Below are 115,343 nucleotides of genomic sequence, written 5' to 3'. Positions count from 1 at the left end.
GACCACGCGGACGCTGCGCTACTACGAGTCGCGCGGGCTGCTCCCCGCGCGGCGCACCGGCAACGGCTACCGCACGTACGACGAGGGTGACGTGCGGCTCCTGGCACAGATCAGGACCCTCCAGGACTTCGGGTTCGACCTGGAGGAGACCAGACCCTTCGTGGAGTGTCTGCGCTCCGGCCACCCGGAGGGCGACTCGTGCCCCGCGTCGCTCGCGGTCTACCGCCGCAAGCTCACCGAACTCGACACGCTGATCGGCGAGTTGTCGGCCGTGCGGGCGCAGGTCGGCGCGCAGCTGGCGCGGGCCGAGGCGGCGGTTCCGGGGGGTCCGGAGCCGAAGTGTGAACTGAACTGAGGGGATGACGGCGATGAAGGCTCTGGGCGTGGCCGAGGTGACGGACGCGGATTTCGCGGGGGAGGTGCTGGGCGAGCCGGACCGCCCTGTGCTCGTGGAGTTCACGGCGGACTGGTGCGGTCCTTGCCGCCAGCTGGCGCCGGTGCTGAGCGAGATCGCGCGGGAGGAGTCGGACCGGATCAAGATCCTGCAGCTGGACGTGGACCGCAGCCCCGAGACGGCGATCGCCTACCGGGTGCTCTCGGCGCCGACCATGATCGTGTTCCGGGGCGGTGAGCCCGTGCTGCAGCTGGTGGGCGCGCGGGCCAAGCGCAAGCTCCTCGCGGAGCTGGCCGACGTGCTCTGACCCCAGCCTCTGAACCTGGCCCATGAGAAATGCCCCGGACGAATTGACGTCCGGGGCTTTCCTCTGCGTATATTGGATTCTTTCGCGAAGCTCTGCCCAATTGCTGTCACATTCAAGCAGGGCGGCGTCGCGAAGAAGTTCAATAAGAGCACTGTAACCGGCGAGGGGCTGAATTGTCAACCGAGGAATTGCGGGAAGAGCAGCAATTCGTCTCCGGGCTGTACGCGCGCCTGGACGCGCTGCGCGAGGAGGCCGAGACGGCCGTCGAGGCGTCGTTGTCGCAGGTGGGCAACGGTCTGCAGGCGCGCCTTGAGCGCGATGTCATGGTGGCGGAGCAGTCCGGGCTGCTCGCCGCCCTCAACGCGCAGGAGAACGGGCTCTGCTTCGGCAGGCTCGAATTCCGCGACGGCCGCGACCACCACATCGGACGCATCGGAATCCGTGCGTCCGACACCGAACGCACCCCACTCGTGATCGATTGGCGTGCCGATGTCGCGCGCCCCTTCTATCTCGCCACCGGCCATACGCCGATGGGTCTGCGCAGGCGCAGGCACATCACCACCAAGGGCCGAGAGGTCACGGACCTGCACGACGAGATCCTCGACCTCGGCGACACCGCGCGCACCGGCTTCGAGGGCGCCGACGCCGACGAGGTGCTGCTCGCCGCGCTCGACTCGGCGCGCACCGGGCGCATGCACGACATCGTGCAGACCATCCAGGCCGAGCAGGACCGCATCATCCGCGCCCCGCACCGCGGCGTCCTCGTCGTCGAGGGCGGCCCCGGCACCGGCAAGACCGTCGTGGCGCTGCACCGCGCCGCGTTCCTGCTGTACGCCCACCGCGAGCTGCTCGCCAAGCGCGCGGTCCTGGTCGTGGGCCCGAACCCGGCCTTCCTCGGCTACATCGGCGAGGTGCTTCCGGCGCTCGGCGAGACGGGCGTGCTCCTGTCCACCGTCGGCGAGCTCTTCCCCGGCGTGACCGCCACCGGCACCGACACCCCGGCGGCCGCCGAGGTGAAGGGCCGCGCGGAGATGGCGGAGGTGCTCGCGGGCGCGCTGCGCGATCGCCAGGCCACCCCCGAACCGGGCGAGCCCCTGGTCATCGCGCACGACGACGGGGACCTGATCCTGGACTGGACGATCGCCCACGAGGCGCGCGAGGCGGCCCGTGACGCGGACGTGCCGCACAACCTGGGCAGGCCGCACTTCGCGTTCCGGATCATCGACTCGCTCACCGGCCAGCTCGCCGAACGCATCGGCCACGACCCGTACGGCGGCCCGAACTTCCTCGGCCCCGACGACATCGCGCAGCTCGGCAAGGGCATCGCGGCCAGCCCCGAGGTGCACGCCGCCATCGAGGAGCTGTGGCCGACGCTGACCCCGCAGGGCTTCCTCGACGACTTCCTCGTCGAGCCGACCCGCCTCGACGAGACGGACGCGGCAGCGATCCGCAGGCCGCGCGGCGCCGCCTGGACGCCCGCCGACGTGCCGCTGCTCGACGAGGCGGCCGAGCTGCTCGGGCACGACGACAGCGCCGCGCTCGCGGCGGCCGAGGCCGAGCGGGCCAAGCAGATCGCGTACGCGCAGGGCGTCCTGGACGTCTCGCGGGCCTCCAGGACGTACGAGTTCGAGGACAAGGACGAGGAGGACGCCGAGGTCCTGCTCGCGCACAACATCATCGACGCCGAGCGGATGGCCGAACGCCAGGAGGAGGCCGACCACCGCAGCGCCGCGGAGCGCGCGGCCGCCGACCGCACCTGGGCGTTCGGGCACATCATCGTCGACGAGGCGCAGGAGCTCTCCGCGATGGCCTGGCGGCTGCTGATGCGGCGCTGCCCGACCCGCTCCATGACGCTCGTCGGCGACCCCGCGCAGACCGCGGAGGCGGGCGGCTGCGGATCCTGGGAGAGCATCCTCTCGCCGTACGTCCAGGACCGCTGGGAGTACACCAGGCTCGGCGTCAACTACCGCACCCCCGTGGAGATCATGGAGGTGGCGGCCGAGGTGCCGAGGGCCGCGGGGAACCCGGACTTCCGGCCGCCGAGCTCGGTGCGGTCCACCGGCGTGTTCCCCTGGGCGCGCCGCGCCGACGACCTCGCCGCCGCCGTGGCGGCAGCGGTCGCGGCGGACGCGCGCGAGGAGGGCCGCCTCGCGGTGATCGCCCCCCGCGAGCTCCATGCGGAGCTCGCCGCGGAACTCCCCGGAGTGACGGCCGGGGAGGCCCCGGACCTGACGCGGCCGGTCGTCCTGATCGACCCGCGTCAGGCGAAGGGCCTGGAGTTCGACACGGTCCTGGTCGTCGAGCCCGCGCGGTACGGCACCAGCGACCTGTACGTGGCGCTGACCCGGGCCACCCAGCGCCTCGGCGTCCTGTACACCGAGGAGCTGCCCGTCGCGCTCAAGCGGGCCGAAGCCACACCGTAGCCAGCGGTGGCAGCGTCAGGCGCAGCGAGGCCGGCCTGCCGTGCGACGGCACGGGGTCGGCCTTGAACGGGTCGGGGTGGGTGACGCCGCCGCCGCCGTAGCGGGACTCGTCGGTGTTCAGGACCTCCTGCCAGGCGCCGAACCCGTCCGGCACGCCCACGCGGTAGGCGTGCCGGACGACCGGTGAGAAGTGCGAGACGGCGAGCAGCGGCGAGCCCGCCGCGTCGTACCGCAGGAAGGCGAAGACGTTGTCCTCCGCGGCGTCGCCCGCCACCCAGGAGAACCCCTCCGGGTCGGTGTCGCGCTGCCACAGGGCCGGTTCGCCGCGGTAGAGCATGTTCAGGTCGCGCACCAGGTCGCGCACGCCCCGGTGGTCGGCCTCCGCGCCGTACGCCGGGTCGAGCAGCCACCAGTCCGGGCCGTGCCCCTCCGACCACTCGGCGCCCTGCGCGAACTCCTGGCCCATGAACAGGAGTTGCTTGCCGGGGTGGGCCCACATGAAGCCGAGGTAGGCGCGCTGGTCGGCGCGCCGCTGCCACCAGTCACCGGGCATCTTGGACACCAACGACCGCTTGCCGTGGACGACTTCGTCGTGCGAGATCGGCAGGACGTAGTTCTCGCTGTAGGCGTACACCATCGAGAACGTCATCTCGTTGTGGTGGTACTTGCGGTGCACCGGCTCCTTGGCCATGTAGTCGAGGGAGTCGTGCATCCAGCCCATGTTCCACTTCAGGCCGAAGCCGAGGCCGCCGAAGCCGCCGGGGCCCTTGTGGTGGGTGGCCCGGGTCACGCCGTCCCAGGCCGTGGACTCCTCGGCGATGGTGACGACGCCGGGGGCGCGGCGGTAGACGGTGGCGTTCATCTCCTGGAGGAAGGCGACGGCGTCCAGGTTCTCGCGGCCGCCGTGCTCGTTCGGGCTCCACTCGCCGTCCTCGCGGGAGTAGTCGAGGTAGAGCATGGAGGCGACCGCGTCGACGCGCAGGCCGTCGATGTGGAACTCCTCGCACCAGTAACTGGCGTTGGCGACGAGGAAGTTGCGCACTTCCTTGCGCCCGTAGTCGAACTCCAAGGTCCCCCAGTCGGGGTGCGCGGCGCGGCCCGGGTCCTCGTGCTCGTACAGCGTCCTGCCGTCGAACTCGGCGAGCGCCCAGTCGTCGCGCGGGAAGTGCGCGGGCACCCAGTCCATCAGGACGCCGATCCCCGCGCGGTGCAGCGCGTCGACGAGGTACTTGAAGTCGTCCGGAGTGCCGAGGCGGGCCGTCGGCGCGTAGAAGCCGGTGACCTGATAGCCCCAGGAGCCGCCGAAGGGGTGCTCGGCGACGGGCATCAGCTCGATGTGCGTGAAGCCCATGTCGGCGACGTACGCGGGCAGTTGCTCCGCAAGCTGCCGGTAGGTGAGCCCGGGCCGCCAGGACGCGAGGTGCACCTCGTACACGGAGAACGGCGCCTGGTGCACCGGCACCTCGGCCCGGCGCGCGAGCCACTCGGCGTCGTGCCACTCGTGGTGCGACTCGTCGATGACCGAGGAGTTGGCGGGCGGCGCCTCCGTGCGGCGGGCGAGGGGGTCGGCGCGCAGCGTCCTGGACCCGTCGGGCCGGGTGATCTCGAACTTGTACAGCTCGCCCTCGCCGACGGACGGCACGAACAGCTCCCAGACGCCGCTGCCGCCGAGCGAGCGCATCGGGAACCCGGTCCCGTCCCAGAAGTTGAAGTTCCCGACGACCCGCACGCCCCTGGCGTTGGGCGCCCACACCGTGAAGCGGGTGCCCGTCGCGCCCTGGTGGACCATCGGACGGGCACCGAGCGCGTGCCACAGCTGCTCGTGACGCCCCTCGCCGATCAGATGCAGGTCGAACTCGCCGAGCGCGGGCAGGAAGCCGTACGCGTCGGGTATCTCGAGCTCGGCCCCCTCGTACGAGATGTCCAGCCGGTACCCGTCGGGCACGGCCCGCAGCGGCAGCACGGCGGAGAAGAACCCGTCACCGTCGTCGCGCAGCCCGGCGCGGAGGTCGGCGGCGACCACGGAGACGGACCTGGCGTAGGGCCGCAGCGCACGGAAGGCGACCCCCCCGGGCACGGGGTGCGCGCCGAGCACGCCGTGCGGGTCGTGGTGGGTGCCGTCCAGGAGGCGGGCGCGGTCGGGGGCGGGGACGGGGGACACGGCCCCGACCCCGGCCCCGAGTCCCGGTTCGGCCTTGGTGGCCGGGCCGGTCGGCGCCTTCGCGCGCTTCGCGGCCGTCCCGTTCGGCGTGCTCTTCCGAGCCCGCTTCTTCCCCGCGTCCTTCGGGCCGGTGGCCTGCCCGGCGGGGGCGGGCGGGCTGGAGTCCGGCTCCGGCGGACGGGGCGTGGGCGGGGTGGTGCGGGCGGCGGCTTCGTCGGACGGTTTGCGGGGGCGCGGGGTCACTGGGGAGGCCTCCTCCGGAGGGGATGGGTCAGTGGTCGTCGTCGGCGGAGCCGTTCCGGGCGAGGCGGCGGACGGCGGCCAGTGGGACCGGCAGCCAGTCGGGGCGGTGGCGGGCCTCGTAGAGGACTTCGTAGACGGCCTTGTCCGTCTCGTGGGCGCGCAGCAGGACCGGGTCCGTGCGCGGGTCGCGGCCCGCGACGTCCGCGTACCCCACGCAGTACGCGGCGCGGCAGTCCGCCGCCCACTCGGGTGCCCGCAGCTCCGCGGAGTACGCCGCGTAGTCGAAGGAGCGCAGCATGCCCGCGACGTCCCGCGCGACCGGTTGCGGCAGGCGGCGCTCGGCGAGCGGGCGCGCGGGCTCGCCCTCGAAGTCGATGAGCGACCAGGTGCCGTCGGGGGCGCGCAGGCACTGCCCCAGGTGCAGATCGCCGTGGACGCGCTGCGCGGCCCAGGACTGGCCCTCGCCGCCCAAGTCGGCGAGCGCCTCGAAGGCGGTGAGCAGCGCGGGCGCGTACGGCCGCAGCGCGGGGACTGCCTGCGCCGCCGCGGTCAGGCGCTCCGCCATGCCGTCGGCGATGATCTCGACCTGCGCCCGGCCGAGCGTGACGGTGGGCAGCGCGGCCGCGAGCTCCGTGTGGACCTCGGCGGTGGCGCGGCCGATCGCCCGCGCCTCGCCGGTGAAGTCCTCGCCCTTGCCGATCATGCGCAGGGCGAGCTCCCAGCCGTCGTCGGCGCCCGCCAGATAGGGCTGGACCACCCCGAGTCCATACGCCGGGTCCGCGTGGAACCAGGCGGCGGGCGCGGGCACCCGTGCGCAGCCGCGCCGGGCGAGCCGCAGCGGCAGTTCCAGATCGGGGTTGACGCCGGGCGTGACGCGGCGGAACAGCTTGAGGATGAACGTATCTCCGTACACCACAGAGGAGTTGGACTGCTCGGCGGCGAGCACGCGGGGAGCGAGCCCCGACGGTATGTCGGCGCCGGGATCCCGCTCGAAGCGCAGCACGCCGTGCCTGCCCGGCATCCGCAGCCGCTCCAGGAACAGCGCCATGAGCCGGGGATCGTGCAGCGCCTCGTACACGGTGAACCCGGCGAGCGGACCCTCGGTGACGTGGCCGATCAGCGCGGGCGCGAGGTGCGGCGGCAGGGTGCGGCGCACGCCGATGAGTAACTGGTAGCAGTCGGTGGCCCGTTCGGCGACGTGGCCGCCCTCGACGGCCGTGTCCTGGGCGGGCGGCACGGGCCCCCGGGCCCGTACGAGGAGGTGGAGCAGGCCCGACGGCGAGCTGGCGGGCAGGAGTTCGGTCACCGTCACCGGTTCGAGGACGCTGATCGGCCGCCCCTTGCCCGCGAACCAGCGCTGCCGCGGCAGCCAGGCGCGCAGCAGCGGGTCGAGCGAGGCGAGCAGCGCGCCGGAGTTCACGCTGGGGCGGGTGGCGGCTTCCGACATGGCGTCGCGTCCCTTCCGCGTCGCGGACAAGGCAGAGTGCGGGAGTGCCGGTTGTGCGTAGGAGTGCCCAGGGCGGGGCGGTGGAAACCGCCCCGCGCGAGAGTCGCGCTGCCGGAGCCTACGCCGCTTCCTTGCGCAACCGGAACCAGTAGAAGCCGTGCCCGGCGAGCGTGAGCAGATAGGGCAGTTCGCCGATGGCCGGGAACCGCACCCCGCCGATCAGCTCCACCGGGTGGCGTCCGTTGAAGGCTTGGAGATCCAGTTCGGTGGGCTGCGCGAAACGCGAGAAGTTGTGCACGCACAGCACCAGGTCGTCGCTCTCGCCCCCGGACGGCGGAGCCTCCCTGAGGAAGGCGAGCACGGCCGGGTTGGACGAGGGGAGTTCGGTGTACGAGCCGAGGCCGAACGCCGGGTTCTGCTTGCGGATCTCGATCATCCGGCGCGTCCAGTGCAGCAGTGAGGACGGCGACGACATGGACGCCTCGACGTTCGTGACCTGGTAGCCGTAGACCGGATCCATGATCGTCGGGAGGTAGAGCCGGCCCGGGTCGCAGGACGAGAAGCCCGCGTTGCGGTCGGGCGTCCACTGCATCGGGGTGCGCACCGCGTCACGGTCGCCGAGCCAGATGTTGTCGCCCATCCCGATCTCGTCGCCGTAGTAGAGGATCGGCGATCCGGGCAGCGAGAGCAGTAGGGCGGTGAACAGTTCGATCTGGTTGCGGTCGTTGTCCAGGAGCGGGGCGAGGCGGCGCCGGATGCCGATGTTGGCGCGCATGCGCGGGTCCTTGGCGTACTCCGCGTACATGTAGTCGCGCTCTTCGTCGGTGACCATCTCAAGGGTCAACTCGTCGTGGTTGCGCAGGAAGATGCCCCACTGGCAGCCCGAGGGGATGGCCGGGGTCTTGGCGAGGATCTCCGAGACCGGGTAGCGCGACTCGCGCCGCACGGCCATGAAGATGCGCGGCATGACGGGGAAGTGGAACGCCATGTGGCATTCGTCGCCGCCCTTTTCGAAGTCGCCGAAGTAGTCGACGACGTCCTCCGGCCACTGGTTGGCCTCGGCGAGCACGACGGTGTCCGGGTAGTGCGCGTCGACCTCGGCGCGGACGCGTTTGAGCAGCTCGTGGGTGCGGGGCAGGTTCTCGCAGTTGGTGCCCTCCTCCGCGTACAGGTACGGCACCGCGTCGAGCCGGAACCCGTCGATGCCGAGGTCGAGCCAGAACCGCAGCGCCGAGATGATCTCCTCCTGTACGGCCGGGTTCTCGAAGTTGAGGTCCGGCTGGTGGGAGAAGAAGCGGTGCCAGTAGTACTGCTTGCGGACCGGGTCGAAGGTCCAGTTGGACGCCTCGGTGTCGACGAAGATGATCCGCGCGTCCTGGTACTGCTTGTCGTCGTCCGCCCAGACGTAGTAGTCGCCGTAGGGCCCTTCGGGGTCGCTGCGGGACTGCTGGAACCACGGGTGCTGGTCGCTGGTGTGGTTCATCACGAAGTCGATGATCACGCGCATGCCGCGCTGGTGGGCGCTGTCGACGAACTCCACGAAGTCGGCGAGGTCGCCGAACTCGGGGAGCACCGCGGTGTAGTCGGAGACGTCGTAACCGCCGTCGCGCAGCGGTGACTTGAAGAAGGGCGGCAGCCACAGGCAGTCCACGCCGAGCCACTGGAGGTAGTCCAGCTTGGCGGTGATGCCCTTGAGGTCGCCGACGCCGTCGCCGTTGCTGTCCTGGAAGGAGCGGACGAGCACCTCGTAGAAGACGGCGCGTTTGAACCAGTCGGGGTCGCGGTCCTTGGTGGGCGTGTCCTCGAAGGTGTCCTGGACGGGCTCGTTGATGATCATGTTGTGGGTGACCCTCCGATCAACGTCCGGCCGACGACGAGTACGTGCGCGCCGCCCGCGCCGAGGCGCACGTAGTTGGCCCTGCCCCAGTGGTAGGTCTCGCCGGTGAGCTCGTCCCGCACCGGCACGCTCTCGTGCCTGTCCAGGCCGAGTCGACGCATGTCCAACGAGACCGTGGCCTCCTGGGTGTGGTGAGGGTCGAGGTTCACTACCACCACAACCGTGTTCGATCCCGCCGCGTCGGTGGCCGACTTGGAGTAGGCGATCACCGCTTCCTTGTCCGTGGCGTGGAAGTGCAGGTCGCGGAGTTGCCACAGGGCGGGGTTGGCCCGCCGTATCCGGTTGAGGGCGGTGATGAGCGGGGCGATCGAGTCGCCTCTGCGGGCCGCGGACTCCCAGTCTCGGGGCCTGAGTTGGTACTTCTCGGAATGCAGATACTCCTCGCTCCCGTGCCGGACGGAGGCGTTCTCGCACAGTTCGTAACCGCTGTAGACGCCCCATGTCGGCGACAGCGTGGCGGCGAGTACGGCACGTGCCTCGAAGGCGGGCCTGCCGCCGTCCTGGAGGTAGCCGTGCAGGATGTCCGGGGTGTTCACGAAGAAGTTCGGCCGTAGATAGTGGGCGGTCTCCGTCGACAACTCGACGAGGTAGTCGGTGAGTTCGTCCTTTCCGTTGCGCCAGGTGAAGTACGTGTACGACTGCTGGAAGCCGATGGCGGCGAGGGTGCGCAGCATCGCGGGCCTGGTGAACGCCTCGGCGAGGAAGATGACGTCCGGGTCGGTGCGGTTGATGTCCGCGAGCACCTCCTCCCAGAACACCACGGGCTTGGTGTGCGGATTGTCGACGCGGAAGACGCGCACGCCGTGGCCCATCCAGAAGCGGAGCAGGCGCACGGTCTCCGCGATCAGCCCCGGCAGGTCCTTGTCGAAGGCGAGCGGATAGATGTCCTGGTACTTCTTCGGCGGGTTCTCCGCGTACGCGATGGAGCCGTCGGCGCGGTGGTGGAACCACTCCGGGTGCTTCTCCACCCACGGGTGGTCGGGGGAGCACTGCAAGGCGAAGTCCAGGGCGACTTCGAGGCCGAGGGATTCCGCGGTGCGGACGAAGTCGTCGAAGTCGTCGAGCGTCCCGAGGTCCGGGTGGACCGCGTCGTGGCCGCCCTCGGGCGAACCGATCGCCCAGGGCACGCCGACATCGTGCGGGCCCGCGGACAGGGAGTTGTCGGCGCCCTTGCGGTGGGTGGTGCCGATGGGGTGGACCGGCGGCAGGTAGACGATGTCGAAGCCCATCTCCGCGATGGCGGGCAGCCGTTCGGCCGCCGTGCGGAAGGTGCCGGACACGGGCGGGGCGCCCGCGCGGACGACGGCGCCCTCCGAACGCGGGAAGAACTCGTACCAGGAGCCGAACAGGGCCCTGCGCCGCTCCACGAGCAGCGGCAACTCCTCGGAGGAGCTGAGGAGTTCGCGCAGCGGATGGCGGGCGAGCACCCCGGTCACCTCCGGGGTGAGGGCGGCAGCGAGACGGGCCGCCGGTGGGCGGCCCGTGTCGCGCAGTGCCTCGGCCGCGCCGAGCACGATGGGGCGATCGGCGCCCGGCACTCCCGCGGCGGCGCGTTCGTGGAGACGGGCGCCCTCCTCCAGGACGAGGTCGGTGTCCAGGCCCGCCGGGATCTTGATGCCCGCGTGGTGGCGCCAGGTGGTGAGGGGATCCCCCCACGCCTCCACGGCGTACGTCCAGCGCCCCTCGGCGCCCGGCGTGACGTCCGCGCCCCACCGGTCGGTGCCGGGGGCGAGTTCGCGCATCGGGGTCCAGGGCCCCGCGCGCCCCTCGGGATCTCGCAGGACGACGTTGGCGGCGACCGCGTCATGGCCTTCCCTGAAGACGGTCGCGGTGACCTGAAACGTTTCTCCCGCCACGGCCTTCGCCGGTTGTCGGCCGCGGAGGACGGCGGGACGCACGTCCAGAACGGGAATGGTGGGCTGCGAGGGTGAACCTAGGGGCATGTCTGACCGCTCCTGTCCGCGTGCACGGATACGGGGGTGTGGAGAGGTTCCGCGGTGGGTCCTGTCGCGCGTGCGGGTGTGTCTGCCGCGGTGCGTACCGGAAAAGTCTGCCCACACCCTTCGGGTGCGCAATCCGGCGCTTCGTTAACTACTATCGCGTAACAGCACATGCAAGACCGGCCCCGCCGAAAACGTCGGGACCGGCCCAAATCACATATGCCTTATGGGTTGTTCACCGGCTCGGCCCCACCTCCACCTCGCGTGATGCCGCTGGGGCGGCGAGCGTAGGCAGAGGTCCGAAATCCGCCGGTGCGGGACGGGCACGGCGGTCAGGGTGGGGCCCATGACGACAACCGATTCCGTTGATTCGCTGCCCGTGCTGACCGGAATGTACGCGGCGGAGGCGAGATACCTGGCGGCGGGCGGCCCGGGCCGGGCCTCCTTCGAACTGCTCGCGCCCTACTTCTCGCCCGATGTCGTCCTGCACCAGGCACCGGCCCTGCCGTACGGCGGGACGTGGCGCGGCCACGACGGCATGGCCCGCTTCTTCCTCGCGATGAGCGCGGCGTGGGACTCCTTCGACCTGGTCGACCAGCGCTTCCTCGCCACCGGTGGCACGGCGGTCGTCCACACCCGGGTGCGCGCCCGCGCGCGGGCCAGTGGTCGCACCCTGGAGTTCCCGATCCTGCAGACGCTCACGGTGCGCGAGGGCCTGATCGCCGAGGTGTGGCCGTTCTACTGGGACACGGCCGAGATCGCGGCGGCGTGCGGGCACGCGGCGGGCCGGGGCGCGTAGTCGGACGGGATCCTGCCGTCCCGCGCCGAGCCTGCCGTCCCGCGCCGAGGCGAACAGGGCCCCGCGATTGTTGCGGTGGCGGCCGAATCAGGTGTCGGGTGGGGGCATGGCCGACCGACAGAGACCGACCGTCAGCACCGCCCACGGTCCCGTACGCGGCGAACACAGGGCGACCGGGGCCCGGTTCCTCGGCATCCCCTACGCGGCGCCGCCCGTCGGCGACCTCCGCTTCGCGCCGCCCGTGCCGCCCACCGCGTGGACCGAACCGCTGGACGCCACCGCCTACGGGCCGACCGCCCAGCGCCGCGGCTTCGGCGACGGCGCCACCATCCCCGAGCCGTCCGTCCCCGGCGAGGGCACCCTCAACCTGAACGTCTTCACGCCCGCCGTGGACCCGGCGGCGGCGCTCCCGGTCCTCGTCTGGATCCACGGGGGCGGCTATGTCGCGGGCTCGGCGGCCAGCCCTTGGTACGACGGGGCCGCCTTCAACCGCGACGGCGTCGTGCTCGTCTCGCTCGGCTACCGGCTCGGCATCGAGGGCTTCCTGCACCTGGCCGACGCCCCGGACAACCGGGGCGTGCGCGACTGGATCGCCGCCCTGGAGTGGGTGCGCGACAACATCGCGGCGTTCGGCGGCGACCCGGCCAAGGTCACGGTCGCCGGGCAGTCGGCGGGCGGCGGCGCCGTCCAGACGCTGCTCGCCGCGCCCGCTGCCCAGGGCCTGTTCCGCGCGGCGCTCGCCATGTCGGCGTCGACGATGGTGCCGGGGGAGCGGTGGGCGGGCCCGGCCGTCGCCGAGCTCTTCACCCGGCGCACCGGGGTGCCCGCCACCGCGGCGGCGTTGCGGGACCTGTCCGACGCGCGCTTCCTCGAACTCCAGGATGCCCTGAGCGCCCCCGGCCCCGATCGCGCGGAACTGCCGGGCCTGCTCCTCGCGCCGTTCGTCGACGGCGAGTTGGTGCCGCGCCCGGTGCTCACCGAGCTCACCGAAGGCGACCTGGGCGCGGACGTGCCGCTGCTGCTCGGCTTCACCCGGCACGAGTTCAACGCCTTCGGCGGGCAGCAGCTGACCGACCTCGTGTTCCGCGGCCCGAACCTGGCGGTGGCGAACGCGCGCGCCGAGCGCCGACGCCCCACCTGGCTCTACGAGTTCGGCTGGCCTTCGCCCGTGCCCGGCGACACCGAGGGCCTCGCCTTCCACTGCCTCGATCTGCCCTTCGCCTTCGGGCTGCTCGGCGCCGAGGGCGTCACCGCCGCCGCGGGCGAGAACCCGCCGCGGCGGCTCGCCGACGCGATGCACGCCGCCTGGGTCGCCTTCGTCCGTGACCTCGACCCGGGCGGCGGCTGGCCGCGGTACGCGACGGGGCGGCGCACGGTCCGGATCTGGGAAACCGAGCCGGGTCTTTCGTCGGTCCCGGCGGTGGCCGCCGAAGGAACAACGCGGTAATCAGGTCGGAATCCGTCCAGGGAAAAGGCCGAAGGGGGCCGTTCCCTTCCCGTGTTCGATATGCGGCCGAGATGGTAGGCGTACGCGTGTGCGAGAGGTGCTGGTTCGGTCCAAGGGCCCCTGGTGCACCACGGGTCACTCCCGTCGCACGGTTGATTCTTCGACCGTTGCGCGGGCCACCAAAGGGCAGGGGAACAGGTGTTCAGTTGAGCCGCGCCGGACCCGCCGGAAACCGCAGGCGTCCCTTGCGCACCCGGTCGGTGGCGTGGAAATTCATGCTGCCGAAGGGCCCGTACAGCCATGGGTACGGGCCCTCTCGCGCCCGTACATGCGCCGTAGTTGCCGGGGTCCTGTCACCGCTACCGTCGACACGTAGGTCGATACGTAACGCATTCCCCGTAGAGGTGGAGTCGCTGTGAAGGCCATCCGTCGATTCACCGTACGTCCCGTCCTTCCCCAACCCCTCGGCCCGCTCGCCGAGTTGGCCGGTAACCTGCGCTGGTCCTGGCATCCGCGGACCCGGGACCTCTTCACGGCCCTCGACCCGGACCTGTGGGAGTCCTCCGGCCGCGACCCCGTGCGCCTCCTCGGCGCTGTGTCCCCCGCGCGCCTGGCCGAAGCCGCCCGCGACGAGAGCTACGTGCGGCGGCTCACCGAAGCCGTCGACGACCTTCGCGAGTACGTCACGGGGAGCCGCTGGTACCAGGAGCGGGATGCCGAGGGCAGGGACCGGCTCGGTCCCGAACTCCCGCGCGCCGTCGCCTACTTCTCGCCCGAGTTCGGCATCACCGCCGCACTGCCGCAGTACTCCGGCGGCCTCGGCATCCTCGCGGGCGACCACCTCAAGGCCGCCAGCGACCTCGGCGTCCCCCTCATCGGTGTCGGACTGCTCTACCGGCACGGCTACTTCCGCCAGTCCCTCTCCCGCGACGCCTGGCAGCAGGAGCACTACCCGGTGCTCGACCCGAACGAACTGCCCGTCTCCCTCCTGCGCGAGAGCGACGGCACCCCCGCCCTCGTCTCGCTCGCCCTGCCCGGTGGCCGTGAGCTGCGGGCGCACGTCTGGCAGGCGCAGGTCGGCCGCGTGCCGCTCCTGATGCTCGACTCGGACGTCGAGGAGAACGACCCCGGCGAGCGCGACGTCACCGACCGGCTCTACGGCGGCGGCAGCGAGCACCGACTGCTCCAGGAGATGCTGCTCGGCATCGGCGGGGTGCGCGCCGTACGGACGTACTGCCGACTCACCGGACACCCCGAACCCGAGGTCTTCCACACGAACGAGGGCCACGCGGGCTTCCTCGGCCTGGAGCGCATCCATGAACTCGCCGTCCAGGCAGTCGACTTCGACACCGCCCTGGAGGCCGTGCGCGCCGGGACCGTCTTCACCACGCACACCCCCGTGCCCGCGGGCATCGACCGCTTCGACCGCGAACTGGTCGCCCGCCACTTCGGACCCGACGCCGAACTGCCCCGCATCGACGTCGGCGACATCCTGCGGCTCGGCATGGAGACCCATCAGGGAGGCGAACCCAACGTCTTCAACATGGCGGTGATGGGGCTGCGCCTCGGCAGCCGCGCCAACGGCGTCAGCACCCTGCACGGCGCGGTGAGCCGTGAGATGTTCGCGGGTCTGTGGCCGGGATTCGACGCCGAAGAGGTGCCGATCGCCTCCATCACCAACGGCGTGCACGCCCCGACCTGGGTGGCCCCCGAGGTGTTCCGGCTCGGTGCCCGGCAGATCGGCGAACGCCGCACCGAGCACGCGCTCTCCGTCGGCGGCGCCCCCGGCGGCGACGACCGCTGGGACGCGGTGGCCGACATCCAGGACGCCGACATCTGGGAGCTGCGCCGTACGCTGCGCGCCCAGCTGGTCCACGAGGCCAGGCGCCGCCTGCACGAGTCGTGGCGCCAACGCGGCGCGGCCACCGCCGAGTTGGGCTGGATCGACGAGGTGCTCGACCCGGACGTCCTGACCATCGGCTTCGCCCGCCGCGTCCCCTCGTACAAGCGGCTCACGCTGATGCTGCGCGACCGCGACCGGCTCATGGAGCTGCTCAGGCACCCTGACCGTCCGGTGCAGATCGTCGTCGCGGGCAAGGCGCACCCGGCGGACGACGGCGGCAAGCGGCTCATCCAGGAGCTGGTGCGGTTCACCGACGACCCGCGCGTGCGGCGGCACATCGTGTTCCTGCCCGACTACGGCATGGCGATGGCGCAGAAGCTCTACCCCGGCTGCGACGTCTGGCTGAACAATCCGCTCAGGCCCCTGGAGGCGTGCGGCACCAGCGGCATGAAGGCCGCGCTGAACGGATGCCTCAACCTGTCGGTCCTGGACGGCTGGTGGGACGAATGGTTCGAGCCGGACTTCGGGTGGGCCATCCCCACGGCGGACGGCGCGGCCACGGACGACGACCGGCGCGACGAGCTTGAGGCGGCGGCGCTGTACGACCTCCTCGAGCGGCGGGTCGCGCCGCGCTTCTACGAGCAGGGGCCCGGCGGGCTGCCCGACCGCTGGATCGAGATGGTCAGGAGGACCCTGACCCGGCTCGGTCCCAAGGTCCTCGCGGGCCGCATGGTCCGCGAGTACGTCGAGAAGCTGTACGTTCCGGCCGCGCGGGCGCACCGGGTGCTGGATGCCACCGCGGCCGGTGAGCTCGCGGCGTGGAAGGCGCGGGTCCGGGCGGGGTGGCCGCGGGTCGCCGTCGACCACGTCGAGGCGTCGGCCACCGGGGCCGTCGCCGAGCTCGGCGCCACGTTGTCCCTGCGGGTGCGAGTGCGGCTCGGGGAGCTCACGCCGGACGACGTGGAGGTCCAGGTCCTCGCGGGGCGCGTTGACCCGGAGGACCACATCGCTGATGTGTCTCCGGTGCCGTTGAAGTCCACGGGCGGGCCCGACGGGGAGGGGCGTCTCGTGTACGAGGGGCCCCTCGCGCTGGATCGCACGGGGCCGTTCGGCTACACGGTGCGGATCCTGCCCTCGCATCGGCTGCTGGCCAGCGGGGCGGAGTTGGGCCTTGTCGCTGTTCCGTCTGAGGCGACGGGGGAGGAGGCGGGGGTTTTGATGCGGTGAGTCTTCTGCGGGCCGCCTTGGGCTGGTCGCGCAGTTCCCCGCGCCCCTAAAAGATCGCGCCGTTCCTCGCGCCCCCAAAAACGCGCAGTTCCCCGCGCCCCTTTTCAGGGGCGCGGGGAACTGCGCAGTCTTTGGTGCTTGTTACTTGACGTTGACGCCGGTCCAGGCCGCCTCAACGCCCTTGTACTCGGCCGAGTCGGCTCCGTACAGGTCGGACGCCGCCTTCAGCGTGCCCTCGCGGGCCGCCTTGTAGTCCGTCGTGGTGGTGAACTCCGTCGTCAGCGCCTTGAACCAGATCTTCTCGGCCTTGTCGCGTCCGATGCCCTCGACCTTGGAGCCGTCGGCGGTCGGGGAGTCGTACTTCACGCCGTTGATCTCCTTCGCGCCGCTGCCCTCGGACAGCAGGTAGAAGAAGTGGTTGGCGATGCCCGAGGAGTAGTGGACGTCGACGTTGCCCGCGTCCGCGCTCCAGTTGTCCAGGGACTGGCCGTCCTTGGAGGGCTTGTCCATGTAGCGCAGCGGCGAGCCGTCGCCGTTGATGTCGATCTCTTCGCCGATGAGGTAGTCGCCGATGTCCTCGGGGCTCTTGGAGTTGAACTCGACGGCGGTGCCGAAGATGTCCGAGGTGGCCTCGTTCAGGCCGCCGGACTCGCCGCTGTACTCCATGTTGCCGGTGGCCGAGGTGACGCCGTGCGACATCTCGTGGGCCGCGACGTCGATCGAGGTGAGGGGCTTCTTGTTGCCCTCGCCGTCGCCGTACGTCATGCAGAAGCAGCTGTCGTCCCAGAAGGCGTTGACGTAGCTGTCGCCGTAGTGGACGCGCGAGGTGGCACCCTTGCCGTCGCCCTTGATGCCCTCACGGCCGTGCACGGTCTTGTAGTAGTCCCAGGTGACCTGGGCGCCGTAGGCGGCGTCGACACCGGCGGTCTGGGCGTCGTCCGGCTTGCCGTTGCCCCACGTGTCGTCGTCGTCCGTGAAGAGCTTGCCCTCGCCCTCGCCGTTCTCCAGGTTGTACGTGGAGTGGCCGCCGCGGCTGTCGTCGGTCAGGTCGAAGCCGTTGGCACCCTTCTTGGAGCCGATCTCGACCTTGCCGCTGTACTGGCTGTTGCCGGTGGCGTTCTCGATCTCCTGCTGCTGGAAGAGCTTCTTGCCGGTGGCGGCGTCCGTGACGATGCGCAGGCGGCTCGGCGTGCCGTCCTTCTGCATGCCGGTGACCTTGGTCTCGAACGCGAGGACGGGCTTGCCCTCGGCGGCCCAGATCACCTTGCGCGGGGACTGCGCGTCGGCCTTGCTGGTCTTGGCCTTGGCGGCGGTCGACTCGGCGGACTTGGCGACCGACGACTTGGCGAGCTTCGCGTCGGTGGAGGCGACCTTCACGGACGCCTTGGTCGCCTTGGTGACGCCCTTGAGCTTGCCGTTCTTGGCGGTGTGCACCACGAGGTCGCCGCCGAGGACGGGAAGTCCCTCGTAGGTGCGCTCGTAGCGGGTGTGGGTGGTGCCGTCGCGGTCCTTGACGACGTCGCGGACGACGAGCTTCTCCTTGGCGCCCAGGCCGATCTTGTCCGCGGTGGCGGCCTTGTCGGCGTTGGCGTCCTGGAGGAGGTCCGCCTTGGCCGACGCCGACAGGCTCTGCGGCGCGGCCGAGGGGGTCGCGTCGCCGACGGGCTGGGCGGAAGCGCCGGTGGTCAGTCCGGCGGTCAGGAGCGCTCCGGCGGCCACGGCGGTGGCGATGGCCAGGGTGGAACGCTTCCGGGATATGTGGGGGGTCACGCAAGCTCCTTCTGTGGGGACCCGGGCAGCATTGGGGAGCTACCAGGGTGTGAAAGATGCGGTGCGGGTGTGCTGCTGTGCCGTGCGAGGGAAGAGTGTCATTCGAGCCAGGTACATGTCAGCCTCTTGGCCAAACCTTGGCCAGAATTAGTCCGTTGAGCGAAGGTCAACATACGCATTGCGAACAGGGCGTGAACGAGCGCGCCGCCCCGGGGAGTTGATTCACCCGGGGCGGCGCCGTCTGTTCCCAGCTCGGTTGCGAGGCTTACGGAAGCCTTGCGGAGGGGCTGGTGGCAAGGCTTACGGGAAGGTGACCTTCCAGCTGTTGATGTAGCCGGTGTCCTGCGCGGCCACGTCCTGAACCCGCAGCTTCCAGGTGCCGTTGGCCACCTCGGACGAGGCGTTGACGGTGTAGGTCTCCTTGACGTTGTCCGCCGAGTCCGAGCCGCTGGCCGCCTTCAGGGGGTAGACGGACCCGTCGGGGGCGAGCAGGTCGACCTTCAGGTCACCGCGCCAGGTGTGCACGATGTCCACGCCGACCTTCAGGGCGCTCGGCGCGTTTCCGGTGCGGCCCGTGACGTTGACCGACGAGGTCACCGCGGGACCGTTGTCCGGGATGGCGACGTCCGTGGTGTTCTCGAACGAGGTGCCGGGCTCCTCGCCACCGGGACGGCTGCCGACGTTCACGGCCGCCCAGGCGTTGGCGACGGCCTTGTACTCGGCGCTGGTGGTGCCGTACAGCTCACCGGCCGCCGCGAGCGTTCCGTTACGGGCGTCCGCGTACTTGGTGGTCGTGGTGAACTTCGTGGTGAGCGCCTTGAACCAGATCAGCGACGCCTTGTCACGGCCGATTCCGGTCACGGGCAGGCCATCGGAGGTCGGCGAGTCGTACTGGACGCCGTTGATCTCCTTCTTGCCGCTGCCCTCGCTCAGCATGTAGTAGAAGTGGTTGGCGACACCGGACGAGTAGTGCACGTCGATGTTGCCGATGCCCGAGTACCAGGCGTCCTTGGACGCGCCGTCCTTGGAGGGCTTGTCCATGTAGCGCAGCGGCGAGCCGTCGCCGTTGATGTCGATCTTCTCGCCGACGAGGTAGTCGCCCTTGTCCTGGGCGTTGTTGGCGTTGAACTCCACGGCCGCCGCGAAGATGTCGGACGTCGCCTCGTTCAGGCCGCCGGACTCGCCGCTGTACGTCATGTTGCCGGTCGCCGACGTGACGCCGTGCGTCATCTCGTGCGCCGCCACGTCGATGGAGGTCAGCGGCTTGGAGTTGCCCGAGCCGTCGCCGTACGTCATGCAGAAGCAGGAGTCCTGCCAGAACGCGTTGACGTAGTTGTTGCCGTAGTGGACCCGCGAGGACGCGCCGACGCCGTCGCCGCGGATGCCGGAGCGGCCGTGCACGTTCTTGTAGTAGTCCCAGGTGAGCTGGGCGCCGTAGGCGGCGTCCGCGCCCGCGGTCTCCAGGTTGGAGGCCTGGCCGTTGCCCCAGATGTCGTCGGGACCCGAGAAGAGGGTGCCGGTGCCCGAGGTGGCGTGGTTCAGGTTGTACGTCTTGTGGTTGCCGCGGCCCGAGTCGGTGAGGTTGTACGAGGAGCCCGACTGGACGGAGCCGACCGTCACCTGGCCGCTGTACTGCGTGTTGCCGGTGCCGTTCTCGATGCCCTGCCACTGGAAGAGCTTCTTGCCGGTGGCCGCGTCCGTGATGACGTGCAGCTCGTTCGGGGTGCCGTCGTGCTGCAGGCCGCCGACCACGGTCTCGTACGCGAGGGTCGGCTCGCCCTTGGCCATCCACACGACCTTGCGCGGCGCCCTGTCCGCGTCGGTCTTCTTCGAGCCCGCGGCCTTCGCGGCGCCGAGCGCCTGCTTCTCCGCGGCCGACGCCTTGATGTCGGCGCTCAGGTCGATGCCCTTGAGCTGCTCCTTGGAGGCCTTGGTCACGGCCTCGGTCGCACCGGACTTGGCGCTCTCGACCACGAGGTCGCCGCCGAGCACGGGCAGTCCGTCGTAGGTGCGCTCGTAGCGTGTGTGGAGGGTGCCGTCGCGGTCCTTGACGACGTCACGGACGACGAGCTTCTCCTTGGCGCCGAGGCCCAGGTCCTTGGCGGTGTCCGCCTTGGTGGAGTTGGCGTCGCGGAGGAGCTCCGCACGCTGGGCGGGGGTGAGCTTGGCGGCGAGCGCGCCGGGGTCGACGTTCCCGAGCTTCTGCGCCTTGGGGGCGCTGGTCCAGGGATCGTCGGCGGACGCGGGGCCCGCCTGAACGGCGACGGCGAGCAGAGCGGCTACGGCGGAAAGGGCGCCTGCTGCGGCGGCCCGTCTGTGGGAGGTGCTTCTCAACGCGGGACTCCTTCTGCGCGGCCGCGGGATGCGCGGCCAGAGCTACCGGGCGGTTGGGTCGCCGTCCGGGCAGAGCAAGGCGGAACGCAGAACTGGGCAGTACACACGGGGTGTTGCGTGAGAGAAACCGCCGCGTTGTTGAAAGCTGCGCGGTGGTCGAGGGGAAGAGTGACACCAGAGGCACGTTGCTGTCAGGAGCGCATCAAGAGTTGGCCGGAATCAGTCCGTTGGCCGGTAGGGGACGTTCGCTATCCGGTGTCTGGCAGGGCCCCTAATAGCAGAGCCTGATGAGCCCCCGTGGCAGGGGGTACCTCGACCGAAACAGGCGGTCACCGCTGGCTGCTTTTCGCCGGTGGGCCCGTAAGGGGCGTGGGGAACGGCGCGCTCAGCCACAACGACCCCGCAGCCGCCAGCGGGCCGAAAGCGGCTAATCCGGTGGCGCACTAAGTCAACGCCGCGCCGATGGTGCAGAGTTCGCCGGTGGGCCCGTAAGGGGCGTGGGGAACGGCGCGCTCAGCCACAACGAACCCGCAGTGGTGAGTCGGCACGTCCGGCGGAGCCTTCAGCGGGGGTCCACCCACAACGCCGACCCCACCGCGCAGAGTTCCCCGGAAGCCGTCACCGCCGCCACCCCCATCTCGTGCTTGCGGCCCGACTCCGCGATCAGCCACGCATACGTGATGTGGTCCTCGCCGACCGCCATGGGACGCAGCATCGTCCCGGTCAGGGACGCCGTCACCGCGCCCTTGCGCAGGCCCCCGAAGTGGATTCCGGGAGCCGCGCTCGGGCAGTCCAGCGCGGCCCAGGCCAGGTCGGGCCTGAGCGCGCCCGAGCCGTCGTCGAAGGCGGGATGCGGAGCCCACGCCGCGGCGACCACATCGCGCCCTGGCACGGGCGCGCAGTGCTGGCGCAGGCCGCGGTCCGGCGCACGGTCACCGCAGCCGAAGCAGTCGACCGAGCCGTCGGCGACACCGCTGGGCGGCGCGGCACGGTAGGCCGCCGTGGCCGCCACGGCCTCGTCCCAGGTGGGCGCGGACGGCACGTCGAGGTCAAGAGCCGCCGCGGGGCGCGCGCCCGCCAGGACGTTTCCCGCGTCGTCGGTCAACGCGGCGCCCCCGTCGGGCAGTTCACCGAACCGTACGGGAACGCCCACGCGGATGGCGGCGCGGAAGTCCACCCGCACCGTCCCCGGCGGGGTGCGGCCCGCGAGCACACCCGCGACATAGCCGCCGAAGGCGAGTCCGGGATAGCCCTCGTACAGCGCGGGGACGACCAGCTCTTCGGTCACGTGATCAGTAGCCGTGCGATCAGTAGCCATGCGATCAGTAGACATGCGCTCAGCTCACCACACTGTCCCGCCAGGCGCGGTGGAGATCGGCGAAGGATCCCGAGCCCGCGACGAGCTCGGCGGGAGCGCCGTCCTCCACGACCCTGCCGTGCTCCATCACCAGGACCCGGTCGGCGATCTCCACCGTGGAGAGCCGGTGGGCGATCACCACCGCGGTGCGGCCGCGCAGCACCGTGTGCATGGCCCGCTGCACGGCCCGCTCGCCGGGAATGTCCAGGGAGCTGGTCGCCTCGTCGAGGATCAGCACGGCGGGGTCGGCGAGCAGCGCCCGCGCGAAGGCCACCAGCTGCCGCTGGCCCGCGGAGATCCGGCCGCCGCGCTTGCGCACGTCGGTGTCGTACCCGTCGGGCAGCGACATGATGAAGTCGTGGGCGCCGATGGCCTTCGCGGCGTGCTCGATGTCCTCGCGGGTGGCGTCGGGCCGCCCGATCGCGATGTTCTCGGCGACGGTCCCGGAGAACAGGAACGCCTCCTGGGTGACCATGACGACCCCGCGCCGCAGCTCGGCGCCGGAGAGTTCGCGCAGGTCGACGCCGTCGAGCAGGACGCTGCCCTCCGTCGGGTCGTAGAACCGGGCGAGCAGCTTGGCCAGCGTGGACTTGCCCGCGCCGGTCGAGCCGACGACGGCCACGGTCTGTCCCGCGGGCAGCGTCAGGTCGAAGCGGGGCAGCACCTCGCCGCCGGTGCGGTAGGCGAACCGCACGCCGTCGAAGCGCACTTCGCGCCCCGGGTGCGCGGATTCCAGGGCGGGCAGCGGGCGCGTGACGGCGGCCGGGGGCTCGGGCACGGTCGGGGTCTGGGCGAGCAGCCCGGCGATCTTCTCCAGGGACGCGGCCGCCGACTGGTAGGAGTTCAGGAACATCCCGAGCCGGTCGATCGGGTCGTAGAGCCGCCGCAGGTACAGCACGGCGGCGGCGAGGACGCCGAGCGCGAGCCCGCCGTCCGCGACCCGGTAGGCGCCCCACAGGACGATGCCCGCGACCGCGATGTTGGCGACGAGCCGGGAGCCGATCACGTACCTGGCCATCTCCAGCATCGCGCTGCCGTTGGTCCGCTCGTGCCGCGAGTTGAGCACCGCGAACTCCGCGTCGTTGGCCCGCTCGCGGCGGAACGCCCGCACGGGACGGATGCCGTTCATGGTCTCGGCGAACTTCACGATGACGGCGGCGATCGCCGTGGAGCGGTCGCGGAACAGCGCGCCCGCGCGCCGCTGGTAGAGGCGTACGAGGAGGTAGAGCGGCACGAAGGACGCCACGGCCACCGCGCCAAGACCCAGGTCGAGCCAGAGCAGCATCACCGAGATGTAGAGGAACGAGAGCAGGACGGTGATGAGCTCCTGGAGGCCCTCGCTGAGCAGTTCGCGCAGCGACTCGACGTCGGTGGTGGACCGGGAGATCAGCCGCCCGGACGTGTACCGCTCGTGGAAGTCGACGCTCAGCGCCTGCGCGTGCCGGAAGATCCGTCCGCGCAGGTCGAGCAGGACGTCCTGGTTGACGCGCGCGGAGGCCACGATGAAGGCGTACTGGAGCCCGCCGGAGAGCGCGGCGCAGAGCAGATAGCCGATGCCCACCGCGATCAGCGGGCCGTGGTCGCCCGCGCGCACCGCGGGCACGCCGCGGTCGATGGCGTACGCGACGAGCAGCGGGCCCGCCTGCACGACGGCCTGCTGCACCAGGAGCAGCACGGTGGCGAGCACGACCCGGCCGCGCAGCGGTGCGAGCAGCGAGAGCAGCAGGGTGCGGGTGGCCCCCGGGGGCGCGGGCAGATCGTCCTTGTCGAAGGGGTCGCCGGCGGGCGCGGGGGCCTCGGGCAGGTCGGGTTCCCCGGGGTGTGCGGGCTTCTCCCGTACGGAGGTCGACGAGGTCATCGGGCAGCCTCCTCGGCGGCGGTGGGTTCGGCGCTGGGTTCGGCTGTGGGTTCGGCTGTGGTGTCGGCTCCCGACATCAGCCAGGCGTACTCCGCGTTGTCCCGCAGGAGTTCCTGGTGGGTGCCGACGGCGGCGACCCGGCCGCCGGAGAGCAGCGCGACGCGGTCCGCGAGCTGCACGGTGGAGGGGCGGTGCGCCACGACGAGGGCGGTGGTGTCGGCGAGGACGCGCCGCAGCGCGGCCTCGACCAGGGCCTCGGTGTGCACGTCGAGGGCGGACAGCGGGTCGTCGAGGACCAGGAAGCGCGGGGAGCCGACCACGGCGCGGGCCAGGGCGAGCCGCTGGCGCTGGCCGCCGGACAGGCTCAGGCCCTGCTCGCCGACCTGGGTGCCGGTGCCCTGCGGCAGAGCGCGGGTGAAGTCCGCCTGCGCCACCTCAAGGGCGCGCGTCAACTCGGCTTCTCCCGCGGTCTTCTCGGCGCCCATCAGGACGTTCTCACCGACCGTCGCGGAGAAGAGGGTCGGTTCCTCGAAGGCCACGGCGACCAGGGTGCGCAGGTGCTCGCGGTCCATCGCGGTGATGTCCTCGCCGTCCAGGGTGATGCGGCCGCCGGTGACCTCGTGGAGCCGGGGGACGAGCGCGGTGAGGGTCGTCTTGCCGCTGCCGGTCGCGCCGACGAGGGCCATCGTCTCGCCCGGGCGTACGTGCAGGTCTATGTGCGCGAGGACCGCGGGCGTCTCGGGGCCCGCGTCGGGGTAGCGGAACTCCACGCCGTGGAACTGGAGTCCGCCGCCGCCGTCCGGAGCGGGTGCCTCCGCGTCTGCCGTACGAGGTCCCGCCGCCTCCGGCTCCGCGTCCATCACCTCGAAGTACCGCTCCGTGGCCGTCGCGGACTCCTGGGACATCGCGAGCAGGAAGCCGATCGACTCCACGGGCCAGCGCAGCGCGAGCGCCGTCGAGAGGAAGGCGACCAGCGTGCCCGTGGACAGGTCGCCGTCCGAGACCCGCACCGTGCCGAGCACCAGCGCGGCGCCGATCGCGGCCTCGGGCAGCGCCATGATCACCGCGTAGATCGAGGCGAGGATGCGGGCCTTGGCCAGCTCGGTGCCGCGCAGCGTCCGCGACAGTTCGCGAAAGGCCCGCGCCTGGCTGCGGTGGCGCCCGAACCCCTTGATGATGCGGACGCCGAGCACGCTCTCCTCGACGACGGTCGTCAGATCGCCGACCTGGTCCTGCGCCTGCCGCGCCACGGCGGTGTACCGACCCTCGTAGTACGCGCACGCGATCACCATCGGCGCCACGGGCGCGAGCAGCACCAGGCCGAGCGTGAAGTCCTGGCCCAGCAAAATGATCACGCCGACCACGATCGTCGCGCCGTTGACCAGGAGGAACGTCAGCGGGAAGGCGAGGAACATCCGCAGCAGCATCAGATCCGTCGTACCGCGCGAGAGCAGCTGCCCCGACGCCCAGCGGTCGTGGAAGGAGACCGGGAGCCGCTGCAGATGGCGGAAGAGGTCGGCCCGCATCGCCGCCTCCACGCTGGCCAGGGGGCGCGCGACGAGCCACCGCCGCAGGCCGAAGAGGAGCGCCTCGGCGACACCGAGCAGGAGCAGGACGAGCGCCCCGAGCCACACCCCCGCCGGGTCCCCGTCGGCCACCGGGCCGTCCACCATCCACTTCAGTACGAGCGGGAAGACGAGTCCCGTGCACGAGGCGACGATCGCGACGAATGCCGCGGTGATCAGGCGGGTTCGGACCGGCCGGACATAGGGCCACAGGCGCAGCAACGTCCGTACGGTCGACCGGTCCTTGGTCGACGGATCCTTGTGGGGGGCATCTGATTTCGGCATCAGGAGCGAGCCTACGGATCGCCACTGACAGAGCCCACCGAGTTTCGGTCCGACCCGCTTCCTCCGCTGGACCTGGGTCCGGAGTCGGGACCGGGCCGCCGAACCCGGTGCCGTAGGCCGTCGGCCGCCGGGCGTACGCCCCCATCAGCCGCCGAGTCGTACGCCCCCATCAACCGATCGGCTGATGGCCCTTCGAGCGCGATGGGCGATGCCCGCACCCCCGCCCACCCGCGATTCTCGACACATGCCCCTCATCGAAGTGCACGACCTGCAGAAGGCCTACGGCGGCCGCACCGTCGTCGACGGCGTCTCCTTCGCCGTGGAGGAGGGCGAGATCTTCGGCATCCTCGGACCGAACGGCGCGGGCAAGACCACCACCGTCGAGTGCGTGGAGGGCCTGCGCACCCCCGACTCGGGCCTGGTCCGCGTCGCGGGGCTCGACCCGGTCGCCGACCACGAACGCCTCACCCGCATCCTCGGCGCGCAGCTCCAGGAGAGCGAGCTCCAGCCGAAGCTGACCGTGCGCGAGGCACTGGAGCTGTACGCCGCGTTCTACCCGAACCCCGCCGACTGGCGGCCGCTCGCCGAGCGCCTGCGCCTGACCGACAAGCTCGACAGCCGCTTCGGCAAGCTCTCCGGGGGCCAGAAGCAGCGCCTGTTCATCGCGCTCGCCCTCATCGGCAACCCCAAGGTCGTCGTCCTGGACGAACTGACCACCGGGCTCGACCCGCGCGCCCGCCGCGACACCTGGGAACTCATCGAGGACGTACGCGACAGCGGCGTCACCGTCCTGCTCGTCACCCACTTCATGGAGGAGGCCCAGCGCCTCTGCGACCGCATCGCGGTCATCGACAAGGGCCGGGTCGCCGCCCTCGACTCCCCGGCGGGCCTGATCAGCAGGGCCGCGAACTCCACGGTCATGTCGTTCACGCCGTCCGCGCCGCTCGACGAGCGCGTGCTCGCGGCGCTGCCCGCGGTCACCTCCGTCGAGCACCGCGACGGCCGCTACACCCTGAACGGCACCGACGAGACCGTCGACGCGGCCATCACGCTGCTCGCCAGGCACCGCATCACCGCCCACCAACTCCGGGTCTCCGACGCCACGTTGGACGACGCGTTCCTCGACCTGACGGGAGCATCGGCATGACGAGCACCGCCGTCGCCGCACCGCACGCCGCCACCAGGCCCAAGGCCTCGTCGGCCGTCCTCAGGGCCGAGCTGCGGCTCTTCCGCCGCGAACCGGGCGCCGTCTTCTGGATCATGGCGTTCCCCACCCTGCTCCTGGTGATCCTCGGCTCCATCCCCTCCTTCCGCGAGACCAACGCCTCGCTCGGCGGGAATCGCCTCGTCGACGCGTACGTCCCCGTCACCGTGCTGCTCTCGCTGATCATGGCGGGGCTCCAGGCCATGCCGCCGCTCGTCACCGGCTACCGCGAGCGCGGCATCCTGCGCCGGATGTCCGCGACCCCGGTGCGCCCCTCCGCCGTGCTCGGCGCGCAGATGGGCATCTTCGGCACCGCGACCCTCGTCTCCGCCCTGCTCTCGCTGACCGTGGGGCGCCTCGTCTTCGACGTGACGCTGCCGCGCCAGGCCTTCGGGTACGGCCTGGCGCTGCTCCTCGCCATCCTGTGCGGACTCTCCCTGGGCGCCGTGGTCTCCGCGCTCGCCCCCACCACGAAGGCCGCCACCGCCATCGGCTCCGCCGTCTTCTTCCCGATGATGTTCAGCGCGGGCGTCTGGCTGCCGGTCCAGGCGATGCCCGACATGCTCGCCCGCATCGTGGAGCTCGCCCCGCTCGGCGCCGCCGCGCAGGCCCTGGGCGACGCGGCGGACGGCGACTGGCCGAGCCTCGGCCACCTCGGCGTCCTGCTCGCGTGGACGGTGCTCCTGTCGGCGGGGGCCGCGCGCTGGTTCCGGTGGGAGTGAGCGGGAGGGACCCCGCCGTGGCCTGGCCGATGGCCGACACTTGGCACATGAACCCGACCACGGCGGACGCCGCGACGACGGTCGAACAGCGCTGGGGACTGTTCAACCGCTGGGGCCCCTACGGCCTGCTCTGCTTCGGCACCCTGATGTCGCTCGGCACCAGCCGGGTGGTCGGCATGACCGCCGTCGACTGGTACGTGGCCGGGGGCGTGGTCGCCGCGGCGCTCGTGCTCCAGCTGTGGTGGGGCCGGGCGGCTCGCACCCGCCCGGACCCCAGCGCCGCGGGCAGCTTCTACTACGCCGTGCGCTGGACCTTCGCCTTCGTCCTGACCTGGCTCAACCCGTTCTTCGCGTTCTACGCCGTCGTCGGCTACTTCGGCGCCGAGCGGCTGCTCTCGCCCCGCCTGGTCAAACCCGGCCTCTTCGCCACCGCGATCATCATGGCGGGCTCCCAGTCCGGCGGTCTGCCGCCGGACAACAGCGCGGGCTGGGGCGTCTTCGGCGCGCTCTTCGCGGTCAACATCGTCCTGCTCAGCATCTTCGCCCACCTCGCCGAGCAGGAGGACGAGCGGGCCCGCGTGCAGGCCGCCACCATCAAGGAACTGGAGCGCACCAACACCGCGCTCCAGGAGTCCATGGACGAGAACGTCGCCCTGCACGCCCAACTCCTCCTGCAAGCACGCGAGGCGGGCGTCGCCGACGAACGGCGCAGGCTCGCCGCCGAGATCCACGACACCATCGCGCAGGGCCTGACCGGCATCATCGCCCAGCTCCAGGTCGTCGCGGGCGCCACCGACCAGGAGCTGGCCCGCGAACATCTGGGCCGCGCCGCCGATCTCGCCCGGCACAGCCTGGGCGAGGCCCGCCGCTCCGTCCACAACCTCTCGCCCGCGCCCCTGGAGTACGACAGGCTCCCCGAAGCGCTGAAGAAGACGGTCGCCGAATGGGCCGAACGCACCGGGACGCGCGCCGACTTCACGGTCACCGGCACCGCCGAAGACCTCCACGACGAGATCGAGGCGACCTTGCTGCGCATCGTCCAGGAGGCCCTGTCCAACACCGCGAGGCACGCCGACGCCACCCGCGTCGGCGTCACCCTCTCCTTCATGGGCGACGAGGTCACCCTGGACGTCCGCGACGACGGGCGCGGCTTCGACCCGCTCGCCACCGTGGCGCGCACCGGCAGCGGCGGCTTCGGCCTCGACGGCATGCGGGCCCGCGCCGAACGCATCGCCGGAGCCCTCACCGTGGAGTCCGAACCCGGCGGGGGCACCGCGGTGTCCGCTCGCGTACCGTTGGTCCGCCATGAGCACTGAAGTGATCACTCTCCTCATCGTCGACGACCACCCCGTCGTCCGCGACGGCCTGCGCGGCATGTTCCGGTCGGCCCCCGGCTTCGAGGTGCTCGGCGAGGCGTCCGACGGCGTCGAGGCCGTGGCCCTGACCGCCGAACTCGACCCGGACGTCGTCCTGATGGACCTGCGCATGCCCGGCGGCAGCGGCGTCGACGCGATCACCGAACTCACCCGGCGCGGCGCCCGCGCCCGGGTCCTCGTCCTCACCACGTACGACACGGACTCCGACACGCTCCCCGCGATCGAGGCGGGCGCCACCGGCTACCTCCTCAAGGACGCCCCCCGCGAGGAGCTGTTCACCGCGGTCCGCGCCGCCGCCGAGGGCCGCACCGTCCTGTCGCCCGCCGTCGCGTCCCGGCTCGTCTCACGCGTACGTGCCCCCGGCAACGAGCCGCTGAGCTCCCGGGAGAGGGAAGTGCTCGCGCTCGTCGCCAAGGGCACGTCGAACCGTGCGATCGCCGTCGAACTCTTCATCAGCGAGGCCACGGTCAAGACGCACCTCACCCACATCTACGGCAAGTTGGGCGTCAAGGACCGGGCGGCGGCGGTGGCTACGGCTTATAGCAGGGGAATTCTGGGCTGAGGCGGGGCTTCGTCAGGGCCCCGCAGGGGCCCGTTAGGGGCGCGGGGAACTGCGCGACAAGCCACGACGCGCCCGCGCGTTCAGACGGCTTCCCATAGCGCGGGCGTATTCGGCGGCTCCCAGCCCGGCTGCGCTTGATGCGGCTGCAGGCACCGGTACGTCGACCCGCCGTACGTCACGGAGTCACCCGCCGCGTACACCTTACCCGCGGCCCACGTCCCCCCGGGCTCACCGGGATCGGGGTCGCCCCCACCCCCCGTGGTCTTCAGGGTCAACCCATACTGCTGCAGCAGCGGATTGATCGGCTGGTGGAACGTCGTCCCGCCGCTGGAGCAGTTGCCCGAGCCGCCCGACGTGACGCCCTGCGCCTGGCTCCCGGAGATGAAGGAGCCGCCCGAGTCGCCGGGCTCGGCGCAGACCGTCGTCCTGGTCACACCGCTGATCGTGCCCTCGGGGTAGGTGACGCTGGTGTTGTGCTGCGAGATGGTGCCGCAGTGCCACCCCGTAGTGGAGCCGGAACGGCAGATCGACGCACCCACCGGGGACTGCGTGGAGCCCCCGACGCCGACCCGTTGCCCGCCCTGGCCCTTCACGTACGGGGTGGCGGTCCACTGGGAGTTGACGGCGACCCAGGCCATGTCCTTGCCGGGGAAGATGGAGGCTTGGAACGTGCCCTGGGCCACCTGGTTGTAGCCGCTGGTCGCGGTGCCAGCGCGCCCGCAGTGGCCCGCCGTGGCGAAGCCCTGCTGGGTGCCCTTGGTGACGGGGAAGCCGATGGAGCACCGGCCGCCACCCATGTAGTACGCCTCGCCGCCCACCAGGTCGTACAGCGGGCGCGGCCGCTCCGTGGTCCGCTCCACGCGTACGAGCGAGGATCCGACGCCGGCCGCGGTGACCAGGTGCTTCGCCGCCGCGGTGTGCACGGCGCGTACGACCACCGCGTTGGAGCGCACGTCGACGTACCAGACGGGTGCGTCGCGCGTGGCCGTCCTCTTCGCGGCGCGGTCCAACTGACCCTTGGCGGCGTCGAGTTGGGCCACCGAGTGGTCCACGACCTGGGCCTTCGCGCCCCGTGCCTCGATCGCGGGGACGTCGGAGGCGTCGGTGGTGGCGACGGTGAGCGTCGCCGAAGTGGCGCCGCCCACCCAGGCGCCCGCGAAGTTACGGCCGAGTGCGCCGCGCAGCACGCCCGCGTCGGCGCCGGCCTCGGCCTCGTTGACCAAACGGGCCTTGGCCTGCGCCGACGTGAGTCCGAGATCGCGTTGCATCGCCGTCAGGACGCCGGGCGATGTCCTGGCGACGGATGCTGTCTCGGCAGGGGAAAGGGTCGTCGGGGACGTGGCGGACGGATCGGCCTGGGCGGCCGCGCTGCCGGGCAGCCCGGCAAGGGCCAGCGCACCGGCCGCGGCGACGGCGGCACAGGTGGCGGCGAGGCGTCTGTGTGGGGTGGGGCGCATACGGGAGGTCTCCTCGATGGGGGCGGACGGGGAGGGGTGGGGAGGGGAGGGGATGGCCCACACCGTAGAACTCTCAACTGCCGTGGGGGAGCTGTCAGTTGCCCCCCGTGGGTGACGTTATGGATGCGCGTGGGCCCCACCGAAGGCCCAACTGGCCACGCCCGGTGCGGAGATACGGGTGGGCGGGCGGGAAGGAATCCGTATCGAACCGGCGGGCCCGGTGCTCCTACAGGGAGGGCCGACGCCGAGGAAGCGGCGGAGAAGGAGCCGCCAGCCAAGCCGTATAGCTTTCGCTGCGCGCCACCGCATCCGCATGCGCCCCCCGCGCCTGCGCGAACACCGCCGCCGCCGTGTCGTGCGCGGGCGCCGCCGGATGCCAGCCGAGCAGGTGGCGCCAGTAGAGCGGAGCCCCCGCGAGGGGGCGGGTCACCATGCCGGGCGTCGGCGGGAACGTCGCCCTGCACAGACCCACCGCCCTGCCCACCTGGACCAGGTGGACGCAGGACGCGACGTCCGTCTCGTACACCCGCGACGGGGTGAAACCGGCGCGCGCGCACGCCGCGCTGAAGCAGTCCGCGAAGCACCCGTCCCCCGGCACGTCCGTCCACGACTCGTCCGCGAGCAGCGCCAGGTCGATCTCCTGCCCGCCCGCCAGCGGATGCCCGGTCGGCAGCATGACGAAGACGGGGTCGCGGGCCACCTCGCGCCAGACCAGGAGCTCGCTCTCCGGCGGCGCGCTCGCCCCGCACGTGCCGACCAGGGCGAAGTCCAGGCGCCCGTCGGCCGTGCGCGCCGCGATCTCCCGCTCGGACCAGGTGGTGTGGGTCGTCACCGGCACCCCGGGGTGCGCGGTGGCGAGCCGGTCCACCAGGCCCCCGAAGAGCGGCCCGTGCGTACCGCCGAGCCGGAACCCCGCCCCGCCCTGCCAGGTCTGCGCGAACCGCTGCGCCTCCTCCCGAAGGCCGCTGACGGCGGGCAGCACGACCCGTGCCCTGGCCAGCACGAACTCACCGAGCGCGGTGGCCCGCACCCCGTGCCGCCCCCGTTCGAACAGCTCCCCGCCAAGGGCCCGCTCGATCCGCTTCAACTGCGCGCTCAGCGCGGGCTGGGCGAGCCCGAGCGCGGTGGCGGCCTTGGTCAGGCTGCCCGCGTCGGCGATCGCCCGGATCGTCTTCAGGTGCCGCAACTCCAGGTCCATACCGTGAGCTTGGGGTGCCACGGGTACCGGGGCAAGACTCAGGTACGGACCAAGGCCGATCAGCCGCTCCGGACCCGCAGCAGCAGCACCGCACGCCCCGGCACCGTCACCGCGTCGCCCGCCCGGTGCACCGTGCCCGGCGCCGCGCCCTGGTCCTCGTACGAGGTGTCCACGACCACCTCGTACGCATCGGCCCACGGCGGCCCCGGCAGCACGAAGCTCGTGGGCCGGTCCGCCGCGTGCAGGATCGCCAGGAAGCTGTCGTCGACGATCGGCGCGCCGCGCGCGTCACGGCTCGGGATGTCGCGCCCGGAGAGGTACATGCCGAGCGTCGCCGCGGGCGCGTACCAGTCGCTCTCCGTCATCTCCGTGCCGCGCGTCGTGAACCACGCCAGGTCCCGCAGCCCGTCGGCCGAGTGGGCACGGCCGGAGAAGAACGCGCGGCGGCGCAGCACCGGATGCCGGTGCCGCAGGCCGATGAGCCGGGACGTCAGCGCGAAGAGGTCACGCCAGCCGGGCTCGTCGCGCAGCGTCCAGTCGACCCAGCTGATCTCGTTGTCCTGGCAGTACGCGTTGTTGGAGCCGCCCTGCGTGCGGCCCATCTCGTCGCCCGCGACCAGCATCGGCACGCCGGTGGACAGGAGCAGCGTCGTCACCAGGTTGCGCAGCTGGCGGCGGCGCAGCTCCAGTACGCGCTCGTCGTCGGTCTCGCCCTCCGTGCCGCAGTTCCAGGAGCGGTTGTCGTCGGACCCGTCCTGGTTGCCCTCCCCGTTGGCCTCGTTGTGCTTGCGCTCGTACGACACCAGGTCCCGCAGCGTGAATCCGTCGTGCGCGGTCACGAAGTTGACCGACGCGTACGGCCTGCGCCCGCCCCACGCGTACAGGTCGCTCGATCCGGAGAGCCGGTAGCCGAGATCGCGTACGTCAGGGAGCGCGCCCCGCCAGAAGTCCCGCACCGCGTTGCGGTACCGGTCGTTCCACTCCGTCCACAGCGGCGGGAACGACCCCACCTGGTAGCCCCCCGAACCCACGTCCCACGGCTCGGCGATCAGCTTCACGCGCCGCAGGACCGGATCCTGCGCGATCACCGCGAGGAACGGCGACAGCATGTCCACGTCGTGGAAGGAGCGCGCGAGCGCGGCGGCCAGGTCGAAGCGGAAGCCGTCCACTCCCATCTCGCTCACCCAGTACCGCAGCGAGTCCGTGATCAGCCGCAGGACGTGCGGCTGGACGACCTGGAGGGTGTTGCCGCAGCCCGTGTAATCGGCGTACCGGCGCGCGTCGCCCGACTGCAGCCGGTAGTAGCCGCGGTTGTCGATGCCCTTCAGGGAGAGCATCGGGCCGAGCTCCCCGGCCTCCGCCGTGTGGTTGTAGACCACGTCGAGGATGACCTCGATGCCCGCCTCGTGCAGCGCCCGCACCATCCGCCGGAACTCGCCGACCTGCTGCCCCCGCGTCCCCGACGCCGCGTACGCCGCGTGCGGGGCGAAGTAGCCGATGGAGTTGTAGCCCCAGTAGTTGCGAAGCCCCCTGCGCAGCAGATGGTCCTCGTGCGCGAACTGGTGCACGGGCAGCAGCTCGACCGCCGTCACCCCCAGCACCTTGAGGTGCTCCAGGGCCGCGGGATGCGCCAACCCGGCGTACGTGCCCCGCAGTTCGGCCGGAATCCCCGGATGCCGCTCGGTGAAGCCGCGTACGTGCAGTTCGTAGATGACCGAGTCCGCCCACGGCGTCTTGGGGCGCCGGTCGTCCGACCACTCGTCGTCCGGCGCGTCGTCGTGCACGACCACGCCCTTGGGCACGTACGGCGCGGAGTCCCTGTCGTCGCGCACGGTGTCCGCCACGTGCTGCTCGGGCCAGTCGCGCACGTGCCCGTACACCTCGGGCGGCAGCACGCCGTAGTCGTTGCCCGCACCGGCGTCGACCGCCCGTGCGTACGGATCGAGGAGCAGCTTCGCCGGGTTCCAGCGGGCGCCCGTCCACGGGTCCCAGCGGCCGTGCACCCGGTACCCGTACCGCTGGCCCGGACGCACGTCCGGCACGAAGCCGTGCCAGATCTCGTGCGTCAGCTCGGTCAGGGCGTGCCGCGCCTCGACCCCCTCCTCGTCGAACAGGCACAGCTCGACCGCCTCCGCACCGCCCGCCCACAGCGCGAAGTTGGTGCCCGCGACCCCCTCGGGCCCGATCCTGAAGCGGGCGCCCAACGGGGTCGGCGTCCCCGGCCACACGGGCCGCGCGAGCACCGGACGCGCCGTGGCGCGCGTACTTCCGTTCAGGGCGGCGGCGGGCCGCTCGGGCGTGACCCGCCCCCTCGCCCGCGCCTCCTGCACTGCCCCTTGCTCGGGTGCGCTCGACACCTACTCGCCTCCCGCGGCTCGGTGGGTCGACGCGCGAAGAAGGGCGAGCGGCGTCCCGGCCGCGGCTCCCCATACGTCGTCCTCCTCACTGTTCTGCCCACCGCGTGCGTCGCACTCACGTTTCCCCAGCAGGGGGACGGTCGTTGGGACCCACGTGAGACAGGTTGCGAGGCGCGCACGGCGCGCAGGGGCCGCACTGGCCGCCGTATTGACATGGGCAGGCCTGATGGCCGGGGCGGCGGGCTGCTCCGCCGGTGGGCTCGACGGAGTGCTCGGGAAGTCGCGCTCGCCGGCCGACGCGATCCGGGTGTCGCCCGACGACGACATGAAGGGAGTCAGGGCCGACGAACGGATCGAGGTGAAGGTCCCCGACGGCCGCCTGGAGTCGGTGAAGGTCGTCCGGACGCAGGACGCGCAGGAGTTCGACGTACCGGGCCGCATCGACGAGGACGGCATGGCCTGGCGGCCGCTGGACGAAGGCCCCCTCGCGCTCGCCGCGAGGTACAAGGTCGACGCGGTCGCCATGGACGGCCACGGCCGGCGCTCGGCCCGGCACACCACGTTCACGACGTACGTCCCCGACGAGCGCTTCATCGGTTACGTGACACCGGAGAACCGCGCCACCGTCGGCACCGGCATGATCGTCTCCCTGGAGTTCAACCGGGAGATCGAGAACCGCGCGGCCGTCCAGCGCGCCATCCACGTCACCGCGCACCCCGCCGTCGACATCGAGCCGCACTGGTTCGGCAAGACGCGCGTGGACTTCCGCCCGGAGGAGTACTGGAAGCCGGGCACGAAGGTCACCGTCGGCCTGCGCCTGCGGGACGTCCAGGCGGCACGCGGGGTCTACGGCCTCCAGGACAAGAGCTTCTCCTTCACCGTGGGCCGCAGCCAGGAGTCCCTGGTCGACGCGGCCGAGCACACCATGGAGGTGCGCAGGGACGGCGAGGTGATCTCCACCGTGCCGATCACCGCGGGCGCCCCCAAGACCACCACGTACAACGGGAAGATGGTGGTCACCGAGATGCTGGAGGTGACCCGGATGAACAGCCGCACGGTCGGCTTCGGCGGGGAGTACGACATCCCCGACGTGCCGCACGCGATGCGCCTGACGACCTCCGGCACCTTCCTGCACGGCAACTACTGGTCCCCGGACGCCCCTGGCAACACGAATGTCAGCCACGGCTGCGTGGGCCTGCGCGATGTGAAGGGCGGCAGCTCACGGACGCCCGCGGGCTGGTTCTTCGACCGGAGCCTCATCGGGGACGTCGTCGAAGTCGTGAACAGCAATGACAAGAAAGTCGCTCCTGACAACGGCCTCGGCGGCTGGAACATGGACTGGAAGGAGTGGCGGCGCGAGAGCTGACCGACGGCCCACCACCAGGTGATCGCGGGGTGACCGGCGGTCGTCCAGCAGGTGATCTTGGTCTGCCCGCACCTCGCGCCCAGTTGGAACGGAACGGTGACATTGGCGGGGAGTCATCGCTGCGGGGCGTGTGGTTATCTAACGCTTGCGCGTGTCTGAAACGCGCGGGGTGCACTGGGGTGCGGGCCTGTGACCAGGCCGTGCGAGGGGAGACAAGATCGTGAACGGGCGACCGATATCGGGGGATTCGTCGGATACGCGTGAGCGCGTACGACGGAGGGGCGCCAGAGGCCTTACGGCCGCGGTTTCGGGGGCGGCACTGCTCCTCGTCGCGGCCTGCGGCGGGGGAGGCGGCTCGGACAAGGGCGGCGAGGGCAAGGGCGGTTCGGACAAGAACGCCGCGTCGGCGGCCGTCGTGACGATAGCGCCGAAGGACGGCGCGAAGTCGGTCGCCACCAGCGGCGCCCTCAAGATAGACGCGGCGAAGGGCAAGCTCTCCGAGGTCAAGGTCGAGGACGGCAAGGGCAACCCGGTCCCCGGCAAGATCACCTCGGGCGGCGCGAGTTGGACGCCCGCCCACCATCTCGCGGCGGCCACCACGTACAAGGTGCACGCCGTGGCGAAGGACTCCGAAGGACGCGCGTCCGCCAAGGACACCGCCTTCACGACGCTGACGCCGAAGAACACCTTCATCGGCCAGTTCAATCCGGAGGACGGCACCGAGGTCGGCGTCGGCATGCCGTTCTCGGTCCGCTTCACCCGCGGCATCACCGACCCGGAGGCCGTCGAGAAGGCCATCGACATCAAGACCGAGCCCTCGGTCCCCGTCGAGGGCCACTGGTTCGGCAACGACCGCCTCGACTTCCGCCCCGAGAAGTACTGGGCGGCCGGTACGAAGGTCACCGTCAAGCTCAACCTCGACGGCGTCGAGGGCCGCCCCGGCGTCTACGGCAAGCAGACCAAGACCCTGAAGTTCACCGTCGGCCGCAGCCAGGTCTCCACCGTCGACGCCAAGACGCACCAGATGACGGTCGTGCGCGACGGCAAGCAGATCAAGAAGATCCCGATCACCGCGGGCGCCCCGGGCACGACGACGTACAACGGCGAGATGGTCATCAGCGAGAAGCTCCAGGTGACCCGGATGAACGGTGACACCGTCGGCTTCGGCGGCGAGTACGACATCAAGGACGTGCCGCACGCCATGCGCCTGTCCACCTCCGGCACGTTCATCCACGGCAACTACTGGTCGGGCGGCGCCTTCGGCAACACCAACGCCAGCCACGGCTGCATAGGCCTGAGCGACGTGCGCGGCGGCTACAGCAAGAAGACGCCCGGCGGCTGGTTCTTCAGCAACTCGATGATCGGCGACCTCGTCGTCGTGAAGAACTCCGCCGACAAGAAGATCCAGCCGGACAACGGCTACAACGGCTGGAACATGTCGTGGGAGAAGTGGAAGGCGTAGGCCCCCCACCTCCATTCCCGTACGGGACCCGGCGCACTGTGACCAAGTGCACCGGGTTCCGGCGCGTTAGCCCCCGTTAACCTGCTGCCATGACCGCAACCCTCGAAGTCACCGAAGGCGTCGGCACCATTCGGCTCGACCGCCCGCCCATGAACGCCCTGGACATCGCCACCCAGGACCGCATCAAGGAACTGGCCGAGGAGGCCGCCCGCCGCGACGACGTGCGCGCCGTGGTGATCCACGGCGGCGAGAAGGTGTTCGCCGCGGGCGCGGACATCAAGGAGATGCAGGACATGGACCACGCGGCGATGATCGCGCGCTCCGGAGCCCTGCAGGAGTCCTTCACCGCCGTCGCCCGCATCCCCAAGCCCGTCGTCGCCGCCGTCAACGGCTATGCCCTGGGCGGCGGTTGCGAGCTCGCGCTCTGCGCGGACTTCCGCATCGCCGCGGACAACGCCAAGCTCGGCCAGCCCGAGATCCTGCTCGGCGTCATCCCCGGCGCGGGCGGCACCCAGCGCCTGGCCCGCCTGGTCGGCCCCTCCAAGGCGAAGGATCTGATCTTCACGGGCCGCCACGTGAAGGCCGAAGAGGCGCTCGCCATCGGCCTGGTGGACCGTGTCGTACCCGCCGCCGAGGTGTACGAACAGGCGTACGCGTGGGCCGCGCGCCTCGCCAAGGGCCCTGCCATCGCGCTGCGCGCCGCCAAGGAGTCGATCGACGCGGGCCTCCAGACGGACATCGACACGGGCCTGGCCATCGAGCGCACCTGGTTCGCCGGTCTGTTCGCGACCGAGGACCGCGAGCGGGGCATGCGGAGCTTCGTCGAGGAGGGACCTGGCAAGGCCAAGTTCCTCTGAGCCGCGACCGCCGAACTGCCCCCGAGGTCAGCTGAGTTGACCCGCGCGCGCCCGCGCGTCCCCCGAAGGAGCGGTTTATGGCCGACTTAACAGAGCCTTAAGTCCACCGTGCTCGGGGCACTCGGTGATCACTCGTAAGCGAGAAGTCATCGCAGGTCAGGGCCGCTTCTGGCGGTCCGTTCTGCCAGTGGCATATGCCTATCCAGCCCCCCGGAATGGTTGGTTCCGGGGGGCCTATTACGCCGGAACGGCCCCGGAGGGCGCTCCGGGCGGCCATGATGGGGGGCATGGCGGGGCTGGAGGGTTATGAACGGCCGCGGCGGCACGGTAGTGCGACCGCGGCACGCTGGTCGCCGGCGGTAGAGGACGAACACGCGCTCAAGGCGCTGGAGTTGTTCGGCAATCCGACGGACGCGGAAGTTCCGCTGCCCTCGCGCCCGGAGTCCGCCGCCATCGCGCGCCGCCTCGCCCAGGTCGTGGTCCTCCGCCACTGGGGACTCTCCCCGAAGCTCACCGAGGACGTCGTCCTGCTCGTCTCCGAACTCGTGGGGAACGCCGTGCGGCACACCGGCGCCCGCGTCTTCGGCCTGCGCATGCAGCGGCGGCGCGGCTGGATACGCGTAGAGGTGCGCGACCCCTCGCGCGGACTGCCCTGTCTGATGCCCGTCCGCGAGACGGACCTGAGCGGTCGGGGCCTCTTCCTCGTCGACAAGCTCTCCGACCGCTGGGGCGTCGATCTGCTGCCGCGCGGCAAGACGACGTGGTTCGAGATGCGGGTCCTGGACCGCTGAGGGTCACCCGGGGCGGGGTGGGGCGGGTGGTGGGGCGGGTGCACGAAAGCCCCCGGGTCGCCGGTATGTCGGCGCTGCGGGGGCCTGCGTGAAGCGCCGGGACCGATTGGGGTGTGGTCCACAGCCGCTGATGACGACCTGAGCCCGGGTCAATGGGGGTCGTGGCTCCGACTATGGCAGACGGGGGCCAGCGATCCAAAAGTCTCATTCCGGGCATAGGTGGTCAAAGAGTGACAGTTTAGGGGTGAATCCTTGGTGAGATGGGACACCTGCCTGGTAAACGCTGGCTAAGTGGAGCCTGTGACGGCCGATAAGCAAGGTTCGCCCGTCGGGGTCGACGCCCGGTCACTCCGACCCGCGAGGGCCTCGAAGCGGACAATCACCCCCTTTCTGCCTCTTTACCCATTAAATGGTCGTGTGATCGAGACCGACCGCCGCGCCCTCCTGCGCGCGGGCGCCGGACTGGCCGTCACGGGCGCGCTCACCACCGGGTGCGCCACGACCGGCACAGGACCCGCCGCGCACGCACGCCCGCCCGCGGCCAAGACTCCCCGGCCCGCCCCCGCGGCCCCCGCGCCCCGCCGCCTCCCCGGCCTGCCCGCCCAGATCGCCCACGGCCCCCGCACCCGCCCCCGGGTAGCGCTCACCTTCCACGGCCAGGGCGACCCGGCCACCGCGAAGACCCTGCTCGACCAGGCCGAGAAGGCCGGTGCCAGGATCACCGTCCTCGCCGTCGGCAGCTGGCTCGACGAGCACCCCGAGCTGGCCCGCCGCATCCTCGAAGGCGGCCACGACCTCGGCAACCACACCCACCACCACCTCGACGTCAACGACATGCCCGAGGCCGACGCCTACGCCGAGATCACCGGCTGCGCGGACCGCCTGCGCCGCCTCACCGGATCCATCGGCACCTGGTTCCGCCCCTCGCGCACGCGCACGGCGACCCCCCTCGTCGAACGGCTCGCCCACCGCGCGGGCTACCCGCACGTCCTCTCGTACGACGTCGACTCCCTCGACTTCACCTCGCCGGGCGCCCCCGCCGTCACCCGCAAGATCGCCGCCGAGATCCGCCCGGGATCCGTGGTGAGCCTCCACTTCGGGTACGCGGACACGGTCGCCGCGCTCCCCGCCGTCCTGCAAGAACTGGAACGCCGCGGTCTGCGCGCGGTGACGACCACGGAGCTCCTTACCTGATGCATCGGAAACTCACCTCGCCCCCCAGACTCCACCTGACCCGGCGCACCGCGGCCGTGCTCGCCACCGGCGCCGCGCTCGCCGTCCTCGCGGGCTGCGGCAGCGGCGGCGACGAACGCGCCGACGAGGCCCTCGGTACGGCGGGCATCCGCAAGCCCGCCCAGCCGAAGGCGGCCCCGGGCCTGCCCGGCATGCCGCCCGTGCTCGACCCGAAGGACGCCTACGCGGCCGACCGCCCGAACGCGCTCCAGCCCGTGGCCAAGAAGTTCCTGCCGCGCGTCTACGTCCCCAACACCAGCTCCAACACGGTGTCGGTCATCGACCCCAAGACGTACGAGGTCATCGAGACCATCCCGGTCGGCAACCAGCCCCAGCACGTCGTCCCCTCCTGGGACATGAAGACGCTCTGGGTCAACAACGACCTCGGCGACAGCCTCACCGCCATCGACCCGGTGACCGGCAAGACGGGACGCACCGTCGAGGTCTCCGACCCCTACAACCTCTACTTCACACCGAACGGCAAGTACGCCGTCGTCATGGCCTCCATGGACCGCGAACTGGTCTTCCGCGACCCGAAGACCATGAACCGCGTCAAGACCGTCCCGGTCACCTGCGCGGGCGTCAACCACGCCGACTTCTCCATGGACGGCCGCTACTTCATCGTGTCCTGCGAATTCTCCGGCGAACTCCTCAAGGTCGACACCGAGAAGATGGAGGTCGTCGGCCAGCAGAAGATCCCCTTCGAGGGCGCCATGCCGCAGGACGTGAAGATGTCCCCGGACGGCAAGACGTTCTACGTCGCCGACATGATGGCGCACGGCATGTGGGTCCTGGACGGCAAGAAGTTCACGACGCCCAAGCTGCTCCCCACCGGCAAGGGCTGCCACGGCCTGTACGTCAGCCGCGACTCCAAGGAGATGTACATCTCCAACCGCGGCGAGGGCACCATCTCCGTCTTCGACTTCCCGAAGAACAAGCTCACCAAGAAGTGGAAGCTCCCGCAGGGCGGCAGCCCCGACATGGGCGGCGTCTCGGCGGACGGCAACACCCTCTGGCTGTCCGGGCGTTACAACTCCGAGGTGTACGCCATCGACACCCGCACCGGCGTCCAGCTGGCCCGCATCCCGGTGGGCAAGGGGCCGCACGGGCTCGCGGTCTACCCGCAGCCGGGCCGCTACTCGCTCGGGCACACGGGGATCTTCCGTTGAACGATCGATGGTTGACGGTTGACCGTCGCTGGCACCGGGCACCAAAGGGGCAGCTCAGGAACCTCCCTCCCCCCACCCCTGGAGGCGCCCATGATCCGTGGCATCGACGTCAGTTCGCACCAGTCGACGTTCAGCACGGACGGCCTCTCGTTCGTCTTCATCAAGGCGACGGAAGGCCGTTCGTACACCAACCCGAAAATGACCGCCCAGGTGAAGCGGGCCCGCGACGGCGGCTGCGTCGTCGGCTTCTACCACTTCCTGTGGCCGGGGAACATCGCGGCCCAGGCGGCGTACTTCGTGAGCAAGGCTCCTGAGAAGGCGGGGGACTTGTTGGCGGTGGACTGGGAGCGCACGGGCGACGGCACCCGTGCGTCCAACGCCGAGAAGGACCGGTTCATCCGCGAGGTGAAAAGGCTACGACCCGGACATAAGACCCTTCTCTACTGCAATCGCGACTTTTGGCTCAACCACGACTCCACGTCCTACGCGGGCGACGGCCTGTGGATAGCCGACTACGTGACGGCGGGCAAGCCGCGCATCCAGGCGGACTGGACGATCCACCAGCACACGTCGACACCGCTGGATAAGAACGTGGCCGATTTCGCGAGCGAGGACGAGCTGCGGGACTGGGCCACGCCCTAGGGCGTACTCGCCCAGGGACGTACTCGCCTAGGCGCGCCAGTCCGCCGTGCGTTCCTGGGACGCCGCGGCCAGGGCCGCGCGGATCGCGTCCACGTCACCGGCGTTGCCGTACACGGGAGTTCCGGGCTGCTGGCGCCACGAGTCGTCCTGGCCGCCGTTGTCGACCGTGTCGAAGCCGAGTTCGTCGATCAGGTCGCGTACGACCTGCTTGGCGGCCTCGTCGTCGCCGGAGACCGGCACCGCGACCCGGCCGGGGGTGCCCTTGGGCTGCGGCTTGTCGAGGATGTCCTGGGCGTAGGTGCCGTTGAACGCCTTGATGACGGGGTGGCCGATCTGCCGCTCCGTCCAGCGGCTCTCCGTCAGGCCGTCCTCGATCTCGGCGATCCTGCCGTCGCGCTGCTGCGGGTAGTAGTTGCCGGTGTCGATGACCGCGACGTCCGCGGCCGCGCCGTCCAGGAAGCCCGCGGGCAGGCCGGGCACGGCCTTGAGCGGGATGGTGACGACGACGACCTGCGCGCCGCGCGCGGCCTCCTCGACGGGGACGGGGGTGGCCCCGGTCTCCTCGGCGAGGGCGGTGAGGGTGTGCGGGCCGCGCGAGTTGGCCACGGAGACGTCGTGGCCGAGGGCGGTGAGGCGGCGGGTGAGGTTGCCCCCGATGTTGCCAGCGCCGATGATGCCGATCTTCATGACTGCCCTTCCGGTGATCCACTGTCGTAACGGAGGTAACCTCCGGAAGGGCTGGACTATTCCGACGGCGTCAGGCGCACCACGACCTTCCCCACATGTCCATTGGCCTCAAGCAGTCGATGCGCGTCCCCGATGCTCTCCAGCCCCTCGAAGACCTCCGCCACGACCGGGCGGAACGTGCCGTCGCGGACGCCCGACTCGATGAACGCGTTCACCCGGCGCCGACCCTCCGCGTTCTCCGACATCTGCGAATTGGCGTAACCGTGCACGGTGAGAGGCCAGTTGAGCGGCAGCTGCATCGGCTTCCGTTGGTCGAGGAAGCCGTAGACGACGACCGTTCCACCGGTCACCGCCGCGCCGGAAAGCTCCGCGAGGCCCGCCCCGCCGACCGCGTCGAAGATCAGCTCGGCGCCCTTGCCGCCGGTGAAGCGGTGGACCTCCTTCACGACGTCTTCCGTGTCCGACGCGATGACCAGGGCCGCGCCGAGGTCGAGGAGCCGCTGCCGCTTCTCGTCGGTGCGGGTGACCGCGATCGGCACCGCGCCGATCCGCGCCGCGGTCTGCAGCGCGGCGATGCCGACGCCGCTGGACGCCGCCGTGATCACCACGTGGTCGCCGGGCCGCAGGCCGCCGGTCTCCAGCATCCCGCCGTACGCCGTGGAGTACGCGAGCCACGTCGCCGCACCCGTCACCGCGTCGAGTCCGGCCGGGCGCGGCAGGACGGAGCCGACGGGCAGGACGACGCGGTCGGCGTAGACGCCGCTGGCGCTCATCTCGATGCCGGGTCCTGTCAGGACGGCATCGCCGGGGGCGTGCGCGGTGACCCCTTCGCCGACGGCTTCGACGATCCCGGCGGCCTCGTAGCCGAGCCGGGACGCGGGCAGGGTCGGCGGGTAGTAGTAGGTCCCCGCGCGGAACAGCGCCTCGGCGCGGTTGAGGCCCAACGCCTCGACGCGGACGAGGACTTCGCCGGGTCCGGGTGCGGCCAGCGGGAGCTCTTCGACGCGCAGGACCTCGGGCCCGCCCACCTCGTCGAAGAGGACTGTCCGTGCGGTGTTCTTCGCGGTGTTCTTGGGGGTGTTCTTCGTGGTGTTCTTCGTCATGTCCAAGACGCTAGGCGGGCCGCGCGGCGCTCTCCATGCCTGGTCATCCCGCCTCCATGTCCGTTCGTCTCGCCGTCCGTACGGCCGGGTTACGGTTCCGTCATGGACGTACTGAGTGACGCGATGGCCGCGATGCGCACCGGACGCCCGCACGCCGGGCGGACGGAGAAGTACGCCCCGTGGGGCGTGCGGTTCGTCAGCCCCGGCAGGGCGGGCTTCCACGCCGTCCTCGAGGGATCGGCGTGGCTGGTGCCCGCGGACGGGAGTGCGGAGCCCGTGCCGCTCGGGGCCGGTGACGTGGTGTTCATCGCGCGCAGCGGCGGACACGCGCTCGTCAGCGAACCCGGCACGCCGGTGGAGGAGATCGGCCTGCTGCCCGACGGCACCTGGCCCAAGCCGCCCGCGCTGCGGCGGGTGGCGGGGCGCCCGCCGTCCACCGTCATGGTCTGCGGCGCGTACCTCCTCGACGAGAACCGGCCCCACCCGCTCCTCTCCGAACTGCCCGACGTCGTGCACCTGCCCGCGGGCGACGGCGGCAACGGCGCACTGCGGGCCGCGCTCGACCTGCTCGGCGCCGAGTTGGCGGATCCGCAGCCCGGCACCGACACGATCGTCACCTCGCTGCTCGACACGCTGCTCCTCCTCGTCCTGCGCACCTGGTGGCTGCAAGTGCGCGGCAGGACGGGCGAGTTGACCGGCTGGGCGGCCGCGCTCGCCGATCCGGCGGTCGCGGCCGCGCTGCGCGCCATCCACAGCGATCCCGCGCACCCCTGGACGGTGGGGGAGCTCGGCGCGCTCGCCAGCCTGTCGCGGGCACCCTTCGCGCGCCGGTTCACGGCGTCGGTGGGGACGCCGCCGCTCGCGTATCTGACGTGGTGGCGGATGACGATGGCGGCGGGCTGGCTGCGCGGGCCTGACGAGGCGCCGCTGCGCGCGGTGGCCGAACGGGCCGGGTACGCCTCGGAGTTCGCCTTCGCCAAGGCGTTCAAGCGGGAATTCGGGATGGCTCCCGGGCGGTTCCGGAAGCTGCGCGCCGCCGGGTGAGCGCGGCCCGCAGCCCCAGGAAGAGCAGCATGCCGAAGGGGGAGAGGAGGATCGTGAGGACGAGCAGGGGGCCCATCACCAGCGGGTGGGCGCCGAGCCGCCGGGACTCGCGGTACATCCACTGTCCGATCAGCAGGTCCCAGGCGATGACCTGGGCCCAGATCGCGCCCGCGCCGTTCGCGTCCGTCATGAGCGCGCGGAATCCGTCGATGTCCGGGCTCCTGACCGCGGACCAGAGTTCGGGGAAGACGGGCAGCGCCAGCGCGAGGTAGACGGCCAGGACGGGTACGACGGTCAGGGGCGATGCGGCGATGCGGGCCGTGGGTCCCCAGCCGGGCGCGAGGATCATGAGCAGCCAGACCGGCGCGGCCAGCCAGAAGGAGAGCTCGAAGAGGAATCCGGTCACGGGACGAGCTCCTTCTCTGCGGGTGCGTCAATGGCCTTGTTCTGTACGGGAGTTGGTGTGCGGAGGCGCAGTGCCGCGACCGCTCCCGTGGTCGTGGCGGCGGCGATGAGGCCCGCGGCGGTGAGCGTCGCGCCGTCCGGGTGGATCAGCGGCTGGCCGCGCAGTGCCTGCCACAGGATCAGGGCGAAGACGGCCGCGTACGCGGCGGACGCCAGCAGGACGAGCCGAAGGCGGACGCGCGGGTCGGCGAGGCGGCCGTAGCGCGGGGCGAGCGCTGTCACCGTCATGAGGAGCAGTGGGAGCAGCTGCAGCGCGTGCATGCCGACGAAGTGCGGGATGCGCAGATCGCCGCCGGTCGTCGACCAGCCGGTCAGCGGCATCGAGGGGCCGCCGTCCGCCACGCCCACGCTGTGCGCGCCGACGATCGAGGACTCGCCCCTGCGCTGTCCCGGCGCGGGCTGGGTCATCAGGAAGCCGACGGCGGCTCCGGCGAGCGCGATGGCGATGCCGCAGCGCATCGTCCAGGCGGCGGCGCGGTCGGGGATGCGGGCGCGCGGCAGCAGGACCGCGATGGCGAGGGTGCCGAGCCAGAGGATGACGACGGTGACGGCCATCGTGTTGAACAGGGCCTCGTCGAGCGGGGTCTGGTGGTTGAAGTGGCTGCGCTTCCCGCGCACCACCTGCCCGGTGATGATCGCCATCTCGACGGCGCTCGTCGCCGCGACCACGGTGCCCGCCCACCAGCCCGCGCGCCGTCCGCGGTCGAGCAGCGAAAGCATCCAGGCGAGCGAGAGTCCGTACGCGATGAACGAGACGGAGAACTTCAGCGGCTTGAACCAGATCCGCGCGCCCACCAGGACCCGGTCGTCGACCACGAGTCCCACGGCGGATATGACGGCGATGACCGCCATCGACGCGGAGAACAGCACCAAGGGCCGGTGCCATGAACGCCATAAGGACATGGGTGTCCCCTCCAGGGGGTGGTGGCTAAGGTGACGGCTATCAAGAGTGGATAGTGGCACTCGCCGCTATCTGATAGCGCCACTATCTATGATGGGCGGGGCGTTGGCAAGGAGTGCCCCGGCAGGGGCGAGGAGAGTGGGCAGGCCGTGCGTATTGGCGAGTTGAGCCGCAGGACCGGGGTTCCGGTCCCGACGATCAAGTACTACGTACGCGAAGGGCTGCTCGAACCCGGCGAGCTGAGCAGCCCCAATCAGGCGCACTACGACGAGTCGCACGAGCGCAGGCTGCGGCTGATCCGCGCGCTCCTCGACGTCGGCGGCCTCAAGGTGGCGGCGATCGCCGAGGTCCTCGGGGCCATCGACGACCCGGGTCGCCCGCTCCACAAGGTGCTCGGCGCCGCGGCGGACCGGCTCGGCACGGCGGGCGGCGCCGACGACGACGCCGAGGCGACGGCCGCGCGCGACGCCGTCCAGGAACTGATCGCGCGGCGCGGCTGGCAAGCGCACGAGTCGAACCCGGCGGGCGAGGACCTGTCACGGGCGCTGGCAGCCATGGGCCGGGTCGGCCACGGCGCGTTCACGGAACTCCTCGACGAGTACGCCGACGCCGCCGAACTCGTCGCCCGCGCCGACCTCGGCTACGTGGCCCGACGGGCCTCCGTCGACGACCTGGTGGAGAGCGTGGTGATCGGCACGGTGCTCGGCGAGGCGGTGTTCAACGCGATGCGGCGGCTCGCGCATGTGGATGCGTCGGCGCGGTTGTACGGAGGTGAGGACGGGGCGCCGGGGCGGGCGGAGGAGGGGTGACCGGCACGTTGTCTCAGGGGCTGCTGATCGGCCTCTGCGGCGCGGTCACCCACCCCACGTACGGCACCTTCGAGGTGTTCGGACGGCGCATGGGGAGCGTCGACCTGCGCGACCTGCGGGCGTACGTCGGTCATGTGAACCCACGCCACCCGCCGCGCTCGGCGCTCGCGGGCCGACCGCCTGCTCGGGCCCGCGCACCGTACGGACGCGCGCTGGACGGTGCGGGCGCGGACGGTGCGCTGATGCGAGAGAGGGGCCCTGCGCACATCGCGTGTGCGGGGCCCCTCCGTGCGGTCGGCACCGCCTACTTGTTCAGGCTCGCCCAGAACTCGTCGAACGAGAGTCGCTTGTCCGCGTCGGTGTCCTTCGCGCCGATGACGGCCTCGGCCACCGTCTCAGTGACGTAGAAGTCGCCCATCTGCGCCATGGCGCTCTTCCACTCGGCCGCCGTGATGAAGCCGTCGCCGTCCGTGTCGAACCGCTCGAACGTCTTGCGCGCTTCCTCGATGTCCGCCACCGGATCCACCCCTTCTTGGTGCACTACTGACGGAGGTTAGGGTAACGGCCGTCCCGGCACCGGATCACAAGGAGTACGTCCATGGCCAGCGCATCCGGCACCCTCGGGGCCCTCCTCGACGCCGCGGCCCGGGGCGGCTTCCCCGCGCCGGACGGCACCACCACGGTCGTTGAGCAGCCGGGGCACCGTGACGCGGGAGTCATCGCCTTCACCGCCCACTCGGTCGTCTTCACCGACGAGGACCCCCGGTGGGTGCGGTCCACGCTCGCGTCGCTCGACTGCGACCCCCTTGCCGCCACCCTCAACGCGCGCTTCCTCGCGGCCTTCATGGACCGCACGGGGCGGACGACGGACACCATCGACCTGCTGACCGTCGCCCCCGCGCTGCCGGGCGGACCCGCGCCCGAGCTGGGTCTGCGGGAGCTCGACGACCCGGACCATCCCCGGGTCGCGCGGGCCCGCAAGCGCCGTGACGACGTGCGGGTCTGGGCGTCGGAGGGGGCCGGGGTGCTGGTCATCGGGCGGGGCGTCGCCGGACGGTGGGAGACCGCGATCGAGGTGGGCGAGGACGCGCGGCACCGGGGGCTCGGGCGGGCGCTGGCCCGGGCGGCGCGCCACCTCGTGCCGGACGGGGACGTGGTCTGGGCGCAGCAGGCACCGGGCAACGCGCGCAGCGTGCGGGCCTTTCAGGCGGCGGGGTACCGGCCGGTGGGGGCGGAGGCGCTGCTCTTCGCGCGGTGAGGAGGGCACCCTCTTCGTCGGGTTCGTTCTCCAACCGAGACCTTTCGCCACTTCTTGTTCACAAACTGAGATCATGGCCCGCTTCCCGCGCGGGACGCGTGCGGTACAACGTGACCGAGGGGGCCGTGTGCCGCCGTGAGGGGAACGTGGTGGAGAGATTCGAAGGGGCGGGGGCCGCCCAGCGGGCGCCGTTCGTGGGCAGATCGGGGGAGCTCGACCGGCTCGAAGGGCCGCTCGGGCGCGTGGGGAGCGAGCCCCGTGCGGGGCGGGGGGACCACGGTGAGGTGCCCGTGGTCGTCGATGTCGTCGGGGAGCCGGGCATCGGCAAGAGCAGACTGCTCACCGAGTTCGCGGCGCGGGCCAGGGCGCGCGGCGCGACCGTGCTGCGGGGGCGGGCGGGAGAACGGTCCCGCAGCCGTCCGTTCCGCCCGTTCGCCGACGCCTTCGCCGAGCTCGACCCGAGGGCCGCGCGGGCGTTCCCCTCGCTGGCCGAACTGCCCCCGGCCGTACGGGGCGTGGCGGGGGAGGGCGGCGTCGAGCAGGGGCCTGCGCAGGGCGAGGATCGCGAACGTGCGCAGGGTGCGGATCACGGGCGTGCGCAGGGCGTGGATCGCGGGCGTGCGCAGGGCTCGGGGGACGATCTGTTCGGACTGTGCCGCGCGGCCGCGGCGGCGCTCGGCGCGCTGCCCGCGCCCGGCCTCGTCGTCGTCCTCGACGATCTGCACTGGGCGGACGCCGCGTCCGTCGAGCTCATCGACCATCTCGTACGCCATCCTGTCCGCGCCCCCTTCCTGCTCGTTGTCGCCCGACGCGAACGCCAGACCGCAGCCGCCCTCACCGCCGCGCTGACCAGGGGCGTCGACACCGGCGCCGTACTGCGGACCGGACTCGGGCCGCTCGGCCTCGCCGAGTGCGCCGACGGGCTCGCCGCCGGAGTGCCGCGCGAGCGGGCCGAGGAGATGCACGCCGCGAGCGAGGGCAACCCGCTCTACTTCCTGGCGCTGCTGCGCGGCGGGCGCGGCGGGCATCCGGCGCCGCTCGACGAACTGGCCGCGCTCACCCCGCCCGAGCGCGCCGCGCTGGAGGCTGCCGCCGTCCTCGGCGAGCACGCGACCACCGAGACGATCGGCGCCCTCACCGGCGCCGACCGCGCCGAACTGGTGGGCTCACTACGTCAGTTGGTCGCGCGCGACCTGCTCCGTCCCGACCCCGAGCGGCGGCGGCTCGCGCCCCGCCACCCGCTCCTGTGGGAGGGGCTGCGCGAGGGCATCGACCACTGGCGCCGCCAGGAACTGCACCGCGCCGCGGCCGCCGAACTCGCCGGGACCGGCGCCACGATCGCCGACCGGGCGCACCACGTCGACCGGTCGCTGACCCGCTGGGACCCCGCCGCTGCCGCCGTCCTGACGGAGGCGGCGGAGCGGGTGGCGGCCACCGCGCCCGCCGACGCCGCCCGTTTCCTCGGCGCCGTGCTCCGGGTGCTGCCCGACGCTCCCGAACATCGCGCGCTGCGAGGCGAGTTGATGCTCCGGCGTGCCACCGCGCTCGGCATGACCGGCGCCGTGAAGGAGAGCCGGGATCTGCTCCATCGGCTGATCGGCGACCACGGCCCCGGCCCGGACGGCGGGGGCGGTGCCGAGGTCGGTGACGCGATCGGTGACGCGGACGGTGACGAGGGCAGTGATGGGCTGCGTACCGCCGCCGTCGTCCAATGCGCCTTCATGGAACGTCACTTGGGCCGCTACGCCGAAGCGGGCGCGCTGCTCCGCCGCGAACTGGACCGGCGCCCGGGGCCCGTGGGCGCCCGGCGCACCGCGCTCGTCGTCGAATGGGGCTGCCGCGCCCTGTTCGCCACCCGCTTCCCCCAGGTGCGCGAGGAACTCGCCCGCACCCTCGCCGACGCCCGCGCGCGCGGCGACGAGCCCGGCACGGCCGAGGCGCTCACGCTGGCCGCCATGGGCGAGGCGTACGAGGGGGAGACCGCCGCCGCGCGCGCGTACGCGGCCGAGGCCGCCGCGCTCGCCGACGTCCTGACCGACGCCGACCTCGCGGGACAGTGCGAGTCCCTGGTGCGCCTGGCCTGGAGCGAGGTCTTCCTCGACGACACCGCGGCCGCCCTGCGCCACGTCGAGCGCGGTGTCGACGTCGCCCGGCGCTCCTGCCGCCCCTTCGCGCTCTCCCAGCTCCTGCTCTGCGGCGCGTACGCCAGGTACACCACGGGCCGCGTCACCGACGCGCTCGCCCTCGCCGACGAGTCCGTGGCGGTCGCCCGCACCCTGGGCGGCGGCGAACTCCTCGGCATCGCGCGGGGAATCCGCGCCATGGTCCTCATGCAGGCCCGGCCGCCCGGCGACCCCGAGGTCCTCGCCGCCGCCGAAGAAGCGGCGGCCACCGTGGGAGCCCTGGACGGCTGGTGGGCGACGCTCGCCCGCTGCCAGCTCGCGTACGCCGCCCTGGGCGCGGGCGACCCGTACCGCGTGCGCGACATCCTGCTGACCGCGGGCGGCGGCCACGACCTGCCCCGACTGCAGCCCTCCGTACGCCCCAACTTCCTTGAGCTGCTCGCTACTTCGGCGCTGGCCACCGGCGACCTCGCGGACGCGGAGCGCTGGGCGGGCCGCGCGCTTGCCGAGGCCGACCGGCTTGGCCTGCCCGCCCAGCGGGGCGCCGCGCTGCGCGCCGTCGGACTCGTCGAGGCGCGGCGGGGTCAACTCGAAGCGGCGGCAAGGGCGTTCACCGACGCGGCACAGGAGAGCGCCAGGGCGGGCGCCGCGCTCAGGGAGGCGCAGAGCCTGCTGCTCGGCGCCCCGCTGGTGCGCGCCACGGGTGACGGCGCGCGGGCGGCCGCCATGTGGCGCCGCGGCCGCCGCATCGCCGAGGAGGGCGGGGCGGTGCTGCTCGTCGGCCTTGCGGATGGGGCGGGCGGTGAGGTGATGCAGAACCCGGCCGCTCACCTGGCCGCACCGGGCCTGTCGGTCCCGTTGGTCCCATCGGCTCCGCCCGTGCAGGGCGTGCCGGACGCCTCGGCGGCGGCGGGGCTTCCCGGGCGGCGGGGTCCCGGGCCGCTGGCGGCTTCGGTCCCGTCGGCATCCCCGGGGTCGCCGGGCTCGGCGGGACCACCGGGCTTGCCCGGGCCACCGGGCTCGGCGGGACCGCCGGGCGCCGTCCCCGGCACCGCGCTCGCCGCGCTGGACGCGTTGGACGCGCTCACGCCGCGCGAAAGCGAGATATCCGCGCTGGTCGCCGAGGGCCTCACCAACCAGGCCGTCGCCGCCAGACTCTGCCTCAGCACCCGCACGGTCGAGAGCCATGTCGCCCGGGTCTACCGCAAGACCGGGGTGACCTCGCGCGCCGCCCTCGCCTCGCTGGTGGCGCGCGGTGCCGTCGGGCGCGGTCAGTCCTCGCGCGGGTAGGCGGCGATCACGTTGCCCTTCGGATCGGCCTTCAGGTACGCGGAGCCGTACGCGTCCGAGACGTAGGCGCTCATGCCGGGCCGCTGGCTCTCGAAGATCGTCGACGCGGTGTTCACGACGAGATAGCGGCTGGTGGGATGCTTGATGCCGAGTTCCTTGTCCGCCTTGCGGAACAGGGTGGGCACCGCGTCCCAGTCGAAGCCCGCGAGGTCCACGGGGACGGTGCCGGACATCACGGTGCCGCGCGCGTCGTCCCGGACGGCCGAGTCGCCGCCCCGGTAGGTGAACCCGTCGTAGCGCTTCGTGCTGCCCTTGACGAGCGCCTGCGCGGACACGTGCTCCGGGTAGACGACGAAGCTCGTGACCTTGCCGCCGCCCATCAGCGGCTTCAGCTTCGCGACCGATTCGCGGATCCCGTCGGGCGTCAACAGGTCGGTCTTCTCGGGGGGTTCAGCCGGTTCCTTGATCTTCTCGTCCTTGGGGGCGGATACCGGTGCGGAAGCGGGCGCGGAGGCCGGTGCGGAGGCCCGGCCGCCGGATGCCCCGGCCTCGCCGTCGGGCACGGGCAGCAGGGCCCACACCAGGACGCCGACGAGAGCGGTCCCGCCGAGCGCGGCGACCCCCGTGGTGACCCGCGCCCGCCGCACCCGCCGCAGTGCCGCACCGGGGCCGAGCGGCGGCGGCTCGGACGTCGGGCGCGGTGCGGGCGGCGTGAGCCGGTAGGAGGTGGGTGTGGCGTCACTGGGGCCGCGCCCCGCGTCCGCAGGCATGCGCCGCGTCCCCAAGGGCGGGTCCACGGGTGAGCCCGACACCGAACCACCGCCCCCCGCACGGGAGTTGGCGGCTACCGCGAGCAGCCCGTCCAGCTCCCCGGCCCCGGGCCGCGCCGCCGGATCCCGTACGAGCAGGGCCCGCAGCACCCCGCCCAGCGGGCCCGCGCGTCGCGGGGGCGGTACGTCCTCGTTGAGTACGGCCGCCAGGGTGGCCAGGGTGCTCTGCCTGCGCAGCGGGTGGCGGCCCTCCACGGCGACGTAGAGCAGCATGCCCAGCGACCACAGGTCGGCGGCAGGACCGCCGTCGCGGCCGCTGACGCGTTCGGGCGCCATGTAGTCGGGGGAGCCGATGACGGATCCGGTGGCCGTCAGGGCGGTGGACTCGCGGATCGCGGCGATGCCGAAGTCCGTGAGGACGGGGCGGCCGTCCGGGCGCAGCAGTACGTTGGCGGGCTTCACGTCGCGGTGTTCGATGCCCGCCGCGTGCGCGGCGCGCAGCGCGGCGAGGATCTCGCGCCCGAGGACCGCCGCCTCCTGGGGCGGCAGCGTCCCGCGCCCGATCCTGTCCTGGAGCGAACCACCGGTGACCAGCTCCATCACGAGCCAGGGGTACGTGCCGTCGCCGCCGTCCACGATGTGGTGGATGGTCACCACGTTGGGATGGTCGACACGGGCCAGCGCGCGCGCCTCCCGCAACACCCTGGCCCGCAGCGTCCGCGCGCCCTCCGGGTCGTACTCGGCGAGGGCGGGGTCCGGCGGCCGCACTTCCTTGACCGCCACCTCGCGGTCGAGCGCCAGGTCGCGGGCGCGCCACACCGTGCCCATGCCGCCACCGCCGAGCCGGTCGAGCAGTTCGAAGCGGTCGTCGATCACGCGGCGGGCGGATCCGGCAGTGCTCATGCGTCGTGCCTGCCGTTCTCGTCATAGTTCCCGTCGCTCGCGTAGTTCCCGTTGCTCCCGTCGCTCTCGGCCATGAACGCGGCGCACAGGGCGCCGAGTTCGGCCAAGGAGCCGTCCGGGTCGGGCAGTTCGCGCAGCCGGGTGGCGAGGCGGCGCGCCCGCTCGGCCGCGGCTGTCCGCCGTCCGAGGCCCGACTCCAGTCGTACGGCGAAGAGTTCGGCGGCGAAGAGGTCGTCCTGCCCGGCCGTACCGCAGGCCGCGAACGCCTCGGTGGCCCGTTCCGTGCGGGCCAGGGCCCGCTCGTACGCGGCGACGTTCTCGGTGTACCGCTGCGGAGTGTCCTGCTCGCGGGCGGGCGGGCCGTCGGAGCGTGCCAGGTGCAGCTGGGCGAACTGCTGGTGGGTGCGGCCCAGTTCGATGCGGAGTTCGGCACGCTCGTCGTCGTCACCCGCGGTCCGTGCCGCGCGCTCGCAGAGGTCGACGGCCCGCGCCATGACGCGCTCGGCGGCGTCCGGCCCTGCCGTGCCTGCCGCTCCTGCCGCGCCCGGATCCCGGGTCTGCCACGCGAGGGCCCGCAGCGCGCGGACGGCCGCCGCGTTCTCGCCGAGCCCGCTCCACAGTTCGACGGCCCGTTCGTACGCCCGCACGGATTCCGCCCCGAGCCCCGCGAGGCCCAGCGCCTCCGCGGCCTGCTGGGTGAGCGCCGCGTGGTGGTGCTGATCGGGCCAGGCCGACGCGGCGTCGGCGGCGAGGGCGAACTGCTCGGCGGCCAGAGCGGGTTCGTCCGAACTCAGATCCGAACTCAGATAGGAGTGCGCGAGCCAGACGCGGGCCCGCACCACGTCGCGCGGGTCGTGCCCCGCCGTCGTGAGGTCGGGCAACACTGCCTCCAGGACGGCCGCCGCCTCGTCGTGGCGGCCGCGCTCGCAGTAGTGCCCGCCGAGCCGGAGCCTGGCCAGGGCGCCGAGCCCCGCGCTCTCGCCCGCCAGCTCGGCGAAGTGCGCGGCGTCGATGAGCAGCGAGCCTTCCTCCGTGCCTTCGTCGGGACCGGTCAAGGTCTGGGCCAGGACCAGACACAGCCGCGCCCGGTCGCGCGACGCGAGCAGCGGGACGCGTTCCGGGTCGTCGAGGACGGTGCGTACGACGGTGGCGGCGCGCTGCCCTTCGCCGCGGCTCAGCAGCACCGTGGCGAGCTGGATCTCGGCGTTGGCGGCGAGCCAGGGGCGGCCCGACTCGTGGTGGCGCACGACGGCGGTGCGCAGCAGCTCGACGGCGGCGTCGGGGTCGTCGGCGACGGCGAGCAGGCCGAGCAGCTCCGTGGCCCCGGCGATGCGGGTGAGTACGGCGGGGGCGTCGAGGTGGCGCCGGGCGAAGTCGATGAGGAGGTCCAACTCGGCGTTGAGGGCGGCCCTTTCGCTCTCCGGATCCGCGGCACTCGGCATCGCACCGGCCAGTTGTGCGGCGCGCACCCGGCAGTGCAGCAGCCACAACGTGACCACGTCGACGGTCGTGGCACCACCCTCGGGGTGCAGCGCGTCGGCCCGCGCCCGCAGCTGGGCGAGCCGCCCCGGAGTATCCGGATCGGCCATGGCGTCCGGACGGCACAACAGGGCTCGCGCCCGCGAGACAAGCGCGCTCCCGGCCCGCCCGGCCCGCTCGTGACACTCGGCGGCCCGCCCGAACAGCGCGACTCCCCGGGGCACTTGCTCCCCGCTGAGGTCGAGCGCGAGGGCATCGAGCCAATCGGCCCGATCACCGTCACCGAGCGGCTCACCACGACTGGCGTCAAGAGCATCCACGGCTTGCTGCCAGGCGGTGCCCGCGGAGGGGTGGGCCTTGCGGGTGAACTCGCGGGCGCGGTGGAGGAGTTGCTCGGGGGTCGAGGGGTGGGCGGGTCTGGTGGGTGGTTGGGGTGGTTGGGGTGCGTCGAGCCCGCCGGGGCCTTCGGGGGCCGCGCCGGGGGTGCGGACAGGCGTGGCGTCGGGGCCGGGGCCGGGGCCAGGGGCAAAGCTGAGGCCAGGGTTGGAGCCGGGGCCGGAGCCCTGGCCGAGGTCAGGGGCGGAGTCAGAGCCGGGCCCAGAGTCGAGGTCAGGGCCGGGATCAGGACCGAGACCATGGCTGGAGCTGGAGCTGGAGCTGGAGCTGGAGCTGGAGCTGGAGTCGGACCCAGAGCCGGGACCTGGGTCGGAGGCAGAGTCGAGGTGAGTACCGGGATCAGCGCCGGGGTCAGGGCCGGAGCCCGGGCGGAGGTCAAGGGCGGAGCCAGAGCTGAGGCCGGGGCCAGAGCCGGGCGCAGAGTCGAGGTGAGTACCGGGACCAGCGCCGGGACCAGCGCCGGGGTCAGGGCCGGAGCCCGGGCGGAGGTCAAGGCCGAAGCCAGAGCTGGGGCCGGGGTCAGGGGCGGAGCCAGAGCCGGGCGCAGAGCCGAGGTCAGGGTCGGAGTCGAGAGCAGGGCTAGAGCCGGAGCCGGAGCCGGAGTCGAGGCCGAAGCCAGCGTCGGGTTCGGAGGTCGTGCCTCCGCCCCCGCCAGCCAACGGCTCCGCCCCCAACCCCAACGGCTCGGCCCTCAGCCCCAACGGCAGCGCCCCCAGCCCCAACGGCAGCGCCCCGCACAACGGCCGCGCCGCCATCGTGGCGCGGGCGCGGTCGGAGACGGCCGTGTTGCCGTTGCGCAGGTCGAAGCGGGCCGCGAGGGCGAGCGCCGTGGTGCGTGCGTGGTCGAGGAGCGTCGCCGCGGTCCACTGCCCACCGGACGGCCCCGGCCCCGGCCTCGGCCCCGGCCTCGACCCCAGCCCCGGCCCCAGCCCCGACCCCGACCCCAGCCCCGGCCCCGACCCCAGCCCCAGCCCCGACCCCAGCCCCGACCCCAGCCCCAGCCCCGACCCCAGCTCCGACCCCGATCCCAGCCCCGCCCCCGGCCCCGGCACGGCGCGCTCGCCGTGCCCCAGTTCGACCAAGCGGCGCATCAGCAGCGCCGTGCTCACCAGCCAGTCGTGGCGCGCGAGCGGGTCGCCGTCCTGGGTCCAGCGCGCGCCCTGCTCGGCGAGGATCTCCAGGCCGCGCGGCTCGTTCCCGGTGAGTGCGCAGAACTCGATGTGCAGGCCGACGACGGGTCCGAACGTCTCGTCGGAGCGGACCATGCGGTAGCCGCGCAGATGGTGCGCGCGGGCCAGGTCCGGCCTGCCGAGGCGGACCAGGGGGAGCAGGGACCAGGCGAGGGTCTCGTGCGGCTCGCGGTTGCAGCTGTGGGTGCCGTCGAGGACGGGCCGCCAGCCCTTCAGGGCCCCCGTGTCATCGCCGCGCTCCAGCAGCCAGAGGCCGTCGAGGGCGCACTCGCAGGCCAGGCAGTCGGACATCTCGTCGCGCTCCGCGGCCGTCCACGCGGCGTGCGCCCGGGCGGCGCGCGCGGTGTCGCCCAGGTGTCTGGCGAGCATGAACTCGCAGCCGTGCACGGCCCGTTCGGAGTATCCGGCGACTCGGTAGCGGCGCCGCATCTCGGTGAGCCACTCCTCGATGGAGGCGAGCGGCACGTCGTACTGCTGCCGCGCGTCCCCCGCCACCCACTTGAACATCCAGTGCAACTGGTGGACGTCGTCCTCGTCGAAGTCCGCGGGATGCTCGTCGTACAGCCCCAGCAGGCGCGCGAACGGCACGAACATCTTGTCGCACTCGGCGCTGAACGAGTACGCGTGGACCAGGGCGGCAAGCGCCTCCACGAGGAGCGGTCGGTCACCGGCGGCCGCCGCCTCGTCGGTGAGCGCCTCGGCGCGGGCGTTGCGCGCGCTGCCGTACGGCTCGTCGTCGAGCCGGAAGATGTCGGCGCGGATCTCGTGGCTCGGACGGGCGGTCATCGGGGCTCCCCGGCGGGTCGTTCGGTCGGGTCGTCGTCCACGGGCCGCACCGCCCAGTCGAGCAGCCCGAGGAAGGCCCGGTTCAACAGCGCGGAATCGGCGGGCCGCAGCGGCCGCTGGGACATCAACAGGGCCTGCCCGTACAGCGCTTCGACCGCCGTCGCGGCGAGCCGCGGATCGGGTGCCGCGGCCATGCGGTGCACCAGTGGATTGAGGTGGTTGAGGACGAGCCGGGCCCGCGGCCGCCCGCCGCGCAGCGAGCCGAGGATGCCCGCCCACAGCCCGTCGGCGGCCTCGGCCGCCTCGGCGCGGGCCCTTTCGTGCCGGGCGTCGCGGTCGTCCAGGTGCAGGGCGGGCACGGTGACCGGCTGGAACGCGCGGAGGACCACGTCGCAGCCGAGCGGTTCGAGTGCGGCGCGGGCGACGGCGAGGAACGGGGCGAGCGCCAGTTCCCGCGCCGGGTCGACGGTGTCCAGGTGCGCGGTGACGGTGTCGGTGTCGAGCTCGGCGACCACGCTGCCGGGCCGTGCGGCGGGCAGCAGTTCGACGAGTTCGGAGTCGTACGTGTAGCCGCCGTTGACCACGCCGATGCCCTGGGCGGCTGCGATGGCGGAGACCTGACGGAACTCCTCCGCGGAGCGGGTGAAGTGCACGACCGGGTGGCGGCGGGCGAATTCGTCGAGGGAGACCGTGCCCTCGGTCGTCTCGAACGGCAGCCACGGCAGCATCACGCGCAGCAGCCCGGGATCGTGCCGCGCGAGGGACTTCACGCCCAGGTGGTGGACGGCGAGGAAGTGCGCGAGCCGCTCCCGGTCACCGGCCGCCAGTTCGGTGAGCCAGCCGCGGATCCGCTCGCCGAGCACCTCGCGCACCGCCGCGAGGGTGTCGTCGTCGTAGAGGTTCTCGCGGGACGCGGTGGGCCGCAGGCTGTCCGAGTCGAGGACGCAGCGCACGAAGAACGCCCAGTCGGGCAGGAGTTCGTCGGCCCGCTCGGTGAGCAGCATGCCCTTGAGGTGGACGCGGTGGGCGCCGCGCTGGGCCGGGCTGACCGCGCCGGGCAGGACGTACGCCACCCCGCGCAGGCCCGCGAGCGGCACGTCGAGCTCGATGGCGTCCAGCGGCGCGAACCCGAACGTCTCGCGGCAGTGCGCGGCGAGCGCGGCCCTGCGCGCGTCGGGCCCGGAGTGCGCGCGCTCCCACACGGCGGGCCGCTCGGAGACGGGCACGTCGCCGACGCGTACGTCGTGGGGGAGCAACGACCCGAAGTGGCGGGCGAGTTCGGTGACGCGCGCGGCGCCGAGCCAGTCGGCGCAGCCGGGCCGCGCGGTGAGGTGCACGGTCGTACCCGGCTCGGTGCGGGCCGTGCCGGGCAGCGTACGGACGGTGTACGAACCGTCGTCGCGGGCCCGCCACTCGACGGGCGGCGCCGAACGGTCCCGCGCCGAACGGCTGACGACCCGGATCTCCTCGGCGACGACGAAACAGGCGAGCAGCCCGATCCCGAACTGCCCGAGGAACTCGGCGCGGGCGCTCTCCAGGCCGTCCCGCTTGGAGCTGCGCCCGATGGTCGCGAGCAGCCCGTGCACCTCGGCCTCGGTGAGCCCGACGCCGCTGTCCTCGACGCGCAGCTCGCCGTCGCCCGGGTACAGCCGCACGACGGCGGGCGCGTCCGGCTCGAAGACCCTGCGCGCGGTCACGGCGTCCACGCCGTTCTGCAGCAGTTCGCGCAGATAGACCTTGGGACTGGAGTACAGGTGGTGCGAGAGAAGGTCGACGAGCCCGCGCAGGTCGACCTGGAAGCTGTGTGCCATGCGCCCGGGGCCTACCGCGCCGTCCGGTTCCCGGGGGTGCCCGCGGGCACCCCCGCGCCGTACGGGAAGACGTCCGTGTCGTACGCGCACGCGTGCACGTCGTAAGCGTCCACGTCGTACGAGCGGGAGAACAGGCTCCGGGTGCCTTCGGGCAGGCCCATGTGCGTTCCTCGGTCGGGGGCGAGTGCGGGGTCCGGAGCCCGGAAGGGGGTCGGGCTCCGGATGGATGCGCATACATCCACGCTGAGCCTGTCAAATCCCCTGGCCCGGGGCATCCGTAGAACTACGCAATTGCCTACGCAATCAACGGCCGGTCGGTGGGCAGCACCGGCGCGGGCAATTCGTAGAGCCCGGTCCACCGGCGATCCGCTCGTGGAGCGACCGCCGGTCCGCGTGGCCGTCGTCGGTGGTGGGCACGGTCAGCCGATCCTGATCTCGTAGCGCAGCCGCTGCCGGTGGGCCGGCATCGCCATCTTGTCGACCTGGAGGGGGCGGTCGTCGGCGTCCAGTGTGACCCGGCTCAGCTGGAGGATCGGTTCGTCCGGGGCCAGGTTCAGGGTCTGGCGTTCCGTCGCGTCGGGCATGCGGGCGATCACGTCCTCGCGTACGCGCACGCCGGTGTAGCCGAGTCGGGCGAGGAGGGTGACCGCTCCGCCCGGGATCTTTCCCTTCTCGGCGAGGCGGGTGCCGCGGGCGATGTGGGCCGGGTAGTACGTGTCCGTCAACTCGATGGGTTCGCCGTCGAGTTGGATGATCCTGCGGCGTACGACGACGGTTTCCGAGGCGGGCAGGTGGAGCAGGGCCGCGACGTCCTCCGGAGCGGGCACCTCACCGGCGTACGTGATGTGCTGGCTCCCCTTGCCGCCACGGGCGGCGGCCTCGACGCCCCAGGCGTCGGGCTGCCCGCTCTCTCGCGGCGTCAGGTACGGCATCGAGGTGCTGACCCACATGCTCTCGCTCACGGCGTCCTCCGGGGTGCCTGGCTTCCAGCCTTGCCGCTTCACACGCTAAGCGACCCGGTCCGGGCCCACGTCAACGACGATTTGCCCGCGTCGGGACGGGATGTCGCCGGAACCGACCCCCTCGTCCACCCCTCAGACAACCCGGGGCATCCTGCTCCCTGAACCGATCCCGGGAGTCCCTCCTTGAACCGCGCCGGACGGCACCGCCGTCACCCCCTCGCCCTGCCACTGGCCGTCCTGTCCCTGGCCGCCGCCTCGCTCGTCGGCTGCGGCGGCACGGGCGGCACGGGCGGCACGGGCGGTTCCGGTGCGGAGGAGCAGGCCGCGCTCAAGCTGTTCTACGGGCAGAAGCTGACGTGGGCCGACTGCGGGGACCTGAAGTGTGCGCGGCTCACCGTGCCCAGGGACTACGGCCACCCGGAGAACGGGAAGACCTTCGTCCTGCCGGTGACGAAGGCGGCGACGGCCGACCCGGACGAGCGCGTCGGCTCGCTCGTCTACAACCCGGGCGGGCCCGGCGCCTCCGGTGTGAGCGACCTGAAGGCGGACGGTGGCGAGGTGTTCAGCCGCGCCGTGCGCGCCCGCTTCGACATCGTCTCCTTCGACCCCCGCGGCGTGGGCGGCAGCAAGCCCGCGGTGACGTGCGCGCAGGACACCGGTGAGGAGTCCGGGGAACCCGAGCCGATCACCCCCGCCACCGCGAAGGACCGCGCCCGCGCGTTCGCCGCGGCCCGCGCCGAGGCGGCCGGGTGCGTACGGGCCAGCGGCGGCATCCTGCGCCAGGTCGGCACGGTGGACGCGGCCCGTGACCTGGACGTCCTGCGCGCGGCGCTCGGCGACAAGAAGCTGACCTACCTGGGCTGGTCCTACGGCACGAGCCTCGGCACCTCGTACGCCGAACAGTTCCCGCACCGCGTCCGCGCCCTCGTCCTGGACGGCGCGATCGACCCCTCCCTGAACTGGCGGCAGCGCGCGCTGAGCCAGGGCACCGGCTTCCGCCGAGCCGTCGACGACTACGCCGAGCAGTGCGCCGACATCGCGGGCGACAGCTGCCCCGGCGCGACGCCGCGGGAGATATCCGAGCTGATCGAGGAGCTCTACGAGCAGGCGGCGCGTGAGCCGCTGCCGGTCGACGACGAGGATCTGTACGACGTCGACGCCAGGACGCTGCTCGACATCGTCACGGGCGCGATGTACACCCCGGAGGACCAGTGGGAGGACCTCTCCGAGGCGTTGAGCGCGGCGGTGGACGGCGACGGCACCAAGCTGGCGGCGCTGGCCGAAGGCGACGAGCCGTCCACCGACTCCCACAAGAAGCCGCGCGGCACGGACCCCGAGAACGACGACGAGGCCATCCTCGCCGTCAGCTGCCTGGACACCCCGCACCCGCGCACCGCAGGCCCCTACTGGAACGCCCTCGGCCCGGCGGGGAAGGCCGCGGGCGTGTACGGCACCTCAAGCGTCGTCGACGAGCTGACCTGCGCGAACTGGCCCACCGGCACCCAGCGCCCGCACCGCGTCAGCGCCAAGGGCGTCCCGCCGGTCCTGGTGGTGGGCACCACGGGCGACCCGGCCACGCCGTACGAGGAGGCGCGGGCGCTGGCGGAACAGTTCCCCGGCGGCATGCTCCTGACCTACGAGGGCGTGGGCCACACCGCGTACGGCCGCGCGGGTTCCTGCGTGACCGAGGCCGTCGACGCCTACCTCATCACCAGGAAGCCGGTCGGCTCCGACGCCACCTGTTGACGCACCCGGCCCCGCCGCCTCAGCACTCGATGATGTTCACCGCGAGCCCGCCCCGAGCCGTCTCCTTGTACTTGACGCTCATGTCCGCGCCCGTCTCCTTCATGGTCTTGATGACCTTGTCGAGGGAGACCTTGTGGGAGCCGTCGCCGCGCATCGCCATCTTCGCCGCGGTGACGGCCTTGACCGCCGCCATGCCGTTGCGCTCGATGCACGGGATCTGCACGAGGCCGCCGACCGGGTCGCAGGTCAGGCCGAGGTTGTGTTCCATGCCGATCTCGGCGGCGTTCTCGACCTGGGAGGGGGAGCCGCCCATGACCTCGGCCAGGGCGCCCGCCGCCATCGAGCAGGCGGAGCCGACCTCGCCCTGGCAGCCGACCTCGGCGCCGGAGATCGAGGCGTTCTCCTTGAAGAGCATGCCGATGGCGCCCGCGGCGAGCAGGAAGCGGACCACGCCCTCCTCGTCGGCGCCGGGCACGAAGTTCATGTAGTAGTGCAGGACGGCGGGGATGATGCCCGCCGCGCCGTTCGTGGGGGCGGTGACCACGCGGCCGCCCGCGGCGTTCTCCTCGTTCACGGCCATCGCGTAGAGCGTGATCCACTCCATGGCGCGGGCCTGCGGGTCGCCCTCGGCGCGCAGCTGGCGCGCCGAGTTGGCCGCGCGGCGGCGGACCTTGAGGCCGCCGGGCAGGATGCCCTCGCGGGACATGCCGCGGGACACGCACGCCTGCATGACGCCCCAGATGTCGAGGAGGCCCGCCCGGATCTCTTCCTCGGTGCGCCACGCCTTCTCGTTCTCCAGCATCAGCGCGGAGATGGAGAGGCCGGTGTCGGAGGCCAGGCGCAGGAGCTCGTCACCGGTGCGGAAGGGGTGCTTCAGCACCGTGTCGTCGGGGACGATCGGGTTCTCGCCCGCGACGGCGTCCTCGTCGACGACGAAGCCGCCGCCCACCGAGTAGTACGTCTTCTCCAGGACGGGCGCGCCGTCATGGCCGTACGCGAAGATCGTCATGCCGTTGGCGTGGTACGGCAGCGCCTTGCGGCGGTGCAGGATCAGGTCCTCGTCGAAGTCGAAGGCGATCTCGTGCATGCCGAGCAGGTTCAGCTTGCCGGTCGACTTGATCTCCTCGACGCGGTCGTCGGCCGACTCCACGTTCACCGTGCGCGGCGACTCGCCCTCCAGGCCGAGCAGGACGGCCTTGGGGGTGCCGTGCCCGTGCCCGGTGGCGCCGAGCGAGCCGTACAGCTCGGCTCGTATCGCGGTGGTGTGGGCCATCAGGCCCTCGTTCTTGAGGCGGCTCGCGAACATGCGGGCAGCGCGCATCGGACCGACCGTGTGGGAGCTGGACGGGCCGATGCCGATCGAGAACAGGTCGAAGACCGAGATGGCCACGGGAAACTCCAATGGTGGTTGGTAGACGCCGTTGTCTGCCGGGTGGTGCAGAGGTACGGGTGGTGCAGAAGAACGGACAGCACGGGTGGTGCCGGGCGCGAGACGTGGTGCGGGGCACCGCGCCCACTGTCCTCAGTGTCCAGTGTGCGCGGTGCCCCGGAAGAACGTACGAACTAAAGCGTACGAAACTACTTCAGGCCGGGGTACAGCGGGTGCTTGTCGGCCAGAGCGGTCACCCGGGCCTTGAGGGCCTCCGCGTCGAAGCCCGGCTTCAGGGCCTCGGCGATGACGTCGGCGACCTCACGGAAGTCGTCGGCGTCGAAGCCGCGCGTGGCGAGCGCGGGGGTGCCGATCCGCAGGCCCGACGTGACCATCGGGGGGCGCGGGTCGTTCGGGACGGCGTTGCGGTTGACCGTGATGCCGACCTCGTGGAGGCGGTCCTCGGCCTGCTGCCCGTCGAGCTCGGAGTCGCGCAGGTCCACCAGGACCAGGTGCACGTCCGTGCCGCCGGACGCCACGCCGACGCCGACGGCCTTCGCGTCGTCCTGCACCAGGCGCTCGGCCAGGATGCGGGCGCCGTCCAGGGTGCGCTCCTGTCGCTCCTTGAACTCCTCGCTCGCCGCGACCTTGAAGGAGACGGCCTTGGCCGCGATCACGTGCTCCAGAGGGCCGCCCTGGAAGCCCGGGAAGACCGCGGAGTTCAGCTTCTTCGCGAAGTCCTTGTTGCGGGCCAGGATGATGCCGCCGCGCGGGCCGCCGAGGGTCTTGTGCGTGGTGGAGGTGACCACGTCCGCGTACGGCACCGGGTTGGGGTGCAGGCCCGCGGCGACGAGCCCGGCGAAGTGCGCCATGTCGACCCACAGCTTCGCGCCGACCTCGTCGGCGATCCGGCGGAACTCCGCGAAGTCCAGCTGGCGCGGGTAGGCGGACCAGCCCGCGATGATCACCTTGGGGCTGTTCTCCTTGGCCAGGCGCTCGACCTCGGCCATGTCGACCAGACCGGCCTCGTCCACGTGGTACGCGACCACGTTGAACTGCTTGCCGGAGAAGTTCAGGCGCATGCCGTGGGTGAGGTGGCCGCCGTGCGCCAGGTCCAGGCCGAGGATCGTGTCGCCGGGCTGGGCGATCGCGAAGAGGGCGGCCTGGTTGGCGGAGGCGCCCGAGTGCGGCTGGACGTTGGCGTACTCGGCGCCGAACAGCTCCTTGACCCGGTCGATCGCGATCTGCTCGGCGACGTCGACGTGCTCGCAGCCGCCGTAGTAGCGGCGGCCGGGGTAGCCCTCGGCGTACTTGTTGGTGAGGACCGTGCCCTGGGCCTCCATGACGGCGACCGGAGCGAAGTTCTCCGAGGCGATCATTTCCAGGGTGGACTGCTGGCGGTGGAGCTCGGCGTCGACGGCGGCGGCGACGTCCGGGTCAAGCTCATGGAGAGGGGTGTTGAGAAGCGACATCACACGATCCCTATCGGTATGGGTCAGCCGGCGGTGAAGGCGGTGTACTCATCGGCGGAGAGCAGGTCGTCCGGCTCGCCGGTGATGCGCACCTTGAACAGCCAACCGCCCTCGAACGGGGCGGAGTTGACCAGCGACGGGTCCTCGACGACGTCCTGGTTGGCGGCGACGATCTCGCCGGTGACCGGGGCGTACAGGTCGCTGACCGACTTGGTCGACTCCAGCTCACCGCAGGACTCGCCCGCGGTCACGGTGTCGCCGACCTCGGGGAGCTGGGCGAAGACGACGTCACCGAGCGCGTTGGCCGCGTGCTCCGTGATGCCGACGACCGCCACGCCGTCCTCGGTGGCCGACAGCCACTCGTGCTCCTTGCTGTAACGCAGCTGCTGGGGGTTGCTCATGTCCTGAATTCTCCTGTACGCGGGGGAGTGCTGATGAACGGGGGAGCTGAGGGAAGGCCGCGGCGGCCGCGAGCGCTGTCCCCGGCGCTCGTGAAGCGTTACTTCTGACGCTTGTAGAACGGCAGCGCCACGACCTCGTACGGCTCGTGCGTGCCGCGGATGTCGACGCCGACACCCCGCGTGCCCGGCTCCGCGTGCGCCGCGTCGACGTACGCGATGGCGATGGGCTTGCCCAGCGTCGGGGACGGGGCACCCGAGGTGACCTCGCCGATGACCTTGCCGTCGGCGACCACGGAGAACCCGGCGCGCGGCACCCGGCGGCCCTCGGCGATCAGGCCCACGAGCTTGCGCGGCGGGGCGGCCTCGGCGCGCTCGGCGGCGGCCGCGAGCGCCGCGCGCCCCACGAAGGAGTCGGACTGCGAGGTCTTCTCGAACTTGACGACCCGGCCCAGGCCCGCGTCGAACGGCGTGAGGGCGGCGGTCAGCTCGTGCCCGTACAGCGGCATGCCCGCCTCCAGGCGCAGCGTGTCGCGGCAGGAGAGCCCGGCGGGGACCATGCCGACGGGCGTGCCCGCCTCCATCAGCGCGCTCCACAGCTTCTCGGCGTCGCCGGGGGAGACGAAGAGCTCGAAGCCGTCCTCGCCGGTGTAGCCCGTGCGGGCGATCAGGGCGGGGACGCCCGCGACGGTGCCGGGCAGGCCCGCGTAGTACTTGAGCCCGTCCAGGTCGGCGTCCGTGAGCGACTTCAGGATGCCGGAGGACTCGGGGCCCTGGACGGCGAGCAGCGCGTACGCGTCGCGGTCGTCGCGGACCTCGGCGTCGAACTGGGCGACCCGGTCGCTCAGCACGTCGAGGACGACCTGGGCGTTGGAGGCGTTGGCGACCACCATGTACTCGGTCTCGCCGAGCCGGTAGACGATCAGGTCGTCCAGGATCCCGCCGTCCGCGGCGACGATCATGGTGTAGCGGGCCCGGCCGAGGCCGACCGAGCCGATGTTGCCGACCAGCGCGAAGTTCAGGAAGTCCGCGGCCGCGGGGCCTGTGACGGTGATCTCGCCCATGTGCGACAGGTCGAAGAGACCGGCCTTGGTGCGCACGGCGTTGTGCTCGTCGCGCTCGCTGGCGTACCGCAGCGGCATGTCCCAGCCCGCGAAGTCGGTCATGGTCGCGCCGAGCGCGCGATGGGCGGCATCGAGGGCGGTCAGACGGGGGGCAGTGCTCATGAAGGGAACTCCCAGGGCATGACGGGCGAGGTCGATCCTCCCCATCTGTCATCGGAACCTGAGAGGTTCGCCGGGAGTGTCCCCGTACGCGGGGTACCCGGCTTGCACCTTGGGTGGGACCGCAGGAGCGGTCCGCTTTTCAGATGTGCCTCGCCCGCGCGGTACGGGGCCTGAGAGATTCAAGGGAGGGACTTGCTCCTTCGGCGCCCCAGTGCGTCGTCGGCACGTCGTCAACGTGTCGTACGACGGCTGCTGGGAACTCTCCCGCGCGGATTCAAACGGCCGGTATGGAGTTGGCGGGCACATCATTGCACGCGACCCTGCTGAGGGGGAGCCGTGGCCCGGGAATGCTCTTGTGCCGCATTACCTTCTCTTTACACTTGCCGGGGAAGCAGTACGTGACCGCTATGGGGAGGCCGATCACGGTGCGCAGCAAGGCCAGTGTCTACGCCACGACCACGGGGGTGGCGCTGCCCAAGCAGGCCATCGCCCCAGCCAGGGAGAGCTGTGTCCCGCTCCCGGTCGCCGTGGTCAGGGACCTCAGACAGCGGGCAGGACACAGCCCGCACCGCCTCACCTTCGCCGCCGGCGACCTGGTCGTCGTCTCGGGACTGCCGGGCGGCGGCAAGTCGACGCTGATGCGGCAGGCGGTCGAAGGGCCGCGCGTCGACTCCCAGGACACCCGCGACCGCTGGGCCCGCCGCATGCCGGGGCGGCTGCCGTACGCGGTCTACCGCCCCCTGGTCCGCCTCGCGCACTACGCGGGCCTGCGCCGCGTGCTGCGCTCCGGCGAGAGCGTCGTCGTACACGACTGCGGCACCCAGGCGTGGGTGCGCCGCTGGCTCGCCCGCGAGGCCGTGCGGCGCGGCACGACCCTGCACCTGCTGCTCCTCGACGTGCCCGCCGACACCGCCCTCGACGGCCAGCGGGCGCGCGGCCGCGGCGTGTCGCGGTACGCCTTCGCCCGGCACCGCAGAACGGTCGGCCGCCTGGTCGGCGCCGCCGAGCGCGGCGACCTGCCGCGCGGCTGCGGCTCCGCGGTGCTCCTGGACCGGCGGGCCGCGGGAGTGCTGCGGGGGATCGGCTTCGAGAGCTGAGCCCAGCTGAGCCCGCCGCCCGTCGGGGATAGGGTTCGAGCCGCAGGCAGAGCGGTCGCGAGCAGGGGTTGGACAGATGGACTTTCCGGCGCAGGCACATGCCCATCCGTACGGCGGATGGCCGGGCAACGAACTGGAGGAGGTGCTCGCGACCTCCCTCGGCGCCGCGGCCTCCGCGGGCGGGCGCATCGTCGAGGTGCTCGGGCGCAGCCCGATCTGGATCCCGCTGCCGAACGGCGGCGGCCCCGAGAACGGCACGCTCGACCTGCCGACGCTGGAGATCGACGGCCAGGCGTACGTCCCGGTCTTCAGCTCCGAGCAGCAGTTCCGCCAGGCCCTCGGCGACGCGGCGGACCGGATGGGCCACACCGTGGCGCCCGCCGTCGAGTTCGCGCGCGGCCTTCCCCCGCAGCTGGGCATCGCCCTGAACCCGGACGGCACCGTCGGCGTCCCGCTGCCGCCCGCGGCCGTCGCCGAGCTCTGCCGCGCCGGACGCACCCCGCTGGACGGGCCCGCGGGCGGCGGGCGGGTACGTCTGTACGAGCCGGACTGGCAGCACGACCCGGTGGACTTCCTGGCCGCGGCGGGCCGGGAGTTCGAGGCGACGGGCGTGGTGCTCACGGCGCGCCGCTGCCTGGCCGACGTCGAGACGGACGACCCGACCCTCTTCATCGGCGTCGAGCTGTCCACCTGGGACGGCAACGCGCGCGACCTGCCGATGGAGGCCCTTGCTCGGGCTCTTGGTCAGACGCCCGCGCCGTGGCCGGTGAACCTCGTGCTGCTCGACGTGGCGCAGGACCCGGTGGGCGACTGGCTGCGCGAGCGGGTGCGGCCCTTTTATCACCGCGCGGCCTGAGGCCACGTACGTCAAGTCCGCGCCGGGATCGCCGCTTAAGCTGGTTTCATGACCCGGCCGGGGCACAGTGGTGCCCGGCGACGGGGTTCGTCGGTTTCGTCATGAAGGGGCGGTTACGGGTGAGTGCGTCGGGCACGGCCGCGGGCGATGGGGTCTCCCCTGGACGGGCTGGTTCGAGCCTCGGGGGACAGGTCGAGCAGGTGCTGCGCCAGGTGACGCCGGGGCGCTACGACGCCTACGAGGCACTGCTGCGCGCGCTCGCCGCCGACCAGGTGTGGATGCTGCTCTGGCACGGCCAGGCCGGATCCCCCGACGCCCAGTACGGGAACATGGAGATCGAGGGGCTCGGTTACGCACCGTGTGTGACCTCCGCCCAGGAGCTCTCCGCGAGTGGCTGGAACCGCAGCTATGAGGTGGTGCGCGGCGTCGACGTGTCCCGCACCCTCTACCCCGACCACTACGGCCTCTGGCTCAATCCGCACGCCCCCGGCGGCGGCGTCGGCATTCCCTGGCTGGATCTGCGCCGTATCGCCTCCGGCCTGGACCTGCTGCCCGCGGGGCCGCTGAGGCTGACCGAGCCGAGCATCGAAATCCCTCAGTTCTACGCCTTGTTGACGCAGAACGCGCACCGCACGCCCGCGGTCCGCTCGCTGCGCAGGGCCTGGGTGCAGCCCGCGCTCGGTGCGCCATATCTGGCCATCGGCCTCGATGTGTACGACACGTCGCCGCCGTCGGTCGACGCGGTGCGCACGATGATGCAGCAGTCCATCGGGGCCGTGCCCGAGGGTCTTCCCGTGTCGACCGTCGCGATGTCGGACGAGGACGACCCGGTCGCGATGTGGCTGCGCGCGAACGCCCGGCCGTTCTACGACCGCGAGGCCCAGGCGGCTCCCGCGCCCGCCGGTGGGTACGGCTACCCCGCGCAGTACTGATCCGCGCCACATCGCCGTACTGATCCGCGCCACTCACCACACATCGCGGTACTGATCAGCGAGAACGGGCGTGATGTCCGTTCTGATGCGGGTGGGGCCCTATGGGTTCCTGTGCCGCCTTGCACCCCAACTGCCCCGTGTTCGACCCTCGTTCACTCGCGTCCGGATAACGGAACACCTCGATCAGCATCACGTTTACGCATCCTTTCACCGCCAAGGCTGGTAACAGATCGCGACGGGCATGAAGACTCCCGCTCCAAGGGGCCTTCGCCCCTGTGTACGACGGACTGATCACGTCGCTACAGCGGCAAGTGCGGGCCGGTCACCACCGGTTGAGAGGGGTCCCTGCCACGATGACGGCACCATTGCATGACACACCTGCGGACGCGGACCCGACCGAGGACGTCGCCCCCGCAGTTGATGCAGGGGTGAAGAAGGTCGAGGGTCGGTCCCTCAAGCAGATCGCCTGGAACCGCCTGAAGCGGGACAAGGTCGCCCTGGCCGGCGGCATCACGGTGCTGGTCCTGGTGCTTGTCGCCATCTTCGCGCCCCTGATCGTGAGCCTGCTGGGGCATCCGCCCAACGACTTCCACCAGGACAAGCTCGACGAGCTGACCAACCTGCCCAAGGGCGCGCTCGGCGGAGTGAGCAGCGACTTCCTCTTCGGGGTCGAGCCCAACAAGGGCCGCGACGTCTTCAGCCGCATCGTCTACGGCGCGCGGATCTCGCTCCTCGTGGCGTTCCTCGCGGCCATCGTCGCCGTGGCGCTCGGCACGCTCTTCGGGATCATCGCCGGTTACTTCGGCGGCTGGGTCGACGCGCTGATCAGCCGCGTGATGGACGTGCTGCTCTCGTTCCCGCAGCTGCTCTTCATCATCTCCCTGGTCTCCGTCCTGCCGGACGACCTGCTCGGACTCACGGGCACCAGCGTGCGCGTCGCGATCCTCGTGATGGTCATCGGCTTCTTCGGCTGGCCGTACGTCGGGCGCATCGTCCGAGGCCAGACGCTTTCGCTCCGTGAGCGCGAGTACGTCGAAGCGGCCCGCAGCCTCGGCGGCGGCCGACGCCACATCCTCTTCCGCGAGCTGCTGCCCAACCTGGTCGCCCCCATCACCGTCTACGCGACGCTGATGATCCCGACCAACATCCTCACGGAGGCGGCCCTCAGCTTCCTCGGCGCCGGCGTCAAGCCGCCGACGGCCTCGTGGGGCGGCATGCTGCGCGACGCGCTCGAAACCTACGAGCACGATCCGATGTTCATGGTCTTCCCGGGCGTGACGATCTTCATCACGGTCCTGGCCTTCAACCTCTTCGGCGACGGGCTGCGGGACGCGCTCGACCCGAAGGGGACGCGCTAGAAGTCCTCAACTGACTTGCCCCTGCCGCACGTCAGGTGGCTCTCCCCATGGTTCTCCGGCAGCTCATGGCCAGGGACCGCGAATCTCGGAGGTTACGAGAAAATGCCCACAGTTTCCTCGAAACGACGGCTCACCGCTGGTGCGGCCCTCGTCGTCGCGGCGCTGGTGACCACCACGGCCTGCGGCAGCGGTGACGGTGACGGCGACGGCGGTAAGGGTGCCGGTTACAACGCGGCGCTCGACAAGGTCGCCAACGCGTCCAAGAAGAAGGGGGGGACGCTGAAGATGGTCGGCAAGCAGGACCTCGACTCCGCCGACCCCCAGCGTGCCTACTACGGCATGTCGTGGGACTTCATGCGCTTCTACACCCGCCAGTTGGTGTCCTACGACACCAAGCCGGGCAAGGGCGGCACGAAGCTGGTCCCGGACCTCGCGACCTCCACCGCGAAGATCTCCGACGACGGCAAGACCTACACGTACAAGCTGCGTGACGGCGTCACCTGGGAGGACGGCTCGAAGCTGACCTCCAAGGACGTCAAGTACGGCATCGAGCGCGCCTGGGCGACGGACACCATCACCGGTGGTCCCGGCTACATCCGCCAGACGCTCGACCCCAAGAAGGAGTACAAGGGGCCGTACAAGGACAAGGGCGGTCTGAAGGCGATCGAGACGCCGGACGACCAGACGATCATCTTCAAGCTGCCCAAGCGCAACGGTGACTTCGAGCAGTTCCTGGCCATGCCCACCGGTTCGCCGGTGAAGGAGGCCAAGGACACGAAGGCCAAGTACACGCAGCGGCCGTTCTCCGCGGGGCCTTACAAGTTCCAGGAGTACAAGTCCAACAAGAAGATCGTGTTGGTCCGCAACGACAAGTGGAAGAAGTCCTCGGACCCGATCCGCGCCGCGCTGCCCGACAAGATCGACGTGACGATCTCCGCCAACCTGGAGGAGAACGACAAGAAGCTGATGGAGGGCGACTTCGACGTCGACCTCAACGGCACGGGCATGACCCAGTCCGGCCGCGTCACCGCGGTCTCGGACCACCGTGCCAACGTCGACAACATGCACACGTCCTTCGTGCGCTACGTCGCGCTGATCCACACGGCGAAGCCGTTCGACAACGAGCACTGCCGCAAGGCGGTCTTCTACGCCACGGACTTCGCGAGCCTGCAGCAGACCCGCGGCGGCAAGGTCGCGGCCGGTGACATCGCCAACAGCACCTTCCCGGTGGCGATCCCCGGTCACAGCGACTACGACCCGTACGGCGTCCTCAAGCGCAAGGGCAAGCCGGACCTGGCCAAGGCCAAGGACGAGCTGAAGCAGTGCAAGATGCCGAACGGCTTCAGCACCAAGCTCACCGCGCGCAACAACAACCCGGGTGAGGTCGACGCCGCCGAGGCGCTCCAGGCCCAGCTCGCGAAGGCCAACATCAAGGTCGACGTCGACGCCCTCGACGGTGCCGACACCTCCAGCATCACCGGCTCGCCCTCCGTCGTGAAGAAGCGCGGCTACGGCATGACGATGAGTGGCTGGGGCCCCGACTTCCCGTCGGGTCAGGGTTACGCGCAGCCGCTGTTCGACAGCCGCTTCCTGAACCCGACCGGTAACTACAACGAGTCCCAGATCAAGGACAAGAAGATCGACGGGCTCTTCGACAAGGCGATCGCCGAGACCGACCCGGTCAAGGCGGGCGAGGTCTACAAGGAGCTCGACAAGCGGATCCTGGACCAGGCCGACTGGATGCCCTTCCTCTACGAGAAGAACATCACCTGGCGCGGTTCGAGGCTCACCAACGCCTACATGTCCGACGCGTACAACGGTCGTTACGACTACGTCTCGCTCGGCGTCGTCAAGTAACCGCCTCAAGTAACTGCCTTTGCAGTACCAGTAGTTGATTGACCGTCACATCGCCGCCGAATCCCGCCAGTCCGAAGGGCAGGTGATGGCCCCGGGCGATGACCGGGACCCCTCACAAGGGGGTCCCGGTCACCGCCGGGCCGCGCACAGTGCTTGCTTATCTCATCCGGCGCCTGATCGCCGTAATCATCATGGTGCTGGTCGTACTGCTCGCGACCTTCACCGTCTTCTTCATGCTGCCCAAGTGGGCGGGACAGGACATCGCCGTCCTCTTCGCCGGCAAGGCCACCGGAGCCGAGCAGATCGAAGGCATCCGGACCAAACTCGGACTCGACGATCCACTTCTCGTCCAGTTCTGGGACTTCGTCAAGGGCATCCCGATGGGGCGCGACTACGTCAACGGAAGTGACGTCACGCACTGCCCCGCGCCCTGCTTCGGTTACTCCTTCCGCACCGAGGCGCCCGTCTGGGAGACCCTCAAGGACGCGCTGCCCGTCACCGCCGCGCTCGCCGCCGGGGCCTGCGTCCTGTGGCTCGCCGCGGGTGTCGCCACCGGTGTGGTCTCCGCGCTCAAGCGGGGTTCCTTCTGGGACCGCGCCGCGATGACCACCGCCCTCGCCGGTGTCTCGCTCCCCGTCTTCTTCACCGGCATGATCGCGATGGGGGTCTTCGTCCACCAGCTCGGGTGGGTGAAGATCGCGGACAGCCTCAGTACCGACGACTCACCAGGGGTCTGGCTGGAGACCCTGATCCTGCCGTGGATCGTTCTAGCCTTCCTGAACGCGGCGATGTACGCCCGCCTCACCAGAGCCACCATGCTCGAAGTGCTCGGCGAGGACTACATCCGCACCGCCCGAGCCAAGGGCCTCGGCGAGGCGACCGTCATCCGCAAGCACGCGCTGCGCTCCGCGATGACCCCGATCCTCACCGTCTTCGGACTCGACCTCGGTGTCCTGATGGGCGGCGCGGTGCTCACCGAGTCCACGTTCAACCTGCCGGGGCTGGGCCTCGAAGCGGTCAGGGCCATCAGCAGCAAGGACCTGCCCGTCATTCTCGGCGTGACCCTGTGCGCGGCGCTCGCGATCGCCGTGGCCAACCTCGTCGTCGACCTTATGTACGCCGTCATCGACCCGCGAGTGAGGCTGGGATGACCGAACTGTCCAAGAGCGGAGCCGCGGTGGGCGAACCCGTCGCCGCGAACTCGCCCGCTCCCTCCGCCTTCCTGGAGGTGCGCGACCTCAAGGTGCACTTCCCGACCGACGACGGCCTGGTCAAGTCCGTCGACGGGCTCAGCTTCCAGCTGGAGAAGGGCAAGACCCTCGGCATCGTGGGCGAGTCCGGATCCGGCAAGTCGGTGACCTCGCTCGGCATCCTCGGCCTGCACACCGCCGGTCAGTACGGCGCCCGCAGGGCGCAGATCTCCGGTGAGATCTGGCTGGACGGCACCGAGCTGCTGAGCGCCCCGCCGGACGAGGTGCGCAAGCTGCGCGGCCGCGAGATGGCGATGATCTTCCAGGACCCGCTCTCCGCGCTGCACCCGTACTACTCCATCGGCAAGCAGATCACCGAGGCGTACCGGGTCCACAACGGCGTCGACAAGAAGACCGCCCGCAAGCGGGCGATCGAGATGCTCGACCGGGTCGGGATCCCTCAGCCGGACAAGCGCGTCGACTCCTACCCGCACGAGTTCTCCGGCGGCATGCGCCAGCGCGCGATGATCGCGATGGCCCTGGTCAACAACCCCGAGCTGCTCATCGCGGACGAGCCGACCACCGCCCTCGACGTGACCGTCCAGGCGCAGATCCTCGACCTCATCCGGGACCTGCAGAAGGAGTTCGGCTCCGCCGTCATCATGATCACGCACGACCTGGGCGTGGTCGCCGAGATGGCGGACGAGCTCCTGGTCATGTACGGCGGCCGGTGCGTCGAGCGCGGCACGGCGGAGAAGGTCTTCTACGAACCCCAGCACCCCTACACCTGGGGCCTGTTGGGCTCGATGCCGCGCATCGACCGCGAGGAGACCGAGCGCCTCATCCCGGTCAAGGGATCCCCGCCCAGCCTGATCAACCTGCCGAGCGGCTGCGCCTTCAACCCGCGCTGCCCCTACGCGGACATCCCCAAGGACCAGATCACCCGCAAGGAGCGCCCCGAACTGCGCGAGGTGGCCGCGGGGCACTACACCGCCTGCCACATGGGGCAGGAAGAGCGCACCCGGATCTGGACCGAAGAGATTGCGCCGAAGCTGTGAAAGACGACGTGAAGGGCCGTGAGATGACGATCCCGGCGCAGACGAAGGGCTCGCCAGAGCCGCTGCTCAAGGTCGACGGCCTGGTGAAGCACTTCCCCATCAAGAAGGGGCTGCTCCAGCGTCAGGTGGCGGCGGTGCAGGCGGTCGACGGGCTCTCCTTCGACGTACGCCCCGGTGAGACGCTCGGCGTGGTCGGCGAGTCCGGCTGCGGCAAGTCGACGATGGGCCGTCTCATCACGCGCCTGCTCGAACCGACCGGCGGCCGCGTCGAGTTCGAGGGCACGGACATCACGCACCTGAACACCGCCGGGATGCGTCCGCTGCGCCGCGACGTGCAGATGATCTTCCAGGACCCGTACTCGTCGCTGAACCCGCGGCACACCATCGGCACGATCGTCGGCGCGCCCTTCAAGCTCCAGGGCGTCAAGCCCGAGGGCGGCGTGCGCAAGACCGTGCAGGAGATGCTGGAGCGCGTCGGGCTCAACCCCGAGCACTACAACCGCTATCCGCACGAGTTCTCCGGCGGTCAGCGCCAGCGCATCGGCATCGCGCGGGCGCTGGCGCTCCGGCCGAAGCTGGTCGTGGCCGACGAGCCGGTCTCCGCGCTCGACGTGTCCATCCAGGCCCAGGTGGTCAACCTCCTGGACGACCTCCAGGACGAGCTCGGCCTGACGTACGTGATCATCGCGCACGACCTCTCGGTGATCCGGCACGTCTCGGACCGCATCGCGGTGATGTACCTCGGCAAGATCGTGGAGCTGGCGGACCGCAAGGACCTCTACTCCACGCCGATGCACCCGTACACCAAGGCGCTGCTCTCCGCGGTGCCGGTGCCCGACCCGCGGCGGCGCGGCGCCAAGAGCGAGCGCATCCTGCTCCGCGGCGACGTGCCCTCGCCGATCGACCCGCCCACCGGCTGCCGCTTCCACACGCGGTGCTGGAAGGCGACGGAGATCTGCAAGACGAAGGAGCCGCCGCTCCTCACGCTCGGCACCGGGCACCAGGTGGCGTGCCACCACCCGGAGAACGCCGACGACCAGGCCCCGCAGGACACCACGCTGCTCTCGGTCGCCAAGGAGGCGATCGACGTGGTGACGGTGGTGCCCAAGGCGGAGGAGACCGCCGAGGCCGAGGAGTCCGCCGAGGCCGAGGCGAAGCCGGAGGCCACGGTTTCCAAGGGCGAGGCTTCGAAGGACAAGGGTCAGAAGTCGACTGACGGATAAGGCAAGTTGACCCGGACAAACTACGCGTCCTGGGTCATGTACATGCCCTAGCGGGAGAGTGCAGAGTCTGCGTGTCCGGATCCTCGGACACCCCATCGGAACGCGTTCGAAGGGAAGACTCATGGCACTCTCCCGTTCGGCACGTCTGGGAGCGCTCGCGACCGCGGCGCTCTCCTTCTGTCTGATCGCCGCGGCCCCCGCGCCCCAGCCCGGCGCCGACGGCGTCGGCGATCCGTACTTCCCCCAGCTCGGCAACGGCGGCTTCGACGTACGCCATTACGGTCTCGACATCGCCTACGACCCCGACACCGACCGCCTCGAAGGCCGCACCACCATCACCGCGCGCGCCACCCAGAACCTGTCGTCCTTCGACCTCGACCTGCAGAAGCTGACGGTCACCCGCATCGAGGTGAACGGCAGACGCGCCGAGTTCACGCGCGCGGGCGACGAGATCCGCATCACGCCGCGCGACGCCCTGGGCAAGAACAAGAACTTCACGGTGACCGTCACCTACGGCGGCGTGCCCGAACCGCTCACCGGCCCCATCGTCTTCGGCTCCGACTACGGCTGGATGAAGACCGGCGACGGCGTCTTCGTGGCCTGCGAGCCGAACGCCGCGTCCACCTGGTTCCCGTCCAGCGACCACCCCTCCGACAAGGCCGCCTTCGACATCCGCATCAAGGCGCCCAAGGGCCTCACCTCGGTCTCCAACGGCCGCCTCGTCGACACGTACGACAAGGGAGGCCAGACCGTCGCCCACTGGCGCGAGTCCACGCCCATGGCGACCTATCTCGCGACCGCCACCATCGGCAAGTTCGACGTGAAGAAGGGCACGACCCCGGGCGGGACCCCGATCTACGTCGCCATCGACCCCGTCCTGGAGAACAGCAACAACGTCGACGTGTACGGCGTCACGGCCGAGGTCACCGACTACTGGTCGAAGGTCTTCGGCCCCTACCCCTTCGAGGAGACCGGCGCGATCGTCGACGACATGCCGCAGGCGGGCTTCTCCCTGGAGACCCAGACCAAGCCGGTGTACTCCGCGATCCGCAGCGAGTCGACCATCGCCCACGAGCTCGCCCACCAGTGGTTCGGCGACTCGGTGTCGGTCGAGAAGTGGAACCACATCTGGCTCAACGAGGGCTTCGCGACCTACTCCCAGTGGCTGTGGAGCGAGCACAAGGGCACCCAGACCGCCCATGACGCCTTCCTCGCGAGCTACAACTCGCGCCCCGCCGACTCGGCCTTCTGGCAGATCGTCGTCGGCGACCCGCAGCGCGACACCATGTTCGCCTCCGCCGTCTACCAGCGCGGCGCGATGACGCTCCAGGTGCTCAGGGAACGCATCGGCGACAAGGACTTCTTCGCGCTCCTCAAGGCCTGGACGAAGCAGCACCGGAACGGGAACGCGACCACCGCCGACTTCGTGCGGCTCGCCGAGAAGATCTCCGGCGAGCAGCTCGACGACCTCTTCGACACCTGGCTCTTCACTAAGGGGAAGCCGGCGCTTCCGGCGCGGTGATCCGCCAGGCTCCGACCTCGCGGTACCCGGAGTCGTACACCGTTTCGCCGTCACCGGGCGCCAGGGCGTAGTGCCGCAGATTGCCGCCCCAGTAGCGCAGGATCCGGCCCAGCTCATCGGCGGCCTTCCCCTCGAAGGCCGCCTCACCCATGTCGACCTCCAGCACGAATTTCATTTCCCGTACCCCTTTCGCCGTCCGGTCGCTTCAACTTTCTCATTGAAGTGCTTTAGGAGACTTTTCCGGGCGGAGCCCTTGTAGGCACGGCCTGTAGGACGAGAAAGTCTCAACTCCCGGCGAAGGCGGCGCCGGTGCCGTGCCGCGCGCGGGTAAGAATGGCGCGTGCTCCAGGATCTGTTCACGCCCTCCGTCCAGCACGCGCTCGACATCGTGGGGATCTTCGTCTTCGCGATCTCCGGCGCGCTGCTCGCCGTGCGCAAGAACTTCGACGTCTTCGGCATCGCCGTCCTCGCCGAGGTCACCGCGCTGGGCGGCGGCCTCTTCAGGGACCTGGTCATCGGGGCGGTCCCACCGGCCGCCTTCACCGACCTCGGGTACTTCATCACCCCGCTGTTCGCGGCCCTCCTGGTCTTCTTCCTGCACCCGGAGGTGGAGCGCACCCAGCTCGCGGTGAACATCTTCGACGCGGCGGGGCTCGGCCTCTTCTGCGTCGCGGGCACGACCAAGGCGTACGACTACGGCCTCGGCCTCACCGCGTCGGCGGCCCTCGGCCTGATGACCGCGGTGGGCGGCGGCGTGCTGCGCGACATCGTCGCCAACGAAGTGCCCTCGCTGGTCCGCTGGGACCGCGATCTGTACGCGGTCCCCGCCATCGTGGGCGCGACGATGGTCGCCCTGTGCATCCGCTTCGAGATGCTGACGGCCTTCACCAGCGGCCTCGCCGTGGTGACGGCGTTCGTCCTGCGGCTGCTCGCGCTGCACTACCACTGGCGGGCGCCGAGGGCGTGGAACCGGCGGTCGACGGCGGTGGAGGCGGAGGTCGAGGAGACGCCGTAGCGGGGGCGGCGCGGGCCCCGGCGGGGTCCGGTTGCTATCCGGCAGAAAAAGCTACCGCTCAGTAGTTTCGTGTTGTACGTTGCTGGCATGGCAACGGCAGCATCCCTCTCCGCATCGGCCTCCGGCTCGGCGCCCGGCCCGGCCTCCGGCTCGGCATCCGCGAGCATCGGCGACAGCGAGTTCGACCGCGACACCGCCGTCGTCCGCCGCGAGCCCGGCGTCCACGACACCGAGCTCTCCGCCGGGTGGACGATCTTCGGCGCCGTCAACGGCGGCTATCTCCTGGCCGTCGTCGGCCGCGCGCTCGCCGACACCCTGCCGCACTCCGACCCGTTCACCGTCTCCGCGCACTACCTCACCGCCTCCCGCCCGGGCCCTGCCGTGATCCGCACGGACGTGGTGCGCGACGGCCGCTCGCTCTCCACCGGACAGGCCTCGCTCTTCCAGTACGACGACGAGGGCCGTGAGGTCGAGCGGATCCGCGTGCTCGCCTCCTACGGCGACCTCGACGCGCTCCCCGACGACGTCCGCACGACGGCCGAGGCGCCCGCGATCCCGCCGGTCGAGCAGTGCTTCGGCGCCGAGGACGCGCCCGGTGAGGGGCCGGTGCCCGGTGGCTCGCCCATCGCCGAGCGGCTCTTCCTCAAGCTCGACCCGGCGACGCTGGGCTGGGCGCTCGGCCAGCCGTCGGGCAAGGGGGAGATGCGGGGCTGGTTCGGTCTCGCCGACGGCCGCGACGCGGACCCGCTGTCCCTGCTCCTCGCGGTCGACGCGCTGCCGCCGACCGCCTTCGAACTGGGCCTGATGGGCTGGGTGCCGACCGTGGAACTGACGGTCCACATCCGCTGCCGTCCGGCCCCGGGTCCGGTGCGCGTCTCGATCACCACGCGGAACCTCGCGGGCGGCTTCCTGGAGGAGGACGCGGAGGTCTGGGACAGCGCGGGGCGTCTGGTGGCGCAGTCGCGGCAGCTGGCGCGTGCGCTGAAGTCGTAGGCGGCGACGCCGGGCGCTGAGGGATCCTTGAGCGTGTGAAGTCCGACCGGCTGCTCTCGATCCTGCTGCTGCTCCAGACCCGTGGGCGGGTGCCCGCGCACGAGCTCGCCGAGCGGCTCGAAGTCTCCGTCCGCACGATCTACCGGGACGTCGAGGCCCTGTCCGCCTCCGGCGTCCCGGTGTACGCCGAGCGGGGACGGCACGGCGGCATCGAACTGCTCGCCGGGTTCCGCACGGACGTGACGGGTCTGACCGCCGACGAGTCGCGGGCGCTGTTCATCCTCGCCGCCGAGGGCACGCACGCCGCCCTCGGCCTGGACGCGGCGCTCGGCTCCGCGCTGCGCAAGGTCATGGCCGCGCTGCCCGAACCGCACCGGCCCGCCGCCGAGTTGACCAGCCGCCGCATCCTGGTGGACGCCTCGCGCTGGATGCGGGGCCCTGGGCCCGCCGTCGACCTGGAGACCCTCCAGGACGCGGTCTTCGCCGACCGGCGACTGCGCCTGCGTTACCGGCACGGCGGCGACGCGGAGCCGAAGTCGTACACCGTGGACCCCTACGGCCTCGTGTCCAAGGCGGGCGTCTGGTACCTGGTCGCCGACCGGCGCGGGGAGCCGCGCCTCTTCCGCGCCGACCGGGTCCGCTCCGCGACGCTCACGGACGCGCCGGTGCGCCGCCGCCCCGGGGTCGACCTCGCCGACGCCTGGGCCGCGTTGAAGCGCCAGGTCGAGGAGCGGCCCGGTGGCATCGTGGTGACCGCCCGGGTGCGCAGGGCCCGCTTCGACCAGTTCCTGCGCATCAACGGCAACACGCTCGTGGAGCAGCCTGCCGACGACGGCACGAGCGAATGGATCACCGTCCGCCTCGAATTCGGCCATCCGGGTTCGACCAAGATGCTGCTGCCGTTCACCGACCACGTGGAGGTGCTCTCGCCGCCGGAGATCCGCGCGGAACTCGCCCGCGGCGCCGCCGCCGTCACCGCGCTGTACGGGCCTCCCGAGGAACCCGGGTCCGCAGGAAGCGGCTCAGCTCGCCCGTGAGTTCGGCGGGCGCGTCCTCCTGTACGAGGTGTCCCGCGCCCTCGATGAGCCGCAGCTCGGCGCCGGGGATCGCCTCGGCGAGCTCATGCCCGCGCGCCACCGGGATCCAGGTGTCGTCCGTGCCCCAGCAGATCAGCACGGGCAGGTCCAACTCGCCGTACCTGGACTGGATCTCGTCGGTGTAGCGCTGGTCGTTCTGCTCGATCTGCCGGTAGAACGCGGGCCTGCCCTCCTCGGTGCACCAGGGCGCCACGAGCCGCTCGAGCACGGCGGGGTGCAGCCCCCGGTGGCTCGCGGAACCCACGTACTCGCGGACGAGCGCCTCGTGCAGGGCGGGCGGCAGCTGCCCGAACACCTCGGCGTGCGCGCCGAGCAGCCGGTAGGTGGGGGAGCCCCAGGGGGCGAGCGCCACCGGGTCGACGAGGGCGAGGCGTTCGTAGCGGGCGCCGTGCAGCAGGTGGGCGCGCAGGCTGACGCAGCCGCCGAAGTCATGGGCGAGGACGGCGGGCCGCTCAAGGCCCCAGTGGGCGAGCAGTTCGGTGAGCACGCGGGCCTGCGCGGCGAGCGTGACGTCCTGTCCCGCGCTCATCTCGGACGCGCCGTATCCGGCCAAGTCCCATGCGTACACGCGGTGTTCGCGGGAGAGGGCGCGGGCCACGCCCCGCCAGACGTACGAGGAGAAGGGGGTGCCGTGGACCAGGACGACGGGCGGCGCGTCGGCGGGGCCGAGCGCGGTCCAGCGGACGGTGCCGGACGAGCTGTCGAAGCTGTGGTCGAGGGTCCAGTTCTCGCGGGTCTCGAGGGTCTCGCGGGCGTCGTGGTTCTCGCGGGCGGTCGTCATGAGCGTAGAGGGTAATTGCCCCTTACTTCCATGTCGAGGTCATCGGCCGTCCAGCCAGTGGCCGCGCCCCAGGCTCACCAGGCGCAACTGGCGGCGCGCGGTGTCCGCCACGGTCTCCTCGGTGCCGGGCGGTGCCTCCAGGAACGCCGAAGCGGTCATCACCATGTGGTCGACGTACATCCCCGCGAGCATGAGCAGGTCGTCGTCGCTCCAGCCCGCCGACTCCGGCTCCTTGGCGAACTGGTCGCACACCTCCCGTGCGAACAGGACGAGTTGGCCGCCGATCGCGGCCCGCACCGGCTGGACGCCGCCGTGCCGCTCGCGGGCGATGAAGCGGACGTGCGCCGGGTGCGTCCGGACGTACGCGGCGATCGCCTCCACGGTGGCGGAGATGCGTTCCTCGCCGTCCCCGGTCGCCGCGAGGAGCGCCCCGATCGTCGTGTGCAGACTGCCGAGCGCCTCCTCGACCAGCGCCACGCCCAGGTCGGCGGTGTCGCGGAAGTGCCGGTAGAAGGCGGTGGGGGCGACGCCCACGGTCCGGGTGACCTCGCGCAGACCCAGGCTGCTCAGGCTCTGCTCCTCGAGGAGGCTCAGGGCCGCGTCGAGGAGGGCCTGGCGGGTCTTCTGCTTCTGGGCCTGCCGGGGGCCGAGGGTGTGACTCATGCCATTCAGTTAACAGCTGTTCTCCGAGATTCGGAAGCCGGAGAGGGAGTAGACTCCTCAGTCAGTGAACAGTTGTTACCACAAGCGTTCACCGAATCGAGAGGGACCTGATCTCATGCTCTTCCTTGTCGCCGCCCTCCTGCTGCTTGGTGTCGCCATGGGTTCCGTGGCCCACGCCCCACTGCCGGTCACCCTCGTCGCCGCCGCCGTCATCGGCGTCTGGCTCACGGTCTTCGCGATCCGCGAGCGCCGGGCGCGCCACCACTGATCCGTACGACACCTCCACCTGTCAGGAGTCGCACCATGGCACTCATCGCTGATCGAGCCGCTGGACGAACTGCTGAAGACCGCCCCGTCGGCAGGCGGGACGCCGACGGGATGGCCGTCGCCTCCTTCGTCCTCGGCCTGCTCGGACTGCTCGTCCTCAACCTCTTCCTCGGTCCGGTCGCCATCGTCCTCGCGGGCCTGGCCCTGTGGCGCGGCACCACCCGCAGGGGCCGCGCGCTGCTCGGTCTCGGGCTCGGCGTGGCCGACCTCGTCGTGCTCGCCGCACTCGTCTCCATGGACAACACCGTGTCCTGGAGTCTCGCAGGCTGATACCACCCGGTCGTCCGACCCCGCGCGGCTCGTAGAATCGTGCGCACCATGGCCTACCTCGACCACGCAGCGACCACCCCGATGCTTCCGGAGGCGATCGCGGCGATGACCGCGCAGATCGCCGTCACAGGCAACGCCTCCTCGCTGCACGCGGCGGGGCGCCGAGCGCGGCGTACCGTCGAGGAGGCCCGCGAGACGCTCGCCGCCTCGCTCGGCGCCCGCCCCAGCGAGGTGGTCTTCACCTCCGGCGGCACCGAGGCCGACAACCTCGCGGTGAAGGGCCTGTACTGGGCCCGCCGCGACGCGGAACCGGCCCGCACCCGCGTCCTGTCCAGCCCCGTCGAACACCACGCCGTCCTCGACGCCGTGCACTGGCTCGGTGAGCACGAGGGCGCCACCGTCGAGTACCTGCCGGTCGACCGCTACGGCCGCGTGCACCCCGACGCGCTGCGCACGGCCATCGAACGCAACCCCGACGACGTCGCCCTCGCCACCGTCATGTGGGCCAACAACGAGATCGGCACGATCCAGCCGGTCCGTGAACTGGCCGATGTCGCCGCCGAGTTCGGCGTCCCGCTGCACGCCGACGCCGTGCAGGCGTACGGCCAGCTCCCCGTCGACTTCGGTGCGTCGGGCCTTGCCGCGATGACCGTCTCCGGCCACAAGATCGGCGGCCCGTACGGCATCGGCGCGCTGCTGCTCGGGCGCGAGTACAGCCCCGTGCCCGTGCTGCACGGCGGCGGCCAGGAGCGGCACGTGCGCTCGGGGACGCTCGACGTGCCCGCCATCGCCGCGTTCGCCGTCGCGGGCGAGCACGCCGCCGCGCACCGCGAGCGGTTCGCCGCCGAGATCGGGGCGCTCCGCGACGACCTGGTGGCTTCGGTCCGCTCGACGGTCCCCGAGGCGATCCTCGGCGGCGACCCCTCCCCGGCGGGCCGCCTCGCCGCCAACGCGCACTTCACCTTCCCCGGCTGCGAGGGCGACTCGCTCCTGCTGCTGCTCGACGCGCAGGGCATCGAGTGCTCCACGGGCTCGGCGTGCACGGCGGGCGTGGCCCAGCCGAGCCACGTCCTGCTGGCCACGGGCACCGACCCGGACCTGGCGCGCGGCACGCTGCGCTTCTCGCTGGGCCACACCTCGACGAAGGCGGACGTGGACGCGGTGGCGGCGGCGATCGGCCCGGCGGTGGAACGGGCGAGGTCGGCGGGGCTGAGCTAGACCGGCTTCTCCGGCTTCTCCGCGGCGGGCTTCTTGGTTCTCTTGGGGCGGTTGCGCTCGGTCCGCACCATGCTGATGTAACGGTCCCAGTCCCAGTACGGACCCGGGTCCGTGTGGTCCGTGCCCGGCACCTCCACGTGGCCGATGATGTGCTCACGGTCCACCGGAATGTCGTACCGCTCACATATCCCCGCGGTGAGCCTCGCGGACCCCGCGTACATCGCGTCGGTGAACGACGACTTCCGGTCGACGAAGCCCTCGTGCTCGATGCCGATGCTGCGCTCGTTGTAGCTCTTGTTGCCCGCGTGGAACGCCACGTCCAGCTCGCGGATCATCTGCGCCACGTGCCCGTCCGCGCGCACCACGTAGTGCGCGGCCGCGCCGTGCGCCGGGTCCTGGAAGACGCGCAGCGCCGTGCGGTAGCTGCCCTGGACGACGTGGATGACGACGCGGTCGATCGGGTAGTCGTCCGGGCGGTCCGCGCGCCGCCAGTTGTAGTCCGACGCGGCGACCCACTGCGCGCCCCGGGCGTCGACCTCGCCCTCCTCGCGCCTCTTGACCACGCCGGGCATCCGCCACCACAAGCGGCCGAGCTCGTCCTTGGCGAGCACAGCGGTGCCGACGGCGGCCGCGGCGCCGCCGATCAGCAGCGTCCGCCGGTCGATGCCCCGCCGCTCGGGCTTCTGTCGCGCGCCCTCGGTTTCTTCCCCCATGTGATCGTCAACGCTTACTCACGGGCATACGGTTCCCGTCGCCCCGTACCCTGTAAGGGCTATGACTTTGACCGAGACCCCGCAGCGTGCCCCGCGCCCCCTCCGTGTCCTGGCCGCCATGTCCGGCGGCGTGGACTCCGCCGTCGCCGCCGCCCGCGCCGCCGAAGCCGGACACGACGTGACAGGAGTGCACCTCGCACTCTCGGCGAATCCGCAATCGTTCCGCACGGGCGCCCGGGGCTGTTGCACCATCGAGGACTCGCGCGACGCCCGCCGCGCCGCCGACGTCATCGGCATCCCGTTCTACGTGTGGGACCTCGCCGAGCGGTTCCGCGAGGACGTGGTCGAGGACTTCGTCGCGGAGTACGAGGCGGGCCGCACGCCCAACCCGTGCCTGCGGTGCAACGAGAAGATCAAGTTCGCCGCGCTGCTCGACAAGGCCCTTGCCCTCGGCTTCGACGCGGTCGTCACCGGGCACTACGCCCAGGTGATCGTCCACGAGGACGGCTCCCGCGAGCTGCACCGCGCCTCCGACATGGCCAAGGACCAGAGCTACGTCCTCGGGGTGCTCGACGAGAGGCAGCTGGCCCACGCGATGTTCCCCCTCGGTGACACGGTCACCACCAAGGAGGAGATCCGCGCGGAGGCCGAGCTGCGCGGTCTCGCCGTCGCCAAGAAGCCCGACAGCCACGACATCTGCTTCATCGCCGACGGCGACACCCAGGGCTTCCTCGCCGCCCGCCTGGGCAAGGCGGAGGGCGACATCGTGGACGCCGAAGGCACCAAGCTCGGCACGCACGAGGGCGCGTACGGCTACACGATCGGCCAGCGCAAGGGCCTGCGGATCGGCACCCCGGCCCCCGACGGCAAGCCGCGCTACGTCCTGGACATCTCCCCGGTGGACAACACCGTGACGGTCGGCCCCGCCGCCGCCCTCGACGTGACGGGACTGACCGCGATCAAGCCCCGCTGGTGCGGCCTGGCGCCCACCGGACCCGGCACGTACACGGCGCAGCTGCGGGCGCACGGCGGCGAGACGGAGGTGACCGCCGAGCTCGTCGACGGCACCCTGAACGTCTCCTTCGACGAGCCCGTGCGCGGCGTGGCCCCCGGCCAGGCGATCGTGCTCTACGACGGCACGCGCGTGGTCGGCTCGGCGACGATCGCCACTACGGAGAGGGCGACGGCCGCGGTGTAGCAGGCCGTCCAGCCGGCCGTCGTCACGCCACCCGGAGCACGATCTTGCCCTGAGTACGGCCCAGTTCGCCGTGCGCGTGCGCCTTCGCGGCCTCCTCCAGGGGCAGCACCGTGTCGATCTCGGCGCGGAGCCTGCCCTCGTCGACCAGGCGGGCGATCTCCAGGAGGCCGAGGCGGTCCGGCTCGACGACCGTCCACCCGGTGTGTACGCCGAGCTCCGCGGCCCGCACGGGGTCCGGCAGGCCGCCGGGGTCGGGCAGGGTCACCAGGTGGCCGCCGCGGCGCAGGACGGGCAGGGAGCGCTCGCCGTACGCGCCGCCCACGCCGTCCAGGACGATGTCCACGTCGCGCACCGCCTCGGCGAAGTCCACGCGCGTGTAGTCGACGACCTCGTCCGCGCCGAGGTCTCGCAGGAACGCGTGCTTCTCCGCGCGGGCGGTCCCGATGACGTACGCGCCGTGGGCCTTGGCGATCTGTACGGCGAGGTGCCCGACGCCACCGGCCGCGGCGTGGACCAGGACCCGTTGCCCGGCCCGCAGCCCGGCCGTCTCGACGAGCCCCTGCCAGGCGGTGAGCGCCGCGAGGGGCAGCGCGGCGGCCGCCACGTGGTCCACGCTCCGCGGCTTGGGCGCGAAGCGCCGGGCGGGCGCCGCGACGAACTCCGCGTATCCGCCGGTCTGCTCGGGGAAGCGAGGCATGCCGAACACCTCGTCGCCGGGCCGGTACAGGGTCACTCCGGGGCCCACCTCCTCGACGACGCCCGACACGTCGTAGCCGAGGATCGGCGTGTCCCCCCAGGTGCCGAAGGCGCCCTCGGCGCGGGTCTTCCAGTCCACGGGATTGACGCCCGCCGCGTGCACCCGGACCAGGATCTCCGTCAGTCCCGGCTCGGGCCGGTCGACCTCCACGGGCACCAGGTTTTCGGGGGCGCCCCAGGCGCGGGGGCTGACGGCACGCATCTTCATGGTCTTCCTCTTTCGACTCTGCCAAGAACCGCCGAGAACGGCTGGTCAGCCCAGAGTGCGTCGCCCCGGCCGATCATTGTGCTGGCAGTTTGGCCATGATGTGACAGGATTCGGCCATGGACCGCAGTGGCACACATCGCGTGGCCGTCCTCGCCCTGGACGGCGTGTACGCCTTCGAGCTGGGCATCCCCTCGCGAGTCTTCGGCACGGCGCGGGACGAGCGGCAGCGGCCGCTGTACGACGTCGTGGTCTGCACGGTCGACGGGCGCCCGGTGCGCACGGACTCCGGCTTCACGGTGTCGGCGGAGCACGGCCCCGAGGCCCTGGAGCGGGCGGACACCGTGGTGATCCCGCCGACCAGGGACTTCGACGAGGGGATGGCGGGCGATGAGCTGCCGGAGCCGGTGGCCGCCGCCCTCGGCCGGATCGGACCCGGCACCAGGATCGTCTCGTTCTGCAACGCCTCGTACGTCCTGGCCGCCCTCGGCCTGCTCGACGGGCGCCCCGCGACGACGCACTGGCACGTCGCCGAGGACTTCCAGCGGTCCTTCCCCAGGATCAAGGTCGACGCGGACGTGCTCTTCGTGGACGACGGCGACGTGCTGACCGCGGCGGGCGTGGCCGCGGGCATCGACCTCTGTCTGCACCTGGTGCGCCGCGACCACGGCTCCGCCGTCGCCAACCACGTCGCCCGGCAGTGCGTCGTACCGCCCTGGCGCGACGGCGGTCAGGCCCAGTACATCGAGCGGCCCGTCCCCGAGCCGACGCTCGCCACCACGGCCGCCACGCGCGCGTGGGCCCTCGAAAGGCTCCAGGAGCCGCTGTCCCTGGGCGAGTTGGCCGCCCACGCGCGCATGAGCCTGCGCACCTTCACGCGGCGCTTCCAGGAGGAGGTGGGCCTGCCGCCGGGTCGCTGGCTCACCGGCCAGCGCCTCGAACTGGCCAGGACACTCCTGGAGTCGAGCGACCTGCCCGTCGACGTGGTGGCCCACCGCGCCGGATTCGGCACCGGCAACTCCCTGCGCCAGCACATGCGCGCCGTCCTCGGCGTCTCGCCCGCCGCCTACCGCAGGACGTTCACGGCGACTCGATGACCTCCACCTCGTAGAAGCAGAAGTGGTCCTTGATCGCGGCCACGTCCGGCTTCGGGTCGGGGTAGGCCCACACCGCGTCGGCCGCGTCCGGCAGCGACCAGTACGAGGCCGTGCCCTTGAACGGGCAGTACGTGGTGGTGTCGGAGGCGGTCAGCAGGTCGGTGCGGACATCCTCCGGAGGGAGGTAGTGGCGCACCGGGCAGCCCGTCTCGCGCAGCAGCAGCGGACGCCCGCTCTCCGCCACGACCTGCCCGTCGCGCACCACGCGTACGTGGTCGGTGCCCTGCTCGATGGTGATCCGGTGTCCTGCGGCCACGGCCGTGCCTCCTCGTCGATGGGTTCCCTGCGCGGAACGTACCGTGGGCGCATGAACATCTGCGTCTTCCTTTCCGCCGCCGACCTCGACGAGCGCTACACGCGCCCCGCCCGCGAATTCGCCGAACTGCTCGGCAAGGGCGGCCACACGCTGGTCTGGGGCGGTTCCGAGAGCGGTCTGATGAAGGTCGTGGCGGACGGCGTCGACGAGACGGGAGGCGGGCTCGTGGGCGTCTCCGTGGACTTCCTCGCGGACAGGGCGAGGGTCGTCACCGCCCCCGACGAGATGGTGATCGCCCGCGACCTCGCCGAGCGCAAGGCCCTCCTCCTGGAGAAGGCCGACGCGGTCGTGATCATGGTCGGCGGCACCGGGACGCTCGACGAGGCCACCGAGATCCTGGAACTGAAGAAGCACGGCAAGCACACCAAGCCGGTCGTCCTGCTGAACTCCGCCGGTTTCTACGACGGCCTCAAGGAGCAGTTCCGCCGCATGGAGGACGAGGGCTTCCTGCCCCTCCCGCTGGCCGACCTCGTCTTCTTCGCGGAGGAGCCGGTGGGCGCGCTCGCGTACCTGGAGGAATCTTTGGGCACCCAGTGATGCGAGCATGGCGGGTATGGCAACACATGTGATCACCGGGGCGGGCTCCGGCATCGGCGCGGCCGTCGCCCGCCGCCTCCACGCACGCGGCGACGACCTCGTCCTGCACGCGCGCGACGCGGGCCGCGCCAAGGAGCTCGCCGCCCAGTTCCCCGGCGCGAGCACCCTCGTGGGGGACCTCTCCGACCCCGACAAGCTCTCCTGGGCCTTCGGCCACCAGTCGCTGCCCGCCCAGGTCGACTCCCTGCTGCACATCGCGGGCGTCGTCGACCTCGGCCCGGTCGGCGAGCTGACCCCCAAGGCCTGGCGCCACCAGCTCAACGTCAACCTCATCGCACCCGCCGAGCTGACCCGGCACTTCCTGCCCCAACTGCGGCTCTCCCAGGGGCACGTGGTCTTTGTCAACTCCGGCGCGGGCCTCAGCGCGAGCCCCGAATGGTCCGCGTACGCCGCCTCCAAGCACGGCCTGAAGGCGCTCGCCGACTCGCTGCGCCAGGAGGAGCACGCGGGCGGTGTCCGGGTCACCTCCGTCTACCCGGGCCGCACGGCGAGCGCCATGCAGGTCAAGGTCCACCAGCAGCAGGGCATGGAGTACGACGCGTCCCGCTGGATCGACCCCGAGTCGGTCGCCACGACCATCGTCATGGCCCTGGACCTGCCGCGCGACGCGGAGGTCAACGACCTGACGGTGCGGCCGGGACGATGAACGACCTCCGTTGGGGCCCGGCGACCGGCGTCGGGTCCATGCCGGGCGGCGACGCCCGCGAGGCCGCCAAGACCGTCACGGGCAGCTTCGAGGGCCCCGAGCAGGGCATTCCCTACCTCGCCGAACTGCCCGCGCGCGGGCCAGGCGCCGACATGATCGGCCGCACCGCCGGACTGCTCACCGAGCTCTACGCGCGCGTGGAGCCCAGCGGCTGGCGGATCGGCGACCGGCCGGGGCGCGACACCCGGCGGGCCAGGGCCTGGCTCGGCGAAGACCTCGACGCCCTGGAGGAGTTCACCCAGGGGTACGAGGGCCCGCTCAAGGTCCAGGCCGTGGGGCCCTGGACGCTCGCCGCCGCCCTTGAGCTCAGGAACGGCGAGGCCGCGCTCTCCGACCCCGGCGCCTGCCGCGACCTCGCGGCCTCGCTCGCCGACGGGCTGCGCGCGCACCTCGCCGACGTCCGGCGCCGGGTGCCCGGGGCGCGGGTGGTCCTCCAGCTCGACGAGCCGTCGCTGATCGCCGTGCTGCGCGGACAGATCAAGACCGCCAGCGAGTACCGCACGCACCGCGCCGTGGACCGCCAGCTCGTGGAGAGCACCCTGCGGGACGTCCTCGCCGTCCGGGGCGACGCGGCATCCGTGGTCCACTCCTGCGCGCCCGACGTGCCGTTCGCGCTGCTTCGCCGCGCCGGGGCCGACGCGGTCTCCTTCGACTTCTCGCTGCTCACCGAGCGTGACGACGAGGTGATCGGTGAGGCGGTCGAGGGGGGTACGAAGCTCTTCGCCGGTGTCGTGCCCGGCGTGGACGGCGGATTGTCAGACCCTGCCGGTAGCGTCATGGGTGTCAGGACGCTGTGGCGCAGGCTGGGGCTGAATCCGGGATCACTCGCGGAGTCGGTCGTGGTCACTCCGTCGTGCGGGCTCGCGGGTGCTTCTCCCGCGTACGCACGCGCGGCGCTCGCCCACTGTGTCAAGGCGGCGAGATCACTCGCGGACAACCCTGAGTAATTGGGTATGACATAACGGGAGGACGAAACGGTGGCTGTCGAACAGCAAGGCTCTGTGCCCGCCGAGGCACGGGATCAGCATGCCCAGCTGGCCGAACAGATCGAGGAGCACCGCTTCCGGTACTACGTGAAGGACCAACCGGTCGTCAGCGACGCCGAGTTCGACAAGCTCCTGCGTTCTCTCGAAGCCCTGGAGGAGAAGCATCCGGAGCTGCGCACCCCGGATTCGCCCACCCAGAAGGTCTCCGGCGCGTACGAGACGGAGTTCACCTCGGTCGAGCACCGCGAGCGGATGCTCTCCCTGGACAACGCCTTCGACGACGAGGAGCTGGCCGCCTGGGCGGAGCGCGTCGCCAAGGACGTCGGCTCGCCGGGCTACCACTTCCTGTGCGAGCTGAAGGTCGACGGCCTCGCGGTCAACCTCACCTACGAGGACGGCAAGCTGACCCGCGCCGCGACCCGCGGCGACGGCCGCACCGGCGAGGACATCACACCGAACGTCCGCACGATCGCCGACATCCCCGACCGCCTCAAGGGCGACCGCGTGCCCGCCCTCGTCGAGATCCGCGGCGAGGTCTTCTTCCCGATGGAGAAGTTCGAGGAGCTGAACGCCCGCCTGGTGGAGGCGGGCGACAAGCCCTTCGCCAACCCGCGCAACGCGGCGGCGGGTTCGCTGCGTCAGAAGGACCCGCGCATCACCGCCACGCGCCCGCTGCACATGGTGGTGCACGGCATCGGCGCCCGCGAGGGCTTCGACATCGACTGCCTCAGCCACGCCTACGAGCTGCTCCACGAATGGGGCCTGCCCACCGCCCAGCACAACAAGGTGGTCGACGACCTCCAGGGCGTCCGCGACTTCATCGCGTACTTCGGGGAGAACCGCCACTCCGTGGCGCACGAGATCGACGGCGTCGTCGTCAAGCTCGACGAGATCCCGCTGCAAGGCCGCCTCGGCTCCACCTCGCGCGCCCCGCGCTGGGCCATCGCCTGGAAGTACGCGCCCGAGGAGGTCAACACCAAACTCATCAACATCCGCGTGGGCGTCGGCCGCACCGGCCGCGTCACGCCGTACGCCCAGGTGGAACCCGTCACCGTCGCGGGCTCCGAGGTCGAGTTCGCGACCCTGCACAACCAGGACGTGGTGAAGAAGAAGGGCGTCTTCATCGGCGACACGGTCGTCCTGCGCAAGGCGGGCGACGTCATCCCGGAGATCCTCGGCCCCGTCGTGGACCTGCGGGACGGCAGCGAGCGGGAGTTCGTGATGCCCGCCGAGTGCCCCGAGTGCGGCACGGCGCTGCGGCCCATGAAGGAGGGCGACATCGACCTCCGCTGCCCCAACGCCCAGACGTGCCCCGCCCAGTTGCGTGAACGTCTCTTCTACCTGGCGGGCCGCAAGAGCCTGGACATCGAGAACTTCGGGTACGTCGCGGCGGCCGCGCTCACCAGGCCCCTGGAGCCCGCGGAGCCGCCGATCCGCGACGAGGGCGACATCTTCGACCTGAAGATCGAGGAACTGCTCCCCATCAAGTCGTACGTCCTCGACCAGGACTCCGGCCTGCCCAAGCGCGACCCGAAGACCGGCGAGGAGAAGGTCGTGACCTTCTTCGCCAACCAGAAGGGCGAGGCGAAGAAGAACTCCCTCGCCATGCTGGAGAACATCGCGGCGGCCAAGGACCGGCCGCTCGCCCGCGTCCTGACGGGCCTCTCGATCCGGCACGTAGGACCGGTGGCCGCCGAGGCGCTGGCCCGCGAGTTCCGTTCCATCGACCGCATCGAACAGGCCACGGAGGAGGAGCTGGCCGTGGTGGAGGGCGTCGGCGGCACCATCGCCGCCTCCCTCAAACAGTGGTTCGCCGAGGAGTGGCACCGCGAGATCCTGCGCAAGTGGCGGGCGGCGGGCGTCCGCATGGAGGAAGAGGCGAGCGGCGAGGACGAGGGCCCCCGGCCGCTCGAAGGACTCACGGTCGTGGTCACCGGGACCCTCGAGCACCACACCCGGGATGGCGCGAAAGAGGCGCTGCAGAGCCGTGGCGCCAAGGTGACCGGTTCCGTTTCGAAGAAGACCGCGTTCGTGGTTGTGGGGGACAACCCCGGATCCAAGTACGACAAGGCCATGCAACTGAAGGTTCCGGTTCTCAATGAGGAAGGCTTCGCTGTCCTGCTCGAACAGGGACCGGACGCGGCGAAGGAAGTCGCGCTTCCGACCGAGGAGTAGCGGTTGAAGGCCACCCGTTCAGCGCATACCAGATGCATACGGGTGGCCGGGTCGCATTCGGGCAACCGTAGTCGACCGCTGCCCGTGGAAGCCTTCTGCGGCCTACTGTTGAGGTGTGCGCCTGCCGTGCCCCGCTGCTAACGGGGTATCTCCTGCTCATCGAGAGCTTGGAAGGGGGCATCCCCCACTCGGCGCGGGTTCGGGAGTGGGGCACCCCGTGCTCGTCAGGGCTAGGGGCAGAAGCATCGGACGCGGTCGACTCCGGACCGGGTCCGCGTGGCGTGGGCACCGCCGGCTGTGAGAGGGACGGGAATGGAACCGACCGAGAGCGCCGCCCCGGACTCACGGCTGCGCGCGCGCCTATGGCGCGCGCCGGGAGCCTGGCTGCGTGGCCGCCGGGAAGCACCGACCACCAACACCACCCTGAGCAAGGCCCCGGCGGGAACGGGGGCGCTGAGCACGGCGATAGAACCCCGCGAGCGCGCCTGGAGCGGCCCCGAAGGACGCGGCCCCGACAGCCCCTGCCCCCTGGCGACACCGGGTGGCTCCTCCGTGCCGCCCGTCCGCGAGCCCTGGCCGCTGCTGCCCGTCGTGGTCGTCACGGCCGCCGCCGTCCTGCTCGGCACCGCCGTCTTCCAGGCGCTCACGGGCAGGCACCCGCTCTTCCCCGCGGGCACCGCGGGCTGGTCCCTCGCCGTCCTCACTGGCCTCATCGTGGGCCATCTGGTCGCTCTGGGCCGCGACCGCTGGTGGGGCGGCACCGGATCGGGCGGCGCGCTCACCGTCGCCGTCCTGCTGCTCTACGGCTGGGTGCCCGCGGGCCTGGTCAGCCTCACCGTCGTCGTCCTGGTCGGCGCCGCCCGCAGACACCGCTGGCGGCAGGGCGTGCTGCACGGCGCGGTCGACATCCTCGGCATCGGCGCGGGCGCGCTCACGCTCGCCGCGTTCGGCACCGCGCCGACGACCGAGTCGCCCTGGCTGCCCGAGACCTGGGACCTGTACACCGCGTTCGAGGTGGCGCTCGTCGCCGTCGCCTATCTCGCCGTCACCCGCGTCCTGCTCTGGTACGTGCACGCGCCGCGCACCGGCGCCCTGCCGACCGTCACCCGCACGGCTCTGGTCAGACAGGGCCTCCTCAGCATCGCGCTGCTCGGCATCGCCCCGCTGATCTGCGTGGTGGCGATCTCCCTGCCGATCCTGCTGCCCCTCTTCGCGATCCCGCTGGTGGCGCTCGACTCCACCCTCTGGATCGCCAGGGCCAGGGCGGAGGAGCAGCTACGCGACCCGCTGACCGGGCTGCCCAACCGGCAGTGGCTCCTGGAGCGCACCTGGACGGCGCTCGACGACGCCGAGCGGATCGGCGCGCGCTCCGCCCTGATGCTGATCGACATGGACCGCTTCCGTTCGGTCAACGACACGCTCGGCCATCTCGCCGGTGACCGGCTGCTGTTGCAGATAGCCGACCGGCTGCGGCTCGCGCTGCCGCGCGGCGCGGAGGCGGCCAGGCTCGGCGGCGACGAGTTCGCGGTGCTCCTGCCGATCGCCGACTCCACGACGTCGGCCACGCGCGTGGCGCGCCAGCTGGTCGCGGCGCTCGGCTCGCCGCTCGACCTGGACGGGCTGACGCTGGTCCTGGAGGCCAGCGCGGGCCTCGCCGTCTTCCCCGACCACGCGCTCGACGCGGAGGGGCTCCTGCGCCGGGCGGACGTCGCGATGTACCAGGCGAAGCGGGACCGCACGGGCGTCGAGGTCTACGAGTCCAAGCGCGACTCCAACACCCCTGACCGCCTGGGCCTGTTGGGCGATCTGCGGCGGGCGCTCGACGCGGGCGACGTGGAGCTGCACTACCAGCCCAAGGTCCGCTTCGACGGACAGGTCGCCGGTCTCGAGGCGCTGGTGCGGTGGGTGCACCCCGAGCGCGGCAAGGTGCCGCCGGACGAGTTCATCGCCATAGCCGAGTCCTCGGGGCTCATGCCGCACCTCACGGAGTACGTCCTGGAGACGGCTCTGGGACAGGTCGCCAAGTGGCAGGCGCAGGGCCTGAAGGTCCCCGTCGCGGTCAACGTCTCCCCGCGCGACGTCCACACCCCCGGCTTCGCGGGCGCCGTCGCCGCGCGCCTGGCCCGGCACGGAGTCCCTCCGGGCGCCCTGCAGTTGGAGATAACGGAGCACGTACTCCTGGAGGACCCGCAGCGGGCCGCCGACACCCTCGCAGGGCTCACCGGACACGGCGTCAAGATGTCCCTGGACGACTTCGGCACGGGCTACTCCTCGCTCGTGCACCTGCGTCGCCTGCCGGTGAGCGAGCTGAAGATCGACCGTTCCTTCGTGGCGCGCCTCGCCGTGGACAACGAGGACGCGGAGATCGTCCGCTGCACGGTGGACCTCGCGCATTCGCTCGGCCTTCTCGTCGTCGCCGAGGGCGTCGAGGACGACGAGACCTGGGAGCGGCTGCGCGACCTCGGCTGTGACGCCGTGCAGGGCTGGCTGGTCGCCGCGGCGATGCCCGCGGAGGAGACCACGGCCTGGCTGCGGGCGCGCGGTTCGCGCGGCTGGCAGCGCCCGGCGGACCTCGCCGCCGCGCGGGCGGCGGCAGCGGCCGCGGCGGGTGAGACCGAGCAGACCGAGGCGCCGAACGCCGCGGAGCACCCGTCAGGCCAGGCGGTGCAGTAGCCGGGAGCACACCGGGCGCGCCCGCGCATCCCGGGAGCCGCCGTATGGATGACGGTACGGAGCGCGTACGGGTTGTCGGGGCGCGGAATCGCCTTTGCTCATTGTTACGTAATGCGCTTTATGGCCCTTTGGGGATGTCAGATCGACATCATCCGGAGGGTCAAGGCCGTGTCCCGATCGCGTCTGCGCGGCAGCTCGCCGCCGCTGCGAAAACTCCTCGCCCAGTTGCTCGCCCTCGCGGTGCTCGCGTCGGGGCTCGTCCTGTTCGGCGCGGGACCCGCGGCCGCCGACAGCTGGTCGGTGGAGGGTGAGGAGAACCCCTCCACCTTCGACTGCGACCACCTGTACTACAGCAACTACCGCTCCGGGATGGAGTTCGTCAACGACGCCGCGGGCAACGCCACGATCAACAACACGGTGATCACCAAGCGGAAGACGGCGAACCCGGTCGACTACTGGTCGACCAGCATGGCGATGGGCAAGGACCCGGACGACGCGTCCAAGACCGCGGCCATCTACCAGGACTTCTACACGAACAAGATCTACAAGCACGTCTCGGGGACCAACACCGTCACCGACGAGATCGCGGGCGGGGCCACCCGCACCGCGCCCTCCGGGCACACCTGGGGCGGCATCACCGTCGCCCCGGGGAGCGGCACGCTGTACGGCGCGGAGAACGGCGGCACGTACAAGAACTTCTTCGCGATGGACCTGGCCACCGGGACCACCACGCAGTACGCGAACATCTACGACTGGGCGCCGACCGGCACCCCCTGGCGCACCGGCACGCTGGTCCCCGACATGTTCGTGGACAACGACGGCGGCGTGTACGTCGGCGTCTTCTCCGGCAGCAACACCTACCTCTACCGCATCGATTTCGCGGCCAGGAAGGTGGAGCTCGTCACCAAGATCACCGGGGCGGGCACAGGGAACGGCTTCAACAACTACGGCATGGCCTACTTCCACGGGTCGGTCTACCTCGGCTACTACAACGGCAACCTCTACAGGGTGAACCCCAAGACGGGGGTCTCCGTGGAGGTCGGCGGTCTGGCGCAGGACAACCAGACGGGCCGGGTCAAGTCCGAGAGCGGCGGCAGCTGGCCCATCAGCGACCTGGCGAGCTGCGCCGTCGCGCCCGATCTGACCAGCAACATCGAGATCGAGAAGAGCGCGAACAAGAAGACCGCGAGGCCGGGCGAAACCGTCAACTACACGGTGACCGTCAAGAACACCGGTGACGGGGCCGCCACGGGCGTGACGGTCAACGACGACCTCTCCGGAGTCGTGGACGACGCGCGGTACAACAACGACGCCGAGGCCAAGACCGCGGGCGCCAGAACCAGCACCCAGCCCGGCTACGACGCGTCGACGAAGAAGCTGAGCTGGACGGGGGACATCGCGGCGGGGGCGACCGTCACCCTCACCTACTCCGTGACGGTGGGGAAGCCGCCGGGCGGCGACAAGAAGCTGACGAACACCGTGGTGTCGGAGAAGAGCAACTGCGGAGCGGACTCCACCGACGCCGCCTGCACCTCCGAAGTCCCGATCGCCCAGCTGACCGTCAAGAAGAGTGCCTCGCCCGCGAAGGCCAAGCCGGGCGACAAGGTCACGTACACGATCACCGTCAGCAACCCGGGCGAGGCCGACTGGAAGGACGCCACGGTCACCGACGACCTGACGGACGTGGTCGACGACGCGCGGTACAACCTCGACGGCAAGGCGACGAAGGCCGACGGGAGCCAGGCCCCGGGCAGCGTCTCCTACAGCAGCGCGGACAAAAAGCTCCGCTACGTGGGCACCGTCGCCAAGGGCGCGACCATCACGATCACCTACACGGTCACCGTGGGCGATCCACCGCCCGGGAACAAGCGGCTGACGAACACCGCCGTCGGCCCCGACGAATCCAACTGCCCGCAGGGATCGAAGGATCCGGACTGCGGGACGGTCACCCCCGTCGGCGGACTCGTCATCAAGAAGACGTCCTCCAAGACCGACGCCAAGCCCGGCGACAAGGTCACCTACACGCTCACGGCGGAGAACGTCGGCGGCGCCGCGCTCAAGGACGTCACCCTCACCGACGACCTGACGGGCGTGGTGGACGACGCGACGTACGGCGACGACGCGGTGGCCAGGACGGACGGCGCGAGCACGGCCACGCAGCCGAGCTACGCCACCGCGACGAAGAAGCTCACGTGGACCGGTGACATCGCCGCGGGCAAGAAGGTGACGATCACCTACACGGTCACGGTCGGCAAGCCTCCCAAGGGCGACAAGAAGCTGATCAACGCCGTGGTCGGCCCCGACGAATCGAGCTGTCCGCCGGGCGGCACCGAACCGGACTGCGGGACGACGACCCCCGTCGGCGTACTGGAGATCAAGAAGAGCGTCAGCCCGAGCGAGGCGAAGCCGGGGGACCGGGTGACGTACACCGTCACGGTCACCAACACGGGCGAAGCCGCGTACAAGGGAGCCTCGTTCACGGACGACCTCTCCGGTGTGCTCGACGACGCCGCCTGGGACGACGTCGTCACCAGGACCTCCGGCAGCACCGCCTTCGACGCCGACGGCAAGACCCTCTCCTGGAGCGGGGACGTCGCCAAGGGCGCGAAGGTCACCGTCACCTACCGGGTGACGGTCGGCAAGCCGCCCAAGGGCGACAAGAAGCTGGCCAACGCGGTCACGGGCCCCGACGGGTCCAACTGCCCGCCGAACAGCACAGAACCGGACTGCACGAAGACCACCAAGATCCGCTCCCTGAAGATCAAGAAGACCGCTTCACCGGCGATCCCGCGGACCGGCGGCAAGGTCACGTACACGGTCACCGTCGAGAACACCGGCACCGTCGACTACGACGGCGCCACCTTCACCGACGACCTGACGGACGTGCTCGACGACGCCACGTGGGACGACAGCGCCACCGCGAACCCCGGCACGACGGCGTACGACGCCACGGCGAAGACGCTCACCTGGACCGGTGACCTCGCCGTCGGCGCCAAGGCCACCGTCACCTACACCGTCACGGTCACCAACGCGGGCGACAAGTACCTGCGCAACGTGGTCACCGGCGACGACACCGGCAACTGCCCGCCGGACTCCAAGGATCCGGACTGCCGCAAGGTGCTCCCGGAGCCGGGCCTGGAGATCAAGAAGACCGCGTCGCCCCGGAGCGCCGAGCCCGGAGACGTGATCACCTACACCGTCACCGTCCACAACAAGAAGACCAGCGACTACAAGGACGCCACCTTCACCGACGACCTGACCGGCGTCCTCGACGACGCCACCTGGAACGACGCGGTCACCAAGACCTCGGGGACGACCGCGTACGACGCCGCGAGGAAGACGTTCACCTGGACCGGCGACGTGGCCGGTGGCGCGACGGTCACCGTCACCTACAAGGTCACGGTAGGCAAGCCGCCCAAGGGCGACAAGAAGCTGAAGAACGTGGTCGTCGGCCCCGACGACTCCACGTGCGAGAAGGACGGCACGAACGGCGACTGCTCGTCCGAGACCCCGGTCGGCGTCCTGGAGATCAAGAAGACCGCATCCCCGGCCTCCGCCAAGCCGGGCCAGACCGTGACGTACACCGTGACGGTCAAGAACACCGGAGAGGCGGACTACGAAGGCGCCGCCTTCACCGACGACCTCTCCGGAGTCCTCGACGACGCGGCCTGGGACGACGACGTGAGCGCCACGTCGGGGACGACGACGTTCGACCGGGCGGGCGAGAAGTTCCGCTGGACCGGCAAGGTCGCCAAGGGCGCGACGGTCACCGTCACCTACAAGGTCACGGTCGGCAAGCCCCCGAAGGGCGACAAGAAGCTGGCCAACGCCGTCGTCGGACCCGACGGGTCCACCTGCCCCGACGGCTCCACCGACCCGGACTGCCGCAAGGTGACGCCGCTGGCCCAGCTCAAGGTCGAGAAGACCAGCTCGGCCAAGCAGGCGGCCAAGGGGCAGCGGGTCACGTACACCGTCACGATCAGGAACACCGGCGACGCCGACTACGACGGTGCCACGCTCACCGACGACCTCACCGGTGTGCTCGACGACGCCGACTGGAACGACGACGCGGCGGCGACCGAGGGGACGACGGACTTCGACCGGCCGAAGCTGACCTGGACCGGCGACGTCGCCAAGGGTGCGAAGGTCACCCTCACGTACTCGGTCACTGTCCACCTCAAGGGCGACAAGAAGCTCACCAACACGGTCGTCGTGCCCGGCTCCAACTGCGAGAAGGGCTCCGGCGACCCGGACTGCGAGACCGTCGTACCGCCCAAGCCGGAGCCGCACGGCAAGCCGCGGCTCGACATCACCAAGACCGGGGCGCCGTCCCCGGCCACCGCGGGCGGCAAGGTCGCCTACACCCTGGTCATCCGCAACACCGGCACCGCCCGCTACCAGGGGGCCAAGGTCAGCGACGACCTCGGCGGCGTCCTCGACGACGCCTCCTACAACGGGGACGCGCGGGCGAGCCGCGGCCGGGTCTCGTTCGCCGCGCCCCGTCTGACGTGGACCGGTGACCTGGCGGTCGGCGCCGTCGCGACCGTCCGCTACTCGGTCACCGTGCACAACCCGCTCAGTGGCGACAAGCGGCTGCGCAACACGGTCACCGGCGGCGACAAGTCCAACTGCCCGCTGCCGATGCCAGGGCGGTCCACGCGCGCCGGGCGCGCGCCGATCGATCCCGACTGCTCCACCGACACCCGCGTCCGCGCGCTGCGGCTGCACAAGACGGCCGAGCCCGCGGGCAAGGTGAAACGGGGCGGCACGGTCGTGTTCGTGATCTCCGCCACCAACACCGGCACCGCGGACTACGACCGGGCGTCGTTCACCGACGACCTGTCGAACGTGCTCGACGACGCGGCGTACAACGGCGACGCCCGCGCCAGCGCGGGCACCGTCCGCCGCTCCGGCGACAGCCTGGAGTGGAGCGGCCCGCTCGCCGCCGGTGAGACGGCCACCGTCACCTACTCGGTCACCGTCCGCCGCGACGGCAAGGGCGACGGCACGCTGCGCAACGCGGTCGTCACCACCACCCCCGGCGGCAACTGCCGTACGGGTGAGGAGCCGGGCTGCCGGGTGACGCCCGAGGTGACGCCGCCCGTGACGCCCCCGCCGCCGGTGCTCCCCGAGACCGGCACCGACCGGCTCTGGGCGTTCGGCGCGGTCGCGGCGCTGCTGCTCGGCGGCGCGGGTCTCCTGCTTGCCGCCAGGAGGCGCCGCTGATCCGAGCCAGGGCGCGCGCCGGACACCGACCGGACACCGAGGGGCCTTCGCGGGACATCCGCGGGGGCCCCTTCCCCGTCCCTCCCCCTACCTGGGCGGGGGCCGCTACGGAGAACTGTTTCGCGGGCACGGGACGGCGACCCATAGGATTGGGGTCACAACCCGCACACTCACCCCTGAGGATCGCCGCATGCCTGGCATTACGCGCGAGGAGGTCGCCCACCTCGCCCGCCTTGCACGTCTGGAGCTGAAGGCCGAGGAGCTCGACCACTTCGCCGGACAGCTCGACGACATCATCGGCGCGGTCGCCCGCGTCTCGGAGGTCGCCGACCAAGACGTACCGCCGACCTCGCACCCGCTGCCGCTGACGAACGTCATGCGCGCGGACGAGGTCCGTCCGTCGCTCACCCCCGAGCAGGCGCTCTCGGGCGCCCCGGCCCAGGAGCAGCAGCGTTTCAAGGTGCCGCAGATCCTGGGGGAGGACTAAAAGAACATGACGGACATCATCAAGCTCACCGCCGCCCAGGTCGCGGCGAAGGTCGCCTCCGGCGAGCTCACCGCCGTCGAGGTCACCGAGGCCCACCTGGCCCGCATCGAAGCCGTCGACGAGAAGGTGCACGCCTTCCTGCACGTCGACCGCGAGGGCGCGCTCGCGCAGGCCCGCGCCGTCGACGAGAAGCGCGCCAAGGGCGAGAAGCTCGGCCCGCTGGCCGGCGTCCCGCTCGCGCTCAAGGACATCTTCACCACCGAGGGCGTGCCGACCACGGTCGGCTCCAAGATCCTCGAAGGCTGGATCCCGCCGTACGACGCGACGGTCACCAAGCGCCTGAAGGCCGCCGACGTCGTCATCCTCGGCAAGACCAACATGGACGAGTTCGCCATGGGGTCGTCGACGGAGAACAGCGCGTACGGGCCGACGGGCAACCCTTGGGACCTCACCCGCATCCCCGGCGGCTCCGGCGGCGGCTCGTCCGCCGCGCTCGCCGCCTACGAGGCCCCGCTCGCCATCGGCACGGACACCGGCGGCTCCATCCGCCAGCCCGCGGCCGTCACCGGCACGGTCGGTGTCAAGCCCACCTACGGCGGCGTCTCGCGCTACGGCATGGTCGCCTTCTCCTCCTCGCTCGACCAGGGCGGCCCCTGCGCGCGCACGGTGCTCGACGCCGCGCTCCTGCACGAGGTCATCGCAGGTCACGACCCGCTCGACTCGACGTCCATCGACGCCCCGGTCCCGCAGGTCGTCGAGGCCGCGCGCAACGGCTCCGTGGCGGGCATGCGCGTCGGCGTCGTCAAGCAGTTCCGCGGCGAGGGCTACCAGGCCGGTGTCGTCCAGCGCTTCGACGAGTCGGTGGAGCTGCTCAAGGAGCTCGGCGCCGAGATCGTCGAGCTCGACTGCCCGACGTTCGACCTGGCGCTCTCCGCGTACTACCTGATCGCGCCCTCCGAGTGCTCCTCGAACCTCGCCCGGTTCGACGCCATGCGCTACGGCCTGCGCGTCGGCGACGACGGCACGAAGTCCGCCGAGGACGTCACCGCGCTGACCCGCGAGGCCGGTTTCGGCGACGAGGTCAAGCGCCGCGTCATCCTGGGCACGTACGCGCTGAGCTCCGGCTACTACGACGCGTACTACGGCAGCGCCCAGAAGGTCCGCACCCTCATCACCCGTGAGTTCGAGGCCGCCTTCGAGCAGGTCGACGTGATCGTCTCGCCGACCACGCCGACCACCGCCTTCCCGATCGGCGAGCGCGCCGACGACCCGATGGCGATGTACCTCGCGGACCTGTGCACCATCCCGACCAACCTGGCGGGCAACGCCGCCATGTCGCTGCCCTGCGGCCTCGCGCCGGAGGACGGCCTGCCCGTCGGGCTGCAGATCATCGCCCCCGCCATGAAGGACGACCGCCTGTACAAGGTGGGCGCTGCCGTCGAGGCCGCCTTCGTGGAAAAGTGGGGGCACCCGCTGCTCGAGGAGGCTCCGTCGCTGTGAGTGCCATGACCAAGGCCAAGGGCTTCAAGAAGTCCAAGACCGGTACGTATCTGTCGATCGGCACCACCGCGTTCGGCGCGATCAGCGTGCTCAAGCAGGCCAAGAAGGCCCGCTACGAGCACGACACGCTCCGTCTCGTGGACGCCGTCGTCTCCGCTGCCGCCATCGCCACCGGCGTCGCGCTGCTCTTCCGTGAGCTCAAGCGCCTCGGCGACGACGACGTCCTGCTGGGCTGAGAGGGAAAGTTTCACCGTGACTGTCACTACTGACCTGGTGTCGTACGAGGAAGCCCTCGCGACGTACGACCCCGTCATGGGCCTCGAGGTCCATGTCGAGCTCGGCACCAAGACCAAGATGTTCTGCGGCTGTTCGACGACGCTCGGCGCCGACGCGAACTCGCAGACCTGCCCGACCTGCCTCGGCCTGCCGGGCGCGCTGCCGGTGGTCAACGAGATCGGCGTCGAGTCGGCCATCAAGATCGGTCTCGCGCTGAACTGCGAGATCGCCGAGTGGTGCCGCTTCGCCCGGAAGAACTACTTCTATCCGGACATGCCGAAGAACTTCCAGACCTCGCAGTACGACGAGCCGATCGCCTTCAACGGCTATCTGGACGTCCAGCTGGAGGACGGCGAGATCTTCCGCGTGGAGATCGAGCGCGCCCACATGGAGGAGGACACCGGCAAGTCCACGCACGTGGGCGGCGCGACGGGCCGCATCCAGGGCGCCTCGCACTCGCTCCTGGACTACAACCGCGCCGGTATCCCGCTCATCGAGATCGTCACCAAGCCGATCGAGGGCGCGGGCGAGCGGGCCCCCGAGGTCGCCAAGGCGTACGTCGCCGAGCTGCGCGAGGTCATCAAGGCGCTCGACGTCTCCGAGGCCCGCATGGACAAGGGCCAGATGCGCTGCGACGTGAACCTCTCGCTGCGCCCGCACGGGCGCGAGGAGTTCGGCACGCGCTCGGAGACGAAGAACGTGAACTCGCTGCGTTCCGTGGAGCGCGCCGCGCGCTTCGAGATCCAGCGGCACGCGGCCGTCCTGAACGGCGGCGGCACGATCGTCCAGGAGACCCGGCACTTCCACGAGGAAGACGGCTCCACGACGTCCGGCCGCATCAAGGACAACGCCGAGGACTACCGCTACTTCCCCGAGCCGGACCTGGTCCCCGTCGCTCCCGCCAGGGAGTGGGTCGAGAAGCTGCGGGCCGCCCTGCCCGAGATGCCGCGGGTGCGCCGCAACCGCCTCCGCGAGGAGTGGGGCGTCACCGAGCACGACATGCAGTCGATCCTCAACGCGGGCGCGGTCGACCCGATCGTCGCCACCACCGAGGCGGGCGCCGACGCGGCGTCGGCCCGCAAGTGGTGGATGGGCGAACTGGCCCGCAACGCCAACGAGTCGGGCAAGGCCCTCGAAGAGCTCGCCATCACCCCGGCGCAGGTCGCCCGGGTGACCGAGCTCGTCGCCGCCGGTGACCTGAACGACAAGCTGGCGCGTCAGGTCATCGAGGGCGTCCTCAAGGGCGAGGGCACGCCGGACGAGGTCGTCGAGAAGCGCGGCCTGAAGGTCGTCTCCGACGAGGGCGCGCTGACGACGGCCGTCGACGAGGCCATCGCGGGCAACGCGGCCATCGCCGACAAGATCCGCGGCGGCAAGGTCGCCGCGGTCGGCGCGCTGGTCGGCGCGGTCATGAAGGCCACGCGCGGCCAGGCCGACGCGGCCCGCGTCAAGGAGCTCATCCTGGAGAGGCTGGGCGTCAGCGAGGGCTGAGGTCTGCTTCTGCGGTAGGCGAGGGGCGGTACACCTTCGGGTGTGCCGCCCCTCGCTGTGTCGCCCGGTCCTCATGTCGCCCGGTCCTCATGGCACGTGGTCCTCATGGCACCTGGTCCTCGCTAGGCGCTGCGAACGGCTCGAAGAACATGTACTCCAACGGGTCCTGGTCCCTGCCCAGCCGGAAGAACCCGTCGGCGGCCGGGCGCCCGCCGCGCAGCCAGTTCAGGAGTGTCGCGCTGAAGTTCCCCGCCAGCGGCGGTCCTTGCGCCGCGTGCCGGGGATTGACGGCGACGCGCCACAGGTCGGGGTCGTCGCCCTCGGCGCACCAGCCGATCTGGTCCCCGTCGATGGTCGAGGCGACGGGCAGGAATCCGCCGGGCGCGGGCCAGGCGGGCAGCGGGAAGTCCTCGGGGAAGTCCTCCCGCAGGCCGGCGTATCCCTCCAGCATCTCCTCGACGCCCGCCGCGAGACCGCCCCTGTGGTCGAGGTCGAGCGGGGCGGGCATGTCGAGCCACCAGCTCCAGATCCCCGCCCCGTACGTCCGGGCCAGTGCCACGAAGTCCGCGGGAAGCCGCGTGCCGAGCCGCGCGAAGAGCTCCTCCCAACTGCCCTTGCCCAGCTGGGGAGCGAGCGGCGGCGGTATCAGCGCGGTGATCGCGTCGAGGCCCTCGCCCTCGGTGAGCGCGGCGTGCTGGCGGGCGTCCACGTACGTCCCCCGGGGCGGCGGGGACCAGGGGGCGGCGTCGGCCAGCGGGGCCCAGGTGCGCACGGCGCCCGGCAGCGGTCCGAGCGTCCTGCCGGTCCTGGTGGGGTGGTGGACGCCGGTGCGCAGGGCCGTGCACAGGAAGTCGAGCAGCGGGACCTCGTACGCCACCCAGGGCGCGTCGCCGCCGACCGCGACGGACGTGGTCAGGAGCGTCACCGGCCAGGCGTCCGGGTTCCGGGACGCCGAGGTGTCCCAGAACAGGTGGTCGCCGTCCGAGGTCGTGGCGAAGGCGAGCAGTCCGCCCTCCTCGGGCAGGAAGCGGCGCTTCTCCTGGGTGAACATGCGCGGCCTGATCGCGGAGTGCCGGTGGGTCTCGACCAGCCAGGAGCCGTACGCATAGCGGCCGTCGGCGCTCACGCACGGCGTGTGCAGGCGGATGGCGGCGGAGTCCGGATGGCCTGTTTCCACCGGTCCGTACGCCGATGCGAGCGCCTTGTAGTCCGCGGGCAGCGGGGTCTCCAGCCAGGCTTCCACCGCGGCCCAGTCGACGGCGGGCGCCGGGTCGGGAGGCGGTCCGACCAGGGCCGTGAAGGCGCTGATGCGCGCGGTGAGATCCATGGTTCCGAGGATGACACCCGGCACTGACAACGCCGCCCTGAGCGGGAATCAGCATCATTCCGTCCAGAACCATTTGGACGTTCACCGCGACTTTGGCCCACGGACTTCACAGGTAAACCGGACGTCACTAGCGTCCCCGCCGAACAGGTCAATGGATCAACCGTGAACCATTGGGTGTCAACTGGGAGGTCGGACGTGGGAGATGTGACTGGGGAGATGTCGCGCAGACGCCTGATGGCGATCGGCGGGGGCGCGCTCGGGGCCGCCGCGGTGGGCTCGTTCCTGCCGCCGTCGCTGCAGGAGGCGCTCGCGCGGGAGCCGCGGCACGGGGGCGGCGGGCTCGACTCGATCGAGCACGTCGTCATCCTGATGCAGGAGAACCGCTCCTTCGACCACTACTTCGGGTCCCTGCGCGGCGTGCGCGGCTTCGGTGACCGCAACGCGATCACCCTGCCCAGCGGCAAGTCCGTCTTCGAGCAGCCCGGCGGGGTGCGCACGATCCTGCCCTTCCCGGTCCGCGGGGCCGCCGAGACGCAGAAGAAGGACCTGCAGTACATCGGGGCGCTCGACCACTCCTGGAGCGGTGGCTCCAAGGCGTGGCACGACGGCTGGTCGGACGGCTGGATCACCGCCAAGACCGCGGCCACGATGGCGTACTACACGCGCCAGGACATCCCGCTGCACTACGAACTCGCCGACACCTTCACCGTCTGCGACGCCTACCACTCCTCCATCCACACCTCCACCAGCCCCAACCGCAACCACCTGTGGAGCGGCAAGACCGGCTACGAGGCGAACGGCAAGCGGGCCGTCGGCAACGACGCGTACGACGAGGGCACGCACCCCGGCTACGACTGGGGGACGTACGCCGAGCGCCTGGAGAAGGCGGGCGTGAGCTGGCAGACGTACACGGAGTGGGAGAACTTCACCGACAACCAGATCGAGTTCTTCGCCACCTTCAAGGCCATCGCCCGCAAGGTCCTCGCCGGGACCGGCCTCACCTACATGGAGGCCTTCTACGCCAAGGTGCGCGACGCCAAGGACGAGGCCGAGCGCGCCAAGCTGCTCGCCGCCCTGGACGCGGGCGTCGCCACGCTGACCAGGCGCGAGCGGTCCCTCTTCGAACGCGGTCTGCGACGGGTGCCCACCGGGAAGCTCGCCGAGGAGTTCGCCAAGGACGTCGCGGGCGGCAAGCTCGCGAAGGTCAGCTATCTGGTGCCGTCCGCCCAGGACTCCGAGCATCCCAGCGTCTCCTCGCCGATCCACAGCGCGACCATCGTCTACAAGGTGCTCGACGCGCTCGCCTCGCACCCCGAGGTGTGGCGGCGCACCGCCGTGTTCATCAACTACGACGAGAACGACGGCTTCTTCGACCACGTGCCGCCGCCCGTGCCGGGCACCGAGTCCGCCGAGGACAAGGAGGAGCGCTGGGAGGGGAAGCCGACCGGGCTCGGCGTGCGCGTGCCCATGCTGGTCGTCTCGCCGTGGACCGTCGGCGGATACGTCTGCTCCGAAGTCTTCGACCACACCTCCGTAGTGCGCTTCCTGGAGAAGTGGACCGGGGTGCGGGAGCCCAACATCAGTGCCTGGCGCCGCAAGGTCACCGGTGACCTGACCGGCGCCTTCGACTTCCGGCGCGGCCACCGGCAGCCCGAGGTCGAGCAGCCCGGCGCCATACCGGAGTTCAGCGGCCGCTGGGCCCCGCAGCCGCCCCTGAAGCAGTCGATGCCCGTCCAGGAGCCAGGATCCCGCCGCGCCCGCCCGCTGCCGTACCAGCCCGACGCGGACGTCACGCCCGGCGAGGGCGGCGCGCTCACGGTGCGGCTGCGCAACGGCGGCAGCTCCAGCGCGCACTTCGCGCTCTATCCGTACGCCGGTGAGTTCACGGCCCCGCAGCACCGGGACGTCGTGCGCAAGGGCTCATGGACCGTGCCGGTGCCCGGCGACGCGTACGCCTTCACGGTCACCGGGCCGAACGGCTTCCGGCGCGAGTTCGAGGGCGGCAGGCCGGGCAAGGGCGGTGGGCACGGCCAGGGCGGCGGCGCGCGGCTCGCCTCCGCGATCACCCGTCGTGAGATCCACCTCACACTGGCCAACCGCGGCCGCGGGCAGCTCGTCTTCACGGTCAAGCCGCTCGGATATGTGGATGAATCCGACATTCGTTCGCGGACACGGACCGTCCGGGTCCGGGCGGGAAGCAGCCGCACCATCGCCTGGCGGACCGCCGACGAGCACGGCTGGTACGACGTCGAGGTCACCGCCGAGGGCGACGAAGCCTTCCGGCGACGGCTGATGGGCCACATCGAGAACGGGCGCCCGAGCGTCTCGGGCTGAGGTCCGGGCGTGAGGGGCGCGCGGGGGCTCGGTGCGAGCCCCCGCGCGCCCCTCACGCGGCCCCAGTGCACCTCTTGTGCCCTTGTGACTAAGGCCACGAAAGGGACTAAGGATCTCCAAGGGCTGTCAAGGTGACCCTGGCGCTCATGTCGCCTTTCAAGCGTTCTTTGCGGGCTGTTCGGTTGATCCACGGCTGTTCCCGATAAAGATCCACGAATCACCCAGGGAGCCAGCCCGTGGCCGCACTCGCCCGGTGGTGCGTCAGGCACCGCCTCGTCGTCGTCCTGCTGTGGCTCCTCGCCTTCGGCGGCGCCGCATCGGCCGCCGCGGTCGCCGGATCCGCGTACTCCAACGACTACGAGGTGCCCGGCACCGAGTCGGGCCGCGCCACCCAGCTCCTGAACCAGGGCTTCCACGGCCTCGGCGGCGACAGCGACACCGTCGTCTGGCACACCGAGCCCGGCACCTCCGTGCGCGCGGCCGACGTCGAGCAGACGGTGTCCAAGGCCCTGGACAAGATCGCCGAGATGCCCGCGGTGGCATCCGTTACCAGTCCGTACGACGCCAAGGGTGCGAGCCAGATCAGCGCCGACGGCCGTACGGCGTACGCGACCGTCACCTTCCACGAGCAGGCCGACGACATCGCGAAGGCGGACGCGCAGGCGGTCGTCGACACCGCCAAGAGCGCCGCGTCGGACGACCTCCAGGTCGAGCTGGGCGGCACCGCCATCGGGCTCACCGAGTCCAAGAGCGCCCAGATCGCCGAGATCGTCGGGGTCGCGGTCGCCGCCGTCGTCCTCTTCCTCGCCTTCGGCTCGCTCGCCGCCGCCGCGCTGCCCATCGCCACCGCGCTCGTCTCGGTGGGCACGGCGTACGCGGGGATCGCGCTGCTCGGCCACGTGATGACGGTCGCGGACTTCGCACCGATGCTGGGCACTCTGATCGGGCTCGGCGTCGGCATCGACTACGCCCTGTTCATCGTGACCAGACACCGCAAGGGCCTCAAACGCGGCCTTTCCGTGCCCGTCGCCGCCGAGCGGGCGGTCGCCACCACCGGACGCGCCGTGGTCTTCGCGGGCGCCACCGTCTGCATCGCCCTGCTCGGCATGCTCATCCTGCGGCTCAGCTTCCTCAACGGCGTCGCGATCGCCGCCTCGATCACCGTGGTCCTCACCGTGGCCGCGTCCGTGACCCTGCTGCCCGCCCTCCTGTCCTGGATCGGGCCGCGCGCGCTCAGCCGCCGCGAACGGCGCGGACTCGCCGACCACGGGCCCGAACCGGAGCTGCCGACCGGCTTCGCCGCCCGCTGGGCCGCCTTCGTGGAGCGCCACCCCAAGCTGCTCGGCGGCATCGCCGTCGTCGTCATGGCCGTGCTCGCGCTGCCCACCTTCGCGCTCCACCTGGGCACCTCCGACCAGGGCAACAACCCGGCCAAGGCCACCACCCGACAGGCGTACGACCTCTTGGCCGACGGTTTCGGTCCCGGCGTGAACGGTCCGCTGACCCTGGTCAGCGAGGTCTACGGAGCGGGCGACCGCAACGCGCTCACCGACCTCGGCACCACCCTGAAGTCGACCCAGGGCGTGGCCTCCGTGAGCCCGGTGACGTACGACGAGAGCGGCCGCACCGCCTTCCTCACGGTCGTGCCCGACTCGGCCCCGCAGTCCGAGGCGACCAGCGAACTCGTCGACCGGCTCCGCGGCGACGTGCTGCCGAAGGCGGGCGCGGACAGCTCCCTCGACGTGCGGGTCGGCGGCGTCACCGCGAGCTACGACGACTTCGCGGAGATCATCGTCGGCAAGCTGCCGCTCTTCGTGGGCGTCGTCATCGGGCTCGGCTGCGTACTGCTCCTGCTGGCCTTCCGCTCGATCGGCATTCCGCTCAAGGCCGCCGCGATGAACGTCGCCGCGGTCGCCTCCGCCTTCGGGATCGTCGTCGCGATCTTCCAGTGGGGCTGGGGGAGCGAGCTGCTCGGGCTCGGCAGGGCCGGGCCCATCGAACCCTTCCTGCCCGTGATCATGGTGTCGGTGCTCTTCGGCCTCTCCATGGACTACCAGGTCTTCCTGGTCAGCCGGATGTACGAGGAGTGGCTGGAGACCGGTGACAACCGCAGGGCCGTGCGGGTCGGTCTCGCCGAGACCAGCCGCGTCATCAACTCCGCGGCCGTGATCATGATTTCGGTCTTCCTCGCCTTCGTGCTGAGCGGCGACCGGGTCATCGCGATGTTCGGCATCGCGCTCGCGGCGGCGGTCGCGCTCGACGCCTTCGTCCTGCGGACACTGCTCGTGCCCGCGCTCATGCACCTGCTCGGCGGCGCCAACTGGTGGCTGCCCAAGCGCCTGGACCGGCTGCTTCCGCGCATCAGCATCGAGCCGCCGGAATGTCGTTCGAATGCGCGCGGTGATCGTGCGAGGATCCCGCAACAGCGGGACCTGCATGACGACGCACATGACGACGCACATGACGACGCACGTGAGGTGAAGGAGCGAGATGTTCGCGATATCGCTGGGCGAGGGCGCTGAGCTGAGGCCGGTCGAGCCGTGGCAGGCACAGGAATTCCTGGAGCACGTCGACAGGGCGCGTGAGTACACGGGGCCGTGGGTGCCCTTCACCGTGACCGTGAAGGACCTGGAGACCGCGCGCGAGCTCCTCCAGAGATACGCGGACAAGAAGGCCGCCGACACCGGCAGCTTCTACGGCATCTGGGTCGACGGCACGCTCGTCGGCGGTGTCGCCTTCCGGATCTTCGACACGAGCGTCGACGGCTGTGAGCTCGCCGTCTGGCTGGAGCCGGCGATGGCCGGGCGCGGCCTGATCAACAAGGCGTCGCGGGTCCTCGTCGACTGGGCGATCGACGAGCGCGGCATGCACCGCGTGGAGTGGCTCGTGTCCTCCCTCAACGACCGCAGCAAGGCGGCGGCCAAGCGGCTCGGATTCACCCTGGACGGCGTGCTGCGGGAGAGCTTCCCCTGGCAGGGCGTGCGGCACGACATGGAGGTGTGGGCGGTGCTCGCGCCGGAGTGGCGGGCGCTGCGGGAGGAACGGGCCGCGCGGGCCGCCGTTCATTAAGAAAGCTCTCAGACTCCGTCCGTACGGTGCGGGGCATGGGAACCAAGACTGATGAGGCGGCCGGGGCCAAGGACGCACCCGGAACAGAGGACACCGCCGCGACCGAGGACGCGGTCGGTACGGACGAGACGGCTGACGCCGCCAAGGCCGATGTCACGAAGACCGATGTCACGAAGGCCGACGCCGGTGAGGCCGACGCCGCCGAGGCGGACGCCCATGAGGCGGCCGACGCGGACGACACGGACGACGAGGACGACCTGGACGACGTCACGGCCGAGTCCACCGCGACCGCCAAGTCGTCCGGTGTCGGCGAGGGCGCCGCGGCCGTCGTCGCGGCCGCGCTCGGCGTGATCGGCCTCTCCGGAGGCTGGCTCGGCACCGTCGCCGGGGCGCGCTCGAACATCATGGGGCAGCTGGAGATGCAGCGGAAGCAGTCCGCGGGCGTCGCCGACCAGCTCCAGGCCCTGTACGGCGACTCCTGGCAGTCCACCGCGCTGATCGCCGGCATCTTCGCGCTCGGCGCCCTGGTCATCGCCTTCGTCGTGCTGGCCAAGCCCGCCTTCGGGACGCCCGGCAAGGTGCAGGCGCCGTGGATCAAGTCCGTGGCGTGGGCGGGCCTCGTGCTCGGTGTGATCGGGCTGATCCTGGCCATCGCCAAGTACTCCGACCTGCTGCTCGGGCTGCCCTCGGTGCCCTCCTGAGCCATTCCGTACACGCCGTAAGGCAGGGGCGGGACAGGGTCTAAGGACCCTGCCCCGCCCTTCGTCGTACCTAAGGCCCCCCACCTCATGGAGATGCGGCAGTCGCCCGATGCGAGCGACCCCCCTGGGAGACGAGAGTGGAGACATCGCAGAGAGCGATGGACACCACCGAGAACCACCGGAACCCAAGGGGTACGAGATGTACGACTACGAGATGCACCAGATGCGCGCCGCCGAGCTGGCCCAGGAGGCCGCACACCGCCGCCTGGTCCGCGAGGCCCGCAAGCTCCGCGCCGCCGCCCGCCGATCGGCCCGCGACGAAGCCGAGGGGCGGGTGATCGCGCAGCTCGGCGGAAAGCTCGGCAGAACCCGCTTCACGCGGGCCGCCTGAGCGGCCGGACCGTGTCGATGATCACTCAGCGGACAACGGGTGCCGCAAGGTCCGCACACTGTGCGATGCTCGCCGCTGTGGAGACCAGGTCCGTCAGCCCGGTGTTCGTCGGCCGGGCCGACGAACTGGGCGCACTGAACGAAGCACTCGTCCGGGCCACCGGATCCCCGCTCGCGCCCGCCGGAGCCGGGGGATCGGGCACGGGCGAGCCCCAGGCGCTGCTGCTCGGCGGCGAGGCGGGCGTCGGCAAGACGCGCCTCGTCGAGGAGTTCACCGCGGCCGCCGAGGAGCGGGGCGCCGTCGTCGCGCTCGGCGGATGTGTCGAGATCGGCGCCGACGGCCTGCCGTTCGCCCCCTTCTCCACGGCGCTGCGCGCGCTGCGCCGCAAGCTCCCCGACGAACTCGCCGCCGCGGCCGCGGGCCAGGAGGAGGAACTCGCCAGGCTGCTGCCCGAACTGGGCTCCGCCGCGCCGGGCGGCCACCCGGGCAGCAGGTCCGACGAACAGGGCATGGCCCGCCTCTTCGAACTCACCGCCCGCCTCCTGGAGCGGCTCTCCCGCGACCGCACCCTCGTCCTCGCCCTGGAGGACCTGCACTGGGCCGACGCCTCGACCCGGCACCTCCTCGCCTATCTCTTCCGCACGCTGCGCGGCGGCCGCCTCGTGCTGCTCGCCACCTATCGCGCCGACGACATCCACCGCCGCCACCCGCTGCGCCCCCTGCTCGCCGAGCTGGACCGGCTGCGCACGGTGCGGCGCATCGAACTCGGCCGGTTCAGCAAGGACGAAGTCGCCCGCCAGATGGCCGGGATACTCGCGGCCGAACCCGAACAGTCCCTGGTCGACGACATATTCGACCGCTCCGACGGCAACGCCTTCTTCGTCGAGGAGCTCGCGGTCGCCGCCCACGGCGCCAGCTGCGCGGGCCTCACGGACTCCCTGCGCGATCTGCTCCTCGTCCGCGTCGAGGAACTGCCCGAGGACACCCAGCGCGTGGCCCGGATCGTCGCCGAGGGCGGCTCCACCGTCGAGTACGAACTGCTCGCCGAGGTCGCGGGGCTCGCCGAGGACGACCTGATCCAGGCGCTGCGGGCCGCGGTCGGCGCCAACATCCTGCTCGCCTCGCCGGACGGCGACGGCTACCGCTTCCGGCACTCCCTGGTCCGCGAGGCCGTCAGCGACGATCTGCTGCCCGGTGAGCGCTCCCGCATCAACCGCCGCTTCGCCCAGGCCCTGGAGTCCGACCCCGCCCTCGTCTCCGCCGACCAGCGCGCCGCCCGCCTCGCCACCTACTGGTACTACGCGCACGACGCCGCCAAGGCCCTGCCCGCCGTGCTCAGCGCCTCCGTCGAGGCCCGCCACCGGCACGCGTACGCCGAACAGCTGCGCCTGCTCGAACGGGCGATGGAGCTCTGGGACGACGCCCCCGACGCCGTACGCGAAGGACTGCGCCCCGCCGACTACGTCGAGGGCTACCCGGCCTGCGGCTGCGACCCGGCCACCACCCCGCTGCAGTACCTCGACCTGATGGCGGAGGCCACCGTCGCGGGACGCCTCTGCGGCGAACGCGACCGCGCCCTGAAGATCACCAAGCGCGCCCTGCGCATCCTGGACGGCGAGAACGATCCCCTCCGCTCCGCCTGGTTCTGGATCGCCCGCTCCCGCCTCGTCTCCACCCTCGGCCGCGGCGACGGCTGGGACGAGATCGCCAAGGCGCAGGAACTGGTGCGCGGCCTGCCGCCCTCCGAGGTGCACGCGGAGGTGCTCGTGCACCGCGCCTCCTGGGGCATGCTGCACGACCCGGGAGCCGAGACCCTGGCCGCCGCCGAACGGGCCGTCGAGTACGCCCGCATGGTCAAGGCCGACGTCATCGAGCTCAACGCCCGGCTCACCCGCGGCGCCCTCCTCGTCGAGGCGGGCGACCCCGAGGCGGGCCTCGCCGAGATGTACGAGATCAGGGACCGCGTCGTCCGCGAGGCCCTGGTCACCAATCTGAGCCGCGCCCACATCAATCTCCCCTCGTCGCTCGAAGGCGTCGGCCGCTCCGCCGAGGCGGTGCGGGTCGCGATGGAAGGCATCGAGTTCTGCCGGAAGTACGGACTGATGGACACCGAGGGCTGGGTCTGGGCCAACGCCGCCGAGTCGCTCATCTCGCTGGGCCGCTGGGACGAGGCGGCCGAAGCCGTCACCCAGACCCAGCGCTGTGTGCAGAGTTCAAAACCCCGCGTCTCCGCCTCCGAACGCACCGCGCGCCTGGCGCTCTTCCGCGGCGACCTGGCCGCCGCCACCCGGCACATGCAGACGGCCCACCAGCACCTCGGCACCCATGATCCACAACCGCAGTACCTCCTTCTGCTCATCCGCATCGCCCTCGACATCGCCGCGGGCGAGGGCCGCGTCCTGGACGGCCGCGCCGAGTTCGAACGCGGCATCGCCACCGGCCTGCCCGTCGGCACCTACAAGTACGGCTGGCCGCTGGTGCTCGCCGCCGCCACGATGGAGGCCGACACACGGGGCTTGCCCGTCGCCGAGCCCGGCCGCCCCGCCGCCGTCGAACGGATCCGCAAGGCCGCCAAGTCCCTCGCCACCCCCATCCCGCTCTGGCGCGCCTACGACGAATGGACGCGCGCCGAACTCCTGCGCTCCGAGGGCCGCGACGCTCCCGACGACTGGGCCACCGTGGTCGCGGCCCTGGAACCCATGGACCGCCCCTACGACCTCGCCCTGGCGCGCCTGCGCCTCGCCGAGTCCCTCCTCGCCCCGCAGCACACGGACCGCGACCGCGCCGCCCAGCTCCTGCGCCGGGCCGGGGAGGTCGCCGAGCGGCTCGGCGCCCGGCCGCTCGCCGACGCCGTCACCGGCCTCGCCCAGCGCGCCCGCCTCCCCCTGGACAGGACCGAGACCGCGCGGGAGCCCGCCGCCCCCGCCGATCCCGCCGAGGCGCTCGGCCTGACCAGCCGGGAGCGGGACGTCCTGCGCCTGGTCGCGGTGGGCCGCAGCAACCGCCAGATCGCCGAGGAGCTCTTCATCTCCCCGAAGACGGCGAGCGTCCACGTCTCCAACATCCTCGCCAAGCTCTCCGTCACCGGCCGTGGCGAGGCCGCGGCGCTCGCCCACCGGCTCCGGCTCTTCCCGGTCGAGAGCGCGCAGTCACCCAGCTGACCTGCGCTTTCGCGGGCCCGGCCGGTATTTGGCGCGCTCGCCTACGCTTGACGGCAGAGACTCGGCTCCAGGGAGGCGCAGTGTTCACCCCGTTTGAAGCTCTGTTCGCACCGGGACGCAAGCACACCGAGGACGAGGAGAGGCGCCTGGAACTGACGCGTGTGGACCTCGCCGACGGTGACCCCGGAAAGGGACCGATAGATCTGACGTCGGGCAAGGTGGTCGTACGCGCCCCGGTACCGTCATCGCGCGAGGACGGGACGCCGGGCGCGGAGGAAGCGCGGAACTCTGAGGAGACACGGAGCCCGGAGGAGGCGTAGCCCCGGGGTCGGGTCACTCGCTCACTCCACCTTCACCTCCAGGATCTTGTCGTCGCCCTTCTTCGGCGTGCCCCGCGAGTCCGTTTCGCTCGTCACCAGCCAGAGCTTGTCGCCGCCTGCCGCGAGCACCGTGCGCAGCCGTCCGTACTCACCCTTCAGGAATGCCTGCGGCTTTCCCGCCGGTGTCATGCCCCGGACCGGGATGCGCCACAGCCGCTCGCCGCGCAGCCCCGCCATCCA

At 71.5% G+C, this 115,343-nt stretch carries 90 protein-coding genes and 2 riboswitches (2 of these 92 running past the window's edge); of the genes, 56 read left to right on the top strand and 34 right to left on the bottom strand.

Annotated features, from left to right (window positions below):
• The 3 genes from CP970_RS13095 to CP970_RS13085 all read left to right on the top strand — a co-directional run.
• A protein-coding gene (locus tag CP970_RS13095; RefSeq protein WP_055555789.1) for a MerR family transcriptional regulator crosses the window boundary here: on the top strand, positions 1-355 show its 3' portion. 35 nt of this gene lie to the left of the window's left edge; the window shows 355 of its 390 coding nt (coding positions 36-390); the start codon falls outside the window, past its left edge; the stop codon is at positions 353-355.
• Between the two features lie 13 nt (positions 356-368).
• Positions 369-701 carry a thioredoxin family protein gene (locus CP970_RS13090; RefSeq protein WP_055555797.1) on the top strand — a complete coding sequence of 111 codons (333 nt, stop codon included), beginning with the start codon at positions 369-371 and terminating at the stop codon, positions 699-701.
• Positions 702-874: 173 nt separating this feature from the next.
• Positions 875-3,124 carry a HelD family protein gene (locus CP970_RS13085; protein ID WP_055555785.1) on the top strand — a complete coding sequence of 750 codons (2,250 nt, stop codon included), beginning with the start codon at positions 875-877 and terminating at the stop codon, positions 3,122-3,124.
• Here CP970_RS13085 and glgB read toward each other — a convergent pair.
• From glgB to CP970_RS13065, 4 genes are all read right to left on the bottom strand, one after another.
• Positions 3,099-5,528: a 1,4-alpha-glucan branching enzyme gene (gene glgB, locus CP970_RS13080; protein ID WP_224058409.1), complete on the bottom strand. Its 2,430-nt coding sequence runs from the start codon at positions 5,526-5,528 to the stop codon at positions 3,099-3,101. The genes CP970_RS13085 and glgB overlap by 26 nt on opposite strands.
• A gap of 28 nt (positions 5,529-5,556) precedes the next feature.
• On the bottom strand, positions 5,557-6,975 hold the full coding sequence (locus CP970_RS13075) for a maltokinase N-terminal cap-like domain-containing protein (protein ID WP_150493310.1): 1,419 nt from the start codon (positions 6,973-6,975) through the stop codon (positions 5,557-5,559).
• A 118-nt stretch (positions 6,976-7,093) separates the two neighbouring features.
• The gene (gene treS, locus CP970_RS13070) at positions 7,094-8,812 is read right to left on the bottom strand and encodes a maltose alpha-D-glucosyltransferase (RefSeq protein ID WP_055551760.1); all 1,719 of its coding nucleotides are present in this window, start codon (positions 8,810-8,812) and stop codon (positions 7,094-7,096) included.
• Positions 8,809-10,815 (bottom strand): alpha-1,4-glucan--maltose-1-phosphate maltosyltransferase, encoded by a 2,007-nt coding sequence (locus CP970_RS13065; RefSeq protein ID WP_055551762.1) that lies wholly within the window; start codon positions 10,813-10,815, stop codon positions 8,809-8,811. The genes treS and CP970_RS13065 overlap by 4 nt, the downstream gene beginning before the upstream one ends.
• A gap of 343 nt (positions 10,816-11,158) precedes the next feature.
• On the opposite strand from CP970_RS13065, the gene CP970_RS13060 reads away from it, so the two are divergent.
• The 3 genes from CP970_RS13060 (at position 11,159) to glgP (ending at position 16,128) form a co-directional block, all read left to right on the top strand.
• Entirely contained in the window at positions 11,159-11,611 is a 453-nt protein-coding gene (locus tag CP970_RS13060; RefSeq protein WP_055551764.1) for a nuclear transport factor 2 family protein, read from the top strand.
• A gap of 106 nt (positions 11,612-11,717) precedes the next feature.
• The gene (locus CP970_RS13055; protein WP_055551766.1) at positions 11,718-13,058 is read left to right on the top strand and encodes a carboxylesterase/lipase family protein; all 1,341 of its coding nucleotides are present in this window, start codon (positions 11,718-11,720) and stop codon (positions 13,056-13,058) included.
• A 415-nt stretch (positions 13,059-13,473) separates the two neighbouring features.
• On the top strand, positions 13,474-16,128 hold the full coding sequence (gene glgP / locus CP970_RS13050; protein WP_055551768.1) for an alpha-glucan family phosphorylase: 2,655 nt from the start codon (positions 13,474-13,476) through the stop codon (positions 16,126-16,128).
• Between the two features lie 141 nt (positions 16,129-16,269).
• On the opposite strand, the gene CP970_RS13045 is transcribed toward glgP, so the two are convergent.
• The 5 genes from CP970_RS13045 to CP970_RS13025 form a co-directional block, all read right to left on the bottom strand.
• Positions 16,270-17,898: a M4 family metallopeptidase gene (locus CP970_RS13045; RefSeq protein ID WP_055551770.1), complete on the bottom strand. Its 1,629-nt coding sequence runs from the start codon at positions 17,896-17,898 to the stop codon at positions 16,270-16,272.
• Positions 17,899-18,198: 300 nt separating this feature from the next.
• Positions 18,199-20,232 (bottom strand): M4 family metallopeptidase, encoded by a 2,034-nt coding sequence (locus tag CP970_RS13040; protein ID WP_055551772.1) that lies wholly within the window; start codon positions 20,230-20,232, stop codon positions 18,199-18,201.
• Between the two features lie 562 nt (positions 20,233-20,794).
• Positions 20,795-21,550, bottom strand: coding sequence for a hotdog fold domain-containing protein (locus tag CP970_RS13035; protein WP_055551774.1), 756 nt, complete (start codon positions 21,548-21,550; stop codon positions 20,795-20,797).
• A 19-nt stretch (positions 21,551-21,569) separates the two neighbouring features.
• Positions 21,570-23,447, bottom strand: a complete 1,878-nt coding sequence (locus CP970_RS13030) for an ABC transporter ATP-binding protein (RefSeq protein WP_055551776.1) — start codon at positions 23,445-23,447, stop codon at positions 21,570-21,572.
• Positions 23,444-25,297, bottom strand: coding sequence for an ABC transporter ATP-binding protein (locus tag CP970_RS13025; protein WP_063806179.1), 1,854 nt, complete (start codon positions 25,295-25,297; stop codon positions 23,444-23,446). Before CP970_RS13025 ends, CP970_RS13030 begins: the two co-directional genes overlap by 4 nt.
• A gap of 244 nt (positions 25,298-25,541) precedes the next feature.
• Here CP970_RS13025 and CP970_RS13020 point away from each other — a divergent pair, with 244 nt between their 5' ends.
• From CP970_RS13020 to CP970_RS13005, 4 genes are read left to right on the top strand one after another with little or no spacing between them, the layout of a single operon-like run.
• Positions 25,542-26,444: an ABC transporter ATP-binding protein gene (locus CP970_RS13020; protein ID WP_055551779.1), complete on the top strand. Its 903-nt coding sequence runs from the start codon at positions 25,542-25,544 to the stop codon at positions 26,442-26,444.
• The gene (locus CP970_RS13015; RefSeq protein ID WP_055551781.1) at positions 26,441-27,223 is read left to right on the top strand and encodes an ABC transporter permease; all 783 of its coding nucleotides are present in this window, start codon (positions 26,441-26,443) and stop codon (positions 27,221-27,223) included. Before CP970_RS13020 ends, CP970_RS13015 begins: the two co-directional genes overlap by 4 nt.
• 47 nt (positions 27,224-27,270) lie before the next feature.
• A complete protein-coding gene (locus CP970_RS13010; RefSeq protein WP_107099028.1) occupies positions 27,271-28,539 on the top strand; it encodes a sensor histidine kinase in 1,269 nt (422 codons plus the stop codon).
• Positions 28,529-29,161 carry a response regulator gene (locus CP970_RS13005; protein WP_055551785.1) on the top strand — a complete coding sequence of 211 codons (633 nt, stop codon included), beginning with the start codon at positions 28,529-28,531 and terminating at the stop codon, positions 29,159-29,161. Before CP970_RS13010 ends, CP970_RS13005 begins: the two co-directional genes overlap by 11 nt.
• A gap of 80 nt (positions 29,162-29,241) precedes the next feature.
• Here CP970_RS13005 and CP970_RS13000 read toward each other — a convergent pair whose 3' ends face one another.
• From CP970_RS13000 to glgX, 3 genes are all read right to left on the bottom strand, one after another.
• Entirely contained in the window at positions 29,242-30,618 is a 1,377-nt protein-coding gene (locus CP970_RS13000; RefSeq protein WP_150493308.1) for a carbohydrate-binding protein, read from the bottom strand.
• 226 nt (positions 30,619-30,844) lie between these two features.
• Positions 30,845-31,816 (bottom strand): LysR family transcriptional regulator, encoded by a 972-nt coding sequence (locus CP970_RS12995; protein ID WP_150493306.1) that lies wholly within the window; start codon positions 31,814-31,816, stop codon positions 30,845-30,847.
• Between the two features lie 59 nt (positions 31,817-31,875).
• Positions 31,876-34,173 (bottom strand): glycogen debranching protein GlgX, encoded by a 2,298-nt coding sequence (gene glgX / locus CP970_RS12990; RefSeq protein WP_055556083.1) that lies wholly within the window; start codon positions 34,171-34,173, stop codon positions 31,876-31,878.
• 226 nt (positions 34,174-34,399) lie between these two features.
• On the opposite strand from glgX, the gene CP970_RS12985 reads away from it, so the two are divergent.
• The 7 genes from CP970_RS12985 to CP970_RS12955 all read left to right on the top strand — a co-directional run bounded on the left by CP970_RS12985 (position 34,400) and on the right by CP970_RS12955 (position 41,693).
• Positions 34,400-35,539 carry a L,D-transpeptidase gene (locus CP970_RS12985; protein WP_079044029.1) on the top strand — a complete coding sequence of 380 codons (1,140 nt, stop codon included), beginning with the start codon at positions 34,400-34,402 and terminating at the stop codon, positions 35,537-35,539.
• Positions 35,540-35,759: 220 nt separating this feature from the next.
• Positions 35,760-37,001, top strand: coding sequence for a L,D-transpeptidase (locus CP970_RS12980; protein WP_079044028.1), 1,242 nt, complete (start codon positions 35,760-35,762; stop codon positions 36,999-37,001).
• An 89-nt stretch (positions 37,002-37,090) separates the two neighbouring features.
• Entirely contained in the window at positions 37,091-37,858 is a 768-nt protein-coding gene (locus CP970_RS12975) for an enoyl-CoA hydratase/isomerase family protein (protein WP_055556081.1), read from the top strand.
• A 287-nt stretch (positions 37,859-38,145) separates the two neighbouring features.
• The gene (locus CP970_RS12970) at positions 38,146-38,649 is read left to right on the top strand and encodes an ATP-binding protein (protein WP_098244897.1); all 504 of its coding nucleotides are present in this window, start codon (positions 38,146-38,148) and stop codon (positions 38,647-38,649) included.
• A 417-nt stretch (positions 38,650-39,066) separates the two neighbouring features.
• Complete coding sequence (locus CP970_RS12965) at positions 39,067-39,843, top strand: polysaccharide deacetylase family protein (protein WP_150493304.1); 777 nt, start codon at positions 39,067-39,069, stop codon at positions 39,841-39,843.
• Positions 39,843-41,051 carry a YncE family protein gene (locus CP970_RS12960; protein WP_055550242.1) on the top strand — a complete coding sequence of 403 codons (1,209 nt, stop codon included), beginning with the start codon at positions 39,843-39,845 and terminating at the stop codon, positions 41,049-41,051. The genes CP970_RS12965 and CP970_RS12960 overlap by 1 nt, the downstream gene beginning before the upstream one ends.
• Before the next feature lie 90 nt (positions 41,052-41,141).
• Positions 41,142-41,693, top strand: a complete 552-nt coding sequence (locus CP970_RS12955) for a glycoside hydrolase family 25 protein (protein ID WP_055550240.1) — start codon at positions 41,142-41,144, stop codon at positions 41,691-41,693.
• 27 nt (positions 41,694-41,720) lie between these two features.
• On the opposite strand, the gene CP970_RS12950 is transcribed toward CP970_RS12955, so the two are convergent.
• On the bottom strand, positions 41,721-42,380 hold the full coding sequence (locus CP970_RS12950) for an NADPH-dependent F420 reductase (RefSeq protein ID WP_055550239.1): 660 nt from the start codon (positions 42,378-42,380) through the stop codon (positions 41,721-41,723).
• A gap of 56 nt (positions 42,381-42,436) precedes the next feature.
• Entirely contained in the window at positions 42,437-43,483 is a 1,047-nt protein-coding gene (locus CP970_RS12945) for a zinc-dependent alcohol dehydrogenase family protein (RefSeq protein ID WP_055550237.1), read from the bottom strand.
• A 102-nt stretch (positions 43,484-43,585) separates the two neighbouring features.
• Between CP970_RS12945 and CP970_RS12940 the strand changes: the two genes are divergently transcribed.
• A complete protein-coding gene (locus tag CP970_RS12940; RefSeq protein ID WP_055550234.1) occupies positions 43,586-44,527 on the top strand; it encodes an AraC family transcriptional regulator in 942 nt (313 codons plus the stop codon).
• On the opposite strand, the gene CP970_RS12935 is transcribed toward CP970_RS12940, so the two are convergent.
• Positions 44,469-44,933, bottom strand: a complete 465-nt coding sequence (locus CP970_RS12935) for an ABA4-like family protein (protein WP_055550232.1) — start codon at positions 44,931-44,933, stop codon at positions 44,469-44,471. The genes CP970_RS12940 and CP970_RS12935 overlap by 59 nt on opposite strands.
• Complete coding sequence (locus CP970_RS12930; protein ID WP_224058406.1) at positions 44,930-45,895, bottom strand: hypothetical protein; 966 nt, start codon at positions 45,893-45,895, stop codon at positions 44,930-44,932. Before CP970_RS12930 ends, CP970_RS12935 begins: the two co-directional genes overlap by 4 nt.
• A gap of 147 nt (positions 45,896-46,042) precedes the next feature.
• Here CP970_RS12930 and CP970_RS12925 point away from each other — a divergent pair, with 147 nt between their 5' ends.
• Positions 46,043-46,702: a MerR family transcriptional regulator gene (locus tag CP970_RS12925; protein WP_055550230.1), complete on the top strand. Its 660-nt coding sequence runs from the start codon at positions 46,043-46,045 to the stop codon at positions 46,700-46,702.
• A gap of 304 nt (positions 46,703-47,006) precedes the next feature.
• Here the strand turns inward: CP970_RS12925 and CP970_RS12915 are convergent, their stop codons facing one another.
• Positions 47,007-47,219 carry an EF-hand domain-containing protein gene (locus CP970_RS12915; RefSeq protein ID WP_055550248.1) on the bottom strand — a complete coding sequence of 71 codons (213 nt, stop codon included), beginning with the start codon at positions 47,217-47,219 and terminating at the stop codon, positions 47,007-47,009.
• Positions 47,220-47,300: 81 nt separating this feature from the next.
• Here CP970_RS12915 and CP970_RS12910 point away from each other — a divergent pair, with 81 nt between their 5' ends.
• Together CP970_RS12910 and CP970_RS12905 are read left to right on the top strand one after the other, a co-directional pair.
• The gene (locus CP970_RS12910; RefSeq protein WP_055550228.1) at positions 47,301-47,960 is read left to right on the top strand and encodes a GNAT family N-acetyltransferase; all 660 of its coding nucleotides are present in this window, start codon (positions 47,301-47,303) and stop codon (positions 47,958-47,960) included.
• A 149-nt stretch (positions 47,961-48,109) separates the two neighbouring features.
• Entirely contained in the window at positions 48,110-51,373 is a 3,264-nt protein-coding gene (locus tag CP970_RS12905) for a helix-turn-helix transcriptional regulator (protein ID WP_055550246.1), read from the top strand.
• On the opposite strand, the gene CP970_RS12900 is transcribed toward CP970_RS12905, so the two are convergent.
• The 5 genes from CP970_RS12900 to CP970_RS12885 all read right to left on the bottom strand — a co-directional run bounded on the left by CP970_RS12900 (position 51,355) and on the right by CP970_RS12885 (position 59,670).
• Positions 51,355-53,046, bottom strand: a complete 1,692-nt coding sequence (locus tag CP970_RS12900; protein WP_055550226.1) for a serine/threonine-protein kinase — start codon at positions 53,044-53,046, stop codon at positions 51,355-51,357. The two genes, CP970_RS12905 and CP970_RS12900, sit on opposite strands and share 19 nt — an antisense overlap.
• Complete coding sequence (locus CP970_RS12895; protein ID WP_150493302.1) at positions 53,043-56,897, bottom strand: hypothetical protein; 3,855 nt, start codon at positions 56,895-56,897, stop codon at positions 53,043-53,045. Before CP970_RS12895 ends, CP970_RS12900 begins: the two co-directional genes overlap by 4 nt.
• Positions 56,894-58,708: an HSP90 family protein gene (locus CP970_RS12890; RefSeq protein WP_055544829.1), complete on the bottom strand. Its 1,815-nt coding sequence runs from the start codon at positions 58,706-58,708 to the stop codon at positions 56,894-56,896. The genes CP970_RS12895 and CP970_RS12890 overlap by 4 nt, the downstream gene beginning before the upstream one ends.
• 11 nt (positions 58,709-58,719) lie before the next feature.
• On the bottom strand, positions 58,720-58,869 hold the full coding sequence (locus CP970_RS44180) for a hypothetical protein (protein WP_157877668.1): 150 nt from the start codon (positions 58,867-58,869) through the stop codon (positions 58,720-58,722).
• A 258-nt stretch (positions 58,870-59,127) separates the two neighbouring features.
• A complete protein-coding gene (locus tag CP970_RS12885; RefSeq protein WP_055544828.1) occupies positions 59,128-59,670 on the bottom strand; it encodes a GntR family transcriptional regulator in 543 nt (180 codons plus the stop codon).
• Positions 59,671-59,853: 183 nt separating this feature from the next.
• Here CP970_RS12885 and CP970_RS12880 point away from each other — a divergent pair, with 183 nt between their 5' ends.
• Positions 59,854-61,416 carry an alpha/beta hydrolase gene (locus tag CP970_RS12880; protein ID WP_055544827.1) on the top strand — a complete coding sequence of 521 codons (1,563 nt, stop codon included), beginning with the start codon at positions 59,854-59,856 and terminating at the stop codon, positions 61,414-61,416.
• Positions 61,417-61,435: 19 nt separating this feature from the next.
• On the opposite strand, the gene CP970_RS12875 is transcribed toward CP970_RS12880, so the two are convergent.
• The 4 genes from CP970_RS12875 to gcvT form a co-directional block, all read right to left on the bottom strand.
• Positions 61,436-62,806 (bottom strand): L-serine ammonia-lyase, encoded by a 1,371-nt coding sequence (locus CP970_RS12875; RefSeq protein WP_055544826.1) that lies wholly within the window; start codon positions 62,804-62,806, stop codon positions 61,436-61,438.
• Between the two features lie 188 nt (positions 62,807-62,994).
• The gene (gene glyA / locus CP970_RS12870; protein ID WP_055544825.1) at positions 62,995-64,257 is read right to left on the bottom strand and encodes a serine hydroxymethyltransferase; all 1,263 of its coding nucleotides are present in this window, start codon (positions 64,255-64,257) and stop codon (positions 62,995-62,997) included.
• Positions 64,258-64,280: 23 nt separating this feature from the next.
• On the bottom strand, positions 64,281-64,658 hold the full coding sequence (gcvH, locus tag CP970_RS12865) for a glycine cleavage system protein GcvH (protein ID WP_055544824.1): 378 nt from the start codon (positions 64,656-64,658) through the stop codon (positions 64,281-64,283).
• Between the two features lie 98 nt (positions 64,659-64,756).
• Positions 64,757-65,881: a glycine cleavage system aminomethyltransferase GcvT gene (gene gcvT, locus CP970_RS12860; RefSeq protein WP_055544823.1), complete on the bottom strand. Its 1,125-nt coding sequence runs from the start codon at positions 65,879-65,881 to the stop codon at positions 64,757-64,759.
• Positions 65,882-65,916: 35 nt separating this feature from the next.
• Positions 65,917-66,030: riboswitch (glycine riboswitch) on the bottom strand.
• A riboswitch (glycine riboswitch) is annotated at positions 66,031-66,158 on the bottom strand.
• A gap of 130 nt (positions 66,159-66,288) precedes the next feature.
• On the opposite strand from gcvT, the gene CP970_RS12855 reads away from it, so the two are divergent.
• From CP970_RS12855 to CP970_RS12815, 9 genes are all read left to right on the top strand, one after another.
• The gene (locus CP970_RS12855; protein WP_191095049.1) at positions 66,289-66,978 is read left to right on the top strand and encodes an AAA family ATPase; all 690 of its coding nucleotides are present in this window, start codon (positions 66,289-66,291) and stop codon (positions 66,976-66,978) included.
• Positions 66,979-67,054: 76 nt separating this feature from the next.
• On the top strand, positions 67,055-67,834 hold the full coding sequence (locus CP970_RS12850; protein ID WP_055544822.1) for an enhanced serine sensitivity protein SseB: 780 nt from the start codon (positions 67,055-67,057) through the stop codon (positions 67,832-67,834).
• 119 nt (positions 67,835-67,953) lie between these two features.
• Complete coding sequence (locus CP970_RS12845) at positions 67,954-68,766, top strand: enhanced serine sensitivity protein SseB C-terminal domain-containing protein (RefSeq protein ID WP_398655005.1); 813 nt, start codon at positions 67,954-67,956, stop codon at positions 68,764-68,766.
• 353 nt (positions 68,767-69,119) lie between these two features.
• Positions 69,120-70,124 carry an ABC transporter permease gene (locus CP970_RS12840; RefSeq protein ID WP_055544820.1) on the top strand — a complete coding sequence of 335 codons (1,005 nt, stop codon included), beginning with the start codon at positions 69,120-69,122 and terminating at the stop codon, positions 70,122-70,124.
• 102 nt (positions 70,125-70,226) lie between these two features.
• Entirely contained in the window at positions 70,227-71,981 is a 1,755-nt protein-coding gene (locus CP970_RS12835) for an ABC transporter substrate-binding protein (RefSeq protein WP_055544819.1), read from the top strand.
• A gap of 149 nt (positions 71,982-72,130) precedes the next feature.
• Positions 72,131-73,132 (top strand): ABC transporter permease, encoded by a 1,002-nt coding sequence (locus tag CP970_RS12830; RefSeq protein ID WP_055544833.1) that lies wholly within the window; start codon positions 72,131-72,133, stop codon positions 73,130-73,132.
• Positions 73,129-74,229, top strand: a complete 1,101-nt coding sequence (locus tag CP970_RS12825) for an ABC transporter ATP-binding protein (protein ID WP_055544818.1) — start codon at positions 73,129-73,131, stop codon at positions 74,227-74,229. Before CP970_RS12830 ends, CP970_RS12825 begins: the two co-directional genes overlap by 4 nt.
• A gap of 23 nt (positions 74,230-74,252) precedes the next feature.
• Positions 74,253-75,452 (top strand): ABC transporter ATP-binding protein, encoded by a 1,200-nt coding sequence (locus CP970_RS12820; RefSeq protein ID WP_055544832.1) that lies wholly within the window; start codon positions 74,253-74,255, stop codon positions 75,450-75,452.
• Positions 75,453-75,573: 121 nt separating this feature from the next.
• Positions 75,574-76,974, top strand: a complete 1,401-nt coding sequence (locus tag CP970_RS12815) for a M1 family metallopeptidase (protein ID WP_055544817.1) — start codon at positions 75,574-75,576, stop codon at positions 76,972-76,974.
• Here the strand turns inward: CP970_RS12815 and CP970_RS12810 are convergent.
• Positions 76,943-77,149: a hypothetical protein gene (locus CP970_RS12810; protein ID WP_055544816.1), complete on the bottom strand. Its 207-nt coding sequence runs from the start codon at positions 77,147-77,149 to the stop codon at positions 76,943-76,945. The two genes, CP970_RS12815 and CP970_RS12810, sit on opposite strands and share 32 nt — an antisense overlap.
• Before the next feature lie 165 nt (positions 77,150-77,314).
• Between CP970_RS12810 and CP970_RS12805 the strand changes: the two genes are divergently transcribed.
• From CP970_RS12805 to CP970_RS12795, 3 genes are all read left to right on the top strand, one after another.
• Positions 77,315-77,989 (top strand): trimeric intracellular cation channel family protein, encoded by a 675-nt coding sequence (locus CP970_RS12805; RefSeq protein WP_055544815.1) that lies wholly within the window; start codon positions 77,315-77,317, stop codon positions 77,987-77,989.
• Between the two features lie 87 nt (positions 77,990-78,076).
• Positions 78,077-78,982: a thioesterase family protein gene (locus tag CP970_RS12800; RefSeq protein WP_055544814.1), complete on the top strand. Its 906-nt coding sequence runs from the start codon at positions 78,077-78,079 to the stop codon at positions 78,980-78,982.
• A 35-nt stretch (positions 78,983-79,017) separates the two neighbouring features.
• Positions 79,018-80,019: a helix-turn-helix transcriptional regulator gene (locus tag CP970_RS12795; RefSeq protein WP_055544813.1), complete on the top strand. Its 1,002-nt coding sequence runs from the start codon at positions 79,018-79,020 to the stop codon at positions 80,017-80,019.
• Here the strand turns inward: CP970_RS12795 and CP970_RS12790 are convergent.
• Entirely contained in the window at positions 79,955-80,860 is a 906-nt protein-coding gene (locus tag CP970_RS12790; RefSeq protein WP_055544812.1) for an alpha/beta fold hydrolase, read from the bottom strand. The genes CP970_RS12795 and CP970_RS12790 overlap by 65 nt on opposite strands.
• 39 nt (positions 80,861-80,899) lie before the next feature.
• Positions 80,900-81,523: a TetR family transcriptional regulator gene (locus CP970_RS12785; protein ID WP_055544811.1), complete on the bottom strand. Its 624-nt coding sequence runs from the start codon at positions 81,521-81,523 to the stop codon at positions 80,900-80,902.
• A gap of 115 nt (positions 81,524-81,638) precedes the next feature.
• Here CP970_RS12785 and CP970_RS44175 point away from each other — a divergent pair, with 115 nt between their 5' ends.
• From CP970_RS44175 to CP970_RS12775, 3 genes are read left to right on the top strand one after another with little or no spacing between them, the layout of a single operon-like run.
• Positions 81,639-81,791: a hypothetical protein gene (locus CP970_RS44175; protein WP_098244930.1), complete on the top strand. Its 153-nt coding sequence runs from the start codon at positions 81,639-81,641 to the stop codon at positions 81,789-81,791.
• Positions 81,792-81,826: 35 nt separating this feature from the next.
• Positions 81,827-82,120 carry a hypothetical protein gene (locus tag CP970_RS12780; protein WP_055544810.1) on the top strand — a complete coding sequence of 98 codons (294 nt, stop codon included), beginning with the start codon at positions 81,827-81,829 and terminating at the stop codon, positions 82,118-82,120.
• Positions 82,121-82,168: 48 nt separating this feature from the next.
• Positions 82,169-83,338, top strand: a complete 1,170-nt coding sequence (locus tag CP970_RS12775; protein ID WP_055544809.1) for a cysteine desulfurase family protein — start codon at positions 82,169-82,171, stop codon at positions 83,336-83,338.
• On the opposite strand, the gene CP970_RS12770 is transcribed toward CP970_RS12775, so the two are convergent.
• A complete protein-coding gene (locus CP970_RS12770; RefSeq protein WP_055544808.1) occupies positions 83,335-84,051 on the bottom strand; it encodes an N-acetylmuramoyl-L-alanine amidase in 717 nt (238 codons plus the stop codon). The two genes, CP970_RS12775 and CP970_RS12770, sit on opposite strands and share 4 nt — an antisense overlap.
• Positions 84,052-84,118: 67 nt before the next feature.
• On the opposite strand from CP970_RS12770, the gene mnmA reads away from it, so the two are divergent.
• Complete coding sequence (gene mnmA / locus CP970_RS12765; RefSeq protein ID WP_055544807.1) at positions 84,119-85,249, top strand: tRNA 2-thiouridine(34) synthase MnmA; 1,131 nt, start codon at positions 84,119-84,121, stop codon at positions 85,247-85,249.
• A 22-nt stretch (positions 85,250-85,271) separates the two neighbouring features.
• On the opposite strand, the gene CP970_RS12760 is transcribed toward mnmA, so the two are convergent.
• On the bottom strand, positions 85,272-86,207 hold the full coding sequence (locus tag CP970_RS12760; protein WP_055544831.1) for an NADP-dependent oxidoreductase: 936 nt from the start codon (positions 86,205-86,207) through the stop codon (positions 85,272-85,274).
• A 122-nt stretch (positions 86,208-86,329) separates the two neighbouring features.
• Here CP970_RS12760 and CP970_RS12755 point away from each other — a divergent pair, with 122 nt between their 5' ends.
• Positions 86,330-87,307, top strand: a complete 978-nt coding sequence (locus tag CP970_RS12755) for a GlxA family transcriptional regulator (protein ID WP_055544806.1) — start codon at positions 86,330-86,332, stop codon at positions 87,305-87,307.
• Here CP970_RS12755 and CP970_RS12750 read toward each other — a convergent pair.
• The gene (locus tag CP970_RS12750) at positions 87,291-87,623 is read right to left on the bottom strand and encodes a DUF427 domain-containing protein (RefSeq protein WP_055544805.1); all 333 of its coding nucleotides are present in this window, start codon (positions 87,621-87,623) and stop codon (positions 87,291-87,293) included. The genes CP970_RS12755 and CP970_RS12750 overlap by 17 nt on opposite strands.
• 51 nt (positions 87,624-87,674) lie before the next feature.
• Here CP970_RS12750 and CP970_RS12745 point away from each other — a divergent pair, with 51 nt between their 5' ends.
• From CP970_RS12745 to gatB, 10 genes are all read left to right on the top strand, one after another.
• Positions 87,675-88,220, top strand: coding sequence for an LOG family protein (locus CP970_RS12745; RefSeq protein ID WP_055544804.1), 546 nt, complete (start codon positions 87,675-87,677; stop codon positions 88,218-88,220).
• 7 nt (positions 88,221-88,227) lie between these two features.
• A complete protein-coding gene (locus tag CP970_RS12740) occupies positions 88,228-88,926 on the top strand; it encodes an SDR family oxidoreductase (RefSeq protein ID WP_055544803.1) in 699 nt (232 codons plus the stop codon).
• Positions 88,923-89,933 carry a methionine synthase gene (locus CP970_RS12735; protein ID WP_055544802.1) on the top strand — a complete coding sequence of 337 codons (1,011 nt, stop codon included), beginning with the start codon at positions 88,923-88,925 and terminating at the stop codon, positions 89,931-89,933. The genes CP970_RS12740 and CP970_RS12735 overlap by 4 nt, the downstream gene beginning before the upstream one ends.
• A gap of 30 nt (positions 89,934-89,963) precedes the next feature.
• Complete coding sequence (ligA, locus tag CP970_RS12730) at positions 89,964-92,147, top strand: NAD-dependent DNA ligase LigA (protein ID WP_055544801.1); 2,184 nt, start codon at positions 89,964-89,966, stop codon at positions 92,145-92,147.
• Between the two features lie 528 nt (positions 92,148-92,675).
• Entirely contained in the window at positions 92,676-94,820 is a 2,145-nt protein-coding gene (locus tag CP970_RS12725; RefSeq protein WP_420855547.1) for a putative bifunctional diguanylate cyclase/phosphodiesterase, read from the top strand.
• A gap of 168 nt (positions 94,821-94,988) precedes the next feature.
• Entirely contained in the window at positions 94,989-100,046 is a 5,058-nt protein-coding gene (locus CP970_RS12720; RefSeq protein ID WP_169801196.1) for a DUF11 domain-containing protein, read from the top strand.
• Between the two features lie 190 nt (positions 100,047-100,236).
• Positions 100,237-100,533 (top strand): Asp-tRNA(Asn)/Glu-tRNA(Gln) amidotransferase subunit GatC, encoded by a 297-nt coding sequence (gene gatC / locus CP970_RS12715; RefSeq protein WP_010984178.1) that lies wholly within the window; start codon positions 100,237-100,239, stop codon positions 100,531-100,533.
• A 6-nt stretch (positions 100,534-100,539) separates the two neighbouring features.
• Positions 100,540-102,033 (top strand): Asp-tRNA(Asn)/Glu-tRNA(Gln) amidotransferase subunit GatA, encoded by a 1,494-nt coding sequence (gene gatA / locus CP970_RS12710; RefSeq protein WP_055544798.1) that lies wholly within the window; start codon positions 100,540-100,542, stop codon positions 102,031-102,033.
• 5 nt (positions 102,034-102,038) lie between these two features.
• Entirely contained in the window at positions 102,039-102,269 is a 231-nt protein-coding gene (locus tag CP970_RS12705) for a hypothetical protein (protein WP_055544797.1), read from the top strand.
• Positions 102,270-102,285: 16 nt separating this feature from the next.
• Positions 102,286-103,800, top strand: a complete 1,515-nt coding sequence (gene gatB, locus CP970_RS12700; RefSeq protein WP_055544796.1) for an Asp-tRNA(Asn)/Glu-tRNA(Gln) amidotransferase subunit GatB — start codon at positions 102,286-102,288, stop codon at positions 103,798-103,800.
• A 103-nt stretch (positions 103,801-103,903) separates the two neighbouring features.
• On the opposite strand, the gene CP970_RS12695 is transcribed toward gatB, so the two are convergent.
• Positions 103,904-105,127 carry an SMI1/KNR4 family protein gene (locus CP970_RS12695; RefSeq protein WP_224058403.1) on the bottom strand — a complete coding sequence of 408 codons (1,224 nt, stop codon included), beginning with the start codon at positions 105,125-105,127 and terminating at the stop codon, positions 103,904-103,906.
• Between the two features lie 204 nt (positions 105,128-105,331).
• Here CP970_RS12695 and CP970_RS12690 point away from each other — a divergent pair, with 204 nt between their 5' ends.
• The 7 genes from CP970_RS12690 (at position 105,332) to CP970_RS12660 (ending at position 115,103) form a co-directional block, all read left to right on the top strand.
• Positions 105,332-107,461, top strand: a complete 2,130-nt coding sequence (locus CP970_RS12690; RefSeq protein ID WP_055544794.1) for a phosphocholine-specific phospholipase C — start codon at positions 105,332-105,334, stop codon at positions 107,459-107,461.
• Positions 107,462-107,697: 236 nt separating this feature from the next.
• A complete protein-coding gene (locus tag CP970_RS12685; protein WP_055544793.1) occupies positions 107,698-109,983 on the top strand; it encodes an MMPL family transporter in 2,286 nt (761 codons plus the stop codon).
• Positions 109,952-110,530, top strand: coding sequence for a GNAT family N-acetyltransferase (locus tag CP970_RS12680; protein ID WP_055544792.1), 579 nt, complete (start codon positions 109,952-109,954; stop codon positions 110,528-110,530). The genes CP970_RS12685 and CP970_RS12680 overlap by 32 nt, the downstream gene beginning before the upstream one ends.
• Positions 110,531-110,565: 35 nt before the next feature.
• Positions 110,566-111,231: a hypothetical protein gene (locus tag CP970_RS12675; RefSeq protein WP_055544791.1), complete on the top strand. Its 666-nt coding sequence runs from the start codon at positions 110,566-110,568 to the stop codon at positions 111,229-111,231.
• A gap of 199 nt (positions 111,232-111,430) precedes the next feature.
• Positions 111,431-111,622: a hypothetical protein gene (locus CP970_RS12670; protein ID WP_055544790.1), complete on the top strand. Its 192-nt coding sequence runs from the start codon at positions 111,431-111,433 to the stop codon at positions 111,620-111,622.
• A gap of 17 nt (positions 111,623-111,639) precedes the next feature.
• Complete coding sequence (locus CP970_RS12665; protein ID WP_224058401.1) at positions 111,640-114,783, top strand: helix-turn-helix transcriptional regulator; 3,144 nt, start codon at positions 111,640-111,642, stop codon at positions 114,781-114,783.
• Positions 114,784-114,863: 80 nt separating this feature from the next.
• Positions 114,864-115,103: a DUF6191 domain-containing protein gene (locus CP970_RS12660; protein ID WP_055544788.1), complete on the top strand. Its 240-nt coding sequence runs from the start codon at positions 114,864-114,866 to the stop codon at positions 115,101-115,103.
• Between the two features lie 21 nt (positions 115,104-115,124).
• Here the strand turns inward: CP970_RS12660 and CP970_RS12655 are convergent, their stop codons facing one another.
• Positions 115,125-115,343 carry the final stretch of a PQQ-dependent sugar dehydrogenase gene (locus CP970_RS12655; RefSeq protein WP_055544787.1) on the bottom strand. Its footprint extends 948 nt past the window's final position, so the window shows 219 of its 1,167 coding nt (coding positions 949-1,167); its start codon lies off the right edge, out of view — the gene reads right to left on this strand; the stop codon is at positions 115,125-115,127.

It is taken from the genome of Streptomyces kanamyceticus, from assembly GCF_008704495.1.
Taxonomy (GTDB): Bacteria; Actinomycetota; Actinomycetes; order Streptomycetales; family Streptomycetaceae; genus Streptomyces; species Streptomyces kanamyceticus.
The sequence above is the reverse complement of the archived record's forward strand: the minus strand, read 5'-3'. Positions and strand labels throughout refer to the sequence as shown.

Excerpts from the sequence above, each read along its gene's own strand:
- CP970_RS13090 (WP_055555797.1), top strand. The coding sequence starts at position 369 with ATGAAGGCTCTGGGCGTGGCCGAGGTGACGGACGCGGATTTCGCGGGG.
- CP970_RS13075 (WP_150493310.1), bottom strand. The coding sequence starts at position 6,975 with ATGTCGGAAGCCGCCACCCGCCCCAGCGTGAACTCCGGCGCGCTGCTC.
- treS (WP_055551760.1), bottom strand. The coding sequence starts at position 8,812 with ATGATCATCAACGAGCCCGTCCAGGACACCTTCGAGGACACGCCCACC.
- CP970_RS13065 (WP_055551762.1), bottom strand. The coding sequence starts at position 10,815 with ATGCCCCTAGGTTCACCCTCGCAGCCCACCATTCCCGTTCTGGACGTG.
- CP970_RS13060 (WP_055551764.1), top strand. The coding sequence starts at position 11,159 with ATGACGACAACCGATTCCGTTGATTCGCTGCCCGTGCTGACCGGAATG.
- CP970_RS13055 (WP_055551766.1), top strand. The coding sequence starts at position 11,718 with ATGGCCGACCGACAGAGACCGACCGTCAGCACCGCCCACGGTCCCGTA.
- CP970_RS13035 (WP_055551774.1), bottom strand. The coding sequence starts at position 21,550 with ATGGCTACTGATCGCACGGCTACTGATCACGTGACCGAAGAGCTGGTC.
- CP970_RS13030 (WP_055551776.1), bottom strand. The coding sequence starts at position 23,447 with ATGACCTCGTCGACCTCCGTACGGGAGAAGCCCGCACACCCCGGGGAA.
- CP970_RS13025 (WP_063806179.1), bottom strand. The coding sequence starts at position 25,297 with ATGCCGAAATCAGATGCCCCCCACAAGGATCCGTCGACCAAGGACCGG.
- CP970_RS13020 (WP_055551779.1), top strand. The coding sequence starts at position 25,542 with ATGCCCCTCATCGAAGTGCACGACCTGCAGAAGGCCTACGGCGGCCGC.
- CP970_RS13015 (WP_055551781.1), top strand. The coding sequence starts at position 26,441 with ATGACGAGCACCGCCGTCGCCGCACCGCACGCCGCCACCAGGCCCAAG.
- CP970_RS13010 (WP_107099028.1), top strand. The coding sequence starts at position 27,271 with ATGAACCCGACCACGGCGGACGCCGCGACGACGGTCGAACAGCGCTGG.
- CP970_RS13005 (WP_055551785.1), top strand. The coding sequence starts at position 28,529 with ATGAGCACTGAAGTGATCACTCTCCTCATCGTCGACGACCACCCCGTC.
- CP970_RS13000 (WP_150493308.1), bottom strand. The coding sequence starts at position 30,618 with ATGCGCCCCACCCCACACAGACGCCTCGCCGCCACCTGTGCCGCCGTC.
- CP970_RS12995 (WP_150493306.1), bottom strand. The coding sequence starts at position 31,816 with ATGGACCTGGAGTTGCGGCACCTGAAGACGATCCGGGCGATCGCCGAC.
- CP970_RS12985 (WP_079044029.1), top strand. The coding sequence starts at position 34,400 with ATGGCCGGGGCGGCGGGCTGCTCCGCCGGTGGGCTCGACGGAGTGCTC.
- CP970_RS12975 (WP_055556081.1), top strand. The coding sequence starts at position 37,091 with ATGACCGCAACCCTCGAAGTCACCGAAGGCGTCGGCACCATTCGGCTC.
- CP970_RS12970 (WP_098244897.1), top strand. The coding sequence starts at position 38,146 with ATGGCGGGGCTGGAGGGTTATGAACGGCCGCGGCGGCACGGTAGTGCG.
- CP970_RS12960 (WP_055550242.1), top strand. The coding sequence starts at position 39,843 with ATGCATCGGAAACTCACCTCGCCCCCCAGACTCCACCTGACCCGGCGC.
- CP970_RS12955 (WP_055550240.1), top strand. The coding sequence starts at position 41,142 with ATGATCCGTGGCATCGACGTCAGTTCGCACCAGTCGACGTTCAGCACG.
- CP970_RS12950 (WP_055550239.1), bottom strand. The coding sequence starts at position 42,380 with ATGAAGATCGGCATCATCGGCGCTGGCAACATCGGGGGCAACCTCACC.
- CP970_RS12945 (WP_055550237.1), bottom strand. The coding sequence starts at position 43,483 with ATGACGAAGAACACCACGAAGAACACCCCCAAGAACACCGCGAAGAAC.
- CP970_RS12940 (WP_055550234.1), top strand. The coding sequence starts at position 43,586 with ATGGACGTACTGAGTGACGCGATGGCCGCGATGCGCACCGGACGCCCG.
- CP970_RS12930 (WP_224058406.1), bottom strand. The coding sequence starts at position 45,895 with ATGTCCTTATGGCGTTCATGGCACCGGCCCTTGGTGCTGTTCTCCGCG.
- CP970_RS12910 (WP_055550228.1), top strand. The coding sequence starts at position 47,301 with ATGGCCAGCGCATCCGGCACCCTCGGGGCCCTCCTCGACGCCGCGGCC.
- CP970_RS12900 (WP_055550226.1), bottom strand. The coding sequence starts at position 53,046 with ATGAGCACTGCCGGATCCGCCCGCCGCGTGATCGACGACCGCTTCGAA.
- CP970_RS12895 (WP_150493302.1), bottom strand. The coding sequence starts at position 56,897 with ATGACCGCCCGTCCGAGCCACGAGATCCGCGCCGACATCTTCCGGCTC.
- CP970_RS12890 (WP_055544829.1), bottom strand. The coding sequence starts at position 58,708 with ATGGCACACAGCTTCCAGGTCGACCTGCGCGGGCTCGTCGACCTTCTC.
- CP970_RS44180 (WP_157877668.1), bottom strand. The coding sequence starts at position 58,869 with ATGGGCCTGCCCGAAGGCACCCGGAGCCTGTTCTCCCGCTCGTACGAC.
- glyA (WP_055544825.1), bottom strand. The coding sequence starts at position 64,257 with ATGTCGCTTCTCAACACCCCTCTCCATGAGCTTGACCCGGACGTCGCC.
- gcvH (WP_055544824.1), bottom strand. The coding sequence starts at position 64,658 with ATGAGCAACCCCCAGCAGCTGCGTTACAGCAAGGAGCACGAGTGGCTG.
- gcvT (WP_055544823.1), bottom strand. The coding sequence starts at position 65,881 with ATGAGCACTGCCCCCCGTCTGACCGCCCTCGATGCCGCCCATCGCGCG.
- CP970_RS12855 (WP_191095049.1), top strand. The coding sequence starts at position 66,289 with ATGGGGAGGCCGATCACGGTGCGCAGCAAGGCCAGTGTCTACGCCACG.
- CP970_RS12850 (WP_055544822.1), top strand. The coding sequence starts at position 67,055 with ATGGACTTTCCGGCGCAGGCACATGCCCATCCGTACGGCGGATGGCCG.
- CP970_RS12840 (WP_055544820.1), top strand. The coding sequence starts at position 69,120 with ATGACGGCACCATTGCATGACACACCTGCGGACGCGGACCCGACCGAG.
- CP970_RS12835 (WP_055544819.1), top strand. The coding sequence starts at position 70,227 with ATGCCCACAGTTTCCTCGAAACGACGGCTCACCGCTGGTGCGGCCCTC.
- CP970_RS12825 (WP_055544818.1), top strand. The coding sequence starts at position 73,129 with ATGACCGAACTGTCCAAGAGCGGAGCCGCGGTGGGCGAACCCGTCGCC.
- CP970_RS12820 (WP_055544832.1), top strand. The coding sequence starts at position 74,253 with ATGACGATCCCGGCGCAGACGAAGGGCTCGCCAGAGCCGCTGCTCAAG.
- CP970_RS12815 (WP_055544817.1), top strand. The coding sequence starts at position 75,574 with ATGGCACTCTCCCGTTCGGCACGTCTGGGAGCGCTCGCGACCGCGGCG.
- CP970_RS12810 (WP_055544816.1), bottom strand. The coding sequence starts at position 77,149 with ATGAAATTCGTGCTGGAGGTCGACATGGGTGAGGCGGCCTTCGAGGGG.
- CP970_RS12800 (WP_055544814.1), top strand. The coding sequence starts at position 78,077 with ATGGCAACGGCAGCATCCCTCTCCGCATCGGCCTCCGGCTCGGCGCCC.
- CP970_RS12790 (WP_055544812.1), bottom strand. The coding sequence starts at position 80,860 with ATGACGACCGCCCGCGAGAACCACGACGCCCGCGAGACCCTCGAGACC.
- CP970_RS12785 (WP_055544811.1), bottom strand. The coding sequence starts at position 81,523 with ATGAGTCACACCCTCGGCCCCCGGCAGGCCCAGAAGCAGAAGACCCGC.
- CP970_RS44175 (WP_098244930.1), top strand. The coding sequence starts at position 81,639 with ATGCTCTTCCTTGTCGCCGCCCTCCTGCTGCTTGGTGTCGCCATGGGT.
- CP970_RS12780 (WP_055544810.1), top strand. The coding sequence starts at position 81,827 with ATGGCACTCATCGCTGATCGAGCCGCTGGACGAACTGCTGAAGACCGC.
- CP970_RS12775 (WP_055544809.1), top strand. The coding sequence starts at position 82,169 with ATGGCCTACCTCGACCACGCAGCGACCACCCCGATGCTTCCGGAGGCG.
- CP970_RS12770 (WP_055544808.1), bottom strand. The coding sequence starts at position 84,051 with ATGGGGGAAGAAACCGAGGGCGCGCGACAGAAGCCCGAGCGGCGGGGC.
- CP970_RS12760 (WP_055544831.1), bottom strand. The coding sequence starts at position 86,207 with ATGCGTGCCGTCAGCCCCCGCGCCTGGGGCGCCCCCGAAAACCTGGTG.
- CP970_RS12755 (WP_055544806.1), top strand. The coding sequence starts at position 86,330 with ATGGACCGCAGTGGCACACATCGCGTGGCCGTCCTCGCCCTGGACGGC.
- CP970_RS12745 (WP_055544804.1), top strand. The coding sequence starts at position 87,675 with ATGAACATCTGCGTCTTCCTTTCCGCCGCCGACCTCGACGAGCGCTAC.
- CP970_RS12740 (WP_055544803.1), top strand. The coding sequence starts at position 88,228 with ATGGCGGGTATGGCAACACATGTGATCACCGGGGCGGGCTCCGGCATC.
- CP970_RS12735 (WP_055544802.1), top strand. The coding sequence starts at position 88,923 with ATGAACGACCTCCGTTGGGGCCCGGCGACCGGCGTCGGGTCCATGCCG.
- gatC (WP_010984178.1), top strand. The coding sequence starts at position 100,237 with ATGCCTGGCATTACGCGCGAGGAGGTCGCCCACCTCGCCCGCCTTGCA.
- gatA (WP_055544798.1), top strand. The coding sequence starts at position 100,540 with ATGACGGACATCATCAAGCTCACCGCCGCCCAGGTCGCGGCGAAGGTC.
- CP970_RS12705 (WP_055544797.1), top strand. The coding sequence starts at position 102,039 with ATGACCAAGGCCAAGGGCTTCAAGAAGTCCAAGACCGGTACGTATCTG.
- CP970_RS12695 (WP_224058403.1), bottom strand. The coding sequence starts at position 105,127 with ATGGATCTCACCGCGCGCATCAGCGCCTTCACGGCCCTGGTCGGACCG.
- CP970_RS12680 (WP_055544792.1), top strand. The coding sequence starts at position 109,952 with ATGTTCGCGATATCGCTGGGCGAGGGCGCTGAGCTGAGGCCGGTCGAG.
- CP970_RS12675 (WP_055544791.1), top strand. The coding sequence starts at position 110,566 with ATGGGAACCAAGACTGATGAGGCGGCCGGGGCCAAGGACGCACCCGGA.
- CP970_RS12670 (WP_055544790.1), top strand. The coding sequence starts at position 111,431 with ATGTACGACTACGAGATGCACCAGATGCGCGCCGCCGAGCTGGCCCAG.
- CP970_RS12665 (WP_224058401.1), top strand. The coding sequence starts at position 111,640 with ATGATCACTCAGCGGACAACGGGTGCCGCAAGGTCCGCACACTGTGCG.